The organism is Variovorax ginsengisoli, assembly GCF_030486595.1.
In the GTDB taxonomy this organism is placed as follows: Bacteria; Pseudomonadota; Gammaproteobacteria; order Burkholderiales; family Burkholderiaceae_C; genus Variovorax; species Variovorax ginsengisoli_B.
Window position 1 is genome coordinate 1 of sequence record NZ_JAUJZH010000014.1, and the last position, 110901, is coordinate 110901.

A 110901-nucleotide genomic window follows, 5' to 3' on the forward strand; every position below is an offset into this window, starting at 1 on the left:
CCGGGGCGCCTCCGGCGGCCTGGCAGGGGCCTGAAGATTGAAAGAATCAAACCGCAGCCAATCCACTTAACTCAGGTCGATGCGTGTTCAGACGACCGGAGCCGGCTCTATCAGAGACATGCGCAGCGTCCTCCCCTCGACGGTTCGAGCCCCCAACGACTCTTCAATCACCTTCCCAGCTATGAGAGCGATGCGCAGGACGAGTGCATTGTCGATCGCCGGCCCAGTCGTTGCATCGAGGACCTTCGACGCTCTGCCCGGCTTGCGCTTCAGGCGGCCAAGCTCACCCAGTTTGCGCACCACGGCAAGGCCGATGTCGATCGTGAACGGCAGGCGCTTCAACAACTTGGGCGTGTGCTTGGCGCCGCCGGCTGCCTTGACAATGTTGGGTGCGTGAGGCATTGACTCTCCTGGATACAAACCAAATGCCAAATCGGAATGCGAAGTACACAGCGTTCGCCGATCTCAACGACCGAGCGCGCGCCTGATCGCGTCGAGGTGGCTGGGCGTCAACCCGACGCCGACCTCGCAAAAGGCCACCAAGCCGCGTTCAGCCAAGGGCGAGTCCCTCAGTCCGGTGCCGGACAACTCGTCATCGAGAATCACGAACCGCTCGCCATGCCGGTGCGCCGCCAGCCACGCATCGATGGCTTCGAGCCGAGTGGTGCCTTGTGCCTGCGGCGCTTCCCACGCTGAGGGGTGAAGCGATGCAGCCACCTGTGCGAGGCCGGTGCGGCGAAACAGATCTTCGAAGCCTTCGCGGTCCATGAATCTCAACCAGCTCGTGGTCAGAACGATCAGTGGCCTGTACTCATTGATGATTTGAAGGAGCGTGTCGACCGCAGGCTGGTGGAACAGCCGCTCCCAGAGGTCGACCGGATGGTCGGGCGCGAAGACGTCATATCCGCCATACGGAGAATTGATGCAGAGCACGTCATCGAGGTCGAGGAACACCAAGGGGCGCATAGGGTCAAGACCTACAGGCATAGCGGAATCAAGTCGTACTGACGGGACATCGCGGACCTCGCCGTGAGTCGCGCCCACGCGCTGGGACTTGGGCGCCTCGCCCACGGCATCAGATCTGTCGATTGTCGCGTTCAGCGGGCGCGTGCGCCGCGCACACCGTCAAATAATAGCCGTTGTAGGAGCGGGTTCTGGCGGCCGCTCCGCAAACCATGCACGTCGTTCCCGTCCGGGCCTCGGCGCCATCGACAATGGCATCGATGCGGTCCGCAATGGAATGTCCCGCCTCGGTTGACTCTTTGATGACCGCATGGCCTCCTGGGCCGCCGATCAGGTCGACGACCAGGCGCGCTGACTTCCCCATTCGAAAGTAGAACCGCCCAGTACCAAACTTCTCCTTCACCTGGACCCAGTGAAAGTCGCGCTTGTCCTCCCCCAGCACCGCGTCGATCTGTTCACAGGCCTGCGCAAAGATCGGGAGCCACCCGTCGTAGTACTCCATGCTGACGGTGTGGCGCCCAAACATGTAGGGAAAGCGCGCTTCTAGTTGCTCGACCGGGGTCATGGGCTTTTTCCTTTGGGTTGATTGGCAGGCCCGCCGTGCGAGCCGACCTCCTTTCGAAAGGAGGCTCGTCGTGCGCTGCCGGCTTGATCGTCGTGAGGTACGCTCGCCGCGCACTACCTCTCCGGCTCATCGCTGATCCACCAGCCAATCCGCTCATCGTTCTTGATGGCCGCTTCGATCTGCCAGGGCTCAGGGTAGTGCCGCAGGATGTGCTTGGCGACCTGCCGCAGCTTGAGCGGCACCGATCCTCCCCATAGCTCCTGATGCCTATCGGGTTTAAAAGCGAGTTCTCTCATCAACTCACCTGCGAAATCCAGTGCTCTGCGTCTTTCATAGGGCATCGTCATAGTCACTTGCCTTTCAGGTTGGTGCGACCGGCGTCGTGCGCGGCTCTGTCCGCGATGGGTGCCACACGGGCCATTCGAATTGCTTCCGCGGCCGCACATCGGCGCAGCTCGTCCATGACCTTGATTCGGCCAGCTTCCGATCCCAGCATTTCAAACGGGATGCCTCCGAGCGATGAACGGATGCTTCGCAGCCAGCCGTACGCAACGCCTTCGGTCTTGAACACTCGCTTCGCTTCGCGTGCGACGGAATGCTCGGCCTCGAAAAGTTCGACGATTCCCTCGGGGTTGCCTGTAGTGAACAGGAGCTCGACGGGTTGTCGATAACCGAGCGCAGGGTGCTCGGTTTCGAGCCAGGCTTGCAGATAGCCCACGGTGTCGAGTCTCGCGCCATCCGAGGCGAGTTCCGCGCCGACTCGTTCAACGGCTTCCAGCAACTTTAGGTACGCATCGTCTTGTTGCTGGGTGTCCTCCGTTACTCTGACCATCCAGGTGTGCATGCTTCTTTGGTCATCGGCTGCGTCTCTGAGCTCGAGCCAACTGGGGTAGTGCCGCAGGGCCTCCTCGGCCTCGGACACCAGACGGTCAGGCAGCTCCGCGCCCCAGATCTGCATGTGCTGCATGGTCTTGACGATGCCCACGAGAATCTCGCCGGCTCTACAGAATGCATCCATTCGCTGATGGGGCATGGTCATTTCGCGCTTCCTCATAATCAGGGGTTCGAGAGTGGTTGGCACACCGGGCCTTCAATGCAGCACCGGGCCCGCCGCGTCGTCGCCGACGACTTCGGAAGGCAGGTCAGCGGCACTCAGGTGCAGGCGTCCGCCTTGGACAGCGCGTGCCACGCTGTCCTGCACGACCTGGTAGATCTCGCGCGCGCTCAGGTGGGCGAGCTTACGTGACAGCGCGGGTTCAGGGGGCGCGAAATTGGGCACGCTCAGCTTCAGGGCGGCGGCGGTGGCGACCACATGGGCCGCTCGCAGGGCCTGCTCGCCACGAGGGGGCAGGATCGAAAACTCTCGAAATCGCGTGCGCAACGATTCGGGCAACTTGCCAGCATCGTTTGACGTGGCAATGTAGATGGCAAGGCTTGCGTCAAACGTGATGTCCAGGCCGGCGTCTCGCACGGCGCATGCAGTCACGGGCTCCAGCAGCGAGTGCAGCGCCGCCAGCGGCTTGTACTGACTCTCTTGCGGCGCCTTGTCGATTTCGTCGATCAGGAAGACCGGATTGGCCGCGCCGCCCAGGACGATCTGTTCGAAGACGATGCCGTGCGACGCGGTGGCCCAATGGCGTTCAGTCCCCAGCCACAGCGCCGAGGCTTGGGCGTTCTCCATCGACTGGACACGGAGGGGCGCGCCCAACGCGTGGGCCAGATCCTTGGCGTAGTGCGTCTTCCCGACGCCCGGCGGCCCGTTCAAAAGAATCGACGGGATCACCAGCGGTTCGTGGCTGTGCATCGACAAGACGACGCGGCTGGCAACGAAGCGCGTCACCTCTTGCATGTGCGGATGCGCCTCCATCAGGAAGGCGAGGTCACGAATCCAGCGATCCGGGCTGCGAGCCGGATTGGCGACATCCCGGAAAGCGCCAGCTTTGGTGATCCGCGCCAGCAACTCGGCATCGTGCTTTTTGTAATCTCCCTCGCGCATGGCGCGCGCTCGCGATGCGGCGCCCCAGACCTCCGACCCGGTCAGTACCTGGTGCTTGCGAGAGGGGTCGTAGTCCGAGGGCAGGCGATCAAATTCCGCAACGAACGTGCCCTCGTCGACGCCACTGGCACCCTCCTCCGTTTCCTTGTCGCGCGCACTCGATGCCTTTCGCTCTTCGGCTTCGCGCAACCGCTCTGCGGCAGCCAAAGCGCGTTCGCGCTCTCTCTGCTGAGTTGCGTGCAGCATCACTTCCTCTTCGATTGACGCCACGATGGAGGTCGGAAGGAGAAGCTGAAAGGGCTGGCGCCCCTCCTCGTAGGTGGTGAACCAGCACATGGCGAAGCCGGCGGTTGTCGCCGGCGCGTCGTCGCCATGGTCACGGTGGCTGGCTTTCACGTCGCGGCCTCCCTCGCCTCTTTCGCGCCGGGTGCAGACCCCGCCATCGAAGACGAGAACTCGCGGGGCTCGGGCACCGACGAGGCCACCATCGACAAGCTTGAATGTGTTTCTGTCATTTCGCCAATTAATCTCATTGCCGACGCTAAGCTTCCGATGCGCGTTGACATGACCCGTTTGCGGGCCCTTGGGAAGGGGCCACGACCGCCGGCGCAGAGATCCCGCTGACTTGCGAGGAACAGATCGTGGAGTGATGCAATGATATCAATATACCGTGGAGATTTCAAAGGTGGCGCTTTTCTGCGTGGCGCTCTTCGGCGTGGCGTTGTTCGACTAGCCCGCCGACGATTCCCTCGATGAGTTCAACGACGGGAACGCGAGGCGACCAGGACTATGTGCAGATGCTGGCCAGCGCGGTGCGCCGCGAGCGCACCGCCCAAGGCTTTACCCAGGAGGACTTCGCCAGGCACATCGGCATGGACCGTGGCTACATGGGCGGCGTGGAGCGTGGGGAACACAACCTGACCTTCGGCAAACTGATGGACGTGCTCGAGGGGCTGCGGACCCCACCGGCCGTGTTCTTTCGCGAGATCCGCCTGCCCGACGACACCACCGAGGCATCGCGCCGGTCCGCTGGAAAGCCGCTCGCCCTTTCGCGCTCGCCAGACGCTAGTTCGGCGCAGATCCTCGGGGAGGCTGTCGCTCACGAGCGGCGACGCGCGGGCTTCACCCAGGAGGAGTTCGCGTACCACGCCGGTTTCGAACGCAGCTATGTCAGCAGCGTTGAATGCGGCAGGCGCAACCCGAGGTTCACCCAGCTGATTCGGATCCTGAAGGGGCTAGCCATCGAGCCGGCGGACTTCTTTCGGCACTTCCGGTGGCCAAACCCGCACGCCTCCCAACCTTCAGCGCCACGAGAGGCCTTGCGCCACGGACCGCGCGCCAAGGCCACCAAGGCCATCAAGGCCAACTGATGCGGAGGGACTGACGGAAGAATCGGCGTGCGGCTGGTGCGGAGGCCCGCTTGCGCTGCACTGCCCATCTGTGGACGCACCGCGCCCCCACGCGCGAGCCGCGCCGTTGGTGCGGGCTCAGGCGCCCGAGCCCGAGCCCGAGCCCGAGCCGGTGGCTTGGCTGGCAGACCCGTTTCCCCGCCGCCGCACCTCGCGCCTGCTTCGCACACGGGCCAATCTGGGGCCACGGGCGCGCTCGGCCGGGACCCGGTCGTCCAAGGCCAAGGAGATGACAGCCTCCATCGTTGACACCAGCGGCCGGCCCGACGCGCGGCGCCACGGCCGAGTCGCACGAATGGATTCAGCGCGCAGGCGCCGCGAAGGCTGCGCGCGTTCGCAGCGCCAGTTCTCGCATGCGCGCGGGGCGGCCCCACCCCAGTCGCCCGAGCAGTCGGCCGATCCGCACGCGTCACGGACCCCCTGGACCCTGCGGCGGGCGGCTTGGTTCGATAGCGATCGCTGCGCGAAGCCTCGACGCCACCCGGTTCTGCACGCCGGCCCGGCGGAGAGGGCCCAGGTCGAGAGCAGCGGCACTTCCAACCGCGGCCCGAAGCATAGCGTCGACGAATCGCACTTTGGCGCGGGCCGCGGTCCACGTGATAGGGGCCGATAACAAGCCAGTTATCGCCCACCCGAATGAGCCACACACCGGGCCAGCGGACACCACTCCTGCGGTGGGTTGGCTAGACTAGGCGACTGGGAGATTCCGATGGAACCCGTAAACATGTCGCAAGCGAAATCAGGGTTGTCACGCTTGGTGGATGACGTAGCGCAGGGGCGAGAGCGAGAAATCGTCATTGTCCGAGGCGGTCGGCCTGTCGCCAAACTCGTTCCCTTCGAAGACGACCTGAAAGGGAAACGCATCGGAGTAGCCAAGGGCAAGTTCCAAGCACCCGATTCCATCGATTCCTGCGACGAGGAACTGCCCGCGCTCTTCAGGGGCGACTGACAGGAGCTCGAGGAACGTACGGCCGGCTACCCATCAAGGCCAAGAGCTGATCGCTATCATCTTGATAGCATCCCAGTCAGGAATGGCGGGCTCGAACGGTTACGTCGACAGACGCTCAACTTAGCAGGGCTGCTCCCACCCCCGCGGCCGAGTTCAGTGAACCGCAACTTCAGGACCCACTTGAACAATGCCTGGTAACTGCCTGATGGCAGACCACTCTCACTCGGGAAACCAAAAGGCGACGCTATGGCTTGTTTCCCACCTAGATGTGGCGTGCAGCTCTCAAGCCATCTCTCCGCGCGCGATAGCAACAAGCTGTCGCTCGTCCTCTTCGGCGTCCTCTCGGCCACGCCCCGACGTCAAGCCCTCTTCAATGAGCGCCCGAAGTCGTTGAATGGCGACCTCTCGCCTCGTATGTCGGCTGCGTTCGCCCAAGCTTCTGCCTTCGAAAGATTCTTGTTCAAGCGGTCGCTCGTTGTTTCTCGGCGGTGGGCGCATGCAACCGAAGATCGCAAAAACTGACGACGGTTGTCAACTGGGCCGAAGAAGTCACCCATCGAGCCATTCCTTGGCCCGCTGCGGTGGTGCATCGGCCCCTTCCAAAGCCCCGGTTCCGGCATTATTTGACCGCGTACGAATTCCGGCATTACGTGCGCATTCGAGCAAGAATTGCCGGAATCCACACAGGTACTAACCGGCTAACCCTTATGACTATTGGTAGGACGTACAAGATTCGAACTTGTGACCAACGGATTAAAAGTCCGCTGCTCTACCAACTGAGCTAACGTCCCGATACCAGTGTTCTTGGCCGGCGTCGAATCCGGCAAAGCCTGAAATTATAACGTGACATTTCGGGCAATCCGATCGAGAAGCCACCCTGCCGCGCATTGCCCGAATGTGGCGGTCACCGCCACCACCGACCCATAGCCGTGGCAATTGAGCGAGCCGTCGCCCTCGATCGCGCAGGAGGCGTCCGGCGGCGCCACGCTCTCGCGACTGAAGACGCATGCGACGCCAATCTTGCGGCCTTCGCGCGGCGCTCCGTGGGCCTTGCGCAGTCGCTGGCGAAGCTGCGCAAGCAAGGGGTCATGCGTGACCAGGGCGAGGTCGTCGATCTCGACCCGATGCGCCAGGCGCTTGCCGCCGGCAGCGCCGACGGTGATGAAGCCTGCGCCCGCGCCGCGCGCCCATGCGGCCATCGCGAGCTTGGCCTTGACCTGGTCGCAGGCATCGAGAACCGCGGTCACCGGCCCGTTCGCGCCCTCGGCCGTGGCGAGCAGGGCCTGCCAGTTGTCGGGCTCGACGAACTCGTCGATCGCCAGCACCCGGCACGTTGGATTGATGTGCGCGATGCGATCCCGCATGGCCTCCACCTTGGCCTGGCCCACGGTCGAATCGAGCGCGTGGATCTGGCGGTTGATGTTGGATTCGGCGATGTGGTCGAGGTCGACCAGGCTCAGCCGCCCGACCCCGCTGCGCGCCAGCGCTTCGACCGCCCACGAGCCGACACCACCGATGCCCGCCACCAGCACGTGCGCCTCGCGGATGCGGGCCGCGCCCGCCACCCCGTACAAGCGCTCCAGCCCGCCGAAACGGCGGGCCAGGTCGGCGTCGTCCGTGGCAACGACGGGACTCGCGGTGGTCAAGGGGCTAGCGCAGCCGCGACAGCCGTTCGCGGCCGGCTTGCGCTGCCTCCGACTGCGGATAGGCCTTGGTCAGGTCCTCGAGCGTGCGGCGTGCGGCCTTGGTGTCCTTCAGCTCGATCTGGCAGTTCGCGATCGACAGCACGGCCTCGGGTGCCTTCGCATGGTCGGGCGCCAGCGAGAGCATCGACCTGAAATTGGCGATAGCCTCGTTGTAGTTGCGCGTCGCGTACTGCGCATTGCCGAGCCAGAACAGCGCCGAGGCGTTGTAGCCGCTCTGCGGATAGCGCTTGACGAAGTCGGCGAATGCCGTCTGCGCCTGCGCGAACTGGCCCGCACGGAAGATGCCGAGGGCCGCGTCGAAGTCGGCCTTTTCCTTCGGATCGGCGTTGAACTCGCGGCCGTCGACCGCGACCTTGGACGGCTCGTTGCTCTTGGCCCGGGTGTCGGTGTCGGTCTGGCGCTGCTGAAGATCGGTGACGGTCTTCGTGAGCTGCTCGTTCTGGCCCGTCAAGCGCGCCATGTCGCCGCGCATCTGCTCGATCTGGTTCTGCAGATCGAGCAGGCTGCGGCGCAGTTGCGCGCTTTCCTCGCTTTGACGCTGCTCGGCCTGCTGGCGCATGGTCTCGACCCGCTGGCGCAGGTCGAGGATGGCGCGCCGCGCCTCGTCGTCTTCGAACAGCGCGGCCTGGGCCCCCAGCGAAGCGCACAGCAACGCGGCTGCGAGGACTGCGCCTCGCAAAGTAAGGCCGCGCATCATCAGCGGTACGTGATCTCGGCGCGGCGGTTTTGCGCCCAGACGTCCTCACCGCTGCCCTGCGCCGCCGGCTTTTCCTTGCCGAAGCTCACGGCCTCGATCTGCGCGTCGCTGACACCGACCAGGACCAGTGCGCGGCGCACGGCCTCGGAGCGCTTCTGGCCGAGCGCGAGGTTGTACTCGCGGCCGCCGCGTTCGTCGGTGTGTCCTTCGATCGACACGCGACGGTTCGGATTGGCCTTGAGGAAGCGCGCATGGCCGTCGATGAGCTGCTGGAACTCGGGCTTGACGGTGTAGCTGTCGAAGTCGAAATAGATGATCCGTGCCACGCCGACCGGGCCTTGCGCGTTCTGCGCATTCGGGTCGATGGTGACCGGCGCCACGCCGCTGGCAGCGCCGCCGCCCTGGCCCGCCGCACCGCGGTCGACCACCGGGGTGTCGTTCAGCTTGGTGCCGGACGAGCAGCCAGCGATCAGGGCCACGATGGCCAGCGAATAAATCGTACGTTTCAACATTTTCGGACTCCTCAAGTTAATCATTGCTTTTGAAACGGACCCCAGTCCGGTTCGCGGATGTCTCCCGCCTGCCCCGCCAACCGCGCCTTGATCTTGCCGTCGAGCGTCGTGGTCATCAGTGCCTCGCGGCCCTGCAGCTTGGTGGCGTAGACGATCAATTTGCTGTTCGGCGCAAAGCTCGGGCGCTCGTCGGCCGTGGTGTCCGTGATCGCCTGCACGTTGCCGGTCGCCAACTCCATCACATGGAGTTTGAATGCCCCGCCGACGCGCGAGATGTAGGCCAACCACCGGCCATCGCCGCTGATCGACGGAGAAATGTTGTAGGTCCCGCTGAAGGTGACCCGGGTCGGGTTGCCCCCGCCGGCGCCCATCTTGTAGATCTGCGGCGCACCACCACGATCGCTGACGAAGTAGATCGTGCCGCCGTCGGCCGAGAACACCGGCTCGGTGTCGATGCTGTTGCTCTGCGTGAGACGGCGCGGCTCGCCGCCGCTGGACGAGATGGTGTAGAGCTGCGAGCCGCCGTCGCGGCTCAGGGTGACGGCCAGCGTGCTGCCGTCCGGGGCCCAGGCCGGCGCGCTGTTGGAGCCGCGGAAGTTCGCCACCAGTCGCCGCTGGCCGCTGGCGACGTTGTGGACGTACACCACCGGCTTGCGCGACTCGAAGGACACGTAGGCGAGTTGGCTGCCGTTGGACGACCAGCGCGGCGAAATGATCGGTTCGGGACTGGCGAGTGCCGCCTGGGCGTTCTCGCCGTCCGAGTCGGCCACCCACAGCGTGTAGCGGCTCCCGCCCTTGGTGACATAGGCGATGCGGGTCGAGAAGATGCCCTTCTCGCCGGTCAGCTTCTCGTAGATGTAGTCGGCGATGCGGTGCGAGGCCAGCCGCAGGTCGCCCTGGGGCACGGTGTAGCTCTGGCCGCCGAGGTCTTGCCCGCGCACCACGTCCCAGAGGCGGAAGCGGACGTCGAAACGGCCATCGGCCAGCCGAGTGACGCTGCCCACCGCGAGCGAATCCGCGGTGCGCTGGCGCCAGAAGCTGAGGTCGGGGCGGGAACCTTCATCGAGGGCCTGGCCGGACGCGTCGACGCCGCGGAACTGCCCGCTGCGCTCGAGGTCGGCCAGCACGATCGCGGAGATCTTCTGCGGCGAGGACTCCTCGCCCCGGAAGGGCGCGATCGCGATCGGCAACTGCGTCACGCCCACACCCGAGACCTCGACCCGGAACTGGGCCAGGGCGGGAATCACGGGGGAGGCAGCGAGGGCCGCGACCAACGCGCGGCGTGCGAAGAACGATGAAGAAGGGGTTGGGGGAAAGTCTTGCAACGGCTTTTTCATGCAGTTCGGAGAGGTTTCCGAGGTTTAAGTTTCTTGTCTCGGACAAAAACAGTGCACATGGTACATGTTGCGATGGCCCTGTCGTCACAAAACGTGTATGAGGCGGTCGGGTCCTACAGGTTCCGGCCCGTAGAATTCGCCGCCATGCAGCCCTCCCCCGCCACCGACACGGTGCGCCTCCCCCTGACGCGACGACTCGCGCGCCTGATGACCTGGTTCGGCAGCTCGCGCCGCTGGTGGGCGCTGGGCATCGCGACCGCCGCGGTCGCCGCGCTCACCGAACCCCTGCTGGCCGCGATGCTGAAGCCGCTCTTCGACCGCGGCTTCACGCGCGGGCAACTGGCGCTGTGGATCGTGCCGGTGGCGATCATCCTGCTCTTCCTGGTGCGCGGCGTGGCGCAGTTCATCTCGCAATATGCCCTTGCGCGGATCGCCAACGAAGGCATGCAGGGACTTCGGCGCATGCTGTTCAAGCGCCTGCTCGAAGCGGAACTCGCGCTGTTCTCGCGCCAGTCGGCCAGCACCCTGTCGAACACGGTGGTCTACGAGGTGCAGACCGGTGCCATGCTGCTGGTGCAGGCGCTGCTGAGCCTGTCGCGCGACGGCTTCGTGACGATTGCGCTGCTGTTCTACCTGGTCTACCTGAACTGGAAGCTCACGCTGATCGTCGGCGTGATGGTGCCCGGCGTGGCCTGGATCATGAAGGTGCTGTCCAAGCGGCTCTACCACCTGACACGCCTGGGGCAGCATGCCACGGACGAACTGGCCTATGTGGTCGAGGAGAACGTTCTCGCCCACAAGATGGTGCGCCTGCACCGCGCCGAAGCCAGCCAGAGCGAGCGCTTCGAACGCCTGAGCCACAGCCTCAACCGCCTGGCCGTGAAATCGACCATCGCCCAGGCCGCGATGACCCCGCTGACGCAACTCTTCGCTGCCTTCGCGCTGTCGATCGTGGTGATGATCGCGCTCTGGCAGGCCGGCGAGAAAGGGCTGACGGTCGGCGGCTTCATCTCGTACGTGACGGCGATGCTGATGCTGATCGCGCCGATCCGGCGCCTCGCCGACATGGCCAATCCGATCACGCGCGGGCTGGCTGCGCTCGAGCGCGGCCTCGCGCTGATCGACGAGGTTCCGTCGGAAACGCAGGGCCGGTTCGTGCTCGAACACGCGGCCGGCCACATCGAACTGCGCCGCGTCTGCGTCAACTACCGAGGCGACGACGAGGCGCGCGCGCTCGACGGCGTCAGCCTGGCGATCGAGCCCGGCGAGGTGATTGCCTTCGTCGGGCCCTCCGGCTCGGGCAAGACGACGCTGGTCAACCTGCTGCCGCGCTTCGTGCTGCCGAGCGCCGGCGAGGTGCTGCTCGATGGCCACGAGGTCGGCGAATGGCAGCTCGCGAGCCTGCGCTCGCAGTTCGCGATGGTCAGCCAGGACGTGGTGATGCTCAACGACAGCCTGGCGGCGAACGTCGCGCTCGGTGCCGCGATCGACCGCGAGCGCGTGCTTGAATGCGTCGCTGCCGCCAACCTGGCGGTCCACGTGGAAGGCCTGCCGCAGGGCATCGACACCGTGCTGGGCCACAACGCGACCCAGTTGTCTGGCGGCCAGCGGCAGCGCCTGGCGATCGCGCGCGCGCTCTACAAGAACGCGCCGATATTGCTGCTCGACGAAGCCACCTCGGCGCTCGACACCGAATCCGAGCGGCAGGTGCAGGAAGCGCTGCAGCGGCTCATGCAGGGCCGCACGACGCTGATCGTGGCCCACCGCCTCTCGACCATCCAGCATGCCGACCGCATCGTCGTGATGGAGCATGGCCGCATCGCCGAGCACGGCTCGCACGAACAGCTGATGGCGCTCGACGGCCTGTATGCGCGGCTGCAGAACAATGCCGTGCGCACCGCGCCGGCGGGCCAGCCGGCGATTCTCTGAACGGCCACTACAGCAAGACGATGTCGTACTGGCCCTGCCCCATCGCGGGCTCGGCCTGAAGCGAAATGGGCTTGCCGATGAAATCGCTCAGGCCGGCCAGGTGCTGGCTCTCTTCGTCGAGGAACAGCTCGATCACCTGCGGCGACGAGACGATGCGGAACTCGCGCGGCGTGAACTGCCGGGCCTCGCGCAGGATCTCGCGCAGCACGTCATAGGCCACGCTGCGCGCGGTTTTCACGATGCCCTGGCCGTTGCAGGCCAGGCAGGGCTCGCACAGCATGTGGGCCAGCGACTCGCGCGTGCGCTTGCGCGTCATCTCGACCAGGCCCAGCTGCGAGAAGCCGCCGGCCGTGGTCTTGACCCGGTCGCGCGCCAGTTGCTTGCGGAATTCGGCCAGCACCTGCTCGCGGTGGTCGTCGCGCGCCATGTCGATGAAGTCGACGATCACGATGCCGCCCAGGTTGCGCAGCCGCAATTGCCGGGCGATCGCCTGCGCAGCCTCCAGGTTGGTCTTGAAGATCGTGTCGTCGAAATTGCGCGCACCGACGAAGCCGCCGGTGTTGACGTCGACCGTGGTCAGGGCCTCGGTCTGGTCGACCACCAGGTAGCCGCCGGACTTGAGGTCGACCCGGCGGCCCAGCGCCTTGGCGATCTCCTCGTCGATCGAATAGAGGTCGAAGATCGGCCGCTCGCCCTTGTACAGCTGCAGCTTGCCGGCGGCCTGCGGCATGAACTCGAGACCGAACTTGAGGAGCGAATCGAACTGTTCGCGCGAATCGATGCGGATGGTCTGGGTGTCCTCGCTGGTCATGTCGCGCAGCACGCGCTGCAGCAGGCTGAGGTCCTGGTGGAGCAGCGACATCGGCGGCATCCGCGCCGACAGCTCGCGGATGCGGGTCCAGGTCTTGCGCAGGTAGGCGATGTCCTCGGCCAGTTCGGCATCGCTCGAATCCTCGCCGTTGGTGCGAAGGATGAAGCCCCCGGTGTTGGCAGGCACCACGCCGCCGCTGTCGGCGGCCGCGGCGGCCTCGATCAGCGCCTGCATGCGGTTGCGCAGCGCATCGCGCAGGTCGGGGGGGATCTTCTGCGAGACGCCGATGTGGTTGTCCTGCGGCAGGAAGACAAGCAGCCGCCCGGCGATGCTGATCTGGGTCGACAGCCGCGCGCCCTTGGTGCCGATCGGGTCCTTGATGACCTGCACCAGCAGCGACTGGCCCTCGAACACCTGTTTCTCGATCGGCACCATGGCGCCGCCGTTGCGATGGTCGCGGTCGGCCACCTGGGTGCTCGGCCGCGAGCCCGGCGTGAACGGGGCGACGATGTCGGCCACGTGCAGGAAGGCAGTGCGGTCGAGCCCGATGTCGATGAAGGCCGACTGCATGCCCGGCAGCACCCGCGACACCTTGCCCAGGTAGATGTTGCCGACCAGCCCGCGCTCCAGCGTGCGCTCCACGTGGAGCTCCTGCACCGCGCCGTGCTCGACCAGCGCGACGCGGGTCTCCTGGGGGGACCAGTTGATCAGGATGTCTTGCATGTTTTCTAGTCAGTTGAGGACAGAGCAAAAACTGCTGCGCAGTTTCCTGGCCTGTCCTGCAAGGTCTCAATAGCTCTCGAAGCCGGCTTGGCGCAGCAGTTCGGCGGTCTCGAACATCGGGAGGCCCATGATGCCCGAATGCGAGCCGCTGATGTGTTCGATGAAGGCCGCGGCACGGCCCTGGATGCCGTAGGCGCCGGCCTTGCCCAGGGGCTCGCCGCTGGCGACGTAGGCGGCGATGCGCGCCGGACCGACCGCCGCGAAGCGGACATGCGAGACGTTCAAGGCCGCCAGCCGCCGATCGCCATGCTGCAGTGCGATCGCGGTCATCACGCGGTGGGTGCGCCCGGCCAGCGAGGCCAGCATGCGGGCGGCATCGGCGGCGTCCTCTGGCTTGCCGAGGATGGTGCGGCCGATCGCCACCGTGGTGTCGGCGCACAAGATGGGCGCCGGCGGCAGGCCGCGCTGCCGCCACCGGTCCACTGCCGCATCGAGCTTCAGCGCCGTGACGCGCTGCACGTAGGCGGTCGGCGATTCGCCGGGCAGCACCGCTTCCAGCGACTCGGCGTCTTCGTCCGCGGTCGCCAGCAGCAATTCGTGCCGCACACCGAGCTGCCCGAGCAGCTGGGCGCGGCGCGGGCTTTGCGAGGCCAGGTAAATGAACGGTGAATGAGGACTCATTCGCGGTGGTACGGATGGCCGGCATTGACCGACCACGCGCGATACAGCTGCTCGACGAGCAGCACGCGCGCCATCGCATGCGGCAGGGTGAGGTCGGACAGCCGGATGCGCTCGTGCGCGGCCGCCTTGAATGCCGGGTCGAGGCCGTCGGGGCCGCCGATCACCAGCGCCACGTCGTCGCCCTCGCCTTGCCAGGCCGAAAGCCGCGCCGCCAGGGCCTTGGTGGTCAGCGCCGTGCCGCGCTCGTCGAGCGCGACGATCCGCATGCCCTTGGCGATCGCGCCCTCGATGCGCTCGCGCTCGGCCGCATAGAGGGTTTCGAGCGTCTTGGAGCCGCGCGGCTCGGTCTTGACTGCGCGCAGTTCGAGCTTGAGTTCGGGTGGGAAACGCTTGGCGTAGTCGTCCCAGGCGGTCTGCGCCCAGTCGGGCATGCGCTGCCCGACCGCGACCACCAGCAGTTTCATGACCTCGGCGAGGTCGTCTTGCGTGCGGCCTTCTTCGCTGCCGGCGCGGCCTTCTTGGCGGCAGCCTTCTTGGCCGGCGCCTTGTTGACCACCACGGTCTTCACGGGGGACTTGGCCGCGGTCGTCTTGCGGGCGGCGGTCTTCTTGGCGGCGGGCTTCTGCTTTTCCGCCTTGGCGGCCTGCTCGGCCGAGCGGATCGCTGTCTTGGCGGCACTGGAGCGGCGCAGCGAGGTCGGCACCTTCTTGGCCGCGGGCGCCTTCTCTTCGGAGGCCTGGGCCACGGCCGGCTTGGCGGCACCGAGCTTGGTGCGAACCGGCTTGTCGCCCCAGATCTCTTCGAGGTGGTAGTAGCGGCGGATGGCCGGCTGCATGATGTGGGCCACGGCCGCGCCGCAGTCGACGATGATCCACTCGCCGTTCGCCTCGCCCTCGACCCGCGGCTTGTGGAAGCCGGCATCGCGTACGGCGTCGCGCACGCTGGAGGCCAGCGCCTTGGTCTGGCGGTTGGAGGTGCCCGAGGCGACGATCACGCGCTCGAACAGCGGCGACAGATGTTCAGTGTCGAAAACCTGGATGTCCTGCGCCTTGACGTCCTCGAGTCCGTCGACGATGGCCCTCTGGAGTTTCTGGATGTCTTTTTTTGCGGCGGCTTCAGTGGTCATCAGGCGGGTCGGTAGAGGTGGTGTCTGTCAATATAGCGTGCAACCGCCGCCGGAACCAGACCATCGAGGTCCTCGCCACGCGCAGCGCGCGCCCGGATGTCGGTCGCGCTGATGTCCATCGGCTGGATTTGGAGTTGCTCGAATCGCGCGCCGGACGGCAGGGGTGCCAGCGTTCCGGGATCGAATGGGCCGGAGGAGCCCGTGGGCAGTGCGCGATCAGCTACCGAAATTATAGCGGTCGCGAGGATCGCCTCGTAACCGTGCCAGCGCGGCAGCGAACGCGCTTGGTCGGCGCCCACGATCAGCACCAGTTGCACGCCGGGATGCGCCCGCTGCAACTCGCGCAGCGTGTCGAGCGTGTAGGTCGGCCCGGGGCGCTCGATCTCGCGGGTGTCGACCACGGCGCCTTCGATGCCCTCGAAGGCCAGCCGCGCCATCGCCAGGCGGTCGGCCGCGGCGCTCAACGGACGCGCCTTGTGCCACGCCTGCCCGGTCGGGAAGATGCGCAGCTCGGCCAGATCCAGCTGCGCCAGCGCCGATTGCACCAGGGCCAGGTGCGCGTTGTGCGGCGGGTCGAAGGCCCCGCCGAAGACACCGACGCGCAGCGGAGTCAGAGCCATTCGCGCCGGACGATGAAGTCGCTGTAGAGCGCCGCCTCGGGGCTGCCCGGCTCGGGCTGGAGGCGATAGGCCCAGCTGGCCAGCGGCGGCATCGACAGCAGGATCGACTCGGTGCGCCCGCCCGACTGCAGGCCGAAATGCGTGCCGCGGTCCCAGACCAGGTTGAACTCGACGTAGCGGCCGCGGCGGTGGAGCTGGAAGGCCCGCTCGCGCTCGCCGTAGGGCATGTTGCGGCGGCGCTCGACGATCGGCAGGTAGGCCGGCAGGAAGGCATCGCCGACCGAGCGCAGCAGCGCGAAGCTCTGGTCGAAGTCCGGTTCGGCGAAGTCGTCGAAGAAGATCCCGCCGACGCCGCGCTGCTCGTTGCGGTGCTTGAGCGTGAAGTAGTCGTCGCACCAGGCCTTGAAGCGCGGGTACTTGTCGTCGCCGAAAGGCGCCAGGGCATCGCGGCAGCTGCGGTGGAAATGCACCGCGTCCTCCTCGAAGCCGTAGCACGGCGTCAGGTCCATGCCGCCGCCGAACCAGCACACCGGCGCGCCATCGGCCGGCAGCGCGGCGAGCATGCGGACGTTCATGTGGACGATCGGCACGTAGGGGTTGCGCGGATGGAAGACCAGCGACACGCCCATCGCCTCGAACGGCGCCCCGGCCAGCTCGGGCCGGTGCTGGGTCGCCGAGGGCGGCAACCGCGGCCCGCGCACTTGCGAGAAGCCGCAGCCGGCGCGCTCGAACAGCGCGCCGCCTTCGAGGATGCAGGTCAGGCCGCTGCCCTGCAGCGGCTCGCCAGGCGCCTTGTGCCACGGGTCGCGGACGCAGCGCCCGCCGTCGGCGGTCTCGACCGCCTCCACGATGTGCCTCTGCAGCCCGCGCAGGTAGGCGGCCACCGCCTCGGGTCGGCTGTCGTCGGCGGCTGGCATCAGGCCTCGCGGCCGCGCGCCTGGACCGCGCGATGCCCGATGTCCTTGCGGTACTGGGCGCCATCGAACTGGATCCGCGCCGCCACCGCATAGGCCCGCTGCTGCGCCAGCTTGACGCTGTCGGCCAGCACCGTGACGCACAGCACGCGGCCGCCGCTGGTCGTGAGTTCGCCGCCGTCGAGCGTGGTGCCCGCATGGAACACCACGGCGTCCGGCGCCTCCGGCGGAATGCCGGTGATGCGGTCGCCCTTGCGCGGCGCCAGCGGATAGCCGTGCGCGGCCATCACCACGCCGAGGGCGACCCGGCGGTCCCACTCGAGCTCGACCTGGTCGAGCGTGCCGTCGGTGGCGTGCCAGAAGACCTCGAACAGGTCGGACTTGAGCCGCAGCATGATCGGCTGGGTCTCGGGGTCGCCCATGCGGCAGTTGAACTCGAGCGTCTTGGGATGGCCCTTGGCGTCGATCATGAGGCCGGCGTAGAGGAAGCCGGTGTAGGGAATGCCGTCCTTCTCCATGCCGCGGATGGTAGGCAGGATGATTTCGCGCATCGCACGGGCGTGCACCTCGGCCGTCACCACGGGGGCCGGCGAATAGGCGCCCATGCCGCCGGTGTTCGGGCCTTCGTCGCCGTCGAGCAGGCGCTTGTGGTCCTGGCTGGTGGCCAGCGCCGTGACGTTCTGGCCGTCGCACAGCACGATGAAGCTGGCCTCCTCGCCGGTCAGGAACTCCTCGATCACGACGCGCGCCCCGCCCTCGTTGTGCGAGACGCCGAACTTGTTGTCGAGCAGCATGAAGTCGATCGCCTCGTGCGCCTCGGCGGCCGTCATCGCGACCACCACGCCCTTGCCGGCGGCCAGGCCGTCGGCCTTGACCACGATTGGCGCACCCTTGGCGTCGACGTAGGCATGCGCCGCCGCGGCGTCGGTGAAGGCCTCGTATTCGGCGGTCGGGATCGCGTGCCGCTTCATGAAGGCCTTAGAGAAGGCCTTCGAGCTTTCGAGCTGCGCCGCGGCCTGGGTCGGGCCGAAGATGCGCAGGCCGTGGGTGCGGAACTCGTCGACCACGCCAGCCGCCAGCGGCGCTTCGGGGCCGACCACGGTCAGGCCGATCTTTTGCTTCTGGGCCCAGGCCCGCAGGTCGGCCGGCGCCGTGATGTCGACGCATTCGTAGCGCGTATCGGAGCGGGTGCCGCCGTTGCCCGGCGCCACGTAGACCCGGCTGACCCGGTCCGACTGCGCCAGTCGCCACGCCAGGGCGTGCTCGCGGCCGCCGCCACCAATCACCAGTACCTTCATTCGCGGGCTTTCGTTTCGCCAAGCCGTCATTCGGACAGCGCGGCGTTGTGATAGACATCCTGCACGTCGTCCAGGTCTTCCAGGACGTCGAGCAGCTTCTGCATGCGGGCGGCTTCGTCGCCGGCGAGCTCGATGGTGTTCTCGGCCCGCATGGTGACTTCGGCCACCTCGGGCTTCAGGCCGGCGGCCTCGAGCGCGTTCTTGACGGCCTCGAAATCGCCGACCGCGGTCAGCACCTCGATCGCGCCGTCGTCGTCGGTGACGATATCCTCGGCGCCGGCCTCGAGCGCGACTTCCATCACCTTGTCCTCGCTGGTGCCGGGCCCGAACACGAGCTGGCCGCAATGCTTGAACTGGAACGCCACCGAGCCTTCGGTGCCCATGTTCCCGCCATGCTTGGAAAAGGCATGGCGCACCTCGGCGACGGTGCGCACGCGGTTGTCGGTCATGGTGTCGACGATGATCGCTGCGCCGCCGATGCCGTAGCCCTCGTAGCGGATTTCCTCGTAGTTGACGCCTTCGAGGTTGCCGGTGGCCTTGTCGATGTTGCGCTTGATCGTGTCGATCGGCAGGTTGACCGCCTTGGCTTTCTCGACCGCCAGCCTGAGCCGCGGGTTGCCGCCCAGGTCGCCGCCGCCGGTGCGCGCGGCGACCATGATTTCACGGATGGCGCGGGTCCAGAGCTTGCCGCGCTTTTCGTCCTGACGGCCCTTCCGGTGCTGAATGTTCGCCCATTTGCTGTGTCCGGCCATGGCTCTATCTCTCGCAATCTTGTGTTTTCAAACCAGGCAGCGAGTTTACTGTCCGGCGGACGCAACTGCCGGGGCCGTCCGACAGGAGCGCCAGTGCCTTTTGGGGATAATCCGAGCCTGATGCGCGTCTGCGCGACCCTCTTTTCCAGTCTTCCAGCCCACGCGCATGAACAATCCCCCGCCGACCGCCGATCCCGGCTCGCCCGAACCCGCGCAGTGCGATGTGCTCGTCATCGGCGGCGGCCCGGCCGGCGCCACGGCCGCCGCCCTGCTGGCCCGCCAGGGCCGCAACGTCGTGATGCTCGAGAAGGCACACCATCCGCGTTTCCACATCGGTGAATCGCTGCTGCCGGCCAACGTGGCGCTGTTCGACAAGCTCGGCCTGCGCGACGAACTTGAGCGCATCGGCATGCCCAAATGGGGCGTCGAGTTCGTCTCGCCGGACCACGACCACATCACCCGGCTCGAGTTTTCCGAGGCCTGGGACAAGACCATGCCTTATGCCTGGCAGGTGCGGCGCTCCGAGATGGACGAGATCCTGTTCCGTCATGCCGCCGCCCAGGGCGCCCAGGCCGTCGAGGGCTGCCGGGTGCGCGAGGTCGTTTTCGACGCCGACGGCGCCGACGTGCTGGCGGCGCTGGACGACGGCGCGCAGCGCCGGTGGCGCGCACGCTTCGTCATCGATGCCTCGGGCCGCGACACCTTCCTGTCGAACAAGCTCAAGGCCAAGCAGAAGAACCCGAAGCACAACAGCTCGGCGCTGTTCGGCCACTTCACCAACGCCGAGCGGGCGCCGGGCAGGCTCGAAGGCAACATCACGATCTTCTGGTTCCAGCACGGCTGGTTCTGGTACATCCCGCTGGCCGACGGCAGCACCAGCGTGGGCGCGGTCTGCTGGCCCTACTACCTGAAGTCGCGCAAGAAGCCGCTGAAGGATTTCTTCGCCGACACGATCGCGATGTGCGAGCCGCTGGTGCAGCGCCTGAAAGACGCCGCGCTGGTCGACGACGCGGTCTACGCCACCGGCAACTACTCCTACACCAGCACCCATTGCAGCGGCGAGCGCTACCTGATGCTGGGCGATGCCTATGCCTTCATCGATCCGGTGTTCTCTTCCGGCGTCTATCTGGCGATGCACAGTGCCTTCGTCGGCGCCGAGGTGGTCGCCACGGCGCTCGACCAGCCCACCCGAGCCGCGACCGAACGGCGACGCTTCGAGGAGGAGATGCGCAAGGGCCCGCGGGAGTTCTCGTGGTTCATCTTCCGCGTCACGAACCCGACCATGCGCGAGTTCTTCATGTATCCATCGAACCCCCTGCGCGTCAAGGAGGCGCTGATGTCGCTGCTGGCCGGCGACATCTACGGCAAGACGCCCATCTGGCGCTCGCTGCGCGTCCTCAAGACGATCTACTTCGCGGTCTGCACCGCGCATCCGCGCCGGACCTGGAACGCCTGGCAGCGCCGCCGGCGCAACATCCGCGATCTCGGGCCGCTCGCCGGCGAAAACATCGTCGAGGCCCAGTGACCGCACGACTCCCCCTGACCACCCCGCCCCTGCGCGTGCAGCGCCTGAGCCTGGCGCAGGGCCTGGCCCTCGCCGCCGACAGCCCGGCACTGTTCGGCGCATTGGGCTACGGCACGCCCGACGGGCTCGCCTGGATGCCGACCGTGAACGCCCGCGTGCTGACCGGCGGCCCCCCGATGGCCGATGTCTGGCATGCCAGCGAACACATCGAGTCCGGCACCACCGGCGTCGTGCGCTGGCGCTGCGACGGCCACTGGATGCTGGGCGCCATCGACCTCGACGAGAACGTCGAGCAGAGCGGCGTCGCCGCCCTGGCCGAGCGCGCCTATCGCGATCTCTTCACCGCGCTGGAAGCCACCGGCTGCGCCCACCTGCTGCGGATCTGGAACTACCTGCCGCAGATCAACGGCGACGGCGGCGGAATGGAGCGCTACCGGCAGTTCAATGCCGGCCGGCAGCAGGCCTTCGTCGACGCTGGCCAGGCGGCCTTCGACGGTGCCCCTGCGGCCTGTGCGCTGGGCATCCACCAAGGCGCGCTGAGCATCCGCTTCCTGGCCGGCCGCACGGCCCCGCTGGCGGTCGAGAATCCACGCCAGGTCTCCGCCTATCGCTATCCGCCGGCCTACGGGCCGCGCGCACCGACCTTTTCGCGCGCGGCGCTGGCCGAGATCGGCGGCGGCGACGTCGCGCTCTTCATCTCGGGCACGGCCAGCATCGTCGGCCACGAGACCGTGCACGTGGGCCAGCTGCTGCCGCAGGTCGAGGAGACGCTGCGCAACCTCGCCGCCGTGATCGCGGCCGCCAACGCGCGCACCAGCGCCGTCTTCGATCTTTCGGCACTCGACTGCGTGGTCTACGTGCGCCATGCCGCCGATGCGCCCCTGGTGCGTCAGGCGCTCGAAGCCGCGCTGGGCCCGGCGGCGCACACGGTGAGCCACGCGGTCTACCTCGAAGCCGACATCTGCCGCCAGGACCTGCTGGTGGAGATCGAGGCCCATGCGGTGGCACGCGGGGCGCTGCACCCCTGATGGGTCGAGGCCATCGATGAACCGGCTGCTTCGTCTGGGACTGTCGATCCCGTTCGCGCTGCCGCTGTATGCGCTGCTGGTGCTGCTCGGCGCCATCTCGCTGCCATGGAACATCGCCGCGATGCTGCTCTATCCGGTGCTGCCGGTGGCCACCGGGCGCGCGCTCGGCCGCCGCGCCATCGCCTTCGCCTACCGCTTCTTCTGGGCCGCCGCGTCGCTCAGCGGCATGATGCGCATCGACGCCGATTGCCTCGACGCCCTGCGCGACGAACGCGGGCTCATCCTGGTGGCCAACCATCCGACCATGCTCGACGCGCTGCTGCTGGTTGCCCGCCTGCCGCGCAGCGCCTGCATCATGAAGGCCGACCTGATGCGCAACATCTTCCTGGGCGCGGGCGCCCGGCTGGCGCGCTACATCCGCAACGACTCGGCGCGCACGATGGTGCGGCTGGCGGTCGACGACCTGCGCAACGGCGGCCAGCTGGTGATCTTCCCCGAAGGCACGCGCACCGTCACGCCCCCGCTCAACAGCTTCAGGCCGGGTGTCACGCTGATCGCCAAGCTCGCGCAGGCGCCGATCCAGACCGTCTTCATCGACACCGACTCGCCTTACCTGGGCAAGGGCTGGCCCTTGTGGCGGGTGCCGCCGCTGCCGATCGTGTTCCGCCTGAGCCTGGGCCAGCGTTTCGCGCCCTCGCAGGACAGCAACGCGCTGCTGCAGCAGATCGAACTCTATTACCGCCAATCCATGGAACAGCGCGCCCCCGACGCGCAGCCCGCATGCCAGACGTCTCGCGCACCCACCTTGTCCTGATCCCGAGCTACAACACAGGAGAACGCCTGTTCTCGACGGTCAAGGCGGCACGTGCGCAATGGAACCCGGTGTGGGTGGTGGTCGACGGCAGCACCGACGGCACCGGCGAGCGGCTGCAGCGCATGGCCGCCGAAGACCCGGGGCTGCGCGTGCGGGTGCTGCCGCACAACCAGGGCAAGGGTGCCGCCGTCTTGCATGGCTTGCGCGAGGCGCAGCAGGCCGGCTACACCCACGCACTGACCATGGACTCCGACGGCCAGCATCCGGCCGACCTGATACCGACGTTCATGCAGGCCTCGCAGGCGCGGCCCGAGACGATGGTGCTCGGCCGTCCGGTCTTCGATGCCAGCGCCCCGCTGCTGCGGGTGCGCGGGCGCCGGGTCTCGAACGGCTGGACGCAGTTGGAGACGCTGTTTGCGGGCGTGGGCGATTCGCTCTACGGCTTTCGGGTGTACCCGGTGGCGGACCTGATCGCGGTCATGGCGCGGCAGCCGTGGATGCGCCGCTTCGACTTCGACACCGAAGCGGTGGTCCGGCTGGCCTGGCGCGGCGTCAAGCCGGTCAACATCGATGCGCCGGTGAAGTACCTCACGGCGGAAGAAGGCGGCGTGTCGCACTTCCGCTATGGGCGGGACAACCTGCTGCTGACCTGGATGCATACGCGGCTGATGGTGGAGTTCGTGCTGCGGCTGCCGGGGTTGGTGATTCGCAAGCTGCGGGGGGTGGCGCCGTTTCAGGCGTGAACTTGCTGGCGGGGCGGCGGGGGCGGCGGCGGCAGGCGGTATGCCCCCGGGCCGGCCGACGTCACCGGCCGCTTCGCGGCTGCCCTGCGCTGCTCGGCGGTGCCTCAACGGCCGGCCCGGGGGCATACCGCCCGCCACCGCTGACACGTTGGGGTTGCATCGGCGTTGGAGACGACACGGATCTTTGATCACCCCCGGAGCCCGGCATGCGGTGCGGGACGGGCGATCCCCTCTGCGCCGCTGAGGAGCGGAGCTTCAGGCGGATAAGGGCCGCGCGTGTTTGAGCGAAGCGAGTTTCGCGTGGACCCCGCCTGGAGCGAGCACCGCAAGGGAGCCCGAAGGGCCGGCGCAGTGGGGTCGCTCGGCCCGCACCGCTTGCCGGGCGCCCGTCCCAATGGGCCAACCCGGACCCGAAACTAAATCATCCCACCGTTGATCGAGATCACCTGCCCCGTGATGTAGGCCGCCTCATCACTCGCCAGGAACCCGGCCAGTGATGCGACCTCGTCCGGCGTCCCGGCCCGCTTCGCAGGCACCATCTGGTTGATCATCGCCGCGTCGAACACGCCATCCGCCATCGGCGAAGCGATGATCCCCGGCGCGATCGCATTCACAGTCACGCCACGCGCCGCCACTTCGAGCGACAAGGCCTTGGTCGCACTGTTGAGCGCGCCCTTGGCCGCCGCATAGTTGACCTGCCCGCGATTGCCGGTCAGCGAGGCCACGGAAGAGATATTGAGGATGCGCCCCCAGCGCGTGCGCAGCATCGGCAGCAGCAGCGGCTGCGTGACGCGGAAGAAGCCGTTCAGCGAGACGTCGATCACCTTGTGCCACTGCTCGGGCCGCATGCCCGGCAACACGGCGTCGTCGTGGACGCCGGCATTGTTGACGATGACCTGCACCGGCCCGCCCTCGAGCAGGCGCTCGCAGGCCGCCTGCGCGGCGTCGTCGCTGCGCAGGTCGAAGACCACGCATTCGGCCTTGCCGCCGGCGGCAGTGATCGTGGCGGCCAGTTGCGCCACCGACTCCGGCCGCGAGTTGGCGTGCAGCAGCACGGTGGCGCCGTCGCGCGCCAGTCGCTGCGCAATGGCCGCGCCCAGGGCGCCGCTGGCGCCGGTGATCAGGGCGCGTTTTCCGATGAGACTCATGCGTTGTTTTCCATGGCAAGCGGGGTGTTCAGGACGACGACCGCCCGGCCCTCGGCCAGCGGCCGGCCGGTGGCGTCAGTGACTGCGAATTGATAGAGGACCTGGCTCTGATCGCCGGTGAGCCGCTGCGCATGCACCTGCAGTTCGCCCGCGATGTCATCGATGCGGGCCACGCTCAGGCGCACATTGCGCGCACTCGCCAGGAACCCGGCCGAGGGCTCGCTGCCCTCCGCCGCGAGCAGGCCGCCGTGCAGCGCCATGGCCTGCGCCGCATACTCGATCAGGTTCGGCGACAGCAGGCCGGAGGCGGTGCGCAGCGGGTTGTCCGGATGCGCATGCGAGGCGGTCGTGCAGTGGATGGATTCGGCATCCCATGCGGCGAGACGGTCGAGCAGGCACATGCTGCCGCTGTGCGGAATGCGCCGCGCAATGCCGGCGCGGTCGAGGGTCTGGGGTGCGGTCATTCGGCTTCCTTGATATCGGCCACCAGCAGCACGTTGGCAAAGGGCGTGCCTGCGCTCATCGGGATGCTGTGGACCTTGAATCCGAGCCGCTCCAGCAGCAGCATCCAGTCGTCGAGCGGCCGGCCCCAGGTCGGCGACGCGCGGTGGCCACGGATCCGGGTCACGGTGCGGTCGACCCACTGGCTGATCGCAAAGCCGCGCCGGCTGGCGGCATCACCGACCCGCAGCAGGAGACGTCCGCCGGGCTGCAGGGCGTCGCGCACGCGGCGCAGCACGCCCTCCTGGGCGTCGAGGTCGACGTAGTGCAGCACGTCGAGGATCACGACCAGGTCGCTGGGCGGCAAGGCGGCCCGGCACATGTCGGCGCAGACGAACTCCGGCGCCGGCTGCAGGTGTCCGATCGACGCCTGTGCGCGCGCCACGTCTTTCGGCATCAGCTCGATGCCGGTGTAGCAGATCGCGGCCGGCGCTGCGCTCCAGGTGGCGGGCCACGCACCCGGGCGCGACTGCAGCGTGCCGAGCGCCGACAGCAGGCTCGCGAACAGTCCTTGCCCGCAGCCGATGTCGACCACCCGGCGGCGGTGCGCGCCGATCAGGCCGCGCTCGACCAGGCCACGGAAGACCGGGTCGCGGCCCAGCTTGCCGCGCGCGAAATGCCAGGCGAACTTGCCCGCCTTGCGGTACGGCGCGCTCGCGTGCTCGTGGATCTGACGCCAGGCGGCGTCGGTGGAAACCGGGTTCATCGTTCAGCCAGGGCCTCGGGCAGGGTCACGGCACGCAGGCCGTCGGATCGGATTCTGGCCAGCAGCGGCGGCAGCACCTCCAGGACGACCGCGCGGCCGCCCTCGGTGCGCGCGGCATGGCCGTCGTGCAGCAGCAATATGTCGCCGGCCTTCAGGCCCTTCTCGAGTCGCGCCAGCACGATCGCGGGATCGCCTTCGCGGGTGTCGAAGCCGCGCCGCGTCCAGGTCACCAGCGACAGGCCCAGGCGGTGCAGCACCGGCGCCAGGAAAGGGTTGCGCAACCCGGCCGGAGCCCGGAAGCAGCTCGCCCGCTCGCCCGTGACCTCGAACAGCAGGGCCTGGGCGCGCGCGATCTCGGCCTCGAAACCGCGCGGCCCCAGGAGCGAGAAGTCGTGGCGGTGCCCCGCCGTGTGGTTCTGGATGCTGTGGCCGCGGGCGACGATCTCGCGCGCCAGCGCCGGATGCGCGGCCACCCGCTCCGCTATGCAGAAGAAGGTGGCGCGCTGGCCGTGGGCGTCCAGCAGGTCGAGCACCTGGGGCGTGACCTCCGGGTCGGGCCCGTCGTCGATCGTGAGCGCGATCTCGTGGCGCGCCGCCGCGGCGGCGGGCAGCCGCGTCATGTTCGGCCCCAGCAGGCTGCTGCGCGGCGTCAGCCCGGCGGCGGTGATCAGCACATGGTTCAACACCACCGCGGCAATGGCCCAGGGCAGCGCACCGGGCACCGTCACCGCGGCCCCGAAGGCGAGCAGGTGCCAGCCGATGCTGGCGCGCACCAGCGGCGGCCACGACCAGCGGGTCGCGGAAGAAGGAGCAGGAACGACGGCAGCCATGGGGGTCGATTTTCCCATCAGCGCGGGCCGGTCCCGGAAGGGGCGGCGGTGCGCGCGAAAGCCGCCGACAACAGCAGTGCCAGCAAGGCGCCGGGCGCCACCACCCGGCCGATCGAGGACAGCGCCGGAATGTCGGAGATCGCGATCAGCCCGAACGACACCACGGTCGTCAGGTTGGCCAGCATCAGCGAGGCCAGGGTGTCCTCGTCGGCCCGTCCGGTCTCGCGCAGCTGGTCGAAGAACAGCGCGTAGTTCGACCCCACCGCCACGATCAGCAGCAGGCCGACCAGGTGCAGGATGCCCAGCGGCACGTGCAAGGCCGCCATCCCGCCCAGGGTGAGCACCACGGCGACCACCAGCGGCAGGCAGACCGCCAGCAGGCGGCGCCCCGAGCGCAGCCAGGCGGCCAGCAGCACCACCACAGCGAGGGCACCCAGCATCACCTGGACGAAAGCTTCGCGCAGATAGCGCTTGTAGAGCCCGGACAGTTCGTCGCCGACATTGACCACCTGCACGTCGGGCAGGCCGTCGAGCGCGGCCGCCAGCCGGGCAGGGTCGAAGCTGGCGCCCGGGTGCAGCGAGATCAGCGTCGACCAGCCGCCGGCGGCGCGCTCGAACATCAGTGCCCCGACCACCGCGTCGAGCGGCGTGCCCGCCAGGTCGGCGCGCCGGATCATCGGCAGCGCCCGGGCGGCCTGCACGTCGGCGATGAAGGGCTCGAGGCGCGCAGCCGGCAGCGGCAGGCCCCGCGTCGCTTCGGCCAGGCGGCTGCGCAAGGTCGCGGCGTCCGGCAGGCTGGCGATGCGCGCCGCCTGCGAAGCCTCGCTCGGCAGCACGCGGGTGACGGTCTCGAAGCCCGAGAGATCGCCCTTGTCGACCAGCGCCTCGAGACGCTGGCCGGCCGCCTCGGTGCTGCGCAGCGTGGCCTGCATGTCGCTGCCATGGACCACGACCAGGGTGCCGCCGTCGCTGGCGCCGACGTCCTCGCGCAGTTCGGCGTCGAGCGCCTGCATCGCCTTCGGCACCGGGCTCATCGCACCAAGGTTGGCGCGCCAGAGATAGCCGCCCTGCCACAGCACCAGCGCCAGCGCCGCCACGCCGAGGCCCGAGAGCAGCCAGCGCAGGCGCGGCAGCCCGCGCACCAGGAAGCCGGCCAGCTGGGCCATCTGGCGCCGCATGCCCATGCCGGTGGCGCCGTCGGGGGCCAGCACCGGCAGCACGAAGCGCGCGACCAGCGCCGCCGCGACCAGGCCGGCGATCGAGAACACGCCGAGCTGCGCCAGCCCCGGGAAGCCCGAGAACACCAGCGCCGCGAAGCCGCAGACCGAGGTCAGCAGCCCGAGCCGCACCGTGGGCCAATGGATGTCGCGCCAGCGCTGCCAGCCGGTGCCGGCGACGGCGGCGCCGCGGGCCTGGATCAGGTAGTAGATCGCGTAGTCGACGGTTTCGCCGATCAGCGTGCTGCCGAAGCCCATCGTCAGGCCGTGCACTTCGCCGAAGACCAGGCTCACCGCCGCGGTGCCGCCGACCACGCCGGTGGCGACCGGCAGCAGCGCGATCACCAGCGCCCGCGGCGAGGCGAAGGCCAGCAGCAGCAAGGCGCCCATGACGATGCCGCCGACCACCGCCAGGTGGATCGCCTCGCCCTTGATCTGGTCGCGGCTCTGGACCGAGAACACGGGCGCGCCCGTCATCTCGAGGCTCGGACCGTCGCCGGCCATCTCGCGCGTGGCCTCGTCGAAGGCGCCCTGCACGCGCGCGATCGCCAGGGCGATGGCGTCGAGGTCGCCGCCGGCAGCATGCGTGGTGGCGAGGATCAGCGCCCGCGGCGCGGTGCGCGACACCCAGACGCCCTCCTCGCTGCGCGGCGAGCTGGCGGGAATCAGGCCTTCGGCGATGCGCTGGGTCTCGCCGGTGGGATCGCGGTCGAGCAGCGGCTTGAGCGCGTTGCCGGCCGGCGTGCCGAGCATCGACAGGCTGTCGAGGATCGCGTCGCGCAGCCCGGCGGCACTGAAGCGCTCGGGCGTCAGCCCGGCCGCCAGCAGGTAGCGGTGGTCGAAGACCCAGGTGCCGGTGTCCTTCCAGTCGCTGGTGTCGCCGTTCTGGACCAGGTCGAACAGCCGGCTGTCGCGCATCGCACGCGCGACCGCGCGCGACACCACCGCCCGCTGCGCCGCGTCCCGCCCGCCCTCGATGCCGATGAAGATCGTGCGCGAGGCGATGCCGCTCTGCAGCTGCTCGATCAGGATCTGCTGCCGCGCGTCGGGGCTGGCCGGCAGGAAGGCCGACAGGTCGGCGCTGAAATGGGTGCGCGCGATCAGCGTGGCACCGGCCAGCAGCGCCAGCAGCCAGAGACCCAGGGTCAACGCGACACGGCGGCGACCGGGCGCGGCAGCGGCTCGGGTCACGGGGTGGTGCGCGCCGATGCCGCGGAGGGGGCGGACGGAACGGCCGCCGTGCCGGCGCCGCGTTCGGGCGTGATCGCCATCACCGAGCGGTCGCCGCCGATGAACTCCATGTCGATGCCCAGCACCTCGCCGCCGCGTCCGCTCAGGCGCATCGAGCGCACCTGGGCCGCCAGCCGCGGGTCGATCGGCTCCAGGTCCAGGCGCCAGCCGGTGGCCGAGCCGGAGAGCGTGCTGCGAAAGTAGCGCTGCAGGCTCTGGCCGTTGCCGCTCAGCGTGCCGCGCATCGCCTCGACCATGCCGAGCAGCTCGGGCATGCTGTCCAGGGCCAGCGTGCGCGTGCGGCCGCCGCGCGACAGGGTCAGCGTATTGCCCTCGACGCTCATCGTCTCCGGCCGCGGCGACAGCGTGCGGCGGACCAGGCGGTCGGGGGCCGTGAAACTCAGCACGCCGCTGGCGTCCAGCGGGCCTTCCAGTCCCCGCACGAAGCGCTGCTCGGTGAAGCGGGCCTCGCCGCTCTTCTGCTGCGCCAGCAGGCCCATCAGCTCGGGCAGGTCGAAAGCCCAGGCTGACGAGGCGAAAAGCCAGGACAGCATCAGCGCGGCCAGCGCCCTGCCCCAGCGTTCAATGCGGATCTTCGAGCCAGAAATCATGAAAGTTGAACCAGTTGTACGGGTAGGCGCGACACAGCGCCTCGAGCCGGGCCACGTAGGCTTCGAGCGCCGCGCGGATGCGCCGTTCCCGCTCGGCCGGGTCGCTCGCGCGCTCGCTGAAATCGGCCAGCGGCTCGAACAGCACATCGTAGCGGGCGCCGCCCACGTAGAGGCCGGCCATGAAGAAGACCTTGCGGCGCAGCAAGGCGGCGAGCCGGAACGGCCCGTCGTTGAACAGCGCCGGTCGGCCAAGGAAAGGCACCTCGATGCTGCTGCCGCGCTGCTGGCCCGCCTCCTCGGGCCCGGCCAGGGTGCGGTCGGCCAGCAAGCCGGCGAGGCCCCCGGAATCGAGCCAGTCGCGCAGGTCCAGCATCGAATGCGGCCGCCCGAGCGCGATCATGTGCGGCCGCAGCTCGGGCAGGCTGATGGCGTTGAGGACCGCGTTGATCTGCTGCGCGTTGTCCGGGTACATCACCATCGCGGGACGCAGATCGGCAGGCGCGCCGGCGCGGTGCTTGCACGCGCCCAGCGCCTCGAAGCTGCCGACATGGGCGCCGAGCATGAAGGCGCCGCGGCCGGCGTTGACCTCGACTTCGACCGGCGCATTGCCGAACACCCGGATGTCGAACAGGTCCATCCGCCCGCGCAGGAAATAGAGCCGGTCGAGCACGGTGGAGGCGAAGGCGTGCAGCAGGCGATAGCCGTCGGCCCAGCCGGCCTTGGGACCGATCGCGCGGAACAGGTAGCGCTTGATGTGGCGCCGCGGGGTCGGCGAGAACAGCAGGAAGTAGAGCGAGATCGGATGCAGGATCAGTCGGGTCAACGGCCGCCCGCACAGGATCGCGATGGCGCAGATGACGCGCAGCGCGAGCATGTTGCTGCGCTCGGGCGCGCGCGACCACTCGGCCTGGCGCGACTTCGCATCGCCCGGCTCGGGCGGCGTTGCGCTCATAACGTAGCGCCAGGCACCCAGCGTCCGCTGACCGCCACCACCGCGCCGCTGCGGACCTCGAAGCGCAGGCCCCGGGCGGCGCCGGTCTCGGGCACCAGGTCGATCACCAGCGTGCTGCCCGGGCGCACCGGCGCCAGGAACTTGGCCGCGGCCAAGGTCGGCTCGGCCCCGAGGCGCGCGGCCAGTGCGGGCACGCCGTGCACCGCTTCCAGGACCTCGGCCAGCAGCAAGGCACCCGGCATCAGCGGCTGGCCCGGAAAGTGGCCGGCAAAGGCCGGGTGGTCCGCGGGCACTTCGCGCGTGACCTGCACCGGCGTGCCGTCGGCGGCCAGCTGGGCCAGCGCGAACTCGCGCAGCGAGCGCGCCGTGAGCTTGCCCGTGCCCTCGCGCGGGAAGGCCGCCACGTGCACCACCCGGCGCGGCACGAAGACCGCCTCGATCCGTTCGCGCAGGGCCGCGATGATCGCCGCGGCATCGAGCCCGGGCGCGACCACGAAGGCCACCGGCCGCACCACGCCGTCCGCCACGTCGTCCGGCAGCCAGAAGGCGCCGTCGACCACGCCCGGGATGCTGTTGAGGTGATGGTTCAGGTAGCCCAGCGAACTGCGCCGCCCGGCCACGTGGATCAGGTCGTTGGCCCGGCCGAGCAGCCGGAAGCGCCGGTCGTCGACCAGTTCCAGGATGTCGGCCATCGGCGTCGGCTCGGGAATGAAATCACCCGAGAAGATGAAGCGCTCGACGCCGGCCGCGTCATGCTCGGCCTGGACCCGGATCTCGCCGAAGGTCTCCCAGACTTCGCTCTGGGTCGGCCGGCGGGTCGCGACCTGGCCCGACTCGGTACTGCCGTAGATCTCGATCAGCGCGCCGCCCATCGCCTGCTCGGCCTGGGCCGCCAACTGGGGCGACAAGGGGGCCGTGGCCGACAGGATCAGGTCGACCGGCGGCAGCGCGATGCCGGACAGCAGCAGCGTCTTGAGGTGAAACGGCGTCGTCACGAGCGCCCGCGGCTGCGGCACCGAGGCCAGCGCCTCGGCCACGTCCGCGGGAAAGAACGGCCGTCCGCTGTCGAAGGCGGCGCCGCCCAGCAGCGCGAGCAGCACCGAGGACTCGATGCCGTAGCTGTGCTGGACCGGCACGGTGGCGACCAGCGTCAGCCCGGCCAGTGACGGCCGTCCGAGCAGGCCGGCCAGGCGGCCGACCGCGGCCTGGACATCGCCGAACAGCGTGCCCCAGGTCTTGGCATGCGGCTGCGGTGCGCCGGTCGAACCCGAGGTCAGGAGGCTCACCGCATGCATGCCGGCGGCGAAGGACGGCAGCGGCGGCTCCGGGCCGTCGGCCCGTGGCGCACGGTCGTCGACACGCACCCGCGGCAGGCCGGGGGTCTCGAGCGCCGGGTCGTCGATCACCGCATAGGCGGGGTCGCCGATCTCGTGCAGCCGCGCCAGCGTGTCGGGGCGCGCATCCGGGGGCAGCAGGCTGGCTTCGCCGCGCACCAGGGCCGCGGCCAGCGCGACCGCGAAGGCGTAGCGGTCGACGCACAGGTTCACGACCGGACCACCCGGCAGCAGCGCCGGCGCGAAGCGGGCGACATCGGCCAGGAACTCGCGCGCGCTCACCGGGGTGCCGGCGCGCCAGGCCAGGGGTTGGTCGAGGTCGCGCTGCGCCAGCAGCGGCAGGAAGGTGTCGGGACTCAAGGGATTCGCCAGGTTCAGTGCCGCGCGGAGGGGTCCGCCGGCGCACCATAGAAGGCGCGCACCGCGTCGATCATGCGGGTGCGCTCGAATTCGGGATGCAGCCGGTAGCGCATCAGGTGCTCGCCGACGAACAGGCCGGCCACCAGCAGCGGCGTCAGCAGGTTGGCCAGCACCGACCAGGCCGCGAACGACAGGCTCGCGTAGACCGCGATCGACGCCACCACCATCAAGGCGAAGTACAGCGTCCAGACCCGCGTGACCTGGGCGGTGTAGATGCGCATCGCCGGCGACAGCGGATGCACGCGCTGGGCGAACTGGCCGATCAGCGACAGCCGGTCGCCCCGCAGCGTGCTGCCGAACCAGCCGCAGAGCAAGGCGTTGATGCCGGCATGCTGCAGCACATAGAGACGATTCGGGTCACCGGCCTCGCCCAGCAGCACCAGCGCGAAGCCCGCTACCCCGGCCAGGCCGGCCAGCGCCAGCCCCCAGCGGCCGAAGCGGCTGCCTGCGAGACCGAGCGCGGTGAGCCACAGCGGGCCCAGCAAGACCACGACGGCCCAGGGCTCGGCCGCGTGATAGAGCATCATCCAGTGCGACACGCAGGCATAGCTCACCCCCGCCAGCAGCAGGAGCGCCATGCGCCATCGGGACATGGATCAGGACGTGCCGCGGTGCGCCGCGACATGCGCGGCCAGGCTGCGCAGCGATTCGAAGATCTGCTGGTTGCGCTCGTCGTCCGAGCGCAGCTGGAAGCCGTACTTGCGCGACACCTCCAGCGCGACTTCCAGGATGTCGATCGAATCGAGCCCGAGGCCTTCGCCGTACAGCGGTGCGGTCGGCACGATGTCGGCCGGGGCCACTTCCAGGTTGAGCGACTCGACAAGGAGGACAGCCAATTCATTCTCGAGGGGTGACTGTTCGGAGGCGTCGCCAGCGGCGGGAACGGGGGATTGGGCAGTCGATGACAAAGGAGAACTCCGGGTCTTGGGGAATTGTCGCAAAGGGATACGCGAAGACGCCTTCGGTCACACCGGAGGAAGCTTCGCATGGGGTCGCGATTATAGGAGGCCGGCTTCGCTAGACTGGGCCCCTTCGAACGACCGGAAAACCCCATGGCCGACCCTCTCCTCATCGCCCGCCAGGGCAGCATCGAATGCACCCTGCTCCCGGGGCTGGCCAATCGACACGGCCTGATCACCGGCGCCACCGGCACCGGCAAGACCGTCACGCTCCAGACCATCGCCGAAAAGCTGTCGTCGATCGGGGTGCCGGTGTTCATGGCCGACGTCAAGGGCGACCTCACCGGCGCCAGCCAGGCCGGCAGCATCGGCGCCAAGATGGCGGGCATCCTGAAAGAGCGCGGGCTCGACCTGCCGGCGCCCCTGGCCTGCCCGGTCACGCTGTGGGACGTCTTCGGCGAGCAGGGCCATCCGGTGCGCGCCACGGTGTCCGACATGGGCCCGCTGCTGCTGGGCCGGATGCTCAACCTGAACGAGACCCAGTCGGGCGTGCTGAACCTGGTGTTCAAGATCGCCGACGACAACGGCCTGCTGCTGCTCGACCTCAAGGACCTGCGGGCGATGCTGCAGCACGTAGGCGAGAACGCCAGCCAGTTCACGACCGAATACGGCAACATCAGCGCCGCCAGCGTGGGCGCGATCCAGCGCGGCCTGCTCGCGATCGAGAGCCAGGGCGGCGACAAGTTCTTCGGCGAGCCGATGCTCAACATCGCCGATTTCATGCAGTCGGTGGACGGCAAGGGCGTGATCAACATCCTGGCGGCCGACAAGCTCATGAACTCGCCGCGGCTCTACGCCACCTTCCTGCTGTGGATGCTGTCGGAGCTGTTCGAGCAGCTGCCCGAGATCGGCGACCCCGAGCAGCCCAAGCTGGCGTTCTTCTTCGACGAGGCCCACCTGCTGTTCAACGAGGCACCCAAGGCCCTGGTCGAGCGGATCGAACTGGTGGTGCGGCTGGTGCGCTCCAAGGGCGTGGGCGTCTTCTTCGTCACGCAGAACCCGCTGGACATCCCGGATTCGGTCCTGGCCCAGCTCGGCAACCGGGTGCAGCATGCCTTGCGGGCCTTCACGCCGCGCGACCAGAAGGCGGTGAAGGCGACCGCCACCACGATGCGCCAGAAGCCGGGGCTGGACATCGAGGCGGCGATCACCGAGCTCGCGGTCGGCGAGGCGCTGGTGAGCTTCCTCGACGACAAGGGCCGCCCGAGCGTCACCGAACGCGTCTTCGTGCTGCCGCCGGGCAGCCAGATCGGCCCGATCACGCCGGCCCAGCGGCAGGCCCTGATCGCCAATTCGCTGGTGGCGGGCGTCTACGAGAAAGCCGTCGACCGCGAGTCGGCCTACGAGAAGCTCAAGGGCCGCGCCGCGACCGCACCCGATGCGCCCGCCACCGCCGGCAAGCCCGGCGCGCCGGCGGCGCCGGAGTCGGGCGGTGTCATGGGCAGCCTCAACGAGTTGCTGTTCGGCTCCACCGGGCCACGCGGCGGCAAGCACGACGGCCTGGCGCAGACCATGGCGAAATCGGCCGTGCGGACCATGGGCACGACGGTCGGGCGCGAGATCCTGCGCGGGGTGCTGGGCGGGATCTTCGGCTCGAAGACCAGGCGATAGCCTGCGGCCAGCTCACCAGCGCAGCAGCCGGGGCCCGATCAGGGCGCCGGCGACCACCGGCAGCGCGATGCCCGCCACGTACCAGACCGCGATGTACGGCGCCGCCAGCTCCGGGCAATGGAGGGCGTAGACCATCGCCCCGGCGCCGCCGGCCAGCGCGCCGGCCGCCGCGCCGGCCAGCGCCGGCCGGGTCGGCGCGAGGCCCTTGAGCGCCCACAGCAGGGCCGCGAACATCGGCAGCGACACCACGGCGATGTCGACGGTGCAGCTGCGCCAGGTGTGCCCCATGACCAGCGCCGCGCGCTCTTCGGCCGGGGCCGAAAGCAACGCCACCAGGGCCAGCAGCCAGATCAGCAGCACCGGCGCCGCCAGCCCCAGCCACGCGCCCCGAACCCGCACGCCCGGACGCGCCAGCCGCTGCACCACCACGAACGCTGCCAGCGCGATGCCGGCGCCGAACAGCAGGCGAACCCAGAACATCGGCCAGAACATGGCCTCGATCAGGTCGCGCCGCACGCCGTAGGCCATCAGCATCCAGGCCGCCGAGACCGGCAGTGCGATCGCCAGCGCCACCCCCAGCCGGCGCGACACCGCGCGCCGGCGCACCGGGGCGGCATCCGCCGCCAGCAGGGCGACCAGTTGGTCGGTTCTCATCGGCTCCCCCTGATCTTCTGCGCCAGCGCCTTCAGTCCGCGGTGAACGCCCACCTTGACCGCCGATTCCGACATGCCGGTCAGGCGCGCGGTCTCGGCGACCGACAGCCCTTCGAGCCGGGTGTGAACGATCGGCAGCCGATGGCGGTCCGGCAGCGTCGCCAGCAGGCCCGCCAGGTCGCGCCGCGCATCGCTGGCCTCGGTGGCCGACTCGGCGAACACGGCGAGGTCGTCGTCCAGCGGGTCGTGCAGCGCCTCGCGACCGGCCCGCGCCCGCAGCAGGTCGATCATCTTGTAGCGCGCGATCGCATGCACCCAGGCGGTCAGGGGCTGGTCGGGCTGGTAGGTGTGGCGCTGGTTGTGCATGGCGAGAAGACATTCCTGGACCAGGTCCTCGACCTCGTCGGGCCAGCCGAACAGTCGCCGGGCCAGGAAGGCGCGAAGGTGCGAGGCAAGCTGCTCCAGGAAGCTGCGATAGGCGGCCGCGTCGCCGGCGAGCCCGCGCACGAACAACCCGTGCAGCCGCAACTCCGCTTCGCTTTTCGCCATCGGGCTTCTCTCTGACATTCGGGCAACGGCCGCGGCCGGTTACAGGCGCAGCCAAAAAAAGAAGACCGCCGGATTGTGCCGTGACGGCAAGCACGAACCGCGAGGCCCCGGGTTTACGGCAAATGGCGTATGCGCCAGCTTGCCAGTTCCCGGAGCCATCGGTACATTGTGTTTTTTGAGGGCCCGCAATGTCCGTAGACACCGTTCCGACTCCTTCTTCCGCTTCCGTTCCGACCGCTTCCCAGCCCTCCCCCGACGCCGTGCCGCCCGAGCCGGCCGCGCCCTCCCCGACCCTTCCCGGAACCCCTCCCCCTCGCAGCCACATTCGCCTGACCTCGCATGCCGGCGGTTTCGGCGCCCTGCCGATCCAGTGGGGTGCCGCGACCGCGGCCGAGCGCGGCCCGGTGGTCGGCACCACCACCAAGCGCGCGCATCGCAACGTCATCGGCACCCACAGCGGGTCCTACAGCGTCTACCGGGCGCTGGCCGTGGCCGCCGGGGCCCTCTCGCCGCACCACAAGGCCGACCTCACCAACACCTCGCCGACCGACGCCATCGGGCCCTACCCGCAATGGAGCGAGCCCGGCCGGATCGTCTCGCTCGACCCCTGGGGCGCGGTGGTGGCCGACGCCTTCGCAACCGAACTCGCGGCCGGCTACGACATCCGCCCGACCATCGCGATCACCAAGGCCCACGTGATCCTGCCCGAGGTGATCGAGGCCCTGCAGAGCGGCCGCCTGAAGGCCGACGGCAAGTTCCTGACCGCCGGCGGCGCGGCGATGGTCACCAAGGCCGCCATCGAGCCGGTCTGGTACCTGCCCGCGGTGGCCCAGCGCTTCGGCTGCTCCGAGACCGACCTGCGCCGCGTGCTGTTCGAGGAGACCGGCGGCATGTACCCCGAACTCGTCACCCGCTCCGACCTCGAGGTGTTCCTGCCGCCCATCGGCGGCCAGACCCTCTACATCTTCGGCAACGCGCGCGACCTCGCCAACCCGGAGGTCGAGCTCACCGCCCGCATCCACGACGAATGCAACGGCTCGGACGTGTTCGGCTCCGACATCTGCACCTGCCGCCCCTACCTGACGCATGCCATCGAGGAGTGCATCCAGGGTGCCCAGCGCGGCGGCGTCGGCCTGATCGCCTACTCGCGCAAGGAGGGCCGGGCGCTCGGCGAAGTCACCAAGTTCCTGGTCTACAACGCGCGCAAGCGCCAGGTCGGCGGCGACACCGCCGACCAGTACTTCGCCCGCACGGAGTGCGTGGCCGGCGTCCAGGACATGCGCTTCCAGGAGCTGATGCCCGATGTCTTCCATTGGCTCGGCATCCGCAAGATCCACCGCCTGGTGTCGATGAGCAACATGAAGTTCGATGCCATCACGGGCTCGGGCATCGAGATCGGCACCCGGGTCAACATCCCCGACGAACTGATCCCGGCCGACGCCCGGGTCGAGATGGACGCCAAGATGGCGGCCGGCTACTTCACGCCCGGCGCGGTGCCCGACGCCGAGGAACTCAAGAAGGCCAAGGGCCGGGGGCTCGACCAATGAGCGGCAGCAACTACGGGGTCGACCCCGAACGGCCGACCGCCAATCCCGGCGTGCTGAGCGCCGACGCCGAAGGCCATGTCGACCCGGCGATCGAATTCGTCGGCGACACCGCGCACCCGGCCGGTGCCGCTGCCTTCCTGCGCACCACGCAGGCGGTGCGCAGCCGCGCCGCCGCGCTGCTGGCACGGGCCCGCGCGGGCGAATCCGAATGGTTCACGATCGGCAACGACGACGCCCTCGAGGACACGGCCCGCACGGTGGCCGAGGTCACGCGCGACCGCTATGCCTGGGGCCCGATCCCCTACCACAGCCGCTGGCGTCATTTCGAGGCCGGCGGCGTCAACCGGGTGGCGGCCCTCGACCAGTTGCTCGGCGATGTCACGGCGCGCCAGCGCGCCCGCGCCCACCTCGACCTGGTGCTGGTCAGCGTGCTGCTCGACGCCGGTGCCGGCCCCGACTGGCATTACTTCGAGGCCACCAGCGGCCAGCGCTTCACGCGCTCCGAGGGCCTGGGCATTGCCAGCTTCCATGCCTTCACCAGCGGACTGTTCTCGTCCGACCCCGCCCATCCGCTGCAGGCCGATGCCGCCGGGCTGCGCGCCCTGGTCACCGACCGGCTGGGCGACGCCTTCCAGGTCAGCTCGGTCAATCCGCTGGTCGGGCTGGCGGGCCGGGCCACGCTGCTGCGCCGGCTCGGCGAAGCGATGCAGGAGCGGCCCGAGGTGTTCGGCGACGACGGCCGGCCTGGGGGCCTGTTCGATGCGCTGATCGGGCCGTACGGGCCGGCGGCGCCGCCCACCGCCGAGATCGCGGCCCACGACATCCTGTCCCTGCTGCTCGAATCGCTGTCGGGCATCTGGCCGGCGGCCAACGCGATCGACAGCATCGCGGCCGACGGCAGCGATGCAGCGGGCGCGATCGGCTCGGGCGATCCGGCGCTGGCACTGGGCGACTGCTGGCGCCACCGTGCCGTGCGCGGGCCCGGCCTCACGAACGGCTGGATGCCTTTCCACAAGCTGTCGCAGTGGCTCACCTACTCGATGCTCGAGCCCTTCGAGTGGGCCGGCGTCAAGGTGCGCCACGTCGAGGCCCTGACCGCGCTGCCCGAGTACCGCAACGGCGGCCTGCTGATCGACAGCGGCCTGATCGTGCCGCGCAGCCCCGCGTTTCTGCAGCGCTCGTGGAAGGTCGGCGACGAATTCATCGTCGAGTGGCGGGCGCTGACCGTGGCCCTGCTCGACGAGGTCGCGGCGCGGGTGCGCCGGGTGATGGAACTCAGTGAAGAAGACCTGCCCCTGGCCCGCGTGCTCGAAGGCGGCACCTGGGCCGCCGGCCGTGTCATGGCACAGCGCTTGCGTGAGGGCGCGCCACCCCTGCGCATCGAGAGCGACGGCACCGTCTTCTAGACTTCACATCCTTTTTTCACAACGACAAGAACGCCCTCGCGCCTTCCTGCAAATCCATGAGCAACGTCCACCTCGTCGACCACCCACTCGTCCAGCACAAGCTCACGCTGATGCGCCGCAAGGAGGCCAGCACCAACAGCTTCCGCCGGCTTCTCAACGAGATCAGCATGCTCATGGCCTACGAGGTCACGCGCGACATGGCCATGCAGGACATCGAGATCGAGACGCCGCTGGAGACCATGCATGCCAAGGTGATCGACGGCAAGAAGGTGGTGCTGGTGTCGATCCTGCGCGCGGGCACGGGCATCCTGGACGGCATGCTGAGCGTCATCCCGGGCGCCCGCGTCGGCCACATCGGCCTGTACCGCGACCCCAAGACGCTGACCGCGGTCGAGTACTACTTCAAGATGCCCGGCGGCATGGAGGAACGCGATGCGATCGTGGTCGACCCGATGCTGGCGACCGGCAACTCGGCCGTGGCGGCGGTCGAACGGCTCAAGGAGCTGAACCCCAAGTCGATCAAGTTCGTCTGCCTGCTGACCTGCCCCGAGGGCGTCAAGACCATGCAGGACGCGCACCCGGACGTTCCGATCTACACCGCCGCGATCGACCGCGAACTCAACAGCCACGGCTACATCCTGCCCGGCCTCGGCGACGCCGGCGACAGAATCTTCGGCACCAAATAACTTCAACTCAAGAACGAGGAGTCCACTGTGTCCCTACGCCGCCATCTGATCATCCGTTCGGTCGCCATCGCAGCTGCGCTCGCCGCGGGGGCGCCGGGCCTCGCGCTGGCGCAGGCCAAGCTCAAGGTCGCGGCGGTGTACACCGTGCCCTTCGAACAGCAATGGGTGGGGCGCATCCACAAGGCACTCAAGGCGGCCGAGGCGCGCGGCGAGATCGAGTACACGGCCACCGAGAACGTCGCCAACGCCGACTACGAACGCGTGATGCGCGAGTACGCGACCGCCGGGAACCAGCTGATCCTCGGCGAGGTCTTCGGCGTCGAGGCCGCGGCGCGCAAGGTCGCCAAGGACTTTCCCAAGACTGCCTTCCTGATGGGCTCCTCGCTGAAGCCGCAGGCGCCCAACTTCTCGGTCTTCGACAACTACATCCAGGAGCCGGCCTACCTGTCGGGCATGGTCGCCGGCGGCATGACCAAGAGCAACAAGATCGGCATGGTCGGCGGCTTCCCGATCCCCGAGGTGAACCGCCTCATGAACGCCTTCATGGCCGGCGCCAAGGAGACCAATCCGAAGGTCGAGTTCAGCGTCAGCTTCATCAACAGCTGGTTCGATCCGCCGAAGGCCAAGGAAGCCGCCTTCGCGATGATCGACAAAGGCGCCGACGTGATGTACGCCGAGCGCTTCGGCGTCAGCGATGCGGCCAAGGAAAAGGGCAAGCTCGCGATCGGCAACGTGATCAACACGCAGGACAAGTACCCCGACACCGTGGTCGCCTCCGCGCTCTGGAACTTCGAGCCCTCGGCCGACCGCGCGATCAAGCTCGTGAAAGAAGGCAAGTTCACGGCCGAGGACTACGGCCCCTATTCGATGATGAAGCACAAGGGCTCGGAGCTCGCCCCGCTCGGCACCTTCGAGGCCAAGGTGCCGGCCGACATCGTCGCCAAGGTGAAGGCCAAGCAGGCCGACATCCTCTCGGGCAAGACCACCATCAAGGTGGACGACAGCCAGCCCAAGTCGACCGCCAAGTGAGCGGCGGGACGCCGCCCGCCGCGGTGCTGTCGCTGCGCGGCATCACCAAGCGCTTCGGCACACTGGTGGCCAACGACGGCATCTCGCTCACGCTGCAGGGCGGCGAGGTGCTGGCGCTGCTCGGCGAGAACGGCGCCGGCAAGTCGACCCTGATGTCGATCCTGTTCGGGCACTACGTGGCCGACGCGGGCGAGATCGAGGTCTTCGGGCGGCCACTCGCGCCCGGCAATCCGAAGGCGGCGCTGGCCGCCGGCATCGGCATGGTGCACCAGCATTTCACGCTGGCCGACAACCTCAGCGTCCTCGACAACGTGCTGATCGGGACCGAGCCGCTCTGGCAGCCCTTCTCGCGCCGCCATGCGGCACGCACCCGGCTGCTGGCGGTGGCGAAGCGCTTCGGACTGCCGGTGCAGCCGGAGGCCCGGGTCGGCAGCCTGTCGGTCGGGGAACGGCAGCGGGTCGAGATCCTCAAGGCGCTGTACCGCGACGCCCGCATCCTGATCCTCGACGAGCCGACCGCGGTGCTGACGCCGCAAGAAAGCGAGGCGCTGTTCGCCACCCTGGCCCAGATGGTGGCCCAGGGCCTGTCGATCATCTTCATCAGCCACAAGCTGCCCGAGGTGCTGCGGGTGTCGCACCGGATCGCGGTGCTGCGCGGCGGCCGGCTGGTGGCCGAGGCCCGCGCCGGCGACACCACGCAGGCGCAGCTTGCGCTGTGGATGGTCGGCCATGCGATCGAGAACACGGTGCGCCGGCCGGCCGGCCGGGTCGGCGACGCGGTCTGCGTGCTCGACCACGTGCGCACCGGGGGCAGCGGCCACGATCGACTGCTGGACGTCAGCCTCTCGCTGCGGGCGGGCGAGATCGTCGCGGTGGCAGGTGTCTCCGGCAATGGCCAGGTGGCGCTGGCCGAGCTGCTGAGCGGCACCCGGCGCGCCATCGCCGGCACGGTCCGGCTGATGGGCCGCGAACTGCCGCCCACGCCGGCCCGGCTGGTGCAGCGCGGCGTGGCCCGGATTCCGGAGGACCGCCATGCGGTCGGTGTGGTGGGCGACCTGCCCGTGTGGGAGAACGCGGTCTCGGAGCGCCTGCGCAGCCGGGCTTTCTCGCGCTGGCTGTGGGTCCGGCGCGGCGCCGCGAAGGCCCATGCGCGCAGCGTCGAGAAGGCCTACGACGTGCGCGGCGCCGGCCTCGACGCACCGGCCCGGGCCCTGTCGGGCGGCAACATGCAGAAGCTGATCCTCGGCCGGGCGCTGATGGCGCCGGCCTCGGCCAGCGCGAAGCAGCGCACGCCGCGGCTGATCGTCGCGCACCAGCCGACCTGGGGCCTGGACATCGGTGCCGTCGCCTACGTGCAGCAGCAGCTGATCGCGGCACGCGATGCCGGCGCGGCGGTGCTGCTGATCTCCGATGACCTCGACGAGGTGCTGACCCTGGGCGACCGGGTCGCCGTGATGCATGGCGGCGAACTCGGCGAGCCGCGGCCCGCCGCCGCCTGGACGCGCGAGGCCATCGGCCTGGCGATGGCGGGCTCATGAGGCTCGAGCGCCGGCATCGAAGCTCGCGCGCCGCGCTGCTGCTGGCGCCGGTCGGCGCGGTCGCGTTCACCCTTCTGGTGAGCGCCCTGCTCGTGCTCTGGGCCGGCGCGCCGGTCGGACGCACCTATGCGCTGCTGCTGCAAGGCGGCTTCGGCTCGGTCTTCGCCTGGAGCGAGACCCTGACCCGCGCCGTGCCGCTGATCCTCACCGGCCTGGCGGCCACCGTGGCCTTCAAGGCCCGGCTTTTCAACATCGGCGCCGAAGGCCAGCTCTATGCCGGGGCGCTGGCCGCGGTGGCGGTCGGCGGCCTGCATGGCGGCACCGGCTTCGAGCTGCCGACCTGGCTGCTGTTCCCGCTCATGATGGCGGCGGCGGCGCTCGCCGGCGCGCTGCTGCTGCTGGGGCCGGCGCTCATGAAGAGCCGGCTCGGCGTCGACGAGGTGGTGACCACGCTGCTGATCAACTTCATTGTGCTGCTCGGGGTCTCGGCGATGCTCGACGGCCCGATGAAGGACCCGAGCGCGATGGGCTGGCCGCAGAGCGTCTCGCTGCAGTCGGAGCTCGAACTGGCCAAGCTGGTCGTCCAGACCCGGATCCACACCGGGCTGCTGTGGGCCGCCGGGCTGGCGGTGCTGGTCTGGCTGCTGTTCAAGTACACCGTGATCGGCTTCGACATCCGCGCGGTCGGCGCCAACGCCCGCGCCGCGGCCTTCGCGGGCGTTCCGGTGACGCGCACCGTGGTGTGGGTGGCGCTGCTGTCGGGTGCCCTGGCCGGCCTCGCAGGCGCGATCGAGGTCGCCGGGCGCACCAGTTACGTCACCCTGGACATGTCGCCCGGCTATGGCTACAGCGGCATCGTGATCGCGATGCTGGCCGGGCTCCATCCGCTCGGCGTGCTGGCGGCGGGCGTGTTCGTCGCCGGGGTGCTGGTCGGGGCCGACACCATGAGCCGCGCGATCGGCGTGCCGACCTACATCGCCGACGTGATCGTCGCCGCCTCGCTGATCGCGGTGCTGGTCGCCACGCTGCTGACGCAGTACCGGGTGCGCCTGAAATGACCGACATCGCCGACATCCTGTCGAACGCCTCGTTCTGGGTCGCGGTGCTGCGCATCGCCACGCCGCTGATCTTCGGCACCCTGGGCGTGCTGCTGTGCGAGCGGGCTGGCGTGCTGAACCTCGGCATCGAGGGCATCATGGTCGCCGGCGCCTTCGCCGGCTGGCTCGCGGTCTATGCCGGTGCGCCGCTGTGGGCCGGGGTCGGCGTCGCGGCACTGGCGGGCGCGGTGTTCGGCCTGCTGCATGCGTTCCTGACGGTCGGCCTGGCGCTGTCGCAGCATGTGTCGGGGCTGGGCATCACGCTGCTGGCGACCGCGCTGAGTTACTACGGCTACCGCGTGAGCTTCCCGAAGGTCAACACGCCACCGACCGTGACGCCGTTCGCGCCGATGGACTGGCTTCAGGTGCCGGTGCTCTCGGCGCAGACCCCGCTAACCTTGCTGGCGCTGCTGCTGGTGCCGCTGCTCGCCTGGGTGCTGTACCGGACGCCGGCCGGGCTGGCGGTGCGCATGGTCGGCGAGAACCCGCAGGCGGCCGAGGGCCAGGGCGTGTCGGTCGCGGCCACGCGCACCGGCGCCATCGTCGCCGGCTCGGCGCTGATGGGCGTCGCGGGGTCGTTCCTCACGCTGTCGGCCTTCAACGCCTTCTTCTTCAACATGGTCAACGGCCGCGGCTGGATCTGCGTGGCACTGGTGGTGTTCGCATCCTGGCGGCCGGGCAAGGCGCTGCTGGGCGCGCTGCTGTTCGCCTTCTTCGATGCGCTGCAGCTGCGGCTGCAGCAGTCGGGCGATGCCGTGCTGCCCTACCAGCTCTACCTGATGCTGCCCTACCTGCTGTCGATCCTGGCGCTGGTGCTGGTCGCGCGCAAGGCGAGCTATCCGCAGGCACTGATGAAGCCCTATCGGAAGGGCGAGCGCTGAATGGGTCCTATCATGGGAAGCCGAGAAAAGCGAAGGACCCCACCGATGCACCCACCACCGAACACCCGCCGCACCCTGCTGGCCGCCATGCTGGCCCTGGGCCTCGCGCCGGCCTTTGCCCAAGGCAGCGCCGCGCGGACGGCGATGGAGGTCTGGAAGGACCCGAATTGCGGTTGCTGCGAGGACTGGGTCACGCACCTGGAGGCGAGCGGCTTCGCCGTCCAGGTCCATGAAGCGGGCAACGACGCGGCGCGCCAGCGCCTGGGCGTCGACCGCAAGTTCGGCTCGTGCCACACGGGCCTGGTCGGCGGCTACGCCATCGAAGGGCATGTGCCGGCACCAGAGATCAGGCGGCTGCTCAAGGAGCGCCCCGTCGCGATAGGACTCGCGGTGCCGGGCATGCCGGTGGGTTCGCCGGGCATGGACGGGCCGGCCTACGGCGGTCGGAAGGACGCCTTCGACGTGCTGCTGCTCACCCGCGGCGGCGGCTCGAAGGTCTATCGGCACTACGCATAAGCAACGATGCTAGACCTCCTCATCCACAACGCCACCCTGCCCGACGGCGCCACCGACATGTCGGTGGCGGTGCGCGATGGCCGCATCGTCGAAGTGGGCCGGGGCCTTCAGGCACCGGCGCGCGAGGTCCTCGATGCCGGCGGCCTGCTCGTCAGCCCGCCCTTCGTCGACCCGCATTTCCACATGGACGCCACGCTGAGCTACGGCCTGCCGCGGATCAACCAGAGCGGCACGCTGCTCGAAGGCATCGCGCTGTGGGGCGAGCTCAAGCCGCTGCTCAAGGCCGAGGCCCTGGTCGAGCGTGCGCTGGCCTATTGCGACTGGGCCGTGGCCAAGGGGCTGCTCGCGATCCGCAGCCATGTCGACACCAGCGATGCCAGCCTGCTGGCGGTCGACGCGCTGCTGGAGGTCAAGCGGCTGGTGGCGCCGTACCTCGACCTGCAGCTGGTGGCCTTTCCGCAGGACGGCGTGCTGCGTTCGCCCGGCGGCGTCGACAACCTGAAGCGCGCGCTCGACAAGGGCGTCGACGTAGTCGGCGGCATTCCGCATTTCGAACGCACGATGGCCGACGGCGCCGCCAGCGTGAAGCTGCTGTGCGAGATCGCCGCCGAGCGCGGCACGCTGGTCGACATGCACTGCGACGAATCCGACGACCCGCTGTCGCGCCACATCGAGACCCTGGCCTTCGAGGCCCAGCGGCTCGGACTGCAAGGCCGGGTCACGGGCTCGCACTGCACCTCGATGCACTCGATGGACAACTACTACGTCAGCAAGCTGCTGCCGCTGATCGCCGAGAGCGGCGTCGCCGTGGTCTCGAACCCGCTGATCAACATCACGCTGCAGGGCCGCCACGACAGCTACCCCAAGCGCCGAGGCATGACCCGGGTGCCCGAGCTGATGGCCGCCGGCGTCGACGTCGCCTTCGGCCACGACTGCGTGATGGACCCCTGGTACGGCATGGGCTCGGGCGACATGCTGGAGGTCGCGCACATGGGCCTGCACGTGGCCCAGATGACCAGCCAGGCCGGCATCCGGCAGTGCTTCGACGCCGTGACCGTCAACGCCGCCCGCGTGATGCACCTCGAAGGCTACGGCCTGGAGGCCGGCTGCGACGCCAGCTTCGTCCTGCTGCAGGCGCGCGATCCGGTCGAGGCGATCCGGCTGCGGGCGACCCGGCTCAAGGTCTATCGCAAAGGCAGGCTGATGGCCGAAACAGCGGCCGCCACGGCCGCGCTGCACCTGCCGGGCCGCGCGCCGGCCACCAGCTGGATGAACCCGCGGGCCTGATCCGGTTCAGGCTTTCAGCGCCACGCTGAAGCCCACCGTCGTGATGCCGTTGTCCGAGCGCGCGAACACGGTCCCGTTGTGCATCACCGCCACCGCCTTGACGATCGACAGCCCGAGCCCGTGGTTCTCGCCGCTGTTGCGGCGCGAAGAGTCGACGCGATAGAAGCGGTCGAACAGCCGCGGCAGCTGTTCGGGTGCGATCGGCGCGCTCGGGTTCGAGAAGCTGACCGCTGCCGACCGCTCGTCGCCACCGATCCGGACCACCACGCGGCTGCCGGGCCGCGAATGCTGGATCGCGTTCTGCAGCAGGTTGGTCAGCGCGCGCCGGAACAGCGACGTCTCGATCGGCGCCACCGCATCGCCCTCCACCTGCACCGACATCCCGGCCTCGTCGAGCAGCAGGTCCAGGAACTCGACTGTCTTGCCGACCTCCTGCGCGATCGACGACGCCACCAGGTCGCGCGCGCGAACGCCCTGCTCGGCCCGCGCCAGGAACAGCATGTCGGCGACGATCGCGCGCAGCCGTTCGAGCTCTTCCAGGTTCGACTGCAGCACCTCGCGCAGCGCGTCCGCGTTGCGCTCGCGGGCCAGCGCCACCTGGGTCTGGCCGATCAGGTTGGCCAGCGGCGTGCGCAGTTCGTGCGCGACGTCGTCGCTGAAGGTCGCGAGCTGCCGGTAAGCGGCATCGAGCCGGTCCAGCGCGGCATTGAAGGAACTGCCGAGATCGGACAGTTCCCTCGGCAGCGCCGGCAGCTGCAGGCGCCGCGCACGGTCGTCCGGCCCGATGCGCTGGGCATCGGCCGACAGCCGTTGGACCGGGCCGAGCCCGATGCGGGCGATCCAGTAGCCGAGCGCCGCCGCCAGCGCCGTGCCGGCCAAGGTCAGCAGCACCACCGCCGTCTCGAAAGTGCGCAGGGTGTCGCCGAAGGGCTCGGCATCCACGCCGGCGATGTAGCGCACCGCGGGCCGGGCCCCGTTGGCCGCCAGCTCTCCGCCACGGATCCGCATCCGGGTCAGCCGGGGCGGCGTGCCGACCGGCAGCTCGACGCTGTCGCGCCCGGCCGTGATCGCAGCTTCGACCAGCGGCAGGTCCTCGCCGTAGCGGAAGGCCGGGTCGTCGCTGGCCAGCCACGAACGGGTGCGCGGATCGGCGGCCCCCAGCGTGTCGAGCTTGTCGCGGATGCGCTCGCCGAGGCCGGCGGCCCGCCCATGCTCGAGCATGTAGGCCATGTCCTCCAACCGGCCATCGATCTGGGCCTGCTGGTGGCGCGCCAGCTCGCCCGACAGCACCCGGTGCAGCGCGCCGCCCAGCAGCGCGAAGGCCACCAGCGCCGCGGCCGCGAACATCGCGGCCAGCCTGATCGCGATCGAGTTCCTCATTCCGGCTCCGGACCGCCACGGTTCTCCAGCACGTAGCCCATGCCACGGATGGTGTGCAGCAGGTTCTTGCCGAAGGGTGCATCGATCTTGGCGCGCAAGCGCTTGATCGCGACTTCGACCACGTTGGTGTTGCTGTCGAAATTCATGTCCCAGACCAGCTCCGCGATCACCGTCTTCGACAGGATCTCGCCCTGGCGCCGCGCCAGCACCGCCAGCAGCGCGAACTCCTTGGCCGTCAGGTCGATCCGCTGCTCCTGCCGGATCGCCTTGCGGCTCAGCAGGTCGACCCGCAGGTCGCCGACCCGCAGCAGGGTCGTTTCCTGGCTGCGGCCGCGCCGCGTGAGCGCCTGCAGCCGGGCCAGCAGTTCGAGGAACGAGAAGGGCTTGACCAGATAGTCGTCGGCGCCGTCCTGCAGCCCGCGCACCCGGTCGGCCACGCCGTCCCTGGCCGTCAGCATGATCACGGGCGTGTTCTTCACGCTGCGCAGCGACTTGAGCACGCTGAATCCGTCCAGTCCGGGCAGCATCACGTCGAGCACGATCACGTCGAAGTCGTAGTGCAAGGCCAGGTGCTGGCCGTCGATGCCGTCGAAGGCGAGGTCGACGGTGCAGCCCTGCTCGGTCAGGCCCTGGTACAGGTAGTCGGCCGTCTTGCGCTCGTCCTCGACGATCAGGACCTTCATTCGATCAGCACTCCGCCCGCCACCGGCGGCAGCCGGCGCTGCTGGCGCGCCGCCTTGCGCCGCACGTACCAGTGATGGGCACGGTCGAGATAGAGATAGATCACCGGCGTCGTGAAGAGGGTCAGCATCTGCGACAGGATCAGGCCGCCGACCATCGCGTAGCCCAGCGGCCGGCGCAGCTCGGAGCCGGCGCCGTGGCCGAGCATCAGCGGCAGCCCGCTCAGCAGTGCGCACATGGTGGTCATCATGATCGGGCGGAAGCGCAGGATGCAGGCCTCGAAGATCGCATCGCGCGGCGACATGCCGCGGTCGCGCTCGGCGTGCAGGGCGAAGTCCACGATCATGATGCCGTTCTTTTTCACGATCCCGATCAACAGGATGATCCCGATCAGTGCGATCACGCTGAGATCGTAACCCCCGGCCATCAGGATCAGCAATGCGCCCACGCCGGCCGACGGCAGGGTCGACAGGATGGTCAGCGGATGGATGTAGCTCTCGTAGAGCAGCCCCAGCACGATGTAGACCGAGATCAGCGCCGCCAGGATCAGGTAGGGCTGGGTCCGCAGCGAATCGCCGAAGGCCTGCGCCGTGCCCTGGAAGGTGCCGCTCAAGGTGGCCGGCACGCCCATCCGGGCCTGGGCCGCGTTGATCGCATCGACTGCGGGGCCCAGCGAGGTGCCCGGCTTGAGGTTGAAGGACACCGTCACCGCCGGGAACTGCCCCTGGTGGCTGATCGACAGGTAGCCGGTCTTGCTGGTGTCGAGCTTGACGAAGGTCGACAGCGGCACCTGCTGGCCGTTGATCGGCGAGGTCAGGTACAGGCGATCGAACAGCGAGGGGTCGCGCTGCAGCTCCGGCGTGACCTCCAGCACCACGTTGTAGCTGTTGAGCTGCGTGAAGTACTGCGCCACCTGGCGCTGGCCGATGGCGTCGTAGATCACGGCGTCGATCATCGCCGGCGTGATGCCGTAGCTCGATGCCCGCTGGCGGTCGATCGTCACCTGGGCCGTCGGCGCGGCGTTCTGCTGGTCGGAGGTCACGTCGGTCAGCTGCGGCAGCTCGCGCAGTTGCGCCAGCACCTTCGGCGCCCAGGTGTTGAGCTCGTTCAGGTCGGTGTCGGTCAGCGTGTACTGGTATTGCGTGCGCGAGGGCCGGCCGCCGACGCTGATGTCCTGCCCGGCCTGCATGAACAGCGTGATGCCCTGCACCGGCGCCAGCTTCGGCCGCAGCCGGGCGATGACCTCGTCGGCGTTGGCGGTGCGGCCCTCGTCCTTCGGTCGGAGGCCGATGAAGAAATTGCCCGAGTTGAAGGTGCTCGCGCCGGCCTGCATGCCGAAGCTCGTGACATCCGGGTCCTGGCGGATGATGTCGGCGATCTTGAGCATCCGGTCGCGCATCGCGTTGGACGACGAGTCCTGTGCCGCGTCGGCCGTGCCGAAGAGAAAGCCGGTGTCCTGCTGCGGGAAGAAGCCCTTGGGGATCACGATGAACAGCGCCACCGTCGCCGCCACCGTCGCGATGAAACTCATCAAGGTGATGAAGGGATGGCGCAGCACCACGCCGAGCCCGCGCTTGTAGCCATCGAGCATGGCGTCGAAGCCGCGTTCCAGCAGCAGGTAGAGCCGGCCGTGCCGCTCGTTCGGCACGTGCGGCTTCAGGAAGCGCGCGCAGAGCATCGGCGTCAAGGTGAGCGAGATCAGCACCGACACCACGATGGTCAGCGTCACCGTGACCGCGAACTCGCGGAACAGCCGCCCGACGATGCCGCCCATCAGCAGCAGCGGGATGAACACCGCCACCAGCGAGACCGAGATCGAGATGATCGTGAAGCCGATCTCGCCGGCCCCTTTCAGCGCCGCCTCCATCGGCGCCATGCCGTCCTCGATGTGGCGGTAGATGTTCTCCAGCATCACGATCGCGTCGTCGACCACGAAGCCGACCGCGATCGTCAGCGCCATCAGCGAGAGGTTGTCCAGGCTGTAGCCGACCACGTACATCACGGCCGCCGTGCCGAGCAGCGCCAGCGGCACGGTCACGCTCGGGATCAGCGTCACCGTGACGTTGCGCAGGAAGACGAAGATCACCGCCACCACCAGCGCGATCGACAGCAGCAGCGTGAACTCGACGTCCTTGACCGAGGCCCGGATGGTCTGCGTGCGGTCGACCAGCGTGTTGACGCTGATGCTGGGCGGAATCGCCGCCTTCAGCTTCGGCATCGCCGCCTGGATGCGGTCGACCGTCTCGATCACGTTGGCGCCCGGCGATTTGGTGATCGCCAGCATGATCGCCCGGCCGTTGGCGATGTCGCTGCCAACGGCGGCCGCCGGCCCGGCAAAGCCCCAGGCCGCGACCTTGCTGTTCTCCGGCCCGTCGACCGCGACGCCGATGTCGCGGACCCGGATCGGCGCCCCGTTGCGCCAGGCCAGCACCATGTCGTTCCAGGGCGCGGCCTTGAGCAGCTGGTCGTTGGTGTAGACGTTGAAGGCCTGGCGCTCGCCGTCGATCGTGCCGGTCGGCGCGCTGACGGTGGTGGCGGCGATCACGCCGCGCACGTCCTCCAGGCTCATGCCGACCGCCTTGATCTTGGCCGGATCGACCTGGATCCGCACCGACGGCTTCTGGACGCCGAAGATGTTGACCAGCCCGACCCCCGAGATGCGCGAGATCTGCTGCGCCAGCACGTTGTCGGCGTAGTCGTTGACCTGCACCAGCGGCAGCACCTTGGACTGCACGCCGAGGATCAGCACCGGCGAGTCGGCCGGGTTGATCTTGCGGAAGCTCGGCGGGCTCGGCAGGTTGTTGGGCAACTGGCCCTGCGCCGCATTGATCGCGGTCTGGACGTCGAGCGCGGCACCGTCGATGTTGCGGTCGAGGTCGAACTGCAAGGTGATCTGGGTCAGCCCGAGCGAGCTGCTCGACGTCATCTGCGACAGCCCGGCGATCAGCGAGAACTGGCGTTCCAGCGGCTGGGCCACGTTGGACGCCATCGTCTCGGGGCTGGCGCCGGGCAGCCGGCCCGTCACCTGCAAGGTCGGGAAATCGACCTGCGGCAACGGCGCCACCGGCAGCAGCGGCCAGGCGACCAGCCCGATCAGCAGCACGGCCGCGGCCAGCAGCGAGGTGCCGATCGGGCGCTTGATGAAGGCGGCCGAGATGTTCAAGGCTTGGCTCCCGAGGACGCGACCGGCACGACGGCGGCCTTCTCGACGATCCGTGCGCCGGGTGTCAGGCGGTACTGGCCGTCCAGCACCACCCGGTCGCCCGCCGCCAGGCCGGTCTCGATCACCGACTTGCCCTTCACCGTGTCGGCCACCGTCAGCGGCTGCGCCCGGACCTTGTCGTCGGGCCCGACCACATAGGCGAAGAAGCCTTCCTGGTTGCGCTGCACCACCGCCGAAGGCACCGTCAGCGCGTCGGCCCGCTCGCCGAGCACCACCCGGGCGTCGACCGACTGGCCCGGCCACAGCGCATGGCCGGCATTGGCGAACTGCGCCTTCAGCGAGATGGTGCCGGTGGCGGTGTCGATCTGGTTGTTCAGCAGCACCAGCTTGCCGGTCGCCAGCACGTCGCGGGTGTCGCGGTCGATGGCCTCGACCGCCAGCGGCTCATGGCTGCCGTTCAGCGCCTTGTTGACCGCCTGGAAGCTGCTTTCAGGCAGGGTGAACTGGACCGCGATCGGATCGATCTGGTTGATCACCAGCAGGCCGTTCACGTCCGCCGCATGCACGATGTTGCCCGGGTCGACCAGCCGGGCGCCGATCCGCCCGCTGATCGGCGCGGCGATCGTGGTGAAGCCGAGCTGCACCTGGGCCAGGTGGATCTGCGCCTCGTCGCTCTTCAGGGAAGCCTGCAGCTGGTTGACCAGCGCGCGCTGGGTGTCCAGCGTCTGCTGGGTGGTGGCGTCCTCCTTGATCAGCTCGCCGTAGCGCTGCAGGTCGGCGCGCGCATTGGCCAGCGTGGCCTCGTCCTTTGCCTTCTGCGCCACCAGCTGCTCGAGCTGCGCCTGGAAGGTGCGCGGATCGATGCGCACCAGCACCTGGCCGGCCTTGACGTCCTGCCCTTCCTTGAACTCGACGCTGTCGAGCTGCCCGTCGACCCGCGTGCGCACCGTCACCGAGGCCACCGGCAGCACGGTGCCGACGCCGCTGCGTGCGATCGGCACCGTCTCGCTGGCGACCTGGACGGTGGTCGCGGGGACGCCCGCAGGCCCTGCGGCCACCGGCTGGGCCGGATGCCGCATCAGGCGCCAGGCGCCCGCGGCGAGCAGCACGGCGAGCAGCAGCCAGCCGGCATGAAGCAGCCAGCGCGGACGCTGGCGGGATGTTGAAGAAGGACTGTCCATGAGGTTCACTTGGAATTCGAAGATGCGTGGGCGGCCGCCGGGCTGGCGTCGGCGCTGGCCTGCAGCTGGCTGGCGTCCCAGCCGCCGCCGAGCGCCTTGACCAGGGCCACCTGGGCGGCGAACTGCCGGCTCTGCAGCTGCAGCGCGGTGCGCTCGTTGTTGAGCGCCAGCGTTTGCGAGGTGATGACCGCCAGGTAAGTGGTCGTGCCGGCGCGGAACTGGCTCAACGACACGCGCTCGGCGTTGCGCGCCGAGGCGACCGCGCCGTCCTGCACCTGGCGCTCCTGCGCCAGCAGGTCGAGCGCGGCCAGGTTGTCCTCGACTTCCTGAAAGCCGGCCAGCACGGTCTGGCGGTAGCTGGCCGACGAGGCATCGAAGGCCGCCCGCGCCTGCGCCAGCTGGGCGTTGCGCTGGCCGCCGTCGAACAGGTTTTGCGCCACCGCCGCGCCCAGCGCCCAGACCTTGCCCGGCGCGGCGAACCAGTTGCCGAAGCCGGCACCGGCGAAGCCGCCCGCGGCGCTCAGCGACAGGCTCGGGTAGTAGGCGGCCTGCGCATAGCCGATGCCCGCGTTGGCCGACGCCGCCCGGCGTTCGGCGCCCGCGATGTCGGGCCGGCGCTCGAGCAGTTCCGACGGCACGGCCATCGGCACCGCGGGCAGGCTGGGCAGGCTGTCGTCCGCCGCGATGGAAAACTGCGAGGGCGTCTTGCCCAGCAGCACCGCGATCGCGTGCTCGAGCTGCCGGCGCGTCAGCTGGGTGTCGAGGGCCAGCGCCTGGGTCGATTGCAGGGTGGTGTCGGCCAGGTCGACATCGGCCCGCGTCACCACGCCCGCGCGGTACTGGCTCCGGGTGATCTGCAGCGACTTGCGGTAGGCCTCGATGGTCCGGTCGTAGAGCCGCTGCTGGGCATCGGTCATGCGCAGCTGGATGTAGTCGTTGGCCACCGCGGCCTGCACCGCGAGCCGTGCCGCGGCCAGGTCGGCGTCGCTGGCCTGCGCGCTGTCCGCGGCGCCTTCGACGGCACGCCGCACCCGGCCCCAGAGGTCGGGCTCCCAGGCCGCCTGAAGCGACCAGGCATGCGTGTTGCCCTGCACCGGCGCGCCGGTCGAATTCTGGCTGCGCGCGCGCTGGCCCGAGAGGTCCAGCCCGAGCGTCGGCGCCCAGCCCGCCTGCGCGTTCTGCACCAGCGCCTGGGCCTCCCGGTACTGGGCCTCGGCCAGCCGAAGGCTCTGGTTCGCGCCGTTCGCTTCCTCGATCAGCGCGTCGAGGCGCGGGTCGCCAAATCCGGTCCACCAGGGATGGGCCGCATCGACGGTGGCGGGCGCCGCGGTCTTCCAGGCGCCGCTTTCCTTGAAGGCCGGCGCCGACACGCCTTCGGGCAATGAGGGTCGCCGGTAGTCGGGCCCGACGGCGCAGCCTGCCAGGGATGCCGCCAGGGCCAGACACAGTATTCGCATGCCGCCCACTGTAGGCACCCGCCCGGGACGGCAAGCTGACGCAAGGATGACATTCCTGTCAGCTGTGCTCGCCCCCGAGCAGCCGCCACATGTGGCACTTCGACAGGTAGCGGCCATCGAGCGCAACCGCGAAGGGCTCGACGCCGAACACCGCGAACCCGCAGCGTTCGTAGAGCGACTGCGCCGCGGCATTGCCTTCGGTCACGGTCAGCTGGACGAGCTTGACGCCCTCCCTGGCGGCCGCCACGTCCAGCAGGCCCTGCACCAGCTGCCGGCCGTGGCCGCCCGTCCGGGCATCGGGCGACACGTACATCCCGAAGAGATGCGCCTTGTGACGGGCCTTGGCGCGCGACTCGAATTCGAGCCCGGCGGCACCGGCCAGCCGGTCGCCGTCGAAGGCACCGAGCACGACCTGGCCGGCCCGCGGCGATTCGTCGAGCCGCGCTTCCCACCAGGCCAGCGGCAGCGCCGCGCGCTCCTCGGCGCTGGAGGTGAAGGCGTCCGGATGGCGCACGTAGGCTTCGAGCATCAAGGCCCGGTAGACGGCGGCATCGGCGGGGAGCAGTCGGCGCACGGTCATGATCGTTCAGACCTCCGGGGCGATCGCCTCGGCGTACTCGTAAAGCGCGCCGAGGATGGCTTCGGCGCGTTCGTCCGCGGTCTCGGCCAGCGTATCGATCTCGGCGAACAGGGCATCGACATTGCGCGCACCGCCCTCGCCTTCGAGCAGCCGCGCGGCCCGGTGCGCCTCCCAGCGCCCGGCCTCGTCTTCGTTCAGCGTATCGAGGAAATTGCGCGCCCGGTAGCGGAACACCAGCTCTTCCAGCCGCGGGTCGTCGAAGCCGGTGCGGGCGCGCGCGAGCTCGCCCGGCGACAGGCCACGCAGCTGGTTCAGGCGGCGCCGGTCGCCGTTGCCGACGAAGCCGCCGTAGAGATCCTCGTCGACGTCCGGCGCGCCTTCGCGGGGCCGCTCGTAGACCTGCGGCCAGATCGCGCTCATGTCGGGCAAGGCGGCCGCGAGCGCGGCGTTCTTCAATGCCGCCTCGATGTCGATGCCCCAGCGCGCCGCCATCGCCGGCGCCAGCGTCTTGAGGTTGCCGACCACCATCGGTGATTTGTTCAGGTGGATGCCCTTGAGCGGCAGCCGGCGCACGCCCTCGGGCAGGTCGGCGCTGCGCGTGAACAGGCGCAGCCGCAGGGTCTCGACGTCGAGGTCGCGCAGCTCGCCCGGGTCGTGGGCCAGGTCCCAGGCCAGCAGTTCGTTCTTGTTGGTCGGATGACTGGCCAGCGGCCACATCACAGCCAGGCAGCCCCGCTCGGCCGGGAACATGCCCGACACGTGGAGGAAGGGCCGAGCGCTCTCGCGCGTCGCCGGCAGGCCGAGCTCGGCCGCCACCCGGTCCTTGCGGTGCAGCCCGAACGCGAAGTCGAACAGCCGGGGCTGCTTGTCGCGGATCAGCCGGGCCAGCGCGATCGTGGCGCGCACGTCCGACAGCGCATCGTGCGCCGCCTCGTGCAGCAGTCCGTTGGCCCGCGCCAGGTCCTCGAGCTTGAAGCTCGGGCTGCCGTCCGCCTTGGTCGGCCAGACGATGCCGTCGGGGCGCAGCGCATAAGTCAGCCGCACCACGTCGAGCAGGTCCCAGCGGCCGCAGTCGTTCTGCCACTCGCGCGCGTAGGGATCGATCAGGTTGCGCCAGAACAGGAAGCGGGTCACTTCGTCGTCGAAGCGGATCGTGTTGTAGCCGACGCCGATGGTGCCGGGCTGCGAGAACGCCTGCTCGATCCGGGCCGCGAATTCGTGCTCGGGAATGCCGAGCTCCAGACACTGCTGCGGCGTGATGCCGGTGATAAGACAGGCCTCCGGGCTCGGCAGGTAGTCGGGCGCGGGCTGGCAATAGACCATCAACGGCTCGCCGACCTCGTTGAGCTCGGCGTCGGTGCGGATCGCGGCGAACTGCGAAGGCCGGTCGCGGCGCGGCACCGCGCCGAAGGTTTCGTAGTCGTGCCAGAGGAAGGTGTGTGGAGGCATGTTCAAAGCAAAGGAGAAAACAGGCGGGCGGTGGCGTCGGCCAGGCGGCGCAGGAACTTCTGGCGCCGGTTGGCCCGGATCGGCGAGGCGCTTCGGAGGTCGGTCTCGAACTGCGCCGCCAGGGGTTCGGCCAAGGTCGTCCCGTAGATCACGGCCATCACCTCGAAATTGAGCCTGAAGCTGCGATTGTCGAAGTTGGCTGTGCCGATCATCGCGCAGTGATCGTCCACCACCAGCGTCTTGGAGTGCAGCATGCGGGCCTTGTACTCCCAGACCTTGACGCCGGCGGCGATCAGCTCGTCGTAGTAGGAGCGCGCCGCCGCGCTCACGACCAGCGAATCGCTGCGCCGCGGCACCAGCAGCCGGACGTCGACGCCGCGCAGGGCTGCACTGGTCAATGCCATCAGGGCGGGCTCGCCGGGCACGAAGTAAGGGGTGGTGAGCCAGGCGCGCCGCTCCGAGGATTGGATCGCCGCGAGATGCATGCGGTGGATCGCCTCGAGCGGGCTGTCGGGCCCGCTGGTGATGATCTGGACCGGGATCTCGCCGGTTGCCTCGCCCAGCGGCAGGTCCGGCAGCAGCAGGGGCAGCGCGTTGTCGATCTGGCGCGGGTCCTCGCCGGTCGCGTAGGTCCAGTCTTCGAGAAATGTGGTCTGCAGCCAGCGCACCGCGCTGCCTTCGATCCGCAGATGGACGTCGTGGTAGGCGTCGGGCCGGGTGCGGGCGTCTTCCTCGTCGGTGATGTTGACGCCCCCGGTGAAGCCCACCAGCCCGTCGCAGACCACGATCTTGCGGTGGGTCCGGTAGTTGGTCACCGGCCGCAGCCGCCGGCCGATGCGGGTCTCGTGGAACAGGGCCACATGGACACCGGCCGCCTGCATCGGCGCCATGAACTTGCGCCCGACCCGCTTGGAGCCGAGCGCATCGAGCAGCAGCCGCACCTTGACGCCGGCCCGGGCGCGCTCGATGAGCAGGTCGCGCAGTGCCGTGCCGATCCGGTCGGGCTCGAAGATGTAGTACTCGAGATGGACGTGGTCGCGCGCCGCGCGGATCGCATCGAAGATCGCATCGAAGGTGGTCGCGCCGCCGGACAGCAGCACGGCCGAGGTCGCGCTCGACACCGGCAGCCCGCAGGCCGCCATCCCGAGCGCGGCCATCTGGCGCAAGGCAGGCGGCGCATGCGCCCTCGCCTCGCGCAGCATCACGACGTCGGCGGGCGCCAGTGCGCTGGCCCGGCTGCGAAGCCGCTTGAGGCGCTGCTTCTTGAGCCGCTGCGGCCCCAGGAAGTAGTAGATGAGAAAGCCCGCGAAAGGCAGCAGCGCCAGCGACAGGATCCAGCTCATGGTCGAGACCGGTGCGCGCTTCTGCATCACGATCCAGACCGAAAGCACTGCGATGTAGCCGCTCCATGCGAGGGAGAGGCCGGTCTTCCATTCCTGGCTGAGCTCGGGGACGATCAAGGGGAGAAATCTCGAGGTGAAACGAAAAAGGCCGGTAGCAATGCTACCGGCCTTCCGATCGGATGCTTCCGCCGCAGTGGGCGGAAGGCGCTCAACCCGTCGCCGCTTCTTCGGCCTCGGGCTTGGCCCGGCCTTCCTTCTTCGGCAGCGGCTGGATGTCCAACTGCACTTCTTCCTTGTCGTCGAGGTCGACGGTCAGGCGTCCGCCCTCCTGCAGGCGACCGAAGAGCAGTTCGTCGGCCAGGGCGCGACGGATCGTGTCCTGGATCAGGCGCTGCATCGGCCGCGCACCCATCAGCGGATCGAAGCCCTTCTTCGCCAGGTGCTTGCGCAGGGCGTCGGTGAAGGTCACGTCGACCTTCTTCTCGGCCAGCTGCGTCTCCAGCTGCAGCAGGAACTTGTCCACCACGCGCAGGATGATCTGCTCGTCGAGCGCCTTGAAGCTCACGGTCGCATCGAGGCGGTTGCGGAACTCCGGCGTGAACAGGCGCTTGATGTCGGCCATCTCGTCGCCCGCCTGGCGCGGGTTGGTGAAGCCGATGGTCGCCTTGTTCATGGTCTCGGCACCCGCATTGGTGGTCATCACGATGATCACGTTGCGGAAGTCGGCCTTGCGTCCGTTGTTGTCCGTCAGGGTGCCGTGGTCCATGACCTGCAGCAGCACGTTGAAGATATCCGGATGCGCCTTCTCGATTTCGTCGAGCAGCAGCACCGCGTGCGGCTTCTTCGTGATGGCCTCGGTCAGCAGGCCGCCCTGGTCGAATCCGACGTAGCCCGGAGGCGCGCCGATCAGACGGCTCACCGCGTGGCGCTCCATGTACTCCGACATGTCGAAGCGGATCAGCTCGATGCCCATGATGTAGGCCAGCTGCTTGGCGGCTTCGGTCTTGCCGACGCCGGTCGGGCCGCTGAACAGGAAGGAGCCGATCGGCTTGTCTTCCCGGCCCAGCCCCGAACGCGCCATCTTGACCGCGGACGCCAGCACTTCGAGCGCCTTGTCCTGGCCGAACACCACGCTCTTCAGGTCGCGCTCGATGGTCTGCAGCTTGCCGCGATCGTCGTTCGAGACGTTGGCCGGGGGAATGCGCGCGATCTTGGCGACGATTTCCTCGACCTCGGTCTTGCTGATGGTCTTCTTGCGCTTGTTCGCGGGCAGGATGCGCTGGGCAGCGCCGGCTTCATCGATGACGTCGATCGCCTTGTCGGGCAGGTGACGGTCGTTGATGTACTTGGCACTCAGCTCGGCCGCGGCCTGGAGTGCGGCGACGCCGTACTTCACGCCATGGTGCTCCTCGAAGCGCGACTTCAGGCCCTTCAGGATGTCGACGGTTTCCTGCACCGTCGGCTCGACCACGTCGACCTTCTGGAAGCGACGCGACAGGGCCGCATCCTTCTCGAAGATGCCGCGGTACTCGGTGAAGGTGGTGGCGCCGATGCACTTGAGCTGGCCGCTGGAGAGCGCCGGCTTGAGCAGGTTCGAGGCGTCGAGCGTGCCGCCCGATGCCGCGCCGGCGCCGATCAGCGTGTGGATCTCGTCGATGAACAGGATCGCGTTCGGCTTGTCCTTGAGCGACTTGAGCACGCCCTTCAGGCGCTGCTCGAAATCGCCGCGGTACTTGGTGCCGGCCAGGAGCGCGCCCATGTCGAGCGAGTACACGTTCGACTCGGCCAGGATCTCGGGCACGTCGTTCTGCGTGATGCGCCAGGCCAGGCCCTCGGCGATCGCGGTCTTGCCGACGCCGGCTTCGCCCACCAGCAGCGGATTGTTCTTGCGCCGGCGGCACAGGATCTGGATCACGCGCTCGACCTCGTACTCGCGGCCGATCAGCGGATCGATCTTGCCTTCCTTGGCCAACTGGTTGAGGTTCTGCGTGAACTGCTCGAGCGGCGAGGACTTCTCGTTCTTCTCGCCGCCGCCTTCCTCGCCTTCACCCGACGAAGCGTCGCTGCTGCCCTTGGCGGCTTCCGGCGGATCGCTCTTCTTGATGCCGTGCGCGATGAAGTTCACGACGTCCAGGCGCGTCACGCCCTGCTGGTGCAGGTAGTAGACGGCGTGCGAATCCTTTTCGCCGAAGATCGCGACCAGCACGTTGGCGCCGGTGACTTCCTTCTTGCCGTTGCCGGTGGATTGCACATGCATGATGGCGCGCTGGATGACGCGCTGGAAACCCAGCGTCGGCTGGGTGTCGACATCGTCGGTACCCGCCACCTGGGGCGTGTTGTCCTTGATGAAGTTGGTGAGCGACGCCCGCAGGTCGTCGACATTGGCCGAGCAGGCGCGCAGCACCTCCGCGGCACTCGGGTTGTCCAGCAAAGCGAGCAGCAGGTGCTCCACCGTGATGAACTCGTGGCGCTGCTGCCTGGCTTCTACAAAAGCCATGTGCAGGCTGACTTCCAGTTCCTGGGCAATCATGTGATTTCCTTTTGCCTTGCTGTAAATAATTTCTCAGATGGGTTGGAGCGCGCCCAATTCAACTGGTTCATTCGACCGGTTCGCTGACGCACTGCAGCGGATGCCCCGCCTGATGCGCCGCTTCCATCACCTGATTGACCTTGGTGGCCGCCATGTCGCGGGAATACACCCCGCAGACGCCGCGGCCATCGAGGTGGATCTTGAGCATGATCTGGGTCGCGGTTTCGCGGTCCTTGCTGAAGAACTCCTGGATCACGACGATCACGAATTCCATCGGCGTGTAGTCGTCGTTCAGCATCACGACCTGGAACATCTGGGGCGGCGCGGTCTTCTGCGGTCGCCGCTCGAGCACGACCGCGTCACCATCGTCCCGCCTCGGCTTGGCAGCCGGCGGCGTCTTGGGGGTCGAAGGGATTCTGGTAGCCATGGAATTCATTTTATAGAGCCGCCGCGGGTTGCACTCGACGATGTGACACAACTGGTGGCGGCTTTGTGACATTCAAGGCGAATGCGGCCGGATCAGCAGTTCACGCCCATGCAAGCAGCATGCCCCGAAGGCGCGGAGGCTGCTGGCTCAGGGGTTTTTCCGGCCCATGAAAAAGCCCCGGCACCTGGGGTCCCGGGGCTGCGTGGGCAAGGCGTCGGGCCGGACGCCGCCGCCGCCATCTTTACATGTTGTCGATCATCACCTGCCCGAAGCCCGAGCAACTGACCTGCGTGGCGCCCTCCATGAGGCGCGCGAAGTCGTAGGTGACCCTTTTGCTGGCGATCGATTTTTCCATCGAGCTGATGACCAGGTCGGCGGCCTCGGTCCAGCCCATGTGGCGCAGCATCATTTCGGCCGAGAGGATCTCGGAGCCCGGATTCACGTAGTCCTTGCCGGCGTATTTCGGCGCCGTGCCGTGGGTCGCCTCGAACATCGCGACCGTGTCGCTGAGATTGGCGCCGGGGGCGATCCCGATGCCGCCGACCTGGGCCGCCAGGGCGTCGGAAATGTAGTCGCCGTTCAGGTTGAGGGTCGCGATGACGCTGTATTCGGCCGGTCGCAGCAAAATCTGTTGCAGGAAAGCATCAGCGATCGAATCTTTCACGGTTATTTCTTTGCCCGTTTTCGGGCTCTTGAACCGCATCCAGGGACCGCCGTCGATCAGTTCGGCGCCGAATTCCTTGGCCGCCAGACCGTAGGCCCAGTCGCGGAAACTGCCCTCGGTGAACTTCATGATGTTGCCCTTGTGGACGATCGTGACGCTCGGTTTGTCGTTGTCGATCGCGTACTGGATCGCCTTGCGGACCAGCCGCTCGGTGCCTTCGCGGGACACCGGCTTGATGCCGATGCCGGAGGTGTTCGGGAAGCGGATCTTCTTGACCCCGAACTCGTCCTGAAGGAACTTGATCAGCCGCTTGGCCTTGTCGCTTTCGGCCTCGAATTCGATGCCGGCATAGATGTCCTCGGAGTTCTCCCGGAAGATCACCATGTTGGTCTTCTGGGGCTCCTTCACGGGGCTGGGGACACCCTCGAAATACTGGATCGGCCGCAGGCAAACGTACAGATCGAGCTCCTGGCGCAGCGCCACGTTGAGCGAGCGGATGCCGCCGCCCACAGGGGTCGTCAGGGGGCCCTTGATCGAGACCACGTAGTCACGCACGGCATGCAGGGTTTCTTCGGGGAGCCAGACGTCGGGACCGTAGATCCGGGTCGCTTTTTCACCGGCGTAGACCTCCATCCACTGGATCTTCCGCTTGCCGCCGTAAGCCTTGGCGACCGCCGCGTCGACCACCTTCAACATGACCGGCGTGATGTCGAGTCCGGTGCCGTCGCCTTCGATGAAGGGAATGATCGGCTGGTCGGGCACCTGGAGCGAGTTGTCGGCGTTGACCGTGACCTTCTGGCCTTCGGTCGGGACTTTGATGTGCTGGTACCTGGACATGGGGACGAGGACTCCGGGTGAGGAAAGACGGGAAGACAATGAGTTTGCAATCGCCTGAATACCCTTAGAATTTTAGACGCAACCGGAGGAGCCCGAAGGATGTGTCAACCACCGCCGGCCCGGCTCCGTTGTTGGCAGACCTTCTGCTGGCCGGGAGGCGTTTTCAAACCATTTCCATTGAGGAATCCGTAATGAGCAAAGTTCTCGCAGTCATGATGGCCGGCCTGTTCGCAGCTGGTGCCTATGCGCAAAATCCGGCTGGTACTTCGTCGGAACAACAACCGATCACGAACTCCAAGCCGCAGCAGCGCGCTGTCGAGCGCCGTGCCGCTAAGCCGCAAGGCGAAGTGCGTCCTCAAGGTGGCGACACCCCCAAGACCGCAGAAGGCAGCGGCGGCCTGGCCCCGAGCCGTGCCGCAACCGCCGGCCAGGCTCGCGCCGAAACCCGCAGCGACCGTCGCCGCAACAAGGACGGCAGCGTTCGCAAGATGAACCCGCAAGGCGGCACGCCGAACTGATCGGATTCGTTCCCTTATTGAAAGAGCGCTCCACGGAGCGCTTTTTTTCGTCTTGGCTGAGCGATCCTGTCCTTTTGGGTCAGGCAATCCTGGCCAATAGAAGGTAAGCTTTGCGTTCAATCGATCATGCCCGCCTGCGCGGGCATTCTTGTTTGCGTTGCCGTCCCCGAAAGTCGACCCATGTTCTTGCGTTTTTTCAGTCTTCTCGCGCTGTCCGTTTCATTGACGGCTATTTCCCATGCCCAGGAACCGCAAAGCCAATTGCCGCGGACCCGCATATCGGCCGGCATGTACCAGATCGACGCCCAGGTGGCGCAGTCGCCAAAGGAACGCGAAATCGGCCTGATGTACCGCAAGGAAATGCCGCCGACCGAAGGCATGGTGTTCGTCTTCGAACAGCCCGCCACCCAGTGCTTCTGGATGAGGAACACGCTGCTGCCCCTGACCGCCGCCTTCGTCGCCGACGATGGCCGCATCGTCAACCTGGTCGACATGCAGCCGATGACCGAGAATTCGCACTGCTCGAAGGAGCCGGTGCGCTTCGTCCTGGAAATGAACCAGGGCTGGTTCGCGCGCAAGAACATCAAGGCCGGCAGCAAGCTCGGCGGAGAGTTGTTCGCCGGCCGGCGCTGAGGCGCGGCCGCCCCAACGAAAAAGCCGACCCGCGGGTCGGCTTTTTCGCGTCGGCGCAGAACCCGGATCAGCCGAAGTTCTTGGCCACGAAGTCCCAGTTGACGAGCTTCGCAAGGAAGGTCTCGACGAACTTGGGGCGCAGGTTGCGGTAGTCGATGTAGTAGGCGTGTTCCCAGACGTCGACCGTCAGCAGCGCCTTGTCGGCGGTGGTCAACGGCGTGCCGGCGGCGCCGGTATTGACGATGTCGACCGAACCGTCGGCCTTCTTGACGAGCCAGGTCCAGCCGGAGCCGAAATTGCCCACGGCCGACTTCACGAAGGCTTCCTTGAAGGCCGCGTAGCTGCCCCACTTGGCATCGATCGCCTTGGCCAGGGCGCCGCTGGGTTCGCCGCCGCCGGCGGGCTTCATGCAGTTCCAGAAGAAGGTGTGGTTCCAGATCTGGGCCGCGTTGTTGTAGATCCCGCCGCTGGACTTCTTGACGATTTCCTCGAGCGTCATGCTCTCGAATTCGGTGCCCTTCTGCAGGTTGTTCAGGTTCACGACGTAAGCGTTGTGGTGCTTGCCGTAGTGGTACTCCATCGTTTCCTTCGAATACTCGGGCGCCAGGGCGTCGAGCGGATACGGCAGGGGAGGAAGAACGTGTTCCATGGTGTTTTTCTCGCGGGTTGGTTGAAGGAATCGAAGATTCTAGGAAGGATTCGGGCAAGGGGCGTCGGACGCGGTCGCGTTTGTCCCCGGTGCACCCGCTATTGCAGCACTTTCAGGGCCACCGTGCCGTCGGAAAGCCGCGCCGTCACATGGTCATCGGGCGCCAGCTCGGCGGCGTGCATGACCGGCCGACCATCGGCATCGGTCAGCCAGGCGTAGCCGCGCTGCAGCACCAGCGCCGGGTCGAGCAGCTGCAGGCGCAGAGCCGCGCGATCGAGCCGCTCGTGGTGGCGCGCCAGCGTGGCGCGCAGGCCGAGCGGCCCCCTCGCTGCCAGGGCCTGCTGGGCCTGCGCGAAGCGGCCGGTCCGCGCCAGCACCGCGAAGTGCAGCCGCTGGGCCTGGTGCGCCAGCCCCAGACGCTGGCGGGCCACCAGCGCCGACGGGCGCCCGAGCCGGCCGGTGGCCTGGTCCAGGCGCTGGCCCAGCAGGTCGACGCGCGCCGCTACGGCGTCGCGCAGGCGCTCCTCGATCAGGTCCAGTGCGCCGAGCCACACCTCGCGCGGCGCGGCGACCAGTTCGGCGGCGGCGGTCGGGGTGGGCGCGCGCAGGTCGGCGCAGAAATCGGCGATCGTGAAGTCGGTCTCGTGGCCGACGCCGCTGATCACGGGCACCGGGCTCTGCACGATGGTGCGGGCCAGGGTCTCGTCGTTGAAGGCCCACAGGTCCTCGATCGAGCCGCCGCCGCGCACCAGCAGGATCACATCGACCTTGGGTTCGAGCGCGTAGAGGCCCTGCAGCGACCGCACCAGTTCGGCCGGCGCGGCGGCGCCCTGCACCGCCGCCGGCGCCAGCACGACCGGGATGTGCGGCGCGCGCCGGCGCAGCGCGGTGACGACATCGTGCAACGCCGCGGCACCGAGCGAGGTCACGAGCCCGATCGCACGCGGCAGCGTCGGCAGCGCCCGCTTGCGGGCCGGATCGAACAGGCCTTCGGCCTCCAGCCGGGCCTTGCGCTGCATGAACTGCTCGAACAGCGCGCCCTGTCCCGCTCGGCGCAGGCTCTCGACCACCAGTTGCAGGTCGCCGCGCGGCTCATAGACCGCGAGCCGGCCGCGCACTTCGACCTGGTCGCCGTCGCGCGGCGAGAAATCGAGCAGGCTCGCCGCCCGGCGGAACATGGCGCAGCGCAACTGCCCGGATTCGTCCTTCAGCGAGAAGTAGCAATGGCCGCTGGCCGCCCGCGAAAAGCCGGAGATCTCGCCGCGCACGCTGACCGGGTTGAAGCGCGCATCGAGCGCGTCGGCGATCGCCCGGCACAAGGCACCGACGGCCCAGACTCTCGCGCCGGACGAGGGCGGTTGCTCACGTTCCGCCATGGCTCATCTCACTTTCGGCTAACGATTCGTCCACAAGGGCCCCGATGACTCTGCCCAAGGGGCAGAGCCGGCACCACGGGCACGTGTTGTCGTGCAAGCCTTTGATTTGATTGAAGAAAGTGCTGCTCAAAATTCAGTCGATCCAACGAGATGCCCGGCCCGTGCGGCTCCGGGCGAGTTGCCCTGCGTGTTAATCACAAAGTTATCCACAGTTTCTGTGCGTCTGGGCCTACATGAAAGACATGTCGTGACCCGGCGCCGCCTCGGTGGATAATCGCCGCGCATTTGCAGTCCACGGGCCGGAGGATTTTTTGTTTTCCATCATAGTTGCTGCGGGTTGGCCGATCTGGCCGCTGCTCGCTTGTTCGGTGATCGGGATGGCGCTCGTCATCGAACGCTTCACCAGTCTCAAGACCTCCAAGGTGCTGCCGCCCAAGCTGCTCGACGAAGCCATCACGGTCTCGCGCACATCGATTCCCGGTCCCGACGTCGTCACCAAGCTCGAAAAGAACTCCGGCCTCGGCGAGGTGCTCGCGGCCGGCTTCCGGGCCCTCAACACCAACCCGATGGCCACCGAGGACGACCTGCGCGTCTCGATGGAATCCGCCGGCCGCGTGGTGGCGCACCGGCTCGAGCGCTACCTGCCGGCGCTGGCGACCATCGCCTCGGCGGCGCCCCTGCTCGGCCTGCTCGGCACCGTGATCGGGATGATCGAGATCTTCGGCTCCCAGTCGCCGGCCAACGGCGCGGTCGGCTCGGGCAATCCGGCGCAGCTGGCGCACGGGATCTCGATCGCGCTCTACAACACGGCCTTCGGCCTGATCATCGCCATTCCGGCGCTGATCTTCTGGCGCTACTTCCGCAGCCGGGTCGACGAGTACCTGCTGAACCTCGAACTGGCCGGCGAGCGCTTCGCCCGCCACCTGGACACGCTGCGCCGATGAGGATGCATTTCCGCCACGGCTCGCGCGAAGAGCCCGAGATCAACCTGATCCCGTTCATCGACGTGCTGCTGGTCGTGCTGATCTTCCTGATGCTGTCGACCACCTACAGCAAGTTCACCGAAATGCAGCTGCGGCTGCCGGTGGCCGACGTCGAGGCGCAGCGCGACTACCCGAAGGAAGTCATCGTCGCGGTGTCGGCCGATGGCCGCTATTCGATCAACAGGACCGTGCTGCCGGACCGCAGCGTCGAGACCGTGACCGCCGCGCTGGCGGCAGCGGCCGGCGGCGCCAAGGACAACGTCGTGATCATCAGCGCCGACGCCAGCGCCGCCCATCAATCGGTCATCACCGTGATGGAAGCGGCGCGCCGGGCCGGCCTGATGCAGATCACCTTCGCCACCCAGTCGGCCGCGCAGGCGGGGCGCTAGTTGCCGCAAGCCTGGCTGCAACGCGGCGCGCTGGCGCGCTTGTTGTGGCCGCTGTCGCTGTTGTACGGCGCCCTGGCCGCGCTGCGCCGAGGCTTCTACCGCCAGGGCCTGCTGCGCACCGAGCGCGTCGGCGTACCGGTGGTCATCGTCGGCAACGTGATCGCCGGCGGCTCGGGCAAGACGCCCGTGGTGATGGCGGTGGTCCGGCACCTGGAGGCGCGCGGCCTGCGCACCGGCGTGGTGTCGCGCGGCTATGGCCGCAGCACCCGCGATTGCCGGGAGGTCCAGGAAGACAGCGACCCGGCGGAGGTCGGCGACGAGCCGGCGCTGATCCACCGCGCCACCGGCGTGCCGGTGTTCGTGGCCCGGCGCCGCATCGAGGCGGCCCGTGCCCTGCTCGCCCGGCACCCGGCCACCCAGGTCATCGTGAGCGATGACGGCCTCCAGCACCTGGCGCTCGGCCGCGACCTGGAGATCTGCGTGTTCGACGACCGCGGGGTCGGAAACGGCTGGCTGCTGCCGGCCGGCCTGCTGCGCGAGCCCTGGCCGCGGCGCTGCGACCTGGTCCTCCATACCGGCGACCGGCCGGCCTTTGCCGGCTTCCGGGCCCGCCGCACGCTCGCCGACTATGCGCTCCGGCACGACGGCTCCCGGGTGCCCCTGGCCTCCCTGGCCGGACGGCAGTTGATCGCGGTCGCAGCGATCGCCAAGCCCGAGGTCTTCTTCCAGATGCTGCGCGCGCACGGACTGGCCCTGGCGCAGAGCATCGCCCTGCCCGACCACGACGATTTCAGCCGCTGGCAGCCGCCGGCGGACACCGGCCAGGTCCTGCTGTGCACCGAGAAGGACGCCGTCAAGCTGTGGCGCCGGACTCCGGCGGCGCTGGCCGTGCCACTGGTGTTCGAACCCGAGCCCGGCTTCTTCGCCGCCCTCGACGCAAAGCTATCATCGAACGATGGACACCAAGCTGCTTGAATTGCTCGTCTGCCCCGTCACCAAGGGGCCGCTGACCTGGAACCCCGAAAAGCAGGAACTGGCTTCGCGCAGCGCCCGCCTGGCCTACCCGGTGCGCGACGGCATCCCGGTGCTGCTCGAGACCGAGGCCCGCACCCTGTCCGACGAAGAACTCGGACTTTGAGTTGTCCATGCGCACCGCATTCACGGTCCTGATCCCGGCCCGGCTGGCCTCGACACGGCTGCCCGACAAGCCCTTGGCCGACATCGCCGGCGTGCCGATGGTGGTGCGGGTGGCCCAGCAGGCTGCGCTTTCAAGCGCCGCCAGCGTGGTGGTGGCCGCCGACGACGCGCGCATCGTCGATGCCTGCCGTGCCCATGGCGTGCGGGTGCTGCTGACCCGCACCGACCACGCGAGCGGCAGCGACCGGCTGGCCGAAGCCTGCACCCAGCTCGGGCTGGCCGACGACGCGATCGTCGTCAACGTCCAGGGCGACGAACCGCTGATCGCGCCTGATCTGATCGATGCGGTGGCCGACACGCTGGCCGCCCACCCCGACGCCGCGATGAGCACCGCGGCGCACGCCATCGACTCGCTCGAGGACTTCGTCAATCCGAACGTGGTCAAGACCGTGCTCGACGCCCGTGGCCATGCGCTCTATTTCAGCCGCGCGCCGATCCCCTGGTGGCGCGACGGCTTCGCGGCCAGCGGCCCCACCTCGCTGCCGAGCGCGCCGGCGCCGCTCCGCCACATCGGCATCTACGGCTACCGGGCCGGCTTCGTGCGCGGCTTTCCGGGCCTGCCGCCGGCACCGGTCGAAACCACCGAGGCGCTCGAGCAGATGCGGGCCCTGTGGCACGGCCACCGGATCGCGGTCCATGTCAGCGCCCACGCCCCCGGTCCCGGCATCGATACCCCTGAGGATCTGGCACGGGTCCGCGCCCTCTTCGCCGCCTGACCTCGCCCGCGCGGGGCTCCGAAACGGCCCGAACCCCATGCTATCCTCGAAGCAACTCCGCCTTTTCGTCGCGCCTCGTGCGCGCGACTTGGCGCGACAGAAATCGAAGAACCTTCCGAGGACACCATGAGACTGATTTTGTTGGGCGCCCCCGGGGCAGGAAAAGGCACGCAAGCGGCCTTCATTTGCCAGAAATACGGCATCCCCCAGATCTCCACCGGCGACATGCTGCGCGCCGCCGTCAAGGCCGGCACGCCGCTCGGGCTGCAGGCCCAGGCCGTGATGGCATCCGGCGCGCTGGTCAGCGACGACCTGATCATCAACCTGGTCAAGGAACGGATCGCGCTGCCGGATTGCGCCCAGGGCTTCCTGTTCGACGGCTTCCCGCGCACCATTCCGCAGGCCGAAGCGATGCGCGCGGCCGGCGTCCGGCTCGACTACGTGCTCGAGATCGACGTGCCCTTCAGCGACATCATCGAACGCATGAGCGGACGCCGTTCGCACCCTGCCTCGGGACGCATCTACCACCTGAAGTTCAATCCGCCGAAGACCGAAGGCAAGGACGACCTCACCGGCGAAGACCTGATCCAGCGCGAGGACGACAAGGAAGAAACCGTGCGCAAGCGGCTCGAGGTCTACAGCCAGCAGACGCGTCCGCTGGTCGACTACTACTCGAACTGGGCCAAGGCCGAGCCGGCCGCAGCGCCGAAGTACCGCGCGATCAGCGGCGTCGGCAGCGTCGACGACATCACGCAACGCGCCCTGGCCGCCCTGTCCAGCTGATCAGGCCGGGCTGGAACGCAGCCCGTAGGCCTTGCCGTCGACGAACAGGTACTCGACCCGCATCACGGCATCGCCTTTCTCTTCCTTGGTGCCGAAGCCGATGGCCGAGACCAGGGTCCCGGGCTTGATTTCGCGCACCTGCCAGGCCTCCATGCGCGTGAGCGGCGCCAGTTCGAGCTCCCATTGGCGGTCCTTGCGCCGCGGCAGCGCCGCCTTGGCGAGCAGGCCGGGTCCATCGACCGGCGCGCTCTGCGCCGGCAGCGCACGCTTCGGCAGGTCGGCAGGCAAGCGCAGATCGGCGGGCACTTCGATCATCAGCTCGGCATGCGGGTTCTGCCAGCGCGAGCTCACCACCTTCCCTTCCAGGTAGAGCGGGCGGTCCTGGTCAAAACTGCTCCACCCGTGGTGGGCCCAGGCGAAGGGCATGGCGCCCGGCAAGGTGACCGCGGCGAACATGAGGCTGCGACGTTTCATGCGGAAACTCCTTTCGGGCTGCGCGAGGTCATCAATAGGCGATCCAGCGCCCGCAAAACACGACCGCCAGCCAGATCGCAGTGGACGACAACATCTGTACCCGCGCCAGCAGGTCGAGTTTGGCCAGTGAGCGGCGGGCATGGAACCACAGCGCATTGGCGCCGGCCACCCCCAGCAGGCCCATCTTGACCAGAAACACCGGGTTCGCGAGCAACTCGGCCGGCTGGGTGGCGAACATCAACGATCCGCTGGCGGCCGCCAGCGCGAAGCCGGACAGCGCGAGGGTCAGCGACAGCCTGGCCAGCGCCTGCACCGGCAGCACGGCAGCGCGGCCGAGGACGCGGGCCTCGAGGGCCACCAGGTTGCCCAGCAGCAAGGCGATGCCGACGATGTGCACGACCTCCAGGGCCGGGTAGGCCCAGGGGGTCGAGCGCAACGCCTCGAGCACGGGATCAGCCGGCGGAGGCGTCCGCCAGCAGTTCCAGCATGAGTGCGATGCGCGCCTTGACCGGCGTCAGCGCGCCGGCGTCGCGCAGGCGCTGGCCGGGCTTTGGGAGGATCCGCCCCTCGGCGCAGCGCGTCGCACGCAGCACCGAGACGCCCTCGGCCTGGGCCCGCAGCGCCGCCGCCTCCAGCGCCTGGTGCACGGTGCCGTTGCCGGTTGCCGCGAGCACGATCCCCTGCACCGGCTCGGCACCGCCACGGCGGCGCTCCTCGAGCAGCATCTCGACCAGGGAGCCGTGCGCCTCGGCGTGGCTCAGCAGGATCTCGACCCGCGGCCAGGCCGTGGCCGCGGCGATCCGATCGAACGACGAGCGCGCGGCCGGGTCCGCCTGCGGCCAGTCCCTGAGTTGCCTGACGGCCCCTTCCTCGACATAGGCCAGCGGCCCGGCATCGCCGGAATCGAAAGCGTCGAGACGGTAGGTGTGGACCTTCTGCACCTCGACGGCGCTGTGAACCGTACCCGCGCACACCACCACCACTCCCCGGGCTTCCAGTGCTGCGGCTACCGCGATCCCATCGCGCAGGTTCTGCGGCCCGTCGGGCGCCAGTGCGCTCGCCGGCCGCATCGCACAAGTCAGGACCACCGGCTTCGAAGGCGCGAGCACGGACTGCAGGAAGAACGCGGTCTCTTCCAGCGTATCGGTGCCGTGGGTGATGACCAGGCCGGCGACATCGGGCTGGGCGAGCCAGTGGGCACAGCGCTGCGCCAGGGTGCGCCAGATCGCGAAGCTCATGTCCTTGCTGTCCACCTGCGCCACCTGCTCGGCCGCGAGCGCGATGCCCGCCGGCGCGTCGATGCCGTGCAGCAGGTCGGCGACGCCGACTTCCCCGGCCGTGTAGCCGATGTTGTCGTTCGCCGCACCGGCGCGGCCCGAGATGGTGCCGCCGGTGCCCAGCACCACGACGCGACGAGCGGATTTCTCGGAGATGTGATCCATGGCTTGCCAACTTCTCGAAACTGGTTAAAAATACAGGTACTGGACGTTTAGCCAGTGCCTCCACAGGAGCCTACATGCAGTTCGCCGTCAAGCTTACAGCCCGCCAGCAACAGATCCTCGACCTGATCCAGAGTGCCATCGCGCGCACCGGCGCGCCTCCCACGCGGGCCGAGATCGCCGCCGAGCTTGGCTTCAAATCCGCCAACGCGGCCGAAGAACACCTGCAGGCGCTGGCCCGCAAGGGCGTCATCGAGCTGGTCAGCGGCACTTCCCGCGGCATCCGGCTCAAGGGCGACGCCCTGCGCTCGCTCAACGAATCCCGCAACAACCAGTTCTCGCTCTCGCTGCCCGGCATGGCGCAGCTGGCGCTGCCGCTGATCGGCCGCGTGGCGGCCGGTTCGCCGATCCTGGCCCAGGAGCACGTCGACCAGACCTACTACGTCGAGAACACCCTCTTCCAGCGCCAGCCCGACTACCTGCTCAAGGTGCGCGGCATGTCCATGCGCGATGCCGGCATCATGGACGGCGACCTGCTGGCGGTCCAGTCCACCAAGGAAGCCCGCAACGGGCAGATCGTGGTGGCCCGCCTCGGCGACGAGGTCACGGTCAAGCGCCTCAAGCGCAACAAGCAGGTCATCGAGCTGCACGCCGAGAACCCCGACTACCCCACCATCGTGGTCCAGCCCGGCGAGCCCTTCGAGATCGAGGGCCTGGCGGTCGGCCTGATCCGCAACACGATGCTGATGTAAGCCCGCCTTTCATTTGCGCACGCGGTCCTGCGTGCGCACCCGGTCCGGCCGCGACAGGTGGCGGGCGTATGGCCAAGAGCCATCACCCTGTCCTGGCCGATGAAAGCAATCCTGCCTGTGTTCAACCTCTGACTTTTCTGGAGTTCACATGGGAATCGCTCTACTCAGCATCGCTGACTTTCTGACGCCGTTGCAATCGCTGGCCGACCGCTGGATGCCCCGGCGCCGCTCGAGCCGGGCGATGTCCTCGGGCCTGCGCTACGTCGGGATTCGCCCGAGTTGCCCACTGCGCCAGGGCACGGCCGGTCCGGCGGCCGCCGCTGGGGCCACGGCACGCCCGCTGCGCGTGGTCCGCATGGTCGACGCACAGCAGCCGGGCCGCGCGGCCGGCCGCATGGTGATCTCCGGACGCATGGCCGATGTCTGCGCCGAGCTCGACCGCCTGGTCGCGCTGGAGGCCGCCCAGGCGCTGCCGCAGGCCGCCCACCTGCACTGATACCTGCACTGAAGCACCGAAGCGCGACACAAAGTCGCCAGGCTGGCACAGCATGCCGTTCGTGCAAGGCACAATGGCATGCCATGAACATTGTGATCCTCGACGACTATCAGGACGCCGTGCGCAAGCTGAATTGCGCTGCCAAGCTCGACGCCTATGCAGCCAAGGTGTACACGAACACGGTCAAGGGCATCGGCCAGCTGTCGGTCCGGCTCAAGGACGCCGACGTGATCGTGCTGATCCGCGAGCGCACCCAGATCACCCGGCAACTGATCGAGAAGCTGCCCAAGCTCAAGCTGATCTCGCAGACCGGCCGGGCCGGCGGGCACATCGACATCAATGCCTGCACCGAGCAGGGCGTCGCCGTCGCCGAGGGGTCGGGCTCCCCGCTGGCGCCCGCCGAACTCACCTGGGCGCTGATCATGGCCGCGATGCGGCGCCTGCCGCAGTACATCAGCAACCTGAAGCACGGCGCCTGGCAGCAGGCCGGCCTCAAGTCGGCATCGATGCCGCCGAACTTCGGCCTCGGCTCGGTGTTGAAGGGCAAGACCCTGTGCATCTGGGGCTACGGGCGCATCGGCCAGCTGGTGGCGCGCTACGGCCAGGCCTTCGGCATGCAGGTCGTGATCTGGGGGCGTGAGCAGAGTTGCACCAAGGCGCGCTCCGACGGCTTCCAGGTGGCACCCAACCGCGAGGCCTTCTTTGCCGCGGCCGACGTTCTGTCGGTGCACCTGCGGCTCAGCGACGAGACCCGCGGCCTGGTGACGCTCGAAGACCTGTCGCGCATGAAGCCGACCGCGCTGTTCGTCAATACCTCGCGTGCCGAGCTGGTCGAGCAGGATGCCTTGCTGGCCGCCCTCAACCGCGGGCGCCCCGGGCTGGCGGCCATCGACGTCTTCGAGAGCGAGCCGCCGCTGCAGGGCCACGCGCTGCTGCGGCTCGAGAACTGCATCTGCACGCCGCACATCGGCTACGTCGAGCAAGACAGCTACGAGATGTACTTCGGCCAGGCCTTCGACAACGTCGTGAGCTTCATCAAGGGCAACCCGACCAACATCGTCAATCCCGGCGCGCTGCAGGTCCGTCGTTGAGCCGGCCTGCTCTGCCGGCCACCTTGTGGGCCTTGCTGGCAGGCAATTTCGTGATCGGCACCGGGGTGATGGTGGTGCCGGGCACGCTCAACGAGCTGAGCCAGTCGCTCCAGGTCGGCGCGGCCACCGCCGGCCAGCTGATCACCGCCGGCGCGATCGTCATGTGCCTCGGTGCGCCGCTGCTGGCCGCGCTGGTCGCCGGCTGGGATCGCCGCCGGCTGCTGGCCTTCACCATGCTCTGGTATGCCGCCGGCCACCTGCTGGCGACGCAGATGCCGAATTTCGGCAGCCTGCTGCTGGTGCGCATGCTGACCGTCGTCGCGCCGGCGGTCTTCACCGCGCAGGCCGCGGCCTGCGCCGGGCTGCTGGTGCCGGCCGAGCAGCGCGGCCGCGCCGTCACCTTCGTCTTCCTCGGCTGGTCGATGGCCTCGGTGCTGGGCCTGCCGATCGGCGCGCTGGTCGGCGGGCACTTCGGCTGGCGGGCGGCCTTCGGCGTGATCGCCGGACTGTCGGTGGTGAGCGCGGCCTGGATCTGGCGCCAGCTGCCCACCGGTATCCGCCCCGCGGCGCTGTCCCGCGAGGCCTGGGGCCGCGTCTTCAGGAGCCCGCTGCTGATGGGCGTGGTCTGCGTCACGGCCCTGCAGGGCGCCGGCCAGTTCGTGCTGTTCAGCTACTTCGCACCGATCGTGCGAGAGAGCCTGGGCGCCGACGCGACGCAGATGGGCCTGCTGTGGGGCTGGTTCGGCCTCTGCGGCCTGCTGGGCAACATGGCCGTGAGCCGCTACATCGACCGCATCGGGGCGGCGCGCATGGTGCTGGTCACCACCGTGCTGATCGCAACCAGCCTGCTGCTGTGGCCGCTGGCGGTCAGCTTCGCGACGCTGGCGTTGATCCTGGTGCCTTGGGGCCTGGGTTGCTTCGCCACCAACTCGGCCCAGCAGGCGCGACTGGTCTCGCTCTCGCCGGCACTGGCGCCGGGCTCGGTGGCGCTGAACAGTTCCGGCATCTATGTCGGCCAGGCAGTGGGCGCGGCGGCCGGGGGCTGGCTGCTGGCCCACGACGCCGCCCCGTGGATGAACTGGGCCGGGCTGGTCACCATGCTGCTGGCGCTGGCACTGAGCATGGCGGTCGACCGCGCGCAGCGCCGCGCGCCCGCATTCAGCGCTTGATCGGCCGCGGGGCGATTTCCGCTTCGGTGCTCGGATCGAACAGCTCGAAGTCGATCACATGCGGATCGTTCGAGGGCGTCGGCGCCTTGGCCGGCTCGAGCGGTGTCGGCATCGTCTCGTAGGCCGTCTTGTCGAAGGCGCCGAGGTCCATCTCCAGGTCGGGCAGCACGGCCGGACGGACGGTCGGGGCCGGGGCGGCCGGCGACAGCTGCGCATCCGGGTCGATCACCGTCTCGTGCTGCATGCCTTGGTCGATCGAGCCATAAATAGAGGGCGGCAGCACCGGGCCGCCGGCGATCGCCGGCGGCGCCAGTTCGGTGTCCGGCGGGGCGGTCACGGTCGGCGGCCCTTCGCGCACCTGCGTGTCGGCGAAGGCATGGGGCTCGAAGGCGGCAGCGGGCGCACTGGCGGGATCGATGACTTCCTTGGCCACCGAATAGAGCAGCAGCAATTCCTGGTAGGCGGCCAGGTCGAAGGCTTCGTCGTTGTGGCCGGGCCTGCGGAACACCAGCTCCTCGATCAGCGCCAGGGTCCCCGGCGCGGGCCACAGCGCCTCGATGCGCGCCAACGCGCTGCGGTAGTGCTCGAGGCCCTTGCCGGTGTCGGTGAAGTGAGCGAAAGACGGCACATCGGCATTGAAGACGCGTTCGAAGTCCTCGGCCAGCCGCGTGTAGTCGTCTTCGCGTTCGAGCGAATGGAAGATCCTCAGCAGATCGAGATAGGCCAGCGCGCTGGTGCCGGGATTGGCGGCGATGTGCTCGCGCAAGACTGCGATCGCCTGGTCGTGCTGGCCCAGCGACAGAAAGAAATCGGATTGCTGCTGGACGTCGAACAGCTCTTCGGTGTTGACCGGCCGCACAGGGGTACCTTCGGCCAGCTGGGCCGGGTGCGGCAGCGGTGCGTGCGGGCCGCTGTCGAGGTCGTCGTCGGGCTCGAGCGGCGCGAACGGCGTCGGCCCGAAGGTCCTGGGGCCGACGTTGCGCCGCTTGCCGGGCGGCTCCGAGTCCAGGTCCATCTCGTCGTCGAGCAGACCGCCGTGCGGGCGCGGGCGGCGCGGGTCGTCGACACCCGGCGGCGCTTCGCCCCACCACGCCGGGGCACTCGCTCGCCTCGCCAGGCGCCACAGCATGAACATGCCGATCAATGCCAGCAACAGGAGCGCCACGAGGGCATAGACCAGCGGATTGGCGTAGCGGCTTTCGCGCGCCTCGGCCAGTTCGCTGCGCATCTCGAGCAGGGTCCGCTGGTTCTGGGCGGCCTGCTCGCGCAGCGCGGCCAGCGCGGCTTCCGTGTCCTTGGCGCGCTTGGCCTCGCGCTGCGCTTCTTCGGCGGCGGGATCGAGCGCATTCCAGAGCGCGGCGGCGGCGGCACGGCGGACCGGGTCCGGCGCGTCGGGCAGGGTCAGTTCGGGCGTCGCCCTCAGGTTGCCGGCCCGCGCCGGTGCCGGCTCCAGCGCCTCCACCTGCAGTCGCGGCCGTCCCGCGCCGGCCTCGCGTGGCGCTGCTTCAGACGCTGCAGGGGGCGATGGCGGCGGCGTGACGCGCGTGGCGGGCGCAGGCACCGCGGCTGCCGTGCGCCTTGCCGCGGCCGCGGCTTCGGCGGCGGGCGTGCGCCGCGGCCGCGGCGGCACATCCTCGGCCGCGACCGGCGCCCGTGGCGGCGGCGGGCTGCTGCGGCGCGGGGCGGGCGGCGGGCTGATGCCCTCCGGCCCGGACACGCCGCCATCGCCGGCGGTGCTGCGGGGCACAGCCCGCGCCACGGGCCGCGGCAGCGGCGCGGACTCGGGGAACTGGCGCATCGGCGCCGCCGCCACCGCTGGCAAGGCGGCATCGACCGGCACATCGGCCAGCAGCACGTAGTTGCGCGTGGACTTCAGATCGCAGCCGGCACGCACGTTCAGCGTCACCACCGGCTCCTCGATCGGCACGGTGGAGCGCACGCGCATGCGTGTGCCCCCGGCGCCTTGCTCGAACGATACTGTCACTCGCCGGTCGGGCATCGGGCTGTCGCCCTGCAGCACTTCGGCCTCGAGGCAGAGCGACCCGCCCGCCTCGGCGCCATCGAGTGACAGCGGGATCGCCACGTCCATCGGCTTGCCGATCCAGACGGCTCCTTGGGGCCGACCGATCGTCAAGGCGTAAGAATCAAGGGCAAAGCCGACAATGAGCAGGCTCGCCGCGAGGCGTGGGAATTGCAAAATGGGCAGCAAATAGCAATCGAAAGTTGACACATTCTGACACGAGGGTCAGGACCGATGAACCATAGAGAGACAATTATCAAATGACCGTGAACTTTTCCAACGTCGGCGTCATCGGCGCCGGCGCCATGGGCCGAGGCATCGCCCAGATCGCGGCGCAAGCCGGAAGCCAGGTGCTTCTGCTCGACAGTTTCGAAGGCGCGGCGGCGCGCGGCCGCGAGGCCCTCCTCGCCCAGTGGCAGAAGCTACACGAAAAAGGCAAGCTCGACGCGGCCGAGCGCGACGCCCTGGGCGCCCGCGTGCAGGCGGTCGATTCGGTCCAGGCGCTGGCGGGCTGCGACCTGGTGATCGAAGCCATCGTCGAGGACCTGGAAGTCAAGCGCCAGCTGTTCCGCGAACTCGAGGCGGCGGTCTCCGCATCGGCGACGCTCGCCACCAATACCTCGTCGCTGTCGGTGACCGCGATCGCCACCGTGCTGAAGCAGCCGGGACGGATGGCCGGCTTCCACTTCTTCAACCCGGTCCCGCTGATGAAGGTGGTCGAGGTCGTGGCCGGCTTCAAGACCGAGCCCGAGGTCTGCACCCGGTTGGCCGGCTATGCGGCGCAGATGGGCCACAGCGCGGTCCAGGCCAATGACACGCCCGGCTTCATCGTCAACCATGCCGGTCGCGGCTACGGCACCGAGGCGCTGCGCATCGCCAGCGAGGGCGTGGCCGACTTCGCGACCATCGACCGCATCCTCAAGGACCAGGCCGGCTTCAGGCTCGGCCCCTTCGAACTGCTCGACCTGACCGGGCTCGACGTCTCGCACCCGGTGATGGAATCGATCTACCGCCAGTACTACGAGGAGCCGCGCTACCGGCCGAGCCCGATCGCCGCACAGCGGGTGGCCGCGGGCGCCCTGGGACGCAAGACCGGCGCAGGCTTCTACCGCTATCCGGAAGGCAACCAGGAGTCGGTGCCCGAGCCGCCGGTGCCAAAGGTCGACGCCCTGCCGCCGGTCTGGGTGTCGCCGCGCGCGGCCCGCCGTCCCGAACTGCTGCGCCTGGTGCATGCACTGGGCGCGCAGCTCGAGAGCGGCGCCGCACCCTCCTCCGCGGCCCTGATCCTGGTCGCGCCGCTCGGCTTCGACGTCACCACGGTGGCCGCGGTCGAACGGCTCGACGCCACTCGCACCGTCGGCATCGACCTCATGGTGGACGATGCCGCCACCAAGCGCCGCGTGCTGGCCACCAATCCGGCGACCCGGCGCGACATGCGTGACGCCGCCCATGCGCTGTTCGCGAGCGACGGCAAGGCCGTCAGCGTGATCCGCGACAGCGGCGGCTTCGTCACCCAGCGCGTGGTGGCGACCATCGTCAACATCGCCTCCGACATGTGCCAGCAGGGCGTCTGCTCGCCGGCCGATCTCGACTTGGCGGTGCGCCTCGGCCTCGGCTATCCGCAGGGCCCGTTGGCGATGGGCGACCTGTACGGCCCGACCAACATGCTCGAAGTCCTGTTCAACCTGCAGACCGTCTACGGCGATCCGCGCTACCGCCCGAGCCCCTGGCTGCGCCGCCGCGGCGCCCTCGGCCTGAGCCTCACCCATCCCGAAGAGTAAACACTCCGCCATGACCGCAGAACTGAAAAGCACCAGCGAAGGGGGCACCATGGTGCTGACCCTCTCCAACCCCTCGATGCGCAACGCACTGGGCCCCGAGATGTACGCCGCCGGCGTCGAGGCGCTGAACGGCGCCGAAAGCAGCCAGGAGATCAAGAGCGTCGTGATCGTCGGCGAAGGCAAGTGGTTCTGCGCCGGTGGCTCGCTGCAGCGCCTGTCGGCCAACCGCGAGCGCGAGCCCTCGGTGCAGGCCGAGAGCATCGAGGCCCTGCATGCCTGGATCGACACGATCCGCACCTTCCCGAAGCCGGTCATCGCGGCGGTCGAGGGCGCGGCGGCCGGCGCCGGCTTTTCGCTGGCAATGGCCTGCGACTTCGTGGTGTCGGCGCGCGATGCGGTGTTCGCCGCGTCGTACAGCAACGTCGGCCTGTCGCCGGACGGCGGCCTGAGCTGGCACCTGGCGCGGGCGCTGCCGCGCCAGCTGGCGAGCGAATGGCTGATGCAGGGCGAGCGGCTGGAACCGGCGCGCCTGCATGAACTCGGGCTGGTCAACCAGCTGACAGAGAACGGCCAGGCGCTCGCTGCCGCGTTGGCGCTGGCCGCGAAGCTCAATGCGCGGGCGCCGAACGTGCTCGCCAGCATCAAGGAACTGCTCAGCGACGCGCGCGGCGCGACGCTGGTGTCGCAGCTCGCACAGGAACGCGATCACTTCGTGCGCAACCTGCACCATGCCAACGCCGGCATCGGCATCGCCGCCTTCCTCGCCAAGGAAACGCCGCGCTACCAATGAGCGCCGGTCGCTCGCGCGACAACCCCTTGCCTTTCAGTCACCGACAGGACAGTCCATGGACGACCCCATTCTTACCATCGAAGAACGCGAGGCGATCAATAGTGGTCGCTGGTTCTCATCCCTCTCACCTTCTCTTCGCCACGACATCCTCCGATGTGCTTTCGTCAAACGCTACAAGGACGGCGAGCTGATCGCCGCTCGCGGCGATCCGCCCGAACAGTGGATCGCCTGCGCGAAGGGCGCGGTGCGCGTGAGCTCGACGGCGGTGTCCGGCAAGCAGGTCACGCTGACCTACGTCGAGCCGGGCATCTGGTTCGGCGACGTGGCGATCTTCGACGGCGACCGGCGCACGCACGATGCCTATGCCCACGGCGATTCGACCATCCTGTGCGTGGCGCGGGCCGACTTCCAGAAGATATTGTCGAACCACGTCGAGCTCTACGAAGCGCTGATGCGGCTGCAGGCGCGGCGCATCCGGCAGCTGTTCGGACTGGTCGAGGATCTCAACACCCTGCCCCTGCGGGCGCGGCTGGCCAAGCAGCTGATCCACCTGGTGCGCAGCTACGGGGTGCCCAACCTGGCCGACGGCAGCCAGATGCGCATCGGCCTGCACCTGGCGCAGGAAGAGCTCGCCCAGCTGCTCGGCGCCTCGCGCCAGCGCGTCAACCAGGAACTCAAGGCGATGGAGCGCGAGGAAGCGATCCGCATCGAATCGGGCGGCCTGGTGGTGCTCGACCGCGCCGCACTCATGCGGATCTCCGAAGCCGACGACCAGTGAGCAAAGAAGAGACATGACCCAGGACTTCGACAACTTCGTCGGCACGCGTGCCGTCTCGCAACAGCATCAGGTCGACATCGGCGCCCTGACCGCCTGGCTCGAAAAGAACCTCGACGGCTTCAAGGGCCCGCTGACGCTCGAGTTGTTCAAGGGCGGGCAATCGAACCCGACCTACAAGCTGGTCACGCCGTCGCAAAGCTACGTGATGCGCGCCAAGCCCGGGCCGGTGGCCAAGCTGCTGCCGTCGGCCCACGCGGTCGAGCGCGAGTTCAAGGTCATGAGCGGGCTGGCCGGCACCGACGTGCCGGTGCCGCGGATGTATTGCCTGTGCGAGGACGAGTCCATCATCGGGCGCGCCTTCTACGTGATGGAGTTCATGGCCGGCCGGGTGCTCTGGGACCAGTCGCTGCCCGGCATGGACAACGCGACCCGCTCGGCCATCTACGACGAAATGAACCGGGTCATCGCCGCCCTGCACACGGTCAAGTTCGCCGAGCGCGGACTGGCCGACTACGGCAAGCCCGGCAACTACTTCGAGCGCCAGATCGGCCGCTGGAGCAAGCAGTACGTGGCCTCGGTGACGCAGCCGATCCCCGAGATGGACCGCCTGATGGAATGGCTGCCGGCCCACATTCCGGCCAGCGCCCGCGACGAATCGATGACTTCGATCGTGCACGGCGACTTCCGCCTCGACAACCTGATGTTTCATGCCACCGAGCCGCGCGCCATCGCCGTGCTCGACTGGGAACTGTCGACGCTGGGCCATCCGCTGGCCGACTTCAGCTACCACTGCATGGCCTGGCACATTCCGCACGCGATGTCGCGCGGGGTCGGCGGCCTCGACCTCCGGAGCCTCGGCATCCCGACCGAAAGCGAATACATCCGCCGCTACTGCGACCGCACCGGCCTGACGACGCCCGAGGCGCTGGCGCCGGACTGGAACTTCTACCTCGCCTACAACATGTTCCGCATTGCCGCGATCCTGCAAGGGATCGCCAAGCGGGTCGAGGCCGGCACCGCATCGAGTGAACAAGCCGTGGCATCGGGCCGCGGCGCGCGACCGATGGCCGAAATGGCCTGGCAATTCGCCAAGAAAGCATGACCGGCGCGGCGCGGGCCGCCTGAGCATTTACCCACCTGGAGACGACATGGACTTCGAATACTCGGCCAAGACCAAAGAGCTGCAACAGCGCGTGAGCGCCTTCATGGACGAGCACATCTACCCCGCCGAGGCCGCGTACTCGGCCGAGTTGGCCGCCAACACGGCGGCCGGCAAACGCTGGAGTGCGCTCGAAACGGTCGAGAAGGTCAAGGCCAAGGCCAAGGCGCAGGGCCTGTGGAACCTGTTCCTGCCGGTCGACAGCGCCGCCGCCTCGGGCTACCAGGGCGCCGGCCTGACCAACCAGGAATACGCGCCGCTGGCCGAGATCATGGGCCGGGTGCCATGGGCCAGCGAAGCCTTCAACTGCTCGGCCCCCGACACCGGCAACATGGAGACCATCGCCCGCTACGGCTCCGAGGAAATCAAGGCGCGCTGGCTCAAGCCGCTGCTCGAGGGCGAGATCCGCTCGGCCTTCGCGATGACCGAACCCGACGTGGCGTCCAGCGACGCCACCAACATCTCGACCCGCATCGAGCGCCAGGGCGACGAGTACGTCATCAACGGCCGCAAGTGGTGGATCTCCGGCGCCGCCGACCCGCGCTGCAAGGTCTTCATCACCATGGGCAAGTCGGAACCCGATGCGCCCAGGCATTCGCAGCAGAGCATGGTGATCGTGCCGGCCGACGCCAAGGGCATCAAGATCATCCGCCCGCTCAACGTGATGGGCTATGACGACGCGCCGCACGGCCACGTCGAGATGGTGTTCGAGAACGTCCGCGTGCCGGTCGGCAACATCCTGCTCGGCGAAGGCCGCGGCTTCGAGATCGCCCAGGGCCGCCTCGGCCCGGGACGCATCCACCACTGCATGCGCCTCATCGGCCTGGCCGAGCGCGCGCTCGAGCTGATGTGCAAGCGCGCCACCTCGCGCGTGGCCTTCGGCAAGACCGTCGCCTCGCAGACCGTGACGCAGGAACGCATCGCCGAGGCGCGCTGCAAGATCGACATGGCGCGCCTGCTGACGCTCAAGGCCGCCTGGCTGATGGACGTCGCCGGCAACAAGGTCGCGAAGACCGAGATCGCGATGATCAAGGTGGTGGCGCCGAACATGGCCTGCCAGGTGATCGACTGGGCCATGCAGGTGCACGGCGGCGGCGGCATGTGCGACGACTTCCCGCTGGCCTACGCCTACGCCGGCGCCCGCACCCTGCGCTTCGCCGACGGCCCGGACGAAGTGCACCGCAACGCGATCGCCAAGTGGGAACTGGGCAAGTACGCGCCGGCCAAGCCGGGCGACGATGCGATGCCCGTGACCCGCTTCTGATCGCTTCTAGCCGAATCGAGCCGCCGCGCACCCTGGGGTGCCGGCGGCTTTTTTACAGTTTCTTCTGGAGGAAGAGCGCGCTCCCGTAGGCGGGATCGAGCTGGTAGCTGCCGAAGCCCTCGCGCTCGTAGGCGCGCAGCGCGCTGCGGTTGCCCGACAGCACCTCGAGCGTGAGCTTGCAAGCGCCGCGCGCCACCGCCTCGGCCTCGACCAGCGCCAGCATGCGCTGCGCCAGCCGTTGGCCGCGATGGCTGGCCAGCACGACCACGTCGTGCACATTGACCAGCGGCCGGCAGGCGAAGGTCGAGAAGCCTTCGATGCAATTGACCAGGCCGACCGGCTGCTCGCCGGCCCAGGCGAGCACGCTGAAGGCCTGCGGCCTGGCCGCCAGCGCCGCGGGCAGCCCGGCGAGCACCTCCGCGGCCAGCGGCGTGCCCCCGCCCGCGGGATCGCGCGCGTAGGCGTCCAGCAGCGACACGAGTGCCCGCGCATGCGCAGGATCCCGATAGTCGGCCATGGCGATCTCGATCACGCCGGTGGCGCTCATGGCATTGCGTCAGGCGAGTCTCAGCGTCTCGGCGATGCTGCGCGCGCAGCGCTCGGCCTGCGCCGCGTCGCGCGCCTCGACCATCACGCGCAGCAGCGGCTCGGTGCCGCTGGCACGGATCAGCACCCGCCCGCTGTCGCCGAGCTCCCGCTCGACACGTTCGCTCTCGGCCGCCAGCGCCGCATTCGACTTCCAGTCCTGCCCTTCCGCCAGCCGCACATTGACGAGGGTCTGCGGGAACAAGCTCACGCCGGCCAGCAATTCGCCCACGCTACGGCCGCTGCGCACGCAGGCCTGCAGCACCTGGAGCGCGCTCACGATGCCGTCGCCGGTGGTGTGGCGGTCGAGCGCCAGCAGGTGGCCCGAGCCCTCGCCGCCGAGCAGCCAGCGGCGCTTTTCGAGCTCTTCGAGCACATAGCGGTCGCCGACCTTGGCTCGCACGAATTCGATGCCTTGCCGCTTCAGCGCCACCTCGACCGCCTTGTTGGTCATCAGCGTGCCGACCACGCCGGCCGGCTTGTCGCCGCGCGCGATGCGCTCCATGACCATCAGGTAGAGCAGTTCGTCGCCGTTGAAGAGGCGCCCGTCGGCATCCACCAGCTGCAGCCGGTCGGCATCGCCGTCGAGCGCGATGCCGTAGTGCGCGCCCTGCGCCACCACGGCATCGATCAGGGCCTGCGGATGGGTGGCGCCGAAACCCTTGTTGATGTTGAGGCCGTCGGGCGCGCAGCCGATGCTGATGACGTCCGCACCGAGTTCGTGGAAGACCTGCGGCGCCACCTGGTAGGCGGCCCCGTGCGCGGCATCGACCACCAGCTTCATCCCGCGCAAGGTCAGGTCGTTGGCGAAGGTGCTCTTGCAGAATTCGGTGTAGCGGCCCGGAGCATCGTTGAGGCGGCGCGCCTTGCCGAGCTGGGCCGAATCCGCCCATACCGGCGCTTCCTCGAGCGCCGCTTCGACCGCCAGCTCCCATTCGTCGCTGAGCTTGGTCCCCTGGGCGCTGAAGAACTTGATCCCGTTGTCGGGAAAGGCGTTGTGGCTGGCGCTGATCACCACGCCCAGGCTGGCGCGCTGGGCGCGCGTCAGGTAGGCAACGCCGGGCGTTGGCAGCGGGCCGAGCAGGACGACGTCTACACCGGCCGAATTGAAGCCGGATTCGAGCGCGGATTCGAGCATGTAGCCCGAGATGCGGGTGTCCTTGCCGATCAGCACGGTCGGCCGCGACTCGGTCTTCTTGAGCACCCGGCCGACCGCATGGGCGAGCCGCAACACGAAGTCCGGGGTGATCGGGGGCTGGCCGACCGTGCCGCGAATGCCGTCGGTGCCGAAGTATTGTCTTGTCATGGGTTCGTTTCCTGTTCTTGTTCTTGCTCGGCCATCGCCCGCCACACGGCGAGTGCGGCCACGGTCTCGCGCACATCATGCACGCGCACGATCGCCGCGCCGCGATCGACCGCCAGCACGGCCGCGGCCACGCTCGGGACCGTGCGCTCGCCGGCCTCCGCGATGCCGGTGACGCTGCCTATCGAGGACTTGCGCGACCAGCCGGCCAGCAGCGGCCAGCCCGCCGCGAGCAGTTCGCGCTGGCGCGCCAGCAGCGAGAAGTTCTGCGCCACGGTCTTGCCGAAGCCGATGCCGGGATCGAGCACGATGCGCGACGCCTCGACCCCCAGCCCGGCCAGCGCCCGTGCCTGCCGCTCGAGAAAGCCGCGCACCTCGGGCACCACGTCGCCGTCCATTGGCGCCGCCTGCATCGTCTGGGGATCGCGGTGCATGTGCATCAGGCAAATCCCGCAAGACGGATGCGCCGCCACCGCCTGCATCGCCCCAGGCTGTCGCAGCGCCCAGATGTCGTTCACGATGTCGGCGCCCAGGTCCAGCACGGCGCGCATCACCTCGGGCTTGTAGGTGTCGACGGACACCGGCACCTGCAGTTTCACGGCCTCCCGCACCACGGGCAGCACCCGCGCGAGTTCGACCTCCAGCGGCACCGCCGGGCTGCCGGGGCGAGTGGATTCGCCGCCGATGTCCAGGATGTCGGCGCCCTCCTCCATCAGCTGGACGCAATGCCGCAGCGCGCCTTCGGTCGATGCGTGCGCACCGCCATCGGAAAACGAGTCGGGCGTGACGTTGACGATGCCCATGACCTGGGGACGCGCGAGGTCGATGGCGAAGCGCGTCGTGCGCCAGACCGTCGTCATGCGCGCGCGGACCCAAAGAAAAACGGGGCCCGAGGCCCCGTGATCTGCGAAAGCGTCATGCTCAGGCGGCGGTCGGTGCCGGGTCGGGATTGACCGCCGGGGTGCCGCCGCTGCCGCCGCCGCTGTTCGACGGCGGGATGCGCGGCGTCCAGTCCTTGGGCGGGCGCGGCGCACGGCCGGCCATGATGTCGTCGAGCTGCTCGGTGTCGATGGTTTCCCATTCGAGCAGGGCCTTGGCCATGGCGTGCATCTTGTCGCTGTTCTCCTCGATCAGGCGGCGCGCCAGGGCGTACTGCTCGTCGATGATGCGGCGCACTTCGGCGTCGACCTTCTGCATGGTCGACTCGCTCATGTTGGTGGTCTTGGTGACCGAACGGCCCAGGAACACCTCGCCCTCGTTCTCGGCGTAGACCATCGGTCCCAGCGATTCGGTCATGCCGTAGCGCATCACCATGTCGCGGGCGATCTGGGTCGCGCGCTCGAAGTCGTTGCTGGCGCCGGTGGTCATCTGGTGCATGAACACTTCTTCGGCGATACGGCCGCCGAACAGCATGCTGATCTGATTCAGCATGTACTCGCGGTCGTAGCTGTAGCGGTCTTGCGCCGGCAGGCTCATGGTCACGCCGAGCGCGCGGCCGCGCGGGATGATCGTGACCTTGTGGACCGGATCGCACTTGGGCAGCAGCTTGCCGATCAGCGCGTGGCCGGACTCGTGGTAGGCCGTGTTGCGGCGCTCTTCCTCGGGCATCACCATGCTTTTGCGCTCGGGGCCCATGAAGATCTTGTCCTTGGCCTTCTCGAAGTCCTGCATCTCGACCACGCGCGCATTGCGGCGAGCGGCCATCAATGCGGCCTCGTTGCACAGGTTGGCCAGGTCGGCGCCCGACATGCCGGGCGTGCCGCGGGCGATGATGCTCGGGTTGACGTCCTGGCCCAGCGGCACCTTGCGCATGTGGACATTGAGGATCTGCTCGCGGCCGCGGATGTCCGGCAGCGTGACATAGACCTGGCGGTCGAAACGGCCCGGACGCAGCAAGGCGGCGTCGAGGATGTCGGGACGGTTGGTCGCCGCCACGACGATCACGCCGAGGTTGGTCTCGAAGCCGTCCATCTCGACCAGCATCTGGTTCAGGGTCTGTTCGCGTTCGTCGTTGCCGCCACCCAGGCCGGCACCGCGCTGGCGGCCGACGGCGTCGATTTCGTCGATGAAGATGATGCAGGGCGCGTTCTTCTTGGCGTTCTCGAACATGTCGCGCACGCGGGCCGCGCCCACGCCGACGAACATCTCGACGAAGTCGGAACCCGAGATCGAGAAGAACGGCACCTTGGCCTCGCCGGCGATGCTCTTGGCCAGCAGGGTCTTGCCGGTGCCCGGAGGGCCGACCAGCAGCAGGCCGCGCGGAATGCGGCCGCCGAGCTTCTGGAAGCGGGCCGGGTCCTTCAGGAAGTCGACCACTTCCTTGACTTCTTCCTTGGCCTCGTCGCAGCCCGCGACGTCGGCGAAAGTGACCTGGTTGGTGTTCTCGTCGAGCATGCGGGCCTTGCTCTTGCCGAAGCTGAAGGCGCCGCCCTTGCCGCCGCCCTGCATCTGTCGCATGAAGTAGACCCAGACGCCGATCAGCAGCAGCATCGGGCCCCAGCTGACCAGCAGGGTCATGAGCAGCGAGCCCTCTTCGCGCGGCTTGACGTCGAACTTGACGTTGTTGGCGATCAGGTCGCCGACCAGGCCGCGGTCGAGGTAGGTGGCGGTGGTGCGGATCTTCCGGTCGTCATTGGTGATGGCGACGATCTCGCTGCCTCCCTGGCCTTCCTGGATGGTGGCGCTCTTGATGCGGTTGCCGCGAACTTCCTCGAGGAAGTCGCTGTAGCCGATGTTGCCTGCGCCGGCTGCGCCGCGGGTGTCGAACTGCTTGAACACAGTGAACAGCACCATCGCGATGACGAGCCAAACGGCAACTTTGGAAAACCACTGATTGTTCAAACGAAACTCCAGTCGGGGGCGCGCAAAAAATTAGGGAACAGAAAAAGCGCACTGTCTGCGGCAATTGGTGCCCATTTTAGGCTTTTCAACCTGCGAAAACCCGTAAATTCCCTAGAGCAGCCATAGGGCACAAGCGGTTTTTGGCACGTATCAATTGGTATCCGGCCGCTTGAGTCCGATGCCGACCATGAAGGTTTCCGAGGATTTGTCCCGCGAAGCCTTGGGTTTCATGGGTTTCACGGTCCGGAAGTTGTCCTTGAAGAGGCGGGTCAGCTCGGCGTAGCCGCTGCCGTGGAACAGCTTGGCGACCAGCGCGCCCTCGGGCTTCATGTGCTGGCGGGCGAACTCGATGGCCAGCTCGATCAGGTGGGCGATGCGGGCAGTGTCGGCCGAGGCGATGCCCGACAGGTTGGGCGCCATGTCGGACACCACCACGTCGGCCAGCCGGCCGTCCATGGCGATCGCCAGCCGGGCCAGCACCTCGTCCTCCCGGAAGTCGCCCTGCAGGAAGGTCACGCCCTCGATCGGCTCCATGGGCAGGATGTCGAGCGCGATGATGGTGCCGGCCAGCTCGCCCGAGGCCGCGCCCGCAGGGGACATCCGGCGCCGGACGTACTGGCTCCAGGCGCCCGGCGTCGAGCCCAGATCGACCACCAGCTGGCCGGGTTTGATCAGGCCCAGCGTCTCGTCGATCTCCTTGAGCTTGTACGCGGCGCGGGCCCGGTAGCCCTCCCGGTTGGCCAGTTTCACGTAGGGATCGTTGAGGTGATCGTGCAGCCAAGCCTTGTTCAGCTTCTTCGTTTTCGGTTTGGGATTCATTGACACTCGATAATACGGGGATGCCCGCCATTCAACTTACCCCTGCGCAGCGCAAGGTGCACCGCTCCGAAGCGCACCATCTGGACCCGATCGTCATGATCGGCGGCGACGGGCTCACCCCCGCCGTCCTGAAGGAAGCCGACGCCGCGCTCAAGGCCCATGGCCTGATCAAGGTGCGCGTCTTCTCCGACGACCGCGCGGCGCGCGAAGCCATGCTCCAGACCCTGTCCGACCAGTTGGACGCCGCGCCGATCCAGCACATCGGCAAGCTGCTGGTGCTGTGGCGGCCGATCCCCGAAAAGGAACGCACGATCGACGAAGACCGGATGCCCGGCCCGCGCGACGTCAAGATCATCAAATACAGCAAGCGCGCCGGCCAGCGGCCCGAGATCAAGACCCTGCGGGTGCTCGGCAACCAGCGCCTGACCCCCGGCGGCACGATCAAGCGCGCCAAGGCCAAGCGGCCGCTGTCGGCCAAGAAGCGGAACCAGGCAGACTGAGGATGCCGAGCGAGACTGCGGGCAAGCCCCCGCGCCAACGGCACGTCCTGTGCATGAAATGGGGCACCAAGTACGGGCCCGACTACGTCAACCGCCTCTATGCGATGGTGCGGCGCCACCTCACGGGCGACTTCAGCTTCGTCTGCCTGACCGACGATGCCAAGGGCATCCGCAACGAGGTGCAGTGCTTTCCGATACCGCCGCTCGACCTCGAACTGGCACCGGGCCAGCCCGACCGGGCCTGGAAGAAGCTGACCACCTTCGAGGCCGACCTGTACGGGCTGCGCGGCACCGCCCTGTTCGTCGACCTCGACGTCGTCGTGGTCGGCAGCCTGGATGCCTTCTTCGAGCAGCCGGGCGAGTTCCTGATCATCCACGACTACGAGCGCCCCTGGCGGCGCCGGCGCATCACCGGGAACTCCTCGGTGTACCGCTTCGAGCTGGGTGCACATCCCGACGTGCTGGCGAACTTCCGCCAGAACATGGATGCGGTGCAGACCGAATATCGCAACGAGCAGGCCTACCTGTCGGACTTCATGCACCGCCAAGGCAAGCTCGCCTACTGGCCCGAAGCGTGGTGCCCGAGCTTCAAGTACCACGGGATCCCGACCTGGCCGACCAACTACTGGCGCGAACCCTTCGTGCCCGAAGGCGCCCGGATCATGGTGTTTCACGGCGAATGCAATCCGCCCGACGCGCTGGCCGGACGGCGCAACCGGCGCTTCCGGTTCATCCGGCCGGCGCGCTGGATCACCAGCTTCTGGAAGGCCTGATCAGGCCGCCCTGCGCCCCATGCGCCAGAGCACGACGGCTGCGCAGAGCCATTGACCCAGGTACATGGCGCTGCCCAGCGCGTGCCAGAGTTTGAGGTTCTCGCGCGCCAGGATCCGCGGGGCGACCGCGTACTGCTGCAGCAAGGCCAGCAGCAAGCCGGTGACCACCCAGCCGGTGATGGTCCGCGCGGCGGCATCCATCCGTTCGCCGGCCTGGGCCCGGAAATGCACCAGCAGCACCAGGCCGCAGGCCAGGGCGACCCAGGTCTGGGCCGCGAACAGCTGGCCCGCCATGTTGCCGGCCACGGCCGGACTGCCGAGGCGGGCGAACAGCATCGGCACCACCAGGAAGCCGATGGTCGACAGGCTGCCCCACCAGAAGGCGGCGACCAGCAGGGCGATGCGGTCTTTCATGCGCGGGCGGCCAACGCCGCTCAGAGGTAGCTGACGGCGACGATCTCGTAGCGCTTGATGCCGCCAGGGGCCTGCACCTCGGCGGTGTCGCCCTCTTCCTTGCCGATCAGCGCCCGCGCGATCGGGCTGGAGACATTGATCAGCCCGAGCTTGAGGTCGGCCTCGTCCTCGCCGACGATCTGGTACTTGAGCGCCTCGCCGGTCTTCTCGTCCTCGAGTTCGACCGTCGAGCCGAAGACCACCTTGCCGCCGGCATCGAGCGCGGTCGGATCGATGACCTGGGCCGCCGACAGCTTGCCCTCGATGTCCTGGATCCGGCCCTCGATGAAGCCCTGGCGGTCCTTGGCGGCCTCGTATTCGGCGTTTTCGCTCAGGTCGCCCTGGGCCCGGGCCTCGGCGATCGAGTTGATGACCCACGGACGGTCGACCGTCTTGAGCCGTTGCAGTTCTTCGCGCAGCTTCTCGGCGCCGCGTTTGGTGATCGGGATGGTGGCCATTTCGTTGCTCCAGAAAGCGAAACCGCCGAACGCTGCCGTTCGGCGGTCGATGGGAGAAAAAAGTTCAGACGAGCGTGCGTCCGGTCAGCCGGCTCAGGATCGCGAGCGGGCTGGAATCAGGATTGTATTGCCTTGCGGCGGGCAGATGCAGGGTCTGCTCGAGCATGTACTGGCCCGACATCACGGCATGCGAGGTCTGGTCCGAAAAACAGACCCACACCGATCCGGCCGGAAACGGCACGGTCTGCTGCTCGCACTTTTCCTGGTAGTCCAGGTCGGACTTCATGCCGTCGTGCAGCTGCAGCATCAGGTGGTCGTACTCGCTGCGCAGCGACTTGGTCACTCGCAGCGCGCGCAGCAGCTTTGCCTGCCAGCGCGAATAGGGCTTGGCACGCGGCAGGAAGCGCGCGGCGACCGCCTCGAACGGCTCGCCGACTCGCCAGACCCGCGGCGCCCCCTGCGGATTGACGTTGGTGAACACACGCAGGATGCGCTCGCCGTAGTTGGGGCGCGACGGAAACGAATCCACGTGCAGGCGGCGATCGTCGGCGCGCCACGACTGCACGCGCGTCTCGACCTGCGCCGGCCGGTAGCTGGTCGGCGCCAGGCGCAGGGCCGGCACGTAGTGCGGCAGCAGGCCGTGGATCAAGGCCTGCGCCTGGGTCCGGAAGCGCCCGACCATGGCGGCCACCGCCTGTTGCCGCGCCTCGTCGCCGGCCACGCCCTTGATCCGGCCGGTGGCGTCCAGGCTGATGTTGCGCACGTCGGGCGACAGCACGGCCGGCGTCAGCAGCGCCTGCTCTTCGGGTTGCAACCGGAAGCCGAGCTGCGGAAAGTACAGCACCTTGCCGGCCTCGAGCGCCGCGATCCACGCCTCGTTCGGCGTGGCCGCGCCCCAGTCGCTCAGCCCGAGCTCGACGAGTTGGTTCTCCATGCAAAGTCTCCTTCGACCTTATTCTGCGGCCATCCCGCCGGCAAGACCTTGCGCTCGATCAGGCCAGCTGCGCGTGCATTTCCTGGATCGAAATGACACCCAGCTCGTCCATGTGCTGCATCCCTTCGACCGCTGCTTCGGCGCCGAAGATCGTGGTGAAGGTGGTCACGCGGGCCAGCAGCGCCGAGGTGCGGATCTGGCGCGAATCGGCGATCGCGTTGCGGCGCTCTTCGACCGTGTTGATGACCAGCGCAATCTCGTTGTTCTTGATCATGTCGACGATGTGGGGGCGGCCTTCGGTCACCTTGTTGACCACCGCGCAGGCGATGCCCGCGGCGTTGATCGCCGCCGCCGTGCCCTTGGTCGCGATCAGCTCGAAGCCCAGCTTGGCCAGGCCGCGTGCTACCTCGACGGCACGTGCCTTGTCGTTGTTCTTGACCGACACGAACACCTTGCCCGACTTCGGCAGGATGGTGCCGGCGCCGATCTGCGACTTCACGAAGGCCTCGCCGAAGGTCTTGCCCACGCCCATCACTTCGCCGGTGGACTTCATCTCGGGGCCGAGGATGGTGTCGACACCCGGGAACTTGACGAACGGGAACACGGCCTCCTTGACGCTGAAGTACGGCGGCGTGACTTCCTTGGTGACACCCTGCGACTTCAGCGACTGGCCGGCCATGCAGCGCGCCGCGACCTTGGCCAGCTGGATGCCGGTCGCCTTGCTCACGTAGGGCACGGTGCGCGAAGCGCGCGGATTGACCTCGAGGACGTAGATCACGTCCTGGCCGTCCTTTTCCTGGATCGCGAACTGGACGTTCATGAGCCCGACCACGTTCAGGGCCTTGGCCATCGCGGCGCTCTGGCGCTTGAGCTCGGCCACGGTCTCGGCCTTCAGGCTGTAGGGCGGCAGCGAACAGGCGGAGTCGCCCGAGTGGACGCCGGCCTGCTCGATGTGCTCCATCACGCCGCCGATCAGGGTCGTGCCTTCGGCATCGCGCAGGCAGTCGACGTCGCATTCGACCGCGTCGTTGAGGAAGCGGTCGAGCAGCACCGGCGAATCGTTGCTGACCTTGACCGCCTCGCGCATGTAGCGCTCGAGGTCGCGCTGCTCGTGGACGATCTCCATCGCCCGGCCGCCGAGCACGTAGCTCGGGCGCACCACCAGCGGGTAGCCCAGCGCCGCGGCCTTCTCGAGCGCTTCCGGCTCGGTGCGCGCGGTGGCGTTCGGCGGCTGGCGCAGGCCGAGCTCGTGCAGCAGCTTCTGGAAGCGCTCGCGGTCTTCGGCGGCGTCGATCATGTCGGGGCTGGTGCCGATGATCGGCACGCCGTTGGCTTCCAGGTCGAGCGCGAGCTTGAGCGGGGTCTGGCCGCCGTACTGCACGATCACGCCGGTCGGCTTTTCCTTGTCGACGATCTCCAGCACGTCCTCGAGCGTCAGCGGCTCGAAGTAGAGCCGGTCGCTGGTGTCGTAGTCGGTCGAGACGGTCTCGGGGTTGCAGTTGACCATGATGGTCTCGTAGCCGTCCTCGCGCATCGCCAGCGCCGCATGCACGCAGCAGTAGTCGAACTCGATGCCCTGGCCGATGCGATTCGGGCCGCCGCCGAGCACCATGATCTTCTTCTTGTCGGTGGGCGCGGCCTCGCACTCGTCCTCGTAGGTCGAGTACATGTAGGCGGTGTTGGTCGCGAACTCGGCCGCGCAGGTGTCGACCCGCTTGTAGACCGGGCGCACGCCGAGCGCGCGGCGCTTCTCGCGGACCGCGGTGTCGGTGGTCTTCAGCTGGCGCGCCAGGCGGCGGTCGGAGAAGCCCTTCTTCTTGAGCGCGAGCAGGGTCGCCTTGTCGATGTCGGCCAGCGACTTGGTTTCGAGTTCGAGCTCGATCTTCACGATCTCCTCGATCTGCACCAGGAACCAGGGATCGATCTTGGTGAGCGCGAACACCTCGTCGACGCTCAGGCCCATCGCGAAGGCGTCGCCGACGTACCAGATGCGGTCGGGGCCGGGCTCGCCGAGTTCCTTCTCGAGCACTTCGCGGTCTTGCGTCTTCTCGTTCAGGCCGTCGACGCCGACTTCGAGTCCGCGCAGGGCCTTCTGGAAGGATTCCTGGAAGGTACGGCCCATCGCCATCACCTCGCCGACCGACTTCATCTGGGTCGTCAGGCGCGAATCGGCCTGCGGGAATTTCTCGAAGGCGAAGCGCGGGATCTTGGTGACGACGTAATCGATGCTGGGCTCGAAGCTGGCCGGCGTGGCGCCGCCCGTGATTTCGTTGCGCAGCTCGTCGAGCGTGTAGCCGACGGCCAGCTTGGCCGCGACCTTGGCGATCGGGAAGCCGGTCGCCTTGGAGGCCAGCGCGGACGAACGCGAGACGCGGGGGTTCATCTCGATGACGACCATCCGGCCGTCCTTCGGGTTGATCGAGAACTGCACGTTCGAGCCGCCGGTGTCGACGCCGATCTCGCGCAGGACCGCCAGCGAGGCGTTGCGGAGAATCTGGTATTCCTTGTCGGACAGGGTCTGGGCCGGCGCCACGGTGATCGAGTCGCCGGTGTGCACGCCCATCGGGTCGAGGTTCTCGATCGAGCAGACGATGATGCAGTTGTCGGCCTTGTCGCGCACGACTTCCATCTCGTACTCTTTCCAGCCGAGCAGCGACTCTTCGATCAGCAGCTCGTTGGTGGGCGAGGCTTCGAGGCCGCGCTTGCAGATGATCTCGAACTCTTCGGGGTTGTAGGCGATGCCGCCGCCGGTGCCGCCGAGCGTGAAGCTGGGGCGGATCACGGTCGGGAAGCCAACGCTCTTCTGGACGGCCCAGGCCTCGTCCATCGAGTGCGCGATGCCCGAACGGGCCGAACCGAGACCGATCTTGGTCATCGCGTCCTTGAACTTCAGCCGGTCCTCGGCCTTGTCGATGGCCTCGGGCGTGGCGCCGATCAGCTCGACCTTGTACTTGTCGAGCACGCCGTTGCGCCACAGGTCGAGCGCGCAGTTGAGCGCGGTCTGGCCGCCCATGGTCGGCAGGATCGCGTCGGGACGCTCCTTGGCGATGATCTTCTCGACCGTCTGCCAGCTGATCGGCTCGATGTAGATGACGTCGGCCGTGGCCGGGTCGGTCATGATCGTCGCCGGGTTGCTGTTGATCAGGATGACCTTGTAGCCCTCCTCGCGCAGCGCCTTGCAGGCCTGCACGCCGGAGTAGTCGAATTCGCAGGCCTGGCCGATGATGATCGGGCCGGCGCCGATGATGAGGATGCTTTTCAGGTCTGTGCGCTTAGGCATTCTTCTGTCCTTCTTTGTGACTTTGCATGAGTGCCGTGAAGCGGTCGAACAGGTAGCCGATGTCATGCGGGCCGGGCGAGGCCTCGGGGTGGCCCTGGAAGCAGAAGGCCGGGCGGTCGGTGCGCGCCAGGCCCTGCAGCGTGTTGTCGAACAGGCTGATGTGGGTCGGACGCAGGTTGGCCGGCAGGGTTTTCTCGTCGACCGCGAAGCCGTGGTTCTGGCTGGTGATGCTGACGCGGCCGTTGTCCAGGTCCTTCACGGGATGGTTGGCGCCATGGTGGCCGAACTTCATCTTGAAGGTCTTGGCACCCGAGGCCAGCGCCATGATCTGGTGGCCCAGGCAGATGCCGAAGGTCGGGATGCCGGTCTCGATCAGTTCCTTGACCGCCGAGATCGCGTAGTCGCAGGGCTCCGGGTCGCCCGGGCCGTTGGCCAGGAAGATGCCGTCGGGGCGCAGCTTGAGCACGTCGGCCGCGGGGGTCTGGGCCGGCACCACGGTGATGCGCGCGCCGCGCTGCGCGATCATGCGCAGGATGTTCTTCTTGACGCCGTAGTCGAAGGCCACGACGTGGAACTTGGGCGTGATCTGCACGCCGTAGCCCGAGCCCAGCTTCCACTCGGTCTGGGTCCACTCGTAGGTTTCCTTGACCGACACCACCTTGGCGAGGTCGAGGCCGGCCATGCTCGGCGCGACCTTGGCGGCGGCCACGGCCTTGTCGATCAGGGCCTGCGTGACCTGCTCGCCTTCGGCCAGCCCCAGGATGCAGCCGTTCTGGGCCCCGTTTGTGCGCAGGTGGCGGGTCAGCTTGCGGGTGTCGATGTCGGCGATGGCGACCGTCTTGCCGCGCACCAGGTAGTCGCTCAGCGTCGCGGTCTTGCGGAAGTTGGATGCGACCAGCGGCAGGTCCTTGATGATCAGGCCGGCGGCATGGATTTTCTCGGACTCGATGTCTTCCTCGTTGACGCCGTAGTTGCCGATGTGCGGATACGTGAGGGTCACGATCTGCTGGCAATAGCTCGGGTCGGTCAGGATTTCCTGGTAACCGGTCATGGCGGTGTTGAACACCACTTCGCCGGTCGTGGCGCCGGTGGCGCCGATCGAGTTGCCGAGAAAGACCGTGCCGTCTGCAAGCGCCAGGATGGCGGGCGGGAATTTTCCCTTGAGAGACAAAAGCACTGGGATCTCCGGATGGATGACGCCCAAAGCGAACCCAAGAAAGACTTTGGGCTGCGACCTTCGTCGAGGAGTTGGCTTGCGTGCGCTGTGGGCGGGGTGTGAGCGGGAAAGCCCTTGATTATAGCCGGCCCGCGGCCCTGGAATCTGCTCCAGCAGCACTTGCATACAAGCAGATCGCCGCCGCAGCGGCGACGTTGAGCGACTCTTCGCCACCCGGCTGGGCGATGCGGACATGGCGCGCCGCCCTCGCCTCCAGGGCAGCCGACACGCCCTGCCCTTCATGCCCCATCAGCCAGGCGCAGGGAAATGGCAGTTCGGCCCGGTGCAGCCAGTCGCCGCGGTGCGAGCTGGTGGCGACCATCGGCACTTCGAGCGCATCGAGAACCTCGGTCTCGACCCCTTCGATCAGCCGCAGGCCGAAATGCGCCCCCATGCCGGCGCGCAGCACCTTGGGCGCCCACAGCGCCGCCGTGCCCTTGAGCGCGATGACCTGCGCAAAGCCGAAGGCGGCGGCGCTGCGCAGGATCGAGCCCACGTTGCCGGCATCCTGCAACCGATCGAGCACCACGGTGGGAGACCTCCGCGCGACCGCGGGCCGGGCCGGCAGGTCGAGCACGAAACCCATCGGCGCCGGCGATTCGAGCCCGCTGACGCCCGCCAGCAAGGCATCGGCCAGCACCACCGTCTTCGGCGCGGCGCCGGCCCATTCGTGGCGCGCCGCGGGCCAGAGCGATTCGGCAAACACGGCCACCGCCGGCCGCACGCCGCGCTCGCGGGCCGCCCGGCACAGGTGATCGCCTTCGAGCCAGATCCGGCCGGCCTTGCGGTAGGCGCCGGGGTCGTGCGCCAGCTTGCGCAATTCCTTGAGCAGCGGGTTGTCCTTCGACGTGACGTGGCTGACCTCGTCGACGCTCATCGAAGGTCTCCCTCGAAGCCGGCCATGGCCTCGGCCGGCGCGGACCCGCGCGCCAGCGCTGCGGCGACCGGGCTGAACGACTTGCGGTGATGCACGCAGGCCCCGTGGCGCAGCAGCGCATCGAGGTGCTCGGGCGTGCCGTAGCCCTTGTGGCCGGCGAAGCCGTAGTGCGGAAATTCGGCGTGCAGGTCCTCGCACAGCCGGTCGCGGTGCACCTTGGCCAGGATCGAGGCAGCCGAGATCGCCTTGACCCGGGCGTCGCCCTTCACGATGGCTTCGGCCAGCACGTTGAGCGTCGGCAGCCGGTTGCCGTCGACCAGCACCTTGACCGGCTTCAGCCGCAGCCCCTCGACCGCGCGCCGCATCGCCAGCATCGTCGCCTGCAGGATGTTGTGGGTGTCGATCTCCTCGACGCTGGCTTGGGCCACCGAGCAGCACAGCGCCTTGGCCAGGATCTGGTCGTGCAGGCGCTCGCGCTGTCGGGCCGTGAGCGTCTTGGAATCGGCCAGGCCACGGATCGGCCGCAGGTCGTCGAGGATGACGGCCGCCGCCACCACCGGCCCGGCCAGCGGACCACGGCCAGCCTCGTCGACCCCGGCCATGAGGCCGGGACCGTCCCAGACCAGCGTCGCCTGCTCAGCGTGCAAGAACTTTCTGGATCGCATCGGCGCACAGTGTCGGCGTATCGCGCAGCAATTCGGCATGCATCGCGCAAAAACGTTGTTGCAAGGCGTGAACCTTGTCCGGTGAAGCCAGCCAGGCCAGCGTCGCCTCGGCCAGCGCCTCGGGCGTGGCGGCGTCCTGGAGGATTTCGGGCACCACGAACTCGCCGCTGAGGATGTTGGGAAGGCCGACCCACGGCTGCAGCTGCTTGCGCTGCATCACCAGCCGCCAGGTCAGCGAGTTCACGCGGTAGGAGATCACCATGGGGCGCTTGAACAGCGCCGCCTCGAGGGTCGCCGTGCCGCTGGCGATCAGCGTGACGTCGCAAGCCGCCAGCGCGGCATGGGACTGGCGGTCGAGCAGGGTCACGCGGCCGGCCAGTTCGCTGGCGCCCAGGACCTGCTCCATCTCCGGGCGCAGGTTCGGCAACACCGGGCAGATGAAGTGCAGCCCGGGCCGCGCCTTCAGCATGAGCGCGGCGGCGGCGAAGAACATGGGCGCCAGCTGGCGCACTTCCGAGCGCCGGCTGCCGGGCAGGATGGCGACCACCTCGGCGTCCGGGTCGAGCCCGAGCGCCTTGCGCGCGGCCGCGCGATCGGGCGTCATCGGGATCACCTTGGCCAGCGGATGGCCCACGTAGGTGGCAGCAATCCCGTGCTGCTCGAGCAAGGCCGGCTCGAACGGGAAGATGCACAGCACGTGGTCGGCGGCCGCGCGCAGCTTGACGACCCGCTCCGGCCGCCAGGCCCAGATCGAGGGACAGACGAAATGCGCGGTCTTGATGCCGCGCTCGCGCAGGCCGGCTTCGAGATCGAGATTGAAATCGGGCGCGTCGACACCGATGAAGATCTCGGGCCGCTCGCGCAGCAGCCGGGCCCGCAACTGGCGCCGGATGCCGGCGATCTCGGCGTAGTGCCGCAGCACTTCGACGTAGCCGCTGACGGCGAGCTTCTCCTGCGGCCACCAGCTTTCGAAACCGCGCGAGAGCATCTGGGGTCCGCCGATGCCGACGGCCTTCATCGCGGGCCAGCGCGCCTGCAGGCCATCGAGCATCAGGCCCGCCAGCAGGTCGCCCGAAGCCTCGCCGGCGACCAGCGAAAACTGCCGCTGCGTTTCAGGCATGCGACGACTCAGCGCGCGATGCCGCGCGTGGCGCCGGCGAGAAATTCGCTCATCAGCGCGACGTCGGGCGCCGATTCGGGCGTTTCGGCAGCCAGCGCCTCGATCGCGGCGCGCGCCTCGTCCAGCGTCTTGCCCTGCCGGTACAACAGGCGGTGCATCTGCTTGACCGCCGCGATCCGGGCCGGCGAGAACTCCCGGCGGCGCAAGCCGACCACGTTGAACCCGCGCACGGCGAGCGGATTGCCGTCCACCAGCATGAAGGGCGGCACGTCCTGCGTGACCGCGCTGGCAAAACCGAGCATCGCATGGGCCCCGACCGACACGAACTGGTGGATGCCGGTCAGCCCGCCCACCGTCACCCAGTCGGCCAGGTGCACGTGGCCGGCCAGGGTCGTGTTGTTGGCGAGCGTGGTGTGGTCATCGACACGGCAGTCATGCGCGATGTGCGTGTAGGCCATGATCCAGTTGTCGTTGCCCACCCGCGTGACGCCGCCTGCCCCCGGCACGCCGATGTTGAAGGTGCAGAACTCACGGATCACGTTGCGATCGCCGATGACCAGTCGCGTGGGTTCGCCGGCGTATTTCTTGTCTTGCGGCACCGCGCCCAGCGATGCGAACTGGAAGATCCGGTTGTCGCGGCCGATGGTGGTCCTGCCCTCGATCACGCAGTGAGCGCCGATCGTGGTGCCGGCGCCGACCCGAACGTGCGGGCCGATCACGGCGTAGGGACCGACGCTGACCGTCGGGTCGAGTTCGGCCTGCGGATCGACGATCGCCGTCGAATGAATCAGGGTCATGCCGGCAGGATCAGTTGATCTGGCGCATCGCGCACATCAGTGTCGCTTCGCAGGCCAGTTCGGCACCGACCAGCGCGCGCCCCTTGAACTTGGAGATGCCGGCCTTCATGCGCTCGATCTCGACCTCCAGCGTGAGCTGGTCGCCGGGCTCGACCGGCCGCTTGAAACGGGCGCCGTCGATGGCGGCGAAGTAGTAGACCGTGTTGTCGTCGGGCACGATGTCCAGCGAATGGAAGGACAGCAGCGCCGCCGCCTGTGCCATGGCCTCGAGCATCAGCACCCCCGGCATCACCGGGCGATGCGGGAAGTGGCCGTTGAAGAAGGGCTCGTTCATGGTCACGTTCTTGAGTGCCGTGATGCGCTTGCCCTTTTCCATCTCGAGCACGCGGTCCACCAGTAGGAACGGGTATCGGTGAGGCAGCAGCTTGAGGATTTGATGGATATCGAGCGTCGTCATGATTTCTTGTCCTGCATCGTCATTTTTTCCAGCGCCTTGAGGCGCTCCCGCAGACTGTGCAGTTGCTTGAGCGTGGCAGCGTTTTTCTCCCAGGTCGCATTGTCGTCGATGGGAAACACGCCGGTGTAGTGGCCGGGCTTGTGGATGGAGCGCGTCACCAGCGAGTTCGACGAGATGTTCACGTGGTCGGCGATCGTCAGGTGCCCGAGCACGCCGGCCCGGCCGCCGAAGGTGCAGTGGGCGCCGATGGTGGCGCTGCCCGCCACCGCGGCGCAGCCGGCCATCGCGGTGTGCTTGCCGATGCGCACGTTGTGGCCGATCTGGATCAGGTTGTCGAGCTTGACGCCGTCCTCGATCACGGTGTCCCCGAGGGCGCCGCGATCGATGCAGGTGTTGGCGCCGATCTCGACATCGTCGCCGATGCGCACCGCGCCCAGTTGCTCGATCTTGACCCAGGCCCCCTCGTGGGGCGCGAGTCCGAAGCCGTCGGCGCCGATCACCACGCCCGGATGCAGCAGGCAGCGGGCGCCGATGACGCAGTCCTCGCTCACGGTGACACCTGACTTGAGCACCGTATCGGCCCCGATGCGGGCCCCGCGCTCGACCACGCACAGCGCGCCGACCCGGGCGCTGGGGTCGATGACGGCTTCGGGGTCGATCACCGCACTGGGGTGGATGCGCTGGGCCTCGGGCCGGGCATGGGCCTTCTTCCAGAGCTGGGTCAGGCGGGCGAAATAGAGATAGGGATCGGGCGTCTCGATGAAGGCGCCGCGCGCGGCGGCGGCTTCGCGCATCGCCGGGGCCACGATCACGCAGGCGGCCCGGGAGGCTGCGAGTTCCTTCTGGTACTTGGGATGGCTCAGGAAGGCGATCGCATCGCCCTCGGCCGTCGCCAGCGGCGACAGCCGCTCGATCGACAGCCCAGGATCGCCCTGGAGATCGCCTCCGAGGGCCTCGACGATTGCGCCTAGCCGCAGTGCCACGCCGTTTTCGCGGCGCTACTTGCCGCCGGCCGGGGTCGACCCATTGGCCGACGTGTTGGTGGGCGTGTTGCTCGAGGCGTTGAGCGCCTTGATCACCTTTTCGGTGATGTCGTGCTTGGGGTTGATGTAGATCGCCTCCTGGAGGATGGCGTCGTACTTCTCGGCCTCGGCGACCTGCTTGACCACACGGTTGGCGCGCTCGTAGACCTGCTGCAGCTCTTCATTCTTGCGTGCGTTCAGATCTTCCTGGAATTCGCGACGGCGACGCTGAAAGTCGCGATCCTGATCGACCAGTTGCCGCTGGCGGGTCACGCGCTGGCTCTCGGACAAGGTCGAAGCCTCGCGCTCGAACTGCTCGGAAGCCGCCTTCAATGCCGCGCCCTGCGCCGTCAGATCCTTTTCGCGCTTGAGGAACTCGGCCTCGAGCTTGGCCTGGGCGGCTTTCGCCGGCTGCGCCTCGCGCAGCACCCGGTCAGGATTGACGAATCCGATGCGGAAGGTTTCCTGCGCATGGGCAGCCGGCAGCCCCGCCGCCATGAAGACAGGAACAAGCAGCGCACCGGCGGCACGAAGCAGTGGAGTCATTAGAAAGTCGTTCCGATCTGGAATTGCAGGCGTTGAATTCTATCCTCCGGGATCTGCTGGGCGACATCCCCCTTCTCGTAGACGACCGGGAAGGCATAGGCGATCCGCAGCGGCCCGAGAGGCGAAATCCAGCTGATGCCCAGACCCACCGACGCCCGGATCTTGTTGATCGAATCCCATTGGGCGTTGGTCGACCAGGGGGTGCGGTCGCCGAACACGTTACCGGCATCCATGAAGCCGTACAGACGCAGGGTGCGGTCGTTGCCGGCGCCCGGGAACGGCGTACTCAGTTCGGCGTTGAAGATCGCCTTCTTGATGCCGCCCAGCGCCGCGCCTACGGTCTGGCCGTACAGCGGGATGTCGCGCGGGCCGAGCGAGTTCTGCTCGAAGCCGCGCACCGAACCCAGGCCGCCGGCGTAGTAGTTCTTGAAGATCGGGAACTGCTGGCCGCTGAAGGCGCCGGCGTAGCCGAAGTCGCCGTTGATCGCGAAGGTGTACTGCTTGTTGAGCGGGAAGTACTGCTGGTACTTGTAGCCGGCCTTGTAGTACTTCATGTCGGACCCTACGCCGACCTCGAGGTTGGCGCTCTGCAGCACGCCGGTGGTCGGGACCAGCGCGCTGTCGCGATTGTCGCGGGCCCAGCCGATCGACAACGGGACCCCCGAGACCGAGGGGTTGCCGCAATACAGCACGCCCAACTGGCCGTTCGGCGCGATGCAGCCGAAGTACTGCTGGTACGAAAATGGCACGTAGCCGGCGAACGAGGTGCCCGGGTCGAAGCGGTAGCGCTCCACGCCGGCGCCGAAGAACACCGTGTCGCGTTCGCTGAACGGCACGCCGAAGCGGATGTTCCCGCCCTCGGTGGTCAGCCTGTAGTTGCCGTCGATGTTGCCGTAGTAAGGCTGCGTGGTCGCGGTGTAGAGGCTGAAGGTGCGCGAGATCCCCTCCTTGGTGAAGTAGGGATCGGTCGTCACCAGGGACAGCGTGCGGTTGTACTTGCTGGTGTTGACCTGCACACCGAGGTAGTTGCCCGAGCCGAACACGTTTTCCTGCGAGATGCCGAAGGTCAGGCTGACCTTGTCGGCACTCGAGAAACCGGCGCCCAGCTGCAGCGAGCCGGTCGGCTTTTCGATCACGTTGACCGTCAGGTCGACCTGGTCGGGCACGCCCGGAACTTCCTGGGTGTCGACCGTGACTTCGGTGAAGTAGCCGAGCCGGTCGACCCGGTCGCGCGACAGCTTGATCTTGTCGCCGTCGTACCAGGAGGCCTCGTACTGGCGGAACTCGCGCCGGATCACTTCGTCGCGGGTGCGATTGTTGCCGCCCACGGCCACGCGGCGCACGTAGACCCGGCGCTCGGGCTCGGCCTTGAGCGTCAGCGCCACCCGGTTCGTGGTGCGGTCGATCTCGGGCGTGGCCTGCACGCGGGCGAAGGCATAGCCGAAAGAGCCGAAGTAGTCTGAGAAGGCCTTCGTGGTCTGGGCGACCTGCTCGGCGTTGTACGGCTCGCCGGGCTTGATCGTGACCAAGGTCTTGAACTCTTCCTCGCGGCCGAGGTAGTTGCCGTCGAGCTTCACGCCGGAGACCACGAACTTCTCGCCTTCGCTGATGTTGACCGTGACCGAGAGGTCTTGCCGGTCGGGCGAGATCGCGACCTGCGTCGAGTCGATGCGGAACTCGAGGTAGCCGCGCGACAGGTAGTACGAACGCAGCGTCTCGAGGTCGGCATTGAGCTTGGCGCGCGAATACTGGTTCGACTTGGTGTACCAGCTGAGCCAGCCGCCGCTGTCCTGGTCGAACAGGCTCAGCAGGGTCGATTCGCTGAAGTCCTTGTTGCCGGCGATGTGCACTTCGCGGATGCGCGCGGGCTCGCCTTCGGTCACGGTGAAGGTCAGGTTGACGCGGTTGCGCTCGATCGGCGTGACCGTGGTCACGACCTGGGCGTTGTAAAGGCTGCGGCTCACGTACTGGCGCTTGAGCTCCTGCTCGGCCCGGTCGGCCAGCGCCTTGTCGTAGGGCCGGCCGTCGGCGAGGCCGACTTCGCGCAGGGCCTTCTGCAGGTTCGCCTTCTCGAATTCCTTGGTGCCGACGAAGTCGACGTCGGCGATGGTCGGCCGCTCCTCGACGATCACCACCAGCACGTTGCCGTTGACGTCGATGCGCACGTCCTTGAACAGGCCGAGGTCGAACAGCGCGCGGATCGCGGCCGAGCCGCGGTCGTCGTTGTAGATATCGCCCACGCGCAAGGGCATCGAGGCGAAGATGGTTCCCGGCTCGACGCGCTGCAGGCCTTCGACCCGAATGTCGCGCACGGTGAAGGGCTCGACCGCCCAGGCTGCCGTGGCCGCCAGGGCGCTGGCCACCACCGCGGCAACGCTGCGCAGGCGAAAGCGACTGATTGTTGTGTTCATCTGTGAATTGCGCCAGGGCCGGAAAGGGCTGGCAGAAAAGTTAACCAAAGAGCCGCGTGACGTCGTTGAAGAGTGCGATCGACATCATGACCAGCAGCAGCGCGACACCGCCGCGCTGAAACCTTTCCATCCAGGCGTCGGAGACGCTCTTGCCGGTCAGGCCCTCCCAAAGATAATACATCAGGTGTCCACCATCGAGGACCGGCAGCGGCATGAGGTTCAGCACCCCCAGGCTCACGCTGATGAGGGCCAGGAACACCATGTACTGCGTCAAGCCGAGGCTGGCGGACTTGCCGGCGTAGTCGGCGATCGTGAGCGGTCCGCTGAGATTCCTGAGCGAGGCCTCGCCGATGACCATCTTGCCCATCATGCGCACGGTCAGCGCCGATACCTCCCAGGTGCGGACCACGCCGCGCCAGACGCCGTCGACCACGCCCTGGCGCACCAGCACCATCTCGGGCGGCGCGCCGACATAGGCACCGATGCGGCCGATCTTGCCGCTCGCTTCGTCGCGCAGCTCGGGCGTGACATCGATGCGCAGCGACTGGCCGCCGCGCTCGACCTGCCAGGTCTGCATGCGCGGCTGGCCGCCATCGACCGAAGCCCGGATGATGTCGCGCAACTGCTGGCCATCGACGATCGGCGTCGTGCCGACCATGCGCACCACGTCGCCATTGCGCAGTCCCGCGCGCTCGGCGGCACTGTCGGGCATCACCTCGCCGATCTCGGGGCGGGTCATCGGCGTGATGAGGCCGATCTTGCGGAACATCTGAGCGTCCGCATCCTTGGCCTCGATGCGGCTCAAAGGCAGCACCAGTTCGCGCGCCGGGCGCCCGCCCTCGCCCGCGATCTCGAGCGTCAGGTCGCGGCCATCGAGGGCGCCGCGGGTCATGCGCCAGCGCAGGTCTTCGAAGGACTGGACGGCGTCGAGCTCGCCGTCGAAGCCCGCCCGCGCGATGCGTTCGCCGCCTTTCAGCCCGGCCTGTTCGGCCAGCGATGCGGCGACCGGCCGGGCCAGGGTCGCGGCCGGCTCCTGGACGCCGATCCAGTTGACCAGCGTGTAGAGCACGACCGCCAGCAGCAGGTTGGCGATCGGTCCGGCCGCCACGATGGCGGCCCGCGAGCGCAATGGCTGGGTGTTGAAGGCGCGGTGGCGCTCCTCGGCCGGCACCGGGCCCTCGCGTTCGTCGAGCATCTTCACGTAGCCGCCCAGGGGGAAGGCGCCGATGACGAACTCGGTGGTCTGGCCCGGATGCTGGCGCTTGGGCTGCCAGCGATAAAGCGTCTTGCCGAACCCGACCGAGAAGCGCAGCACCTTGACGCCGCAGGCCACCGCGACCCGATAGTGGCCGTACTCGTGCACGGCGATGAGCAGGCCGAGGGCGACGATGAAGGCAACGACTGTGAGCATCGGGTTCCCCGGGTTGGTGGGTCAGGTCGCGAAACGAAGCGCCGTGGCACGGGCTGCGTCCCGGGCACTGGCGTCGAGGGCCAGCAGATCCCCGAGCGACGAGAGCTTGGAGGGCCGCACGCGCTCCAAAGTTTCCAGGTTGACCGCATGAATCCGGTCGAAGCGCAGCCGGCGCTCGAGAAAGGCCTCGACCGCCACTTCGTTGGCGGCGTTCAGCACCGCCGTGGTGCCCGGGGCGGCGCGAAGTGCATGCCATGCCAGGTGCAGCCCGGGAAAGCGCGCCTCGTCGGCGGCTTCGAAGGTCAAGGCCGCCAGCGACGCGAAGTCCAGCTTGCCGGCACCGCTCTCGATGCGCTCCGGCCAGGCCAGGCCGCAGGCGATCGGGACCCGCATGTCGGGCGTGCCGAGTTGCGCGATCACCGACGAATCCTGGAACTGCACCATCGAGTGGATGATCTGCTGCGGGTGGATGACCACCTTGACCTGCTCGGGCGTCAGGTCGAACAGCCAGCGGGCCTCGATCACCTCGAGCGCCTTGTTCATCATGGTGGCCGAGTCGACCGAGATCTTGCGCCCCATCGAGAAATTCGGATGCGCGCAGGCCTGCTCGGGCGTGATCTCGGCCAGCGTGCGCGGATCGCGCTGCCGGAACGGTCCGCCAGATGCGGTCAGCAGCACGTGGTCGACCCGTTCGGCCCAGGTGGCGCGGTCCTCGGGCAGGCACTGGAAGATCGCCGAATGCTCGCTGTCGATCGGCAGCAGCGTGGCGCCGCCCTCGTGCACCGTGCGCATGAACAGCTCGCCGCCGACCACCAACGCTTCCTTGTTGGCGAGCAGCAGCCGCTTGCCGGCCCGCGCGGCCGCCAGGCAGGGCCCGAGGCCCGCGGCGCCGACGATGGCGGCCATGACGGCATCGGTCTGCGGGTGCGCGGCGATCTCCTCGATCGCGGCCGCGCCGCTCAGCACCCGGGTCGGCAAGCCGCTGTGGCGGATCCTCTCGGCCAGCAGCGCGGCGTGCGGCTCGCTCGCCATCACCGCGAACTGCGGCGAGAAGCGCACGCACTGGGCCAGCAGTTCGTCCACCTTGGTGGCCGCCGACAAGGCGAAGACCTCGAAGCGCCCGGGATGGCGCGCGATCACGTCGAGCGTGCTGACGCCGACGGAGCCGGTCGAACCGAGCACCGTGACGCGTTGTTTGACTGAATTCATAGGAAGGCCAACATCATGGCGATCGGCAGCGTCGGCAACAACGCGTCGATCCGGTCGAGCACGCCGCCGTGGCCGGGCAGCAAGGCGCTGCTGTCCTTGGCGCCCGCGCTGCGCTTGATCAGCGACTCGACCAGGTCGCCGACCACGCTCATGGCCGCCATGAAGACGGCCCCGATCAGCAGCAGCCACCAGCCGCGCTCGGCCAGCCTGGTGTAGAGGCTGGCGACGCCGGCCTGGGCGGCGGAGTCGCTCCAGGCCCAGGCCAACGCGAGCACGACCACGCCGGCCATGCCGCCCCAGACACCCTCCCAGCTCTTGCCTGGACTGATGGTCGGGGCCAGCTTGCTGCGGGTGAGCTTGAGCCCGAAGGCGCGGCCGGTGAAATAGGCGAAGACGTCGGCGACCCAGACCAGCACCAGGATCGAGAGCAGGAAGTTGATGCCGACCATGCGGGCCTGCACCGCGGCCAGCCAGGCGACCCAGAGCGCCAGCAATCCGCCGACCAGGCGCAAGCCCCGGGGCACCCGCGGCCATCCCGGCACCGCCACGCGCAGCAGCGCGGCGCCGCCGAGCACCCAGGCGGCGCTGGCGACGATCCAGACGCCGAGCAGCGAGCCCTGCAGCAGGCCCAGCCACCAGGACAGCCCGCACAGCAGCACCATCTCGGCACCGAGGAACAGCGACATGCGCGGGCCGTAGTCGTTGAGGCGGCCCCACTCCCAGGCGGCGGCGCCGATCAGCACCAGCATCACGCAGGCGAAGGGCACGTACGAGGGGTAGAAGAGCGCGGGCAGCAGGATCGCCAGCAGGACGATCGCCGTGATGATGCGTTGTTTGAGCATGCGCTCAGGCGGCCTGCTGGTCGCGCGAGCCGGCCGCGCCGAGCTGCTCGGAGGTCTGTCCGTAGCGGCGCTCCCGGCGCTGGAAGGCGGCGATGGCGTCGTCCAGCGCCGCCTCGTCGAACTCGGGCCACAGCTTGTCGCTGAAGTACAGCTCGGCGTAGGCGCTCTGCCAGAGCAGGAAGTTCGACAGCCGCTGCTCGCCGCCGGTGCGGATGAACAGGTCGGGGTCGGGCACATGGGCGAGCGCCATGGCGGCGTCGAGGTTGGCCTCGGTCAGAGGCTCGCCGCGGGCCGCCAGCTGGGCCGCGGCGCGGGCGATATCCCAGCGGCCGCCATAGTTGAAGCAGACGTTGAGCACCAGCCGGTTGTTGTGCGCGGTCGCCGTCTCGGCCTGCACCAGCCCGGCGATCATCTTGTCGGACAGCCCGCCGCGCTCGCCGATGAAGTGCAGCCGCACCCCGTCCTGGCTCAGCTTCGGCACCTCGCGGCCCAGGGCGCCGACCATGAGGTCCATCAAGCCCGACACCTCCTCGACCGGCCGGTTCCAGTTCTCGGACGAGAAGGCGAACACGGTCAGCACCCGGACGTCGCGTGCCGCGCAGGCCTTGACGCAGCGCCGCAGGGACTCGACACCCTGCTTGTGCCCCGCCACCCGCGGCAGGAAGCGGCGCGTCGCCCAGCGGCCATTGCCATCCATGACGATGGCGATGTGATGGGGAACCGCTGGTGCGACTTGCTTCATGTCAGACGGCCATGATCTCGGCTTCCTTGGCGGTCACCAAGCGGTCGATTTCAGCGATATGGCGGTCGGTGACCTTCTGGATCTCGGTCTCGGCGCGCTTCTGGTCGTCTTCCGAGGCCAGCTTGTCCTTGACCAGCTTCTTGATCGCGTCGTTGGCGTCGCGGCGCAGATTGCGGGTCGCGATCTTGGCGCTCTCGCCTTCGTTGCGCACCAGCTTGGTCATTTCCTTGCGGCGCTCTTCGCTCATCGGCGGCAGCGGGACGCGGATCAGGTCGCCCATCGACGCCGGGTTCAGGCCCAGGTCGCTTTCGCGGATGGCCTTCTCGATCTTGGCGCCCATGCCCTTCTCCCAGGGCTGGACGCTGATCGTGCGGGAATCGAGCAGCGACACGTTTGCCACCTGCGACAGCGGCACGGCGGAGCCGTAGTAGTCGACATGGATCGAGTCCAGCAGCGCCGGGTTGGCACGGCCGGTGCGGATCTTGGTCAGGTTGTTCTGGAAGGCGGCGAGCGACTGGTTCATCTTGGCGTCGGTCGCGCTGCGGATTTCTGCAATGGTGGTCATGGATTCATTTCCTCAAGCGTGCACGAGGGTACCTTCGTCCTCGCCCATCACGACGCGCTTGAGGGCGCCGTTCTTGAAGATCGAGAACACCTTGATCGGCAAGTTCTGGTCGCGGCACAGCGCGAAAGCCGTGGCGTCCATGATGCCGAGGTTTTGTGCGATGGCTTCGTCGAAGCTCAGGTTGGTGTAGCGCGTCGCTTCCGGGTCCTTCTTGGGGTCGGCGGTGTAGACGCCGTCGACCTTGGTCGCCTTGAGCACCAGTTCGGCGCCGATCTCGGCGCCGCGCAGCGCAGCGGCGGTGTCGGTCGTGAAGAAGGGGTTGCCGGTGCCGGCCGCGAAGATGACGACCTTGCCCTCTTCGAGGTACTGCAAGGCCTTGGGGCGCACGTAGGGCTCGACCACCTGCTCGATCGCGATGGCCGACATCACGCGGGCGATAAGGCCCTGCTTGTTCATGGCGTCGGCCAGCGCCAGCGCGTTCATGACCGTGGCCAGCATCCCCATGTAGTCGGCCGTGGCACGGTCCATGCCCACGGAGCCGCCGGCGACGCCGCGAAAGATGTTGCCGCCGCCAATCACGACCGCGACCTCGACGCCCATGTTCACGACCTCGGCCACCTCGCCCACCATGCGCACGATGGTCGCTCGGTTGATGCCGAAGGCGTCGTCACCCATCAGCGCCTCGCCCGACAGCTTCAACAAGATTCGCTTGTGGGCTGGGCGGGCTTCTGACATGGATGGATCCTTTGGAGTTGGCGGGGGCGAGTGTAAGACGTGACTGTGAAAAAGCGGCAGCGCGTCACGGCGCTGCCGCCCTGCGGCGTGACTCAGGCCGCAGCTTTGGCGGCCGCGACCTGCGCAGCCACTTCGGCCGCGAAGTCGTCGACCTTCTTCTCGATGCCTTCGCCGACGACGTAGAGCGTGAAGCCCTTGATCGAAGTGCTGGCGGCCTTGAGCATCTGCTCGACGGTCTGCTTGTCGTTCTTGACGAAAGGCTGGTTGTGCAGCGAGACCTCCTTGAGGTACTTCTGCACGCCGCCTTCGATGCGCTTGGCGACGATGTCGGCCGGCTGCGGCTGCTTGCCGGCGGCTTCGGCGACCTTGCGGTCTTCCTCGGCCTTGCCGGCGGCAACCGCGCGTTCCTTTTCGATCAGGTCGGCGGGCACGTCCGATGCCGAGATCGCGACCGGCTTCATGGCGGCGATGTGCATCGCGACATCCTTGGCCGAGGTGTCGTCGCCTTCGAACTCGACCATCACGCCGATGCGCGTGCCGTGCAGGTAAGACGCCAGCTTGCCGTTGCCGGCGAAGCGCTTGAAGCGGCGGAAGCTCATGTTCTCGCCGATCTTGCCGATCAGGCCCTTGCGCACGTCTTCGAGCGTGGGGCCGAAGCCGTCCTGTTCGTAGGCCAGGGCGCCCAGCGCGGCCAGGTCGGCCGGATTGTTCTTGGCGACCAGCATGGCGGCGGCGTTGGCCATCGCGAGGAAGCTGTCGTTCTTGGTGACGAAGTCGGTCTCGCAGTTGATCTCGATCATCGCGCCGGCATCGCCGTCGACGAAGGCCGTGACCACGCCTTCGGCCGTGATGCGGCCCGAGGCCTTGCCAGCCTTGTTGCCGAGCTTGATGCGCAGCAGCTCTTCGGCCTTGTCCATGTTGCCGTCGGCCTCGGTCAGGGCCTTCTTGCACTCCATCATCGGGGCGTCGGTTTTTGCGCGCAGTTCGCCAACCATGCTTGCGGTGATCGTTGCCATGAGTGTTCTCCGTTCGGTTTGTCAGTGGCGGGCGCCCCGGGGGCGGCCGCGAAAATCAGATTAAAAAAAAGGGGCGACAAGCCCCTTCTTCAGGCTCGAGCGAGCTCGAATCAGGCCGAAGCGCCCTCTTCGACTTCGACGAATTCGTCGCCGCTGCCTTCGGCCACGGCCTTGACCACGTCGTTCACGCCGCTGTTGCGGCCTTCGATGATGGCGTCGGCGATGCCGCGGGCGTACAGCGTGACGGCCTTCGACGAGTCGTCGTTGCCCGGGATCACGTAGTCGATGCCTTCAGGCGAGTGGTTCGAGTCGACCACACCGATCAGCGGGATGCCCAGCTTCTTGGCTTCGGCGACGGCGATCTTGTGGAAGCCCACATCGATCACGAAGATGGCGTCGGGCAGTGCGGTCATGTCCTGGATGCCGCCGATGTCCTTTTCCAGCTTGGCGATCTCGCGCGAGAAGGTCAGCTGCTCTTTCTTGCTCAGGCTGTCGAGGCCGGCTTCCTGCTGGGCCTTCATGTCCTTCAGACGCTTGATCGAGGTCTTGACGGTCTTGAAGTTGGTCAGCATGCCGCCGAGCCAGCGGGTGTCGACGAAGGGCACGCCGGCGCGACGGGCTTCAGCCGCCACGATTTCGCGGGCCTGGCGCTTGGTGCCGACCATCAGGATGGTGCCGCGGTTGGCGGTAAGCTGCTTGGCGTACTTCATCGCATCCTGGAACATCGGAAGCGACTTTTCCAGGTTGATGATGTGGATCTTGTTGCGATGGCCGAAGATGTACGGGGCCATCTTGGGGTTCCAGAAGCGGGTCTGGTGACCGAAATGGACACCGGCTTCCAGCATTTCGCGCATGGTGGTCGACATAGGAATAACTCCAAAGGTTGGGTCTAAAATCCAGCCCGTTTTGCGCGTCTTTCCATTCGGGAAAGCCTCACAACACCTTGATTGGGCTGGTTTGCGGATACGTCTCGCTTGGGCAAGCCTTGGCAAACCTTAGCGGCCAGTGGGCGAAACCCAAGGAGTATAGCACGCCGCGCCCTCGCACCCCCTCTTCCCACCCCCTCTTCCCACCCCCTCTTCCCACCCCCTCTTCCCACCCCCTCTTCCCACCCCCTCTTCCCACCCCCTCTTCCCACCCCCTCTTCCCACCCCCCTGCCTGCCCCCTCACCATGCGCCCAGACCTGCACGCCACCCGCCTCGCCCTGCTGACGAACGCTTCGGACGCACGCACCGAAATGGCGCACAGCCTGGCCTCCGCCGCCGCTCCGGCCTGCGCTCATGCCTTCACGCGCCTCCTGTCGGAGGAAGCCGCCCGGGAAGCCGTGGCGGCCCGTCCGAGCCAACCGCTCGGCGGGCTGGCTTTCTC

General features: G+C 68.3%; 111 protein-coding genes and 1 tRNA gene (1 of these 112 only partly in view). 37 read left to right on the forward strand and 75 right to left on the reverse strand.

Annotation, left to right across the window (positions count from 1 at the left end; all coding sequences use genetic code 11):
* Positions 1-87 precede the first annotated feature (87 nt).
* The 6 genes from QZH52_RS19175 to QZH52_RS19200 form a co-directional block, all read right to left on the reverse strand.
* Positions 88-402, reverse strand: coding sequence for a hypothetical protein (locus tag QZH52_RS19175; RefSeq protein ID WP_301812071.1), 315 nt, complete (start codon positions 400-402; stop codon positions 88-90).
* Between the two features lie 63 nt (positions 403-465).
* Positions 466-954 carry an HAD domain-containing protein gene (locus tag QZH52_RS19180; RefSeq protein WP_301812353.1) on the reverse strand — a complete coding sequence of 163 codons (489 nt, stop codon included), beginning with the start codon at positions 952-954 and terminating at the stop codon, positions 466-468.
* Positions 955-1075: 121 nt separating this feature from the next.
* Entirely contained in the window at positions 1076-1528 is a 453-nt protein-coding gene (locus QZH52_RS19185; RefSeq protein ID WP_301812072.1) for a hypothetical protein, read from the reverse strand.
* A gap of 113 nt (positions 1529-1641) precedes the next feature.
* Positions 1642-1875, reverse strand: a complete 234-nt coding sequence (locus QZH52_RS19190; RefSeq protein ID WP_301812074.1) for a BPSL0761 family protein — start codon at positions 1873-1875, stop codon at positions 1642-1644.
* A gap of 2 nt (positions 1876-1877) precedes the next feature.
* On the reverse strand, positions 1878-2567 hold the full coding sequence (locus QZH52_RS19195; RefSeq protein ID WP_301812076.1) for an antitoxin Xre/MbcA/ParS toxin-binding domain-containing protein: 690 nt from the start codon (positions 2565-2567) through the stop codon (positions 1878-1880).
* Positions 2568-2618: 51 nt separating this feature from the next.
* Positions 2619-3920 (reverse strand): AAA family ATPase, encoded by a 1302-nt coding sequence (locus QZH52_RS19200; RefSeq protein ID WP_301812078.1) that lies wholly within the window; start codon positions 3918-3920, stop codon positions 2619-2621.
* Between the two features lie 401 nt (positions 3921-4321).
* On the opposite strand from QZH52_RS19200, the gene QZH52_RS19205 reads away from it, so the two are divergent.
* Both QZH52_RS19205 and QZH52_RS19210 read left to right on the forward strand, forming a co-directional pair.
* Positions 4322-4894: a helix-turn-helix domain-containing protein gene (locus tag QZH52_RS19205; RefSeq protein ID WP_301812080.1), complete on the forward strand. Its 573-nt coding sequence runs from the start codon at positions 4322-4324 to the stop codon at positions 4892-4894.
* Between the two features lie 763 nt (positions 4895-5657).
* Positions 5658-5882, forward strand: a complete 225-nt coding sequence (locus QZH52_RS19210) for a type II toxin-antitoxin system Phd/YefM family antitoxin (RefSeq protein ID WP_301812083.1) — start codon at positions 5658-5660, stop codon at positions 5880-5882.
* A gap of 715 nt (positions 5883-6597) precedes the next feature.
* Here the strand turns inward: QZH52_RS19210 and QZH52_RS19215 are convergent.
* The 5 genes from QZH52_RS19215 to tolB all read right to left on the reverse strand — a co-directional run bounded on the left by QZH52_RS19215 (position 6598) and on the right by tolB (position 10134).
* Positions 6598-6673: transfer RNA gene (locus tag QZH52_RS19215), tRNA-Lys, on the reverse strand.
* Positions 6674-6718: 45 nt separating this feature from the next.
* Entirely contained in the window at positions 6719-7528 is an 810-nt protein-coding gene (locus tag QZH52_RS19220; RefSeq protein ID WP_301812085.1) for a tRNA threonylcarbamoyladenosine dehydratase, read from the reverse strand.
* Positions 7529-7532: 4 nt separating this feature from the next.
* Entirely contained in the window at positions 7533-8282 is a 750-nt protein-coding gene (ybgF, locus tag QZH52_RS19225) for a tol-pal system protein YbgF (protein WP_436411609.1), read from the reverse strand.
* Positions 8283-8284: 2 nt separating this feature from the next.
* Positions 8285-8797: a peptidoglycan-associated lipoprotein Pal gene (pal, locus tag QZH52_RS19230; protein ID WP_286529142.1), complete on the reverse strand. Its 513-nt coding sequence runs from the start codon at positions 8795-8797 to the stop codon at positions 8285-8287.
* Positions 8798-8817: 20 nt separating this feature from the next.
* Complete coding sequence (gene tolB, locus QZH52_RS19235; protein WP_436411605.1) at positions 8818-10134, reverse strand: Tol-Pal system beta propeller repeat protein TolB; 1317 nt, start codon at positions 10132-10134, stop codon at positions 8818-8820.
* 144 nt (positions 10135-10278) lie between these two features.
* Between tolB and msbA the strand changes: the two genes are divergently transcribed.
* Entirely contained in the window at positions 10279-12063 is a 1785-nt protein-coding gene (gene msbA / locus QZH52_RS19240; protein ID WP_301812091.1) for a lipid A export permease/ATP-binding protein MsbA, read from the forward strand.
* 7 nt (positions 12064-12070) lie between these two features.
* Here msbA and rng read toward each other — a convergent pair whose 3' ends face one another.
* The 8 genes from rng to QZH52_RS19280 all read right to left on the reverse strand — a co-directional run bounded on the left by rng (position 12071) and on the right by QZH52_RS19280 (position 18988).
* Complete coding sequence (gene rng, locus QZH52_RS19245; RefSeq protein ID WP_286529144.1) at positions 12071-13597, reverse strand: ribonuclease G; 1527 nt, start codon at positions 13595-13597, stop codon at positions 12071-12073.
* 66 nt (positions 13598-13663) lie between these two features.
* Positions 13664-14278 carry a Maf family protein gene (locus QZH52_RS19250; protein ID WP_301812093.1) on the reverse strand — a complete coding sequence of 205 codons (615 nt, stop codon included), beginning with the start codon at positions 14276-14278 and terminating at the stop codon, positions 13664-13666.
* Positions 14275-14742, reverse strand: coding sequence for a 23S rRNA (pseudouridine(1915)-N(3))-methyltransferase RlmH (rlmH, locus tag QZH52_RS19255; protein WP_286609558.1), 468 nt, complete (start codon positions 14740-14742; stop codon positions 14275-14277). The genes QZH52_RS19250 and rlmH overlap by 4 nt, the downstream gene beginning before the upstream one ends.
* Positions 14739-15404, reverse strand: coding sequence for a ribosome silencing factor (gene rsfS / locus QZH52_RS19260; RefSeq protein ID WP_286529147.1), 666 nt, complete (start codon positions 15402-15404; stop codon positions 14739-14741). The genes rlmH and rsfS overlap by 4 nt, the downstream gene beginning before the upstream one ends.
* Complete coding sequence (gene nadD, locus QZH52_RS19265) at positions 15404-16024, reverse strand: nicotinate (nicotinamide) nucleotide adenylyltransferase (RefSeq protein ID WP_301812100.1); 621 nt, start codon at positions 16022-16024, stop codon at positions 15404-15406. The genes rsfS and nadD overlap by 1 nt, the downstream gene beginning before the upstream one ends.
* The gene (hemF, locus tag QZH52_RS19270) at positions 16015-16941 is read right to left on the reverse strand and encodes an oxygen-dependent coproporphyrinogen oxidase (RefSeq protein ID WP_301812102.1); all 927 of its coding nucleotides are present in this window, start codon (positions 16939-16941) and stop codon (positions 16015-16017) included. The genes nadD and hemF overlap by 10 nt, the downstream gene beginning before the upstream one ends.
* Positions 16941-18236 (reverse strand): phosphoribosylamine--glycine ligase, encoded by a 1296-nt coding sequence (gene purD / locus QZH52_RS19275; protein WP_301812104.1) that lies wholly within the window; start codon positions 18234-18236, stop codon positions 16941-16943. Before purD ends, hemF begins: the two co-directional genes overlap by 1 nt.
* A gap of 26 nt (positions 18237-18262) precedes the next feature.
* Positions 18263-18988: a YebC/PmpR family DNA-binding transcriptional regulator gene (locus QZH52_RS19280; protein ID WP_301812106.1), complete on the reverse strand. Its 726-nt coding sequence runs from the start codon at positions 18986-18988 to the stop codon at positions 18263-18265.
* Positions 18989-19154: 166 nt separating this feature from the next.
* Between QZH52_RS19280 and QZH52_RS19285 the strand changes: the two genes are divergently transcribed.
* From QZH52_RS19285 to QZH52_RS19300, 4 genes are read left to right on the forward strand one after another with little or no spacing between them, the layout of a single operon-like run.
* Positions 19155-20513 (forward strand): NAD(P)/FAD-dependent oxidoreductase, encoded by a 1359-nt coding sequence (locus QZH52_RS19285; RefSeq protein WP_301812108.1) that lies wholly within the window; start codon positions 19155-19157, stop codon positions 20511-20513.
* A complete protein-coding gene (locus QZH52_RS19290; RefSeq protein WP_301812110.1) occupies positions 20510-21541 on the forward strand; it encodes a chorismate transformation FkbO/Hyg5 family protein in 1032 nt (343 codons plus the stop codon). Before QZH52_RS19285 ends, QZH52_RS19290 begins: the two co-directional genes overlap by 4 nt.
* Before the next feature lie 16 nt (positions 21542-21557).
* Complete coding sequence (locus tag QZH52_RS19295; protein ID WP_286529154.1) at positions 21558-22355, forward strand: lysophospholipid acyltransferase family protein; 798 nt, start codon at positions 21558-21560, stop codon at positions 22353-22355.
* The gene (locus tag QZH52_RS19300) at positions 22322-23098 is read left to right on the forward strand and encodes a glycosyltransferase family 2 protein (RefSeq protein ID WP_301812112.1); all 777 of its coding nucleotides are present in this window, start codon (positions 22322-22324) and stop codon (positions 23096-23098) included. Before QZH52_RS19295 ends, QZH52_RS19300 begins: the two co-directional genes overlap by 34 nt.
* 416 nt (positions 23099-23514) lie before the next feature.
* On the opposite strand, the gene fabG is transcribed toward QZH52_RS19300, so the two are convergent.
* Genes fabG through QZH52_RS19350 form a run of 10 tightly spaced genes read right to left on the reverse strand, consistent with a single transcriptional unit; the run spans position 23515 to position 32955 of the window.
* The gene (fabG, locus tag QZH52_RS19305; RefSeq protein ID WP_301812114.1) at positions 23515-24246 is read right to left on the reverse strand and encodes a 3-oxoacyl-ACP reductase FabG; all 732 of its coding nucleotides are present in this window, start codon (positions 24244-24246) and stop codon (positions 23515-23517) included.
* Positions 24243-24710 (reverse strand): hotdog family protein, encoded by a 468-nt coding sequence (locus QZH52_RS19310; protein ID WP_301812116.1) that lies wholly within the window; start codon positions 24708-24710, stop codon positions 24243-24245. The genes fabG and QZH52_RS19310 overlap by 4 nt, the downstream gene beginning before the upstream one ends.
* The gene (locus tag QZH52_RS19315; protein WP_301812117.1) at positions 24707-25453 is read right to left on the reverse strand and encodes a class I SAM-dependent methyltransferase; all 747 of its coding nucleotides are present in this window, start codon (positions 25451-25453) and stop codon (positions 24707-24709) included. The genes QZH52_RS19310 and QZH52_RS19315 overlap by 4 nt, the downstream gene beginning before the upstream one ends.
* Positions 25450-26301, reverse strand: a complete 852-nt coding sequence (locus QZH52_RS19320) for a polysaccharide deacetylase family protein (RefSeq protein WP_436411606.1) — start codon at positions 26299-26301, stop codon at positions 25450-25452. Before QZH52_RS19320 ends, QZH52_RS19315 begins: the two co-directional genes overlap by 4 nt.
* A complete protein-coding gene (locus QZH52_RS19325; protein WP_301812120.1) occupies positions 26301-28691 on the reverse strand; it encodes an MMPL family transporter in 2391 nt (796 codons plus the stop codon). The genes QZH52_RS19320 and QZH52_RS19325 overlap by 1 nt, the downstream gene beginning before the upstream one ends.
* Complete coding sequence (locus QZH52_RS19330; protein WP_301812122.1) at positions 28688-29341, reverse strand: LolA-related protein; 654 nt, start codon at positions 29339-29341, stop codon at positions 28688-28690. The genes QZH52_RS19325 and QZH52_RS19330 overlap by 4 nt, the downstream gene beginning before the upstream one ends.
* A complete protein-coding gene (locus tag QZH52_RS19335; RefSeq protein WP_301812124.1) occupies positions 29313-30293 on the reverse strand; it encodes a lysophospholipid acyltransferase family protein in 981 nt (326 codons plus the stop codon). Before QZH52_RS19335 ends, QZH52_RS19330 begins: the two co-directional genes overlap by 29 nt.
* Positions 30290-31987, reverse strand: a complete 1698-nt coding sequence (locus QZH52_RS19340) for an AMP-binding protein (protein ID WP_301812126.1) — start codon at positions 31985-31987, stop codon at positions 30290-30292. Before QZH52_RS19340 ends, QZH52_RS19335 begins: the two co-directional genes overlap by 4 nt.
* A gap of 14 nt (positions 31988-32001) precedes the next feature.
* Entirely contained in the window at positions 32002-32625 is a 624-nt protein-coding gene (locus QZH52_RS19345) for a COG4648 family protein (RefSeq protein ID WP_301812128.1), read from the reverse strand.
* 18 nt (positions 32626-32643) lie between these two features.
* Positions 32644-32955: a phosphopantetheine-binding protein gene (locus tag QZH52_RS19350; protein WP_286504364.1), complete on the reverse strand. Its 312-nt coding sequence runs from the start codon at positions 32953-32955 to the stop codon at positions 32644-32646.
* 144 nt (positions 32956-33099) lie between these two features.
* On the opposite strand from QZH52_RS19350, the gene QZH52_RS19355 reads away from it, so the two are divergent.
* Positions 33100-34617, forward strand: coding sequence for a helicase HerA-like domain-containing protein (locus QZH52_RS19355; RefSeq protein WP_301812130.1), 1518 nt, complete (start codon positions 33100-33102; stop codon positions 34615-34617).
* Positions 34618-34629: 12 nt separating this feature from the next.
* On the opposite strand, the gene QZH52_RS19360 is transcribed toward QZH52_RS19355, so the two are convergent.
* Entirely contained in the window at positions 34630-35271 is a 642-nt protein-coding gene (locus QZH52_RS19360; protein ID WP_301812132.1) for a DUF1109 domain-containing protein, read from the reverse strand.
* Positions 35268-35819 carry a sigma-70 family RNA polymerase sigma factor gene (locus QZH52_RS19365; protein WP_286531769.1) on the reverse strand — a complete coding sequence of 184 codons (552 nt, stop codon included), beginning with the start codon at positions 35817-35819 and terminating at the stop codon, positions 35268-35270. The genes QZH52_RS19360 and QZH52_RS19365 overlap by 4 nt, the downstream gene beginning before the upstream one ends.
* 188 nt (positions 35820-36007) lie before the next feature.
* On the opposite strand from QZH52_RS19365, the gene QZH52_RS19370 reads away from it, so the two are divergent.
* The 9 genes from QZH52_RS19370 to QZH52_RS19410 are packed head-to-tail and all read left to right on the forward strand — an operon-like array spanning position 36008 to position 45806.
* On the forward strand, positions 36008-37366 hold the full coding sequence (locus QZH52_RS19370; protein ID WP_301812136.1) for a GTP cyclohydrolase II: 1359 nt from the start codon (positions 36008-36010) through the stop codon (positions 37364-37366).
* On the forward strand, positions 37363-38772 hold the full coding sequence (locus tag QZH52_RS19375) for a DUF1688 family protein (RefSeq protein ID WP_301812138.1): 1410 nt from the start codon (positions 37363-37365) through the stop codon (positions 38770-38772). Before QZH52_RS19370 ends, QZH52_RS19375 begins: the two co-directional genes overlap by 4 nt.
* A gap of 56 nt (positions 38773-38828) precedes the next feature.
* Positions 38829-39458 (forward strand): uracil phosphoribosyltransferase, encoded by a 630-nt coding sequence (upp, locus tag QZH52_RS19380; RefSeq protein ID WP_286367663.1) that lies wholly within the window; start codon positions 38829-38831, stop codon positions 39456-39458.
* 27 nt (positions 39459-39485) lie between these two features.
* Positions 39486-40487 carry a BMP family protein gene (locus QZH52_RS19385; RefSeq protein ID WP_301812143.1) on the forward strand — a complete coding sequence of 334 codons (1002 nt, stop codon included), beginning with the start codon at positions 39486-39488 and terminating at the stop codon, positions 40485-40487.
* Positions 40484-42025, forward strand: a complete 1542-nt coding sequence (locus QZH52_RS19390; protein ID WP_301812145.1) for an ABC transporter ATP-binding protein — start codon at positions 40484-40486, stop codon at positions 42023-42025. The genes QZH52_RS19385 and QZH52_RS19390 overlap by 4 nt, the downstream gene beginning before the upstream one ends.
* On the forward strand, positions 42022-43083 hold the full coding sequence (locus tag QZH52_RS19395) for an ABC transporter permease (RefSeq protein ID WP_286531764.1): 1062 nt from the start codon (positions 42022-42024) through the stop codon (positions 43081-43083). Before QZH52_RS19390 ends, QZH52_RS19395 begins: the two co-directional genes overlap by 4 nt.
* Complete coding sequence (locus tag QZH52_RS19400) at positions 43080-44003, forward strand: ABC transporter permease (protein WP_301812147.1); 924 nt, start codon at positions 43080-43082, stop codon at positions 44001-44003. The genes QZH52_RS19395 and QZH52_RS19400 overlap by 4 nt, the downstream gene beginning before the upstream one ends.
* Before the next feature lie 45 nt (positions 44004-44048).
* On the forward strand, positions 44049-44519 hold the full coding sequence (locus tag QZH52_RS19405; protein ID WP_301812149.1) for a DUF411 domain-containing protein: 471 nt from the start codon (positions 44049-44051) through the stop codon (positions 44517-44519).
* Between the two features lie 6 nt (positions 44520-44525).
* A complete protein-coding gene (locus tag QZH52_RS19410) occupies positions 44526-45806 on the forward strand; it encodes an amidohydrolase family protein (RefSeq protein WP_301812150.1) in 1281 nt (426 codons plus the stop codon).
* Between the two features lie 6 nt (positions 45807-45812).
* On the opposite strand, the gene QZH52_RS19415 is transcribed toward QZH52_RS19410, so the two are convergent.
* The 11 genes from QZH52_RS19415 to icd form a co-directional block, all read right to left on the reverse strand.
* Positions 45813-47186 (reverse strand): heavy metal sensor histidine kinase, encoded by a 1374-nt coding sequence (locus QZH52_RS19415; RefSeq protein WP_301812152.1) that lies wholly within the window; start codon positions 47184-47186, stop codon positions 45813-45815.
* Complete coding sequence (locus QZH52_RS19420; RefSeq protein ID WP_286522310.1) at positions 47183-47869, reverse strand: heavy metal response regulator transcription factor; 687 nt, start codon at positions 47867-47869, stop codon at positions 47183-47185. The genes QZH52_RS19415 and QZH52_RS19420 overlap by 4 nt, the downstream gene beginning before the upstream one ends.
* Complete coding sequence (locus QZH52_RS19425; RefSeq protein ID WP_301812156.1) at positions 47866-51030, reverse strand: efflux RND transporter permease subunit; 3165 nt, start codon at positions 51028-51030, stop codon at positions 47866-47868. Before QZH52_RS19425 ends, QZH52_RS19420 begins: the two co-directional genes overlap by 4 nt.
* Positions 51027-52211 carry an efflux RND transporter periplasmic adaptor subunit gene (locus QZH52_RS19430; protein ID WP_301812158.1) on the reverse strand — a complete coding sequence of 395 codons (1185 nt, stop codon included), beginning with the start codon at positions 52209-52211 and terminating at the stop codon, positions 51027-51029. Before QZH52_RS19430 ends, QZH52_RS19425 begins: the two co-directional genes overlap by 4 nt.
* Before the next feature lie 5 nt (positions 52212-52216).
* A complete protein-coding gene (locus QZH52_RS19435) occupies positions 52217-53668 on the reverse strand; it encodes an efflux transporter outer membrane subunit (RefSeq protein WP_301812160.1) in 1452 nt (483 codons plus the stop codon).
* 58 nt (positions 53669-53726) lie between these two features.
* The gene (locus QZH52_RS19440) at positions 53727-54242 is read right to left on the reverse strand and encodes a GNAT family N-acetyltransferase (protein WP_436411607.1); all 516 of its coding nucleotides are present in this window, start codon (positions 54240-54242) and stop codon (positions 53727-53729) included.
* A 12-nt stretch (positions 54243-54254) separates the two neighbouring features.
* Positions 54255-55697 (reverse strand): exodeoxyribonuclease I, encoded by a 1443-nt coding sequence (gene sbcB, locus QZH52_RS19445; protein ID WP_301812163.1) that lies wholly within the window; start codon positions 55695-55697, stop codon positions 54255-54257.
* Between the two features lie 2 nt (positions 55698-55699).
* Entirely contained in the window at positions 55700-57157 is a 1458-nt protein-coding gene (gene cls / locus QZH52_RS19450; RefSeq protein ID WP_286531752.1) for a cardiolipin synthase, read from the reverse strand.
* 91 nt (positions 57158-57248) lie between these two features.
* Positions 57249-59570 (reverse strand): ATP-dependent Clp protease ATP-binding subunit ClpA, encoded by a 2322-nt coding sequence (gene clpA / locus QZH52_RS19455; protein ID WP_286367655.1) that lies wholly within the window; start codon positions 59568-59570, stop codon positions 57249-57251.
* 67 nt (positions 59571-59637) lie between these two features.
* Positions 59638-59997, reverse strand: a complete 360-nt coding sequence (gene clpS, locus QZH52_RS19460) for an ATP-dependent Clp protease adapter ClpS (RefSeq protein WP_286504342.1) — start codon at positions 59995-59997, stop codon at positions 59638-59640.
* Between the two features lie 241 nt (positions 59998-60238).
* A complete protein-coding gene (icd, locus tag QZH52_RS19465; RefSeq protein WP_301812167.1) occupies positions 60239-61498 on the reverse strand; it encodes an NADP-dependent isocitrate dehydrogenase in 1260 nt (419 codons plus the stop codon).
* A gap of 101 nt (positions 61499-61599) precedes the next feature.
* Here icd and QZH52_RS19470 point away from each other — a divergent pair, with 101 nt between their 5' ends.
* Complete coding sequence (locus tag QZH52_RS19470; RefSeq protein ID WP_301812169.1) at positions 61600-62016, forward strand: cell envelope biogenesis protein TolA; 417 nt, start codon at positions 61600-61602, stop codon at positions 62014-62016.
* 180 nt (positions 62017-62196) lie between these two features.
* Entirely contained in the window at positions 62197-62649 is a 453-nt protein-coding gene (locus tag QZH52_RS19475; protein ID WP_286532155.1) for a DUF192 domain-containing protein, read from the forward strand.
* A gap of 67 nt (positions 62650-62716) precedes the next feature.
* On the opposite strand, the gene QZH52_RS19480 is transcribed toward QZH52_RS19475, so the two are convergent.
* The 3 genes from QZH52_RS19480 to QZH52_RS19490 form a co-directional block, all read right to left on the reverse strand.
* Entirely contained in the window at positions 62717-63298 is a 582-nt protein-coding gene (locus QZH52_RS19480) for a superoxide dismutase (RefSeq protein ID WP_286522320.1), read from the reverse strand.
* Between the two features lie 98 nt (positions 63299-63396).
* Positions 63397-64674 (reverse strand): exodeoxyribonuclease VII large subunit, encoded by a 1278-nt coding sequence (gene xseA, locus QZH52_RS19485; protein ID WP_301812172.1) that lies wholly within the window; start codon positions 64672-64674, stop codon positions 63397-63399.
* Positions 64675-64903: 229 nt separating this feature from the next.
* The gene (locus tag QZH52_RS19490; RefSeq protein ID WP_286522322.1) at positions 64904-65065 is read right to left on the reverse strand and encodes a hypothetical protein; all 162 of its coding nucleotides are present in this window, start codon (positions 65063-65065) and stop codon (positions 64904-64906) included.
* Here QZH52_RS19490 and QZH52_RS19495 point away from each other — a divergent pair.
* The 6 genes from QZH52_RS19495 (at position 65052) to adk (ending at position 68742) form a co-directional block, all read left to right on the forward strand.
* Complete coding sequence (locus QZH52_RS19495) at positions 65052-65618, forward strand: MotA/TolQ/ExbB proton channel family protein (RefSeq protein ID WP_301812174.1); 567 nt, start codon at positions 65052-65054, stop codon at positions 65616-65618. The two genes, QZH52_RS19490 and QZH52_RS19495, sit on opposite strands and share 14 nt — an antisense overlap.
* Positions 65619-65620: 2 nt before the next feature.
* Positions 65621-66046: an ExbD/TolR family protein gene (locus QZH52_RS19500; RefSeq protein ID WP_286523168.1), complete on the forward strand. Its 426-nt coding sequence runs from the start codon at positions 65621-65623 to the stop codon at positions 66044-66046.
* Positions 66047-67021 (forward strand): tetraacyldisaccharide 4'-kinase, encoded by a 975-nt coding sequence (gene lpxK, locus QZH52_RS19505; protein WP_301812176.1) that lies wholly within the window; start codon positions 66047-66049, stop codon positions 67019-67021.
* Positions 67002-67184 (forward strand): Trm112 family protein, encoded by a 183-nt coding sequence (locus QZH52_RS19510; RefSeq protein ID WP_286504333.1) that lies wholly within the window; start codon positions 67002-67004, stop codon positions 67182-67184. Before lpxK ends, QZH52_RS19510 begins: the two co-directional genes overlap by 20 nt.
* Positions 67185-67191: 7 nt before the next feature.
* The gene (kdsB, locus tag QZH52_RS19515) at positions 67192-67959 is read left to right on the forward strand and encodes a 3-deoxy-manno-octulosonate cytidylyltransferase (RefSeq protein ID WP_286531747.1); all 768 of its coding nucleotides are present in this window, start codon (positions 67192-67194) and stop codon (positions 67957-67959) included.
* A gap of 126 nt (positions 67960-68085) precedes the next feature.
* The gene (adk, locus tag QZH52_RS19520) at positions 68086-68742 is read left to right on the forward strand and encodes an adenylate kinase (RefSeq protein ID WP_286522326.1); all 657 of its coding nucleotides are present in this window, start codon (positions 68086-68088) and stop codon (positions 68740-68742) included.
* Here the strand turns inward: adk and QZH52_RS19525 are convergent, their stop codons facing one another.
* From QZH52_RS19525 to QZH52_RS19535, 3 genes are read right to left on the reverse strand one after another with little or no spacing between them, the layout of a single operon-like run.
* Positions 68743-69216, reverse strand: a complete 474-nt coding sequence (locus QZH52_RS19525) for a DUF6152 family protein (RefSeq protein ID WP_301812179.1) — start codon at positions 69214-69216, stop codon at positions 68743-68745.
* Positions 69217-69247: 31 nt separating this feature from the next.
* Entirely contained in the window at positions 69248-69664 is a 417-nt protein-coding gene (locus QZH52_RS19530; RefSeq protein WP_301812180.1) for a hypothetical protein, read from the reverse strand.
* Positions 69665-69668: 4 nt separating this feature from the next.
* On the reverse strand, positions 69669-70658 hold the full coding sequence (locus tag QZH52_RS19535) for an asparaginase (RefSeq protein ID WP_301812181.1): 990 nt from the start codon (positions 70656-70658) through the stop codon (positions 69669-69671).
* Between the two features lie 74 nt (positions 70659-70732).
* On the opposite strand from QZH52_RS19535, the gene lexA reads away from it, so the two are divergent.
* The 4 genes from lexA to QZH52_RS19555 all read left to right on the forward strand — a co-directional run bounded on the left by lexA (position 70733) and on the right by QZH52_RS19555 (position 74163).
* On the forward strand, positions 70733-71407 hold the full coding sequence (lexA, locus tag QZH52_RS19540) for a transcriptional repressor LexA (RefSeq protein WP_286504326.1): 675 nt from the start codon (positions 70733-70735) through the stop codon (positions 71405-71407).
* Positions 71408-71555: 148 nt separating this feature from the next.
* Positions 71556-71903 carry a hypothetical protein gene (locus QZH52_RS19545; RefSeq protein ID WP_301812185.1) on the forward strand — a complete coding sequence of 116 codons (348 nt, stop codon included), beginning with the start codon at positions 71556-71558 and terminating at the stop codon, positions 71901-71903.
* 83 nt (positions 71904-71986) lie between these two features.
* Positions 71987-72994, forward strand: a complete 1008-nt coding sequence (locus QZH52_RS19550; RefSeq protein WP_286531742.1) for a D-2-hydroxyacid dehydrogenase family protein — start codon at positions 71987-71989, stop codon at positions 72992-72994.
* The gene (locus tag QZH52_RS19555; RefSeq protein ID WP_286531741.1) at positions 72991-74163 is read left to right on the forward strand and encodes an MFS transporter; all 1173 of its coding nucleotides are present in this window, start codon (positions 72991-72993) and stop codon (positions 74161-74163) included. Before QZH52_RS19550 ends, QZH52_RS19555 begins: the two co-directional genes overlap by 4 nt.
* On the opposite strand, the gene QZH52_RS19560 is transcribed toward QZH52_RS19555, so the two are convergent.
* On the reverse strand, positions 74153-76297 hold the full coding sequence (locus tag QZH52_RS19560; protein ID WP_286531740.1) for a hypothetical protein: 2145 nt from the start codon (positions 76295-76297) through the stop codon (positions 74153-74155). The two genes, QZH52_RS19555 and QZH52_RS19560, sit on opposite strands and share 11 nt — an antisense overlap.
* Before the next feature lie 146 nt (positions 76298-76443).
* Between QZH52_RS19560 and QZH52_RS19565 the strand changes: the two genes are divergently transcribed.
* From QZH52_RS19565 to QZH52_RS19585, 5 genes are read left to right on the forward strand one after another with little or no spacing between them, the layout of a single operon-like run.
* Positions 76444-77964, forward strand: coding sequence for a 3-hydroxyacyl-CoA dehydrogenase (locus QZH52_RS19565; protein WP_301812191.1), 1521 nt, complete (start codon positions 76444-76446; stop codon positions 77962-77964).
* 10 nt (positions 77965-77974) lie between these two features.
* Positions 77975-78754 (forward strand): oxepin-CoA hydrolase, alternative type, encoded by a 780-nt coding sequence (locus QZH52_RS19570; protein ID WP_286531738.1) that lies wholly within the window; start codon positions 77975-77977, stop codon positions 78752-78754.
* Between the two features lie 55 nt (positions 78755-78809).
* Positions 78810-79532 carry a Crp/Fnr family transcriptional regulator gene (locus QZH52_RS19575; protein ID WP_286367633.1) on the forward strand — a complete coding sequence of 241 codons (723 nt, stop codon included), beginning with the start codon at positions 78810-78812 and terminating at the stop codon, positions 79530-79532.
* A 13-nt stretch (positions 79533-79545) separates the two neighbouring features.
* Entirely contained in the window at positions 79546-80634 is a 1089-nt protein-coding gene (locus QZH52_RS19580; protein WP_301812198.1) for a phosphotransferase, read from the forward strand.
* 46 nt (positions 80635-80680) lie between these two features.
* Entirely contained in the window at positions 80681-81955 is a 1275-nt protein-coding gene (locus QZH52_RS19585; protein WP_301812200.1) for an acyl-CoA dehydrogenase family protein, read from the forward strand.
* A 52-nt stretch (positions 81956-82007) separates the two neighbouring features.
* On the opposite strand, the gene QZH52_RS19590 is transcribed toward QZH52_RS19585, so the two are convergent.
* From QZH52_RS19590 to QZH52_RS19610, 5 genes are all read right to left on the reverse strand, one after another.
* Complete coding sequence (locus QZH52_RS19590) at positions 82008-82502, reverse strand: GNAT family N-acetyltransferase (RefSeq protein ID WP_301812202.1); 495 nt, start codon at positions 82500-82502, stop codon at positions 82008-82010.
* Positions 82503-82511: 9 nt separating this feature from the next.
* Complete coding sequence (glmM, locus tag QZH52_RS19595; RefSeq protein ID WP_301812204.1) at positions 82512-83846, reverse strand: phosphoglucosamine mutase; 1335 nt, start codon at positions 83844-83846, stop codon at positions 82512-82514.
* The gene (gene folP, locus QZH52_RS19600) at positions 83843-84703 is read right to left on the reverse strand and encodes a dihydropteroate synthase (protein WP_301812206.1); all 861 of its coding nucleotides are present in this window, start codon (positions 84701-84703) and stop codon (positions 83843-83845) included. Before folP ends, glmM begins: the two co-directional genes overlap by 4 nt.
* A gap of 61 nt (positions 84704-84764) precedes the next feature.
* Positions 84765-86684 (reverse strand): ATP-dependent zinc metalloprotease FtsH, encoded by a 1920-nt coding sequence (gene ftsH / locus QZH52_RS19605; RefSeq protein WP_286522341.1) that lies wholly within the window; start codon positions 86682-86684, stop codon positions 84765-84767.
* Positions 86685-86834: 150 nt separating this feature from the next.
* On the reverse strand, positions 86835-87503 hold the full coding sequence (locus QZH52_RS19610) for an RlmE family RNA methyltransferase (protein ID WP_286522342.1): 669 nt from the start codon (positions 87501-87503) through the stop codon (positions 86835-86837).
* Positions 87504-87523: 20 nt separating this feature from the next.
* Here QZH52_RS19610 and QZH52_RS19615 point away from each other — a divergent pair, with 20 nt between their 5' ends.
* Both QZH52_RS19615 and QZH52_RS19620 read left to right on the forward strand, forming a co-directional pair.
* Positions 87524-88003 (forward strand): YhbY family RNA-binding protein, encoded by a 480-nt coding sequence (locus tag QZH52_RS19615; protein ID WP_286531729.1) that lies wholly within the window; start codon positions 87524-87526, stop codon positions 88001-88003.
* A 2-nt stretch (positions 88004-88005) separates the two neighbouring features.
* The gene (locus QZH52_RS19620) at positions 88006-88776 is read left to right on the forward strand and encodes a glycosyltransferase (RefSeq protein ID WP_301812211.1); all 771 of its coding nucleotides are present in this window, start codon (positions 88006-88008) and stop codon (positions 88774-88776) included.
* Here QZH52_RS19620 and QZH52_RS19625 read toward each other — a convergent pair whose 3' ends face one another.
* The 21 genes from QZH52_RS19625 to rpsB form a co-directional block, all read right to left on the reverse strand.
* Positions 88777-89190 (reverse strand): DUF4149 domain-containing protein, encoded by a 414-nt coding sequence (locus tag QZH52_RS19625; RefSeq protein ID WP_301812213.1) that lies wholly within the window; start codon positions 89188-89190, stop codon positions 88777-88779.
* Between the two features lie 20 nt (positions 89191-89210).
* Entirely contained in the window at positions 89211-89687 is a 477-nt protein-coding gene (gene greA / locus QZH52_RS19630) for a transcription elongation factor GreA (protein ID WP_286531726.1), read from the reverse strand.
* 64 nt (positions 89688-89751) lie between these two features.
* Complete coding sequence (gene kdoO / locus QZH52_RS19635; RefSeq protein ID WP_301812215.1) at positions 89752-90621, reverse strand: Kdo hydroxylase KdoO; 870 nt, start codon at positions 90619-90621, stop codon at positions 89752-89754.
* 58 nt (positions 90622-90679) lie between these two features.
* Positions 90680-93901 carry a carbamoyl-phosphate synthase large subunit gene (gene carB / locus QZH52_RS19640; protein ID WP_286531724.1) on the reverse strand — a complete coding sequence of 1074 codons (3222 nt, stop codon included), beginning with the start codon at positions 93899-93901 and terminating at the stop codon, positions 90680-90682.
* Entirely contained in the window at positions 93894-95078 is a 1185-nt protein-coding gene (carA, locus tag QZH52_RS19645) for a glutamine-hydrolyzing carbamoyl-phosphate synthase small subunit (RefSeq protein ID WP_301812218.1), read from the reverse strand. The genes carB and carA overlap by 8 nt, the downstream gene beginning before the upstream one ends.
* A gap of 118 nt (positions 95079-95196) precedes the next feature.
* A complete protein-coding gene (locus tag QZH52_RS19650) occupies positions 95197-95994 on the reverse strand; it encodes a TrmH family RNA methyltransferase (RefSeq protein WP_301812219.1) in 798 nt (265 codons plus the stop codon).
* Positions 95991-96659 (reverse strand): ribonuclease HII, encoded by a 669-nt coding sequence (gene rnhB, locus QZH52_RS19655; RefSeq protein ID WP_301812221.1) that lies wholly within the window; start codon positions 96657-96659, stop codon positions 95991-95993. Before rnhB ends, QZH52_RS19650 begins: the two co-directional genes overlap by 4 nt.
* Entirely contained in the window at positions 96631-97779 is a 1149-nt protein-coding gene (gene lpxB, locus QZH52_RS19660) for a lipid-A-disaccharide synthase (protein ID WP_301812223.1), read from the reverse strand. Before lpxB ends, rnhB begins: the two co-directional genes overlap by 29 nt.
* Before the next feature lie 8 nt (positions 97780-97787).
* On the reverse strand, positions 97788-98576 hold the full coding sequence (gene lpxA / locus QZH52_RS19665; protein WP_301812225.1) for an acyl-ACP--UDP-N-acetylglucosamine O-acyltransferase: 789 nt from the start codon (positions 98574-98576) through the stop codon (positions 97788-97790).
* 10 nt (positions 98577-98586) lie between these two features.
* On the reverse strand, positions 98587-99033 hold the full coding sequence (fabZ, locus tag QZH52_RS19670) for a 3-hydroxyacyl-ACP dehydratase FabZ (RefSeq protein WP_286522354.1): 447 nt from the start codon (positions 99031-99033) through the stop codon (positions 98587-98589).
* Positions 99030-100016, reverse strand: a complete 987-nt coding sequence (gene lpxD / locus QZH52_RS19675) for a UDP-3-O-(3-hydroxymyristoyl)glucosamine N-acyltransferase (protein WP_301812227.1) — start codon at positions 100014-100016, stop codon at positions 99030-99032. Before lpxD ends, fabZ begins: the two co-directional genes overlap by 4 nt.
* Before the next feature lie 15 nt (positions 100017-100031).
* Positions 100032-100601, reverse strand: a complete 570-nt coding sequence (locus tag QZH52_RS19680; RefSeq protein WP_286522356.1) for an OmpH/Skp family outer membrane protein — start codon at positions 100599-100601, stop codon at positions 100032-100034.
* Entirely contained in the window at positions 100601-103012 is a 2412-nt protein-coding gene (gene bamA, locus QZH52_RS19685) for an outer membrane protein assembly factor BamA (RefSeq protein ID WP_301812229.1), read from the reverse strand. Before bamA ends, QZH52_RS19680 begins: the two co-directional genes overlap by 1 nt.
* 40 nt (positions 103013-103052) lie before the next feature.
* The gene (rseP, locus tag QZH52_RS19690; protein ID WP_301812231.1) at positions 103053-104423 is read right to left on the reverse strand and encodes an RIP metalloprotease RseP; all 1371 of its coding nucleotides are present in this window, start codon (positions 104421-104423) and stop codon (positions 103053-103055) included.
* A gap of 21 nt (positions 104424-104444) precedes the next feature.
* A complete protein-coding gene (gene ispC / locus QZH52_RS19695) occupies positions 104445-105632 on the reverse strand; it encodes a 1-deoxy-D-xylulose-5-phosphate reductoisomerase (RefSeq protein ID WP_301812234.1) in 1188 nt (395 codons plus the stop codon).
* Positions 105629-106474, reverse strand: coding sequence for a phosphatidate cytidylyltransferase (locus QZH52_RS19700; protein WP_301812235.1), 846 nt, complete (start codon positions 106472-106474; stop codon positions 105629-105631). The genes ispC and QZH52_RS19700 overlap by 4 nt, the downstream gene beginning before the upstream one ends.
* 4 nt (positions 106475-106478) lie before the next feature.
* Positions 106479-107216 carry a polyprenyl diphosphate synthase gene (gene uppS / locus QZH52_RS19705; protein ID WP_301812237.1) on the reverse strand — a complete coding sequence of 246 codons (738 nt, stop codon included), beginning with the start codon at positions 107214-107216 and terminating at the stop codon, positions 106479-106481.
* Between the two features lies 1 nt (position 107217).
* The gene (gene frr, locus QZH52_RS19710) at positions 107218-107781 is read right to left on the reverse strand and encodes a ribosome recycling factor (RefSeq protein WP_286522362.1); all 564 of its coding nucleotides are present in this window, start codon (positions 107779-107781) and stop codon (positions 107218-107220) included.
* A 12-nt stretch (positions 107782-107793) separates the two neighbouring features.
* A complete protein-coding gene (gene pyrH / locus QZH52_RS19715) occupies positions 107794-108516 on the reverse strand; it encodes a UMP kinase (RefSeq protein ID WP_286522363.1) in 723 nt (240 codons plus the stop codon).
* A 92-nt stretch (positions 108517-108608) separates the two neighbouring features.
* On the reverse strand, positions 108609-109532 hold the full coding sequence (tsf, locus tag QZH52_RS19720; protein WP_286522364.1) for a translation elongation factor Ts: 924 nt from the start codon (positions 109530-109532) through the stop codon (positions 108609-108611).
* Between the two features lie 110 nt (positions 109533-109642).
* Positions 109643-110398, reverse strand: a complete 756-nt coding sequence (rpsB, locus tag QZH52_RS19725; RefSeq protein WP_286522365.1) for a 30S ribosomal protein S2 — start codon at positions 110396-110398, stop codon at positions 109643-109645.
* A 306-nt stretch (positions 110399-110704) separates the two neighbouring features.
* On the opposite strand from rpsB, the gene QZH52_RS19730 reads away from it, so the two are divergent.
* Positions 110705-110901, forward strand: the beginning of a protein-coding gene (locus QZH52_RS19730; RefSeq protein ID WP_301812244.1) for an amidase. Its footprint extends 1123 nt past the window's final position; 197 of the gene's 1320 nt are visible here — the first part of the coding sequence; it begins with the start codon at positions 110705-110707; the stop codon falls past the right edge of the window.

What these genes read in the sequence shown, in the direction of transcription:
- rlmH (WP_286609558.1), bottom strand. Translation starts at nt 14,742, where the DNA reads ATGAAACTGCTGGTGGTCGCGGTCGGGCAGCGCATGCCCGACTGGGCG.
- QZH52_RS19360 (WP_301812132.1), bottom strand. Translation starts at nt 35,271, where the DNA reads ATGAGAACCGACCAACTGGTCGCCCTGCTGGCGGCGGATGCCGCCCCG.
- QZH52_RS19580 (WP_301812198.1), top strand. Translation starts at nt 79,546, where the DNA reads ATGACCCAGGACTTCGACAACTTCGTCGGCACGCGTGCCGTCTCGCAA.
- QZH52_RS19420 (WP_286522310.1), bottom strand. Translation starts at nt 47,869, where the DNA reads ATGAAGGTCCTGATCGTCGAGGACGAGCGCAAGACGGCCGACTACCTG.
- QZH52_RS19315 (WP_301812117.1), bottom strand. Translation starts at nt 25,453, where the DNA reads ATGAACCCGGTTTCCACCGACGCCGCCTGGCGTCAGATCCACGAGCAC.
- glmM (WP_301812204.1), bottom strand. Translation starts at nt 83,846, where the DNA reads ATGACAAGACAATACTTCGGCACCGACGGCATTCGCGGCACGGTCGGC.
- fabG (WP_301812114.1), bottom strand. Translation starts at nt 24,246, where the DNA reads ATGAGTCTCATCGGAAAACGCGCCCTGATCACCGGCGCCAGCGGCGCC.
- rnhB (WP_301812221.1), bottom strand. Translation starts at nt 96,659, where the DNA reads ATGCGATCCAGAAAGTTCTTGCACGCTGAGCAGGCGACGCTGGTCTGG.
- QZH52_RS19295 (WP_286529154.1), top strand. Translation starts at nt 21,558, where the DNA reads ATGAACCGGCTGCTTCGTCTGGGACTGTCGATCCCGTTCGCGCTGCCG.
- QZH52_RS19405 (WP_301812149.1), top strand. Translation starts at nt 44,049, where the DNA reads ATGCACCCACCACCGAACACCCGCCGCACCCTGCTGGCCGCCATGCTG.
- upp (WP_286367663.1), top strand. Translation starts at nt 38,829, where the DNA reads ATGAGCAACGTCCACCTCGTCGACCACCCACTCGTCCAGCACAAGCTC.
- lpxA (WP_301812225.1), bottom strand. Translation starts at nt 98,576, where the DNA reads ATGACCCTGATTCATTCGACGGCGATCGTCGATCCGCAGGCCGAACTC.
- clpS (WP_286504342.1), bottom strand. Translation starts at nt 59,997, where the DNA reads ATGGCTACCAGAATCCCTTCGACCCCCAAGACGCCGCCGGCTGCCAAG.
- QZH52_RS19650 (WP_301812219.1), bottom strand. Translation starts at nt 95,994, where the DNA reads ATGAGCGTCGACGAGGTCAGCCACGTCACGTCGAAGGACAACCCGCTG.
- QZH52_RS19620 (WP_301812211.1), top strand. Translation starts at nt 88,006, where the DNA reads ATGCCGAGCGAGACTGCGGGCAAGCCCCCGCGCCAACGGCACGTCCTG.
- adk (WP_286522326.1), top strand. Translation starts at nt 68,086, where the DNA reads ATGAGACTGATTTTGTTGGGCGCCCCCGGGGCAGGAAAAGGCACGCAA.
- QZH52_RS19475 (WP_286532155.1), top strand. Translation starts at nt 62,197, where the DNA reads ATGTTCTTGCGTTTTTTCAGTCTTCTCGCGCTGTCCGTTTCATTGACG.
- QZH52_RS19430 (WP_301812158.1), bottom strand. Translation starts at nt 52,211, where the DNA reads ATGGACAGTCCTTCTTCAACATCCCGCCAGCGTCCGCGCTGGCTGCTT.
- QZH52_RS19375 (WP_301812138.1), top strand. Translation starts at nt 37,363, where the DNA reads ATGAGCGGCAGCAACTACGGGGTCGACCCCGAACGGCCGACCGCCAAT.
- ispC (WP_301812234.1), bottom strand. Translation starts at nt 105,632, where the DNA reads ATGAATTCAGTCAAACAACGCGTCACGGTGCTCGGTTCGACCGGCTCC.
- QZH52_RS19415 (WP_301812152.1), bottom strand. Translation starts at nt 47,186, where the DNA reads ATGAGGAACTCGATCGCGATCAGGCTGGCCGCGATGTTCGCGGCCGCG.
- QZH52_RS19615 (WP_286531729.1), top strand. Translation starts at nt 87,524, where the DNA reads ATGCCCGCCATTCAACTTACCCCTGCGCAGCGCAAGGTGCACCGCTCC.
- tsf (WP_286522364.1), bottom strand. Translation starts at nt 109,532, where the DNA reads ATGGCAACGATCACCGCAAGCATGGTTGGCGAACTGCGCGCAAAAACC.
- QZH52_RS19625 (WP_301812213.1), bottom strand. Translation starts at nt 89,190, where the DNA reads ATGAAAGACCGCATCGCCCTGCTGGTCGCCGCCTTCTGGTGGGGCAGC.
- lpxB (WP_301812223.1), bottom strand. Translation starts at nt 97,779, where the DNA reads ATGCCTGAAACGCAGCGGCAGTTTTCGCTGGTCGCCGGCGAGGCTTCG.
- QZH52_RS19610 (WP_286522342.1), bottom strand. Translation starts at nt 87,503, where the DNA reads ATGAATCCCAAACCGAAAACGAAGAAGCTGAACAAGGCTTGGCTGCAC.
- QZH52_RS19355 (WP_301812130.1), top strand. Translation starts at nt 33,100, where the DNA reads ATGGCCGACCCTCTCCTCATCGCCCGCCAGGGCAGCATCGAATGCACC.
- folP (WP_301812206.1), bottom strand. Translation starts at nt 84,703, where the DNA reads ATGACGACGGTCTGGCGCACGACGCGCTTCGCCATCGACCTCGCGCGT.
- uppS (WP_301812237.1), bottom strand. Translation starts at nt 107,216, where the DNA reads ATGAAGCAAGTCGCACCAGCGGTTCCCCATCACATCGCCATCGTCATG.
- QZH52_RS19495 (WP_301812174.1), top strand. Translation starts at nt 65,052, where the DNA reads ATGGCGCTCGTCATCGAACGCTTCACCAGTCTCAAGACCTCCAAGGTG.
- QZH52_RS19510 (WP_286504333.1), top strand. Translation starts at nt 67,002, where the DNA reads ATGGACACCAAGCTGCTTGAATTGCTCGTCTGCCCCGTCACCAAGGGG.
- QZH52_RS19575 (WP_286367633.1), top strand. Translation starts at nt 78,810, where the DNA reads ATGGACGACCCCATTCTTACCATCGAAGAACGCGAGGCGATCAATAGT.
- QZH52_RS19205 (WP_301812080.1), top strand. Translation starts at nt 4,322, where the DNA reads ATGCTGGCCAGCGCGGTGCGCCGCGAGCGCACCGCCCAAGGCTTTACC.
- QZH52_RS19590 (WP_301812202.1), bottom strand. Translation starts at nt 82,502, where the DNA reads ATGAGCGCCACCGGCGTGATCGAGATCGCCATGGCCGACTATCGGGAT.
- QZH52_RS19490 (WP_286522322.1), bottom strand. Translation starts at nt 65,065, where the DNA reads ATGACGAGCGCCATCCCGATCACCGAACAAGCGAGCAGCGGCCAGATC.
- icd (WP_301812167.1), bottom strand. Translation starts at nt 61,498, where the DNA reads ATGTCCAGGTACCAGCACATCAAAGTCCCGACCGAAGGCCAGAAGGTC.
- sbcB (WP_301812163.1), bottom strand. Translation starts at nt 55,697, where the DNA reads ATGCCTCCACACACCTTCCTCTGGCACGACTACGAAACCTTCGGCGCG.
- carB (WP_286531724.1), bottom strand. Translation starts at nt 93,901, where the DNA reads ATGCCTAAGCGCACAGACCTGAAAAGCATCCTCATCATCGGCGCCGGC.
- lexA (WP_286504326.1), top strand. Translation starts at nt 70,733, where the DNA reads ATGCAGTTCGCCGTCAAGCTTACAGCCCGCCAGCAACAGATCCTCGAC.
- fabZ (WP_286522354.1), bottom strand. Translation starts at nt 99,033, where the DNA reads ATGACGACGCTCGATATCCATCAAATCCTCAAGCTGCTGCCTCACCGA.
- tolB (WP_436411605.1), bottom strand. Translation starts at nt 10,134, where the DNA reads ATGAAAAAGCCGTTGCAAGACTTTCCCCCAACCCCTTCTTCATCGTTC.
- hemF (WP_301812102.1), bottom strand. Translation starts at nt 16,941, where the DNA reads ATGCCAGCCGCCGACGACAGCCGACCCGAGGCGGTGGCCGCCTACCTG.
- QZH52_RS19320 (WP_436411606.1), bottom strand. Translation starts at nt 26,301, where the DNA reads ATGGGAAAATCGACCCCCATGGCTGCCGTCGTTCCTGCTCCTTCTTCC.
- QZH52_RS19330 (WP_301812122.1), bottom strand. Translation starts at nt 29,341, where the DNA reads ATGATTTCTGGCTCGAAGATCCGCATTGAACGCTGGGGCAGGGCGCTG.
- QZH52_RS19365 (WP_286531769.1), bottom strand. Translation starts at nt 35,819, where the DNA reads ATGGCGAAAAGCGAAGCGGAGTTGCGGCTGCACGGGTTGTTCGTGCGC.
- QZH52_RS19680 (WP_286522356.1), bottom strand. Translation starts at nt 100,601, where the DNA reads ATGACTCCACTGCTTCGTGCCGCCGGTGCGCTGCTTGTTCCTGTCTTC.
- kdsB (WP_286531747.1), top strand. Translation starts at nt 67,192, where the DNA reads ATGCGCACCGCATTCACGGTCCTGATCCCGGCCCGGCTGGCCTCGACA.
- bamA (WP_301812229.1), bottom strand. Translation starts at nt 103,012, where the DNA reads ATGAACACAACAATCAGTCGCTTTCGCCTGCGCAGCGTTGCCGCGGTG.
- QZH52_RS19210 (WP_301812083.1), top strand. Translation starts at nt 5,658, where the DNA reads ATGTCGCAAGCGAAATCAGGGTTGTCACGCTTGGTGGATGACGTAGCG.
- QZH52_RS19395 (WP_286531764.1), top strand. Translation starts at nt 42,022, where the DNA reads ATGAGGCTCGAGCGCCGGCATCGAAGCTCGCGCGCCGCGCTGCTGCTG.
- clpA (WP_286367655.1), bottom strand. Translation starts at nt 59,570, where the DNA reads ATGATTGCCCAGGAACTGGAAGTCAGCCTGCACATGGCTTTTGTAGAA.
- QZH52_RS19195 (WP_301812076.1), bottom strand. Translation starts at nt 2,567, where the DNA reads ATGACCATGCCCCATCAGCGAATGGATGCATTCTGTAGAGCCGGCGAG.
- QZH52_RS19190 (WP_301812074.1), bottom strand. Translation starts at nt 1,875, where the DNA reads ATGACGATGCCCTATGAAAGACGCAGAGCACTGGATTTCGCAGGTGAG.
- QZH52_RS19285 (WP_301812108.1), top strand. Translation starts at nt 19,155, where the DNA reads ATGAACAATCCCCCGCCGACCGCCGATCCCGGCTCGCCCGAACCCGCG.
- QZH52_RS19480 (WP_286522320.1), bottom strand. Translation starts at nt 63,298, where the DNA reads ATGGAACACGTTCTTCCTCCCCTGCCGTATCCGCTCGACGCCCTGGCG.
- msbA (WP_301812091.1), top strand. Translation starts at nt 10,279, where the DNA reads ATGCAGCCCTCCCCCGCCACCGACACGGTGCGCCTCCCCCTGACGCGA.
- xseA (WP_301812172.1), bottom strand. Translation starts at nt 64,674, where the DNA reads ATGGCGGAACGTGAGCAACCGCCCTCGTCCGGCGCGAGAGTCTGGGCC.
- pyrH (WP_286522363.1), bottom strand. Translation starts at nt 108,516, where the DNA reads ATGTCAGAAGCCCGCCCAGCCCACAAGCGAATCTTGTTGAAGCTGTCG.
- QZH52_RS19500 (WP_286523168.1), top strand. Translation starts at nt 65,621, where the DNA reads ATGCATTTCCGCCACGGCTCGCGCGAAGAGCCCGAGATCAACCTGATC.
- rseP (WP_301812231.1), bottom strand. Translation starts at nt 104,423, where the DNA reads ATGCTCACAGTCGTTGCCTTCATCGTCGCCCTCGGCCTGCTCATCGCC.
- pal (WP_286529142.1), bottom strand. Translation starts at nt 8,797, where the DNA reads ATGTTGAAACGTACGATTTATTCGCTGGCCATCGTGGCCCTGATCGCT.
- QZH52_RS19400 (WP_301812147.1), top strand. Translation starts at nt 43,080, where the DNA reads ATGACCGACATCGCCGACATCCTGTCGAACGCCTCGTTCTGGGTCGCG.
- rpsB (WP_286522365.1), bottom strand. Translation starts at nt 110,398, where the DNA reads ATGTCGACCACCATGCGCGAAATGCTGGAAGCCGGTGTCCATTTCGGT.
- QZH52_RS19410 (WP_301812150.1), top strand. Translation starts at nt 44,526, where the DNA reads ATGCTAGACCTCCTCATCCACAACGCCACCCTGCCCGACGGCGCCACC.
- ybgF (WP_436411609.1), bottom strand. Translation starts at nt 8,282, where the DNA reads ATGCGCGGCCTTACTTTGCGAGGCGCAGTCCTCGCAGCCGCGTTGCTG.
- QZH52_RS19435 (WP_301812160.1), bottom strand. Translation starts at nt 53,668, where the DNA reads ATGCGAATACTGTGTCTGGCCCTGGCGGCATCCCTGGCAGGCTGCGCC.
- QZH52_RS19545 (WP_301812185.1), top strand. Translation starts at nt 71,556, where the DNA reads ATGGGAATCGCTCTACTCAGCATCGCTGACTTTCTGACGCCGTTGCAA.
- rsfS (WP_286529147.1), bottom strand. Translation starts at nt 15,404, where the DNA reads ATGACCACTGAAGCCGCCGCAAAAAAAGACATCCAGAAACTCCAGAGG.
- kdoO (WP_301812215.1), bottom strand. Translation starts at nt 90,621, where the DNA reads ATGGAGAACCAACTCGTCGAGCTCGGGCTGAGCGACTGGGGCGCGGCC.
- QZH52_RS19185 (WP_301812072.1), bottom strand. Translation starts at nt 1,528, where the DNA reads ATGACCCCGGTCGAGCAACTAGAAGCGCGCTTTCCCTACATGTTTGGG.
- QZH52_RS19585 (WP_301812200.1), top strand. Translation starts at nt 80,681, where the DNA reads ATGGACTTCGAATACTCGGCCAAGACCAAAGAGCTGCAACAGCGCGTG.
- QZH52_RS19525 (WP_301812179.1), bottom strand. Translation starts at nt 69,216, where the DNA reads ATGAAACGTCGCAGCCTCATGTTCGCCGCGGTCACCTTGCCGGGCGCC.
- QZH52_RS19280 (WP_301812106.1), bottom strand. Translation starts at nt 18,988, where the DNA reads ATGGCCGGACACAGCAAATGGGCGAACATTCAGCACCGGAAGGGCCGT.
- QZH52_RS19535 (WP_301812181.1), bottom strand. Translation starts at nt 70,658, where the DNA reads ATGGATCACATCTCCGAGAAATCCGCTCGTCGCGTCGTGGTGCTGGGC.
- rng (WP_286529144.1), bottom strand. Translation starts at nt 13,597, where the DNA reads ATGCAAGACATCCTGATCAACTGGTCCCCCCAGGAGACCCGCGTCGCG.
- QZH52_RS19300 (WP_301812112.1), top strand. Translation starts at nt 22,322, where the DNA reads ATGCCAGACGTCTCGCGCACCCACCTTGTCCTGATCCCGAGCTACAAC.
- QZH52_RS19175 (WP_301812071.1), bottom strand. Translation starts at nt 402, where the DNA reads ATGCCTCACGCACCCAACATTGTCAAGGCAGCCGGCGGCGCCAAGCAC.
- QZH52_RS19370 (WP_301812136.1), top strand. Translation starts at nt 36,008, where the DNA reads ATGTCCGTAGACACCGTTCCGACTCCTTCTTCCGCTTCCGTTCCGACC.
- nadD (WP_301812100.1), bottom strand. Translation starts at nt 16,024, where the DNA reads ATGGCTCTGACTCCGCTGCGCGTCGGTGTCTTCGGCGGGGCCTTCGAC.
- QZH52_RS19700 (WP_301812235.1), bottom strand. Translation starts at nt 106,474, where the DNA reads ATGCTCAAACAACGCATCATCACGGCGATCGTCCTGCTGGCGATCCTG.
- QZH52_RS19550 (WP_286531742.1), top strand. Translation starts at nt 71,987, where the DNA reads ATGAACATTGTGATCCTCGACGACTATCAGGACGCCGTGCGCAAGCTG.
- greA (WP_286531726.1), bottom strand. Translation starts at nt 89,687, where the DNA reads ATGGCCACCATCCCGATCACCAAACGCGGCGCCGAGAAGCTGCGCGAA.
- purD (WP_301812104.1), bottom strand. Translation starts at nt 18,236, where the DNA reads ATGAAGGTACTGGTGATTGGTGGCGGCGGCCGCGAGCACGCCCTGGCG.
- QZH52_RS19565 (WP_301812191.1), top strand. Translation starts at nt 76,444, where the DNA reads ATGACCGTGAACTTTTCCAACGTCGGCGTCATCGGCGCCGGCGCCATG.
- QZH52_RS19310 (WP_301812116.1), bottom strand. Translation starts at nt 24,710, where the DNA reads ATGACCGCACCCCAGACCCTCGACCGCGCCGGCATTGCGCGGCGCATT.
- QZH52_RS19335 (WP_301812124.1), bottom strand. Translation starts at nt 30,293, where the DNA reads ATGAGCGCAACGCCGCCCGAGCCGGGCGATGCGAAGTCGCGCCAGGCC.
- QZH52_RS19250 (WP_301812093.1), bottom strand. Translation starts at nt 14,278, where the DNA reads ATGAGTCCTCATTCACCGTTCATTTACCTGGCCTCGCAAAGCCCGCGC.
- QZH52_RS19570 (WP_286531738.1), top strand. Translation starts at nt 77,975, where the DNA reads ATGACCGCAGAACTGAAAAGCACCAGCGAAGGGGGCACCATGGTGCTG.
- frr (WP_286522362.1), bottom strand. Translation starts at nt 107,781, where the DNA reads ATGACCACCATTGCAGAAATCCGCAGCGCGACCGACGCCAAGATGAAC.
- QZH52_RS19345 (WP_301812128.1), bottom strand. Translation starts at nt 32,625, where the DNA reads ATGGCGCTCCTGCTGCTGGCGGGGGTGAGCTATGCCTGCGTGTCGCAC.